The 115,343-nt window shown below is 41.9% G+C and carries 118 protein-coding genes and 1 riboswitch (2 of these 119 running past the window's edge); of the genes, 3 read left to right on the top strand and 115 right to left on the bottom strand.

All coding sequences use genetic code 11. From position 1 onward, the window contains the following. Together MHI23_RS08170 and MHI23_RS08165 are read right to left on the bottom strand one after the other, a co-directional pair. Positions 1 to 628, bottom strand: the 5' portion of a protein-coding gene (locus tag MHI23_RS08170) for a TOMM precursor leader peptide-binding protein (protein ID WP_125586771.1). It extends 353 nt beyond the left edge of the window; the window shows 628 of its 981 coding nt (coding positions 1-628); its start codon is at positions 626 to 628; its stop codon lies beyond the left edge, outside the window. Between the two features lie 13 nt (positions 629 to 641). Next, complete coding sequence (locus MHI23_RS08165; protein WP_125586773.1) at positions 642 to 1,349, bottom strand: hypothetical protein; 708 nt, start codon at positions 1,347 to 1,349, stop codon at positions 642 to 644. A gap of 428 nt (positions 1,350 to 1,777) precedes the next feature. On the opposite strand from MHI23_RS08165, the gene MHI23_RS08160 reads away from it, so the two are divergent. Beyond that, positions 1,778 to 1,903: a plantazolicin family TOMM peptide gene (locus tag MHI23_RS08160; RefSeq protein WP_080701195.1), complete on the top strand. Its 126-nt coding sequence runs from the start codon at positions 1,778 to 1,780 to the stop codon at positions 1,901 to 1,903. Between the two features lie 214 nt (positions 1,904 to 2,117). Here the strand turns inward: MHI23_RS08160 and MHI23_RS08155 are convergent, their stop codons facing one another. From MHI23_RS08155 to MHI23_RS07735, 85 genes are all read right to left on the bottom strand, one after another. Next, positions 2,118 to 2,837 (bottom strand): pentapeptide repeat-containing protein, encoded by a 720-nt coding sequence (locus tag MHI23_RS08155; protein ID WP_164512170.1) that lies wholly within the window; start codon positions 2,835 to 2,837, stop codon positions 2,118 to 2,120. Positions 2,838 to 2,914: 77 nt separating this feature from the next. Further along, positions 2,915 to 3,661, bottom strand: coding sequence for an ABC transporter permease (locus MHI23_RS08150; protein WP_024427002.1), 747 nt, complete (start codon positions 3,659 to 3,661; stop codon positions 2,915 to 2,917). Positions 3,662 to 3,916: 255 nt separating this feature from the next. Continuing rightward, a complete protein-coding gene (locus tag MHI23_RS08145) occupies positions 3,917 to 4,810 on the bottom strand; it encodes an ABC transporter ATP-binding protein (protein WP_034623602.1) in 894 nt (297 codons plus the stop codon). Between the two features lie 21 nt (positions 4,811 to 4,831). Then, positions 4,832 to 5,125: a transcriptional regulator gene (locus MHI23_RS08140; RefSeq protein WP_056766457.1), complete on the bottom strand. Its 294-nt coding sequence runs from the start codon at positions 5,123 to 5,125 to the stop codon at positions 4,832 to 4,834. Then, positions 5,118 to 5,711, bottom strand: coding sequence for a hypothetical protein (locus MHI23_RS08135; RefSeq protein ID WP_034623607.1), 594 nt, complete (start codon positions 5,709 to 5,711; stop codon positions 5,118 to 5,120). Before MHI23_RS08135 ends, MHI23_RS08140 begins: the two co-directional genes overlap by 8 nt. Before the next feature lie 325 nt (positions 5,712 to 6,036). Further along, on the bottom strand, positions 6,037 to 7,167 hold the full coding sequence (locus MHI23_RS08130) for a cellulase family glycosylhydrolase (RefSeq protein WP_125586775.1): 1,131 nt from the start codon (positions 7,165 to 7,167) through the stop codon (positions 6,037 to 6,039). A 24-nt stretch (positions 7,168 to 7,191) separates the two neighbouring features. After that, a complete protein-coding gene (locus MHI23_RS08125) occupies positions 7,192 to 8,421 on the bottom strand; it encodes an endo-1,4-beta-xylanase (RefSeq protein WP_125586777.1) in 1,230 nt (409 codons plus the stop codon). An 81-nt stretch (positions 8,422 to 8,502) separates the two neighbouring features. Then, positions 8,503 to 10,608, bottom strand: coding sequence for a glycoside hydrolase family 48 protein (locus MHI23_RS08120; RefSeq protein WP_342492428.1), 2,106 nt, complete (start codon positions 10,606 to 10,608; stop codon positions 8,503 to 8,505). 32 nt (positions 10,609 to 10,640) lie between these two features. Beyond that, positions 10,641 to 12,491, bottom strand: a complete 1,851-nt coding sequence (locus MHI23_RS08115) for a glycoside hydrolase family 9 protein (RefSeq protein ID WP_024426995.1) — start codon at positions 12,489 to 12,491, stop codon at positions 10,641 to 10,643. 425 nt (positions 12,492 to 12,916) lie between these two features. Next, positions 12,917 to 17,170 carry a PolC-type DNA polymerase III gene (locus MHI23_RS08110; protein WP_242056707.1) on the bottom strand — a complete coding sequence of 1,418 codons (4,254 nt, stop codon included), beginning with the start codon at positions 17,168 to 17,170 and terminating at the stop codon, positions 12,917 to 12,919. 133 nt (positions 17,171 to 17,303) lie between these two features. Next, positions 17,304 to 19,001 carry a proline--tRNA ligase gene (locus MHI23_RS08105; protein WP_056766449.1) on the bottom strand — a complete coding sequence of 566 codons (1,698 nt, stop codon included), beginning with the start codon at positions 18,999 to 19,001 and terminating at the stop codon, positions 17,304 to 17,306. 80 nt (positions 19,002 to 19,081) lie between these two features. Then, the gene (rseP, locus tag MHI23_RS08100) at positions 19,082 to 20,347 is read right to left on the bottom strand and encodes an RIP metalloprotease RseP (protein ID WP_087975441.1); all 1,266 of its coding nucleotides are present in this window, start codon (positions 20,345 to 20,347) and stop codon (positions 19,082 to 19,084) included. 6 nt (positions 20,348 to 20,353) lie between these two features. Beyond that, on the bottom strand, positions 20,354 to 21,505 hold the full coding sequence (dxr, locus tag MHI23_RS08095; RefSeq protein WP_024424147.1) for a 1-deoxy-D-xylulose-5-phosphate reductoisomerase: 1,152 nt from the start codon (positions 21,503 to 21,505) through the stop codon (positions 20,354 to 20,356). Between the two features lie 39 nt (positions 21,506 to 21,544). Beyond that, on the bottom strand, positions 21,545 to 22,339 hold the full coding sequence (locus tag MHI23_RS08090; protein ID WP_024424148.1) for a phosphatidate cytidylyltransferase: 795 nt from the start codon (positions 22,337 to 22,339) through the stop codon (positions 21,545 to 21,547). Between the two features lie 12 nt (positions 22,340 to 22,351). Then, entirely contained in the window at positions 22,352 to 23,134 is a 783-nt protein-coding gene (locus tag MHI23_RS08085) for an isoprenyl transferase (protein ID WP_024424149.1), read from the bottom strand. A gap of 130 nt (positions 23,135 to 23,264) precedes the next feature. After that, a complete protein-coding gene (frr, locus tag MHI23_RS08080) occupies positions 23,265 to 23,822 on the bottom strand; it encodes a ribosome recycling factor (RefSeq protein WP_024424150.1) in 558 nt (185 codons plus the stop codon). A gap of 1 nt (position 23,823) precedes the next feature. Further along, positions 23,824 to 24,546, bottom strand: coding sequence for a UMP kinase (gene pyrH, locus MHI23_RS08075; RefSeq protein WP_008344767.1), 723 nt, complete (start codon positions 24,544 to 24,546; stop codon positions 23,824 to 23,826). Between the two features lie 134 nt (positions 24,547 to 24,680). Further along, complete coding sequence (tsf, locus tag MHI23_RS08070; RefSeq protein WP_024424151.1) at positions 24,681 to 25,562, bottom strand: translation elongation factor Ts; 882 nt, start codon at positions 25,560 to 25,562, stop codon at positions 24,681 to 24,683. Positions 25,563 to 25,653: 91 nt separating this feature from the next. Continuing rightward, entirely contained in the window at positions 25,654 to 26,388 is a 735-nt protein-coding gene (rpsB, locus tag MHI23_RS08065; RefSeq protein WP_024426991.1) for a 30S ribosomal protein S2, read from the bottom strand. Positions 26,389 to 26,543: 155 nt separating this feature from the next. Continuing rightward, complete coding sequence (locus tag MHI23_RS08060; RefSeq protein ID WP_024424153.1) at positions 26,544 to 27,083, bottom strand: hypothetical protein; 540 nt, start codon at positions 27,081 to 27,083, stop codon at positions 26,544 to 26,546. Between the two features lie 21 nt (positions 27,084 to 27,104). Beyond that, positions 27,105 to 27,872: a FliA/WhiG family RNA polymerase sigma factor gene (locus MHI23_RS08055; protein WP_024424154.1), complete on the bottom strand. Its 768-nt coding sequence runs from the start codon at positions 27,870 to 27,872 to the stop codon at positions 27,105 to 27,107. 24 nt (positions 27,873 to 27,896) lie between these two features. Beyond that, the gene (locus MHI23_RS08050) at positions 27,897 to 28,397 is read right to left on the bottom strand and encodes a chemotaxis protein CheD (RefSeq protein WP_024424155.1); all 501 of its coding nucleotides are present in this window, start codon (positions 28,395 to 28,397) and stop codon (positions 27,897 to 27,899) included. Then, positions 28,397 to 29,023 (bottom strand): chemotaxis protein CheC, encoded by a 627-nt coding sequence (locus MHI23_RS08045; protein WP_024424156.1) that lies wholly within the window; start codon positions 29,021 to 29,023, stop codon positions 28,397 to 28,399. Before MHI23_RS08045 ends, MHI23_RS08050 begins: the two co-directional genes overlap by 1 nt. Before the next feature lie 12 nt (positions 29,024 to 29,035). Further along, complete coding sequence (locus MHI23_RS08040) at positions 29,036 to 29,497, bottom strand: chemotaxis protein CheW (RefSeq protein WP_024424157.1); 462 nt, start codon at positions 29,495 to 29,497, stop codon at positions 29,036 to 29,038. Between the two features lie 24 nt (positions 29,498 to 29,521). Beyond that, entirely contained in the window at positions 29,522 to 31,549 is a 2,028-nt protein-coding gene (locus tag MHI23_RS08035) for a chemotaxis protein CheA (RefSeq protein ID WP_135031776.1), read from the bottom strand. A gap of 5 nt (positions 31,550 to 31,554) precedes the next feature. Next, a complete protein-coding gene (locus MHI23_RS08030) occupies positions 31,555 to 32,628 on the bottom strand; it encodes a chemotaxis response regulator protein-glutamate methylesterase (protein ID WP_135031778.1) in 1,074 nt (357 codons plus the stop codon). Further along, positions 32,625 to 33,530, bottom strand: a complete 906-nt coding sequence (locus MHI23_RS08025; RefSeq protein ID WP_024424160.1) for a MinD/ParA family protein — start codon at positions 33,528 to 33,530, stop codon at positions 32,625 to 32,627. Before MHI23_RS08025 ends, MHI23_RS08030 begins: the two co-directional genes overlap by 4 nt. After that, positions 33,524 to 34,642 (bottom strand): flagellar biosynthesis protein FlhF, encoded by a 1,119-nt coding sequence (flhF, locus tag MHI23_RS08020; RefSeq protein WP_025092588.1) that lies wholly within the window; start codon positions 34,640 to 34,642, stop codon positions 33,524 to 33,526. The genes MHI23_RS08025 and flhF overlap by 7 nt, the downstream gene beginning before the upstream one ends. Continuing rightward, positions 34,642 to 36,675 (bottom strand): flagellar biosynthesis protein FlhA, encoded by a 2,034-nt coding sequence (flhA, locus tag MHI23_RS08015; protein WP_025092587.1) that lies wholly within the window; start codon positions 36,673 to 36,675, stop codon positions 34,642 to 34,644. The genes flhF and flhA overlap by 1 nt, the downstream gene beginning before the upstream one ends. Positions 36,676 to 36,704: 29 nt before the next feature. Beyond that, positions 36,705 to 37,793 (bottom strand): flagellar biosynthesis protein FlhB, encoded by a 1,089-nt coding sequence (gene flhB / locus MHI23_RS08010; protein ID WP_034623630.1) that lies wholly within the window; start codon positions 37,791 to 37,793, stop codon positions 36,705 to 36,707. Next, positions 37,790 to 38,569: a flagellar biosynthetic protein FliR gene (gene fliR, locus MHI23_RS08005; protein ID WP_025092585.1), complete on the bottom strand. Its 780-nt coding sequence runs from the start codon at positions 38,567 to 38,569 to the stop codon at positions 37,790 to 37,792. Before fliR ends, flhB begins: the two co-directional genes overlap by 4 nt. Before the next feature lie 6 nt (positions 38,570 to 38,575). After that, positions 38,576 to 38,845: a flagellar biosynthesis protein FliQ gene (gene fliQ / locus MHI23_RS08000; RefSeq protein WP_003211206.1), complete on the bottom strand. Its 270-nt coding sequence runs from the start codon at positions 38,843 to 38,845 to the stop codon at positions 38,576 to 38,578. Positions 38,846 to 38,861: 16 nt separating this feature from the next. Further along, on the bottom strand, positions 38,862 to 39,527 hold the full coding sequence (fliP, locus tag MHI23_RS07995; protein ID WP_008354479.1) for a flagellar type III secretion system pore protein FliP: 666 nt from the start codon (positions 39,525 to 39,527) through the stop codon (positions 38,862 to 38,864). After that, a complete protein-coding gene (fliZ, locus tag MHI23_RS07990) occupies positions 39,520 to 40,140 on the bottom strand; it encodes a flagella biosynthesis regulatory protein FliZ (protein ID WP_231506887.1) in 621 nt (206 codons plus the stop codon). Before fliZ ends, fliP begins: the two co-directional genes overlap by 8 nt. A gap of 57 nt (positions 40,141 to 40,197) precedes the next feature. Beyond that, a complete protein-coding gene (locus MHI23_RS07985; RefSeq protein WP_007499584.1) occupies positions 40,198 to 40,560 on the bottom strand; it encodes a response regulator in 363 nt (120 codons plus the stop codon). Between the two features lie 27 nt (positions 40,561 to 40,587). Continuing rightward, positions 40,588 to 41,709 (bottom strand): flagellar motor switch phosphatase FliY, encoded by a 1,122-nt coding sequence (gene fliY / locus MHI23_RS07980; protein ID WP_024424166.1) that lies wholly within the window; start codon positions 41,707 to 41,709, stop codon positions 40,588 to 40,590. After that, on the bottom strand, positions 41,699 to 42,697 hold the full coding sequence (gene fliM / locus MHI23_RS07975; protein ID WP_024424167.1) for a flagellar motor switch protein FliM: 999 nt from the start codon (positions 42,695 to 42,697) through the stop codon (positions 41,699 to 41,701). Before fliM ends, fliY begins: the two co-directional genes overlap by 11 nt. Before the next feature lie 32 nt (positions 42,698 to 42,729). Next, on the bottom strand, positions 42,730 to 43,158 hold the full coding sequence (gene fliL / locus MHI23_RS07970; RefSeq protein WP_024424168.1) for a flagellar basal body-associated protein FliL: 429 nt from the start codon (positions 43,156 to 43,158) through the stop codon (positions 42,730 to 42,732). Next, positions 43,155 to 43,370 carry a flagellar FlbD family protein gene (locus MHI23_RS07965; protein WP_008344794.1) on the bottom strand — a complete coding sequence of 72 codons (216 nt, stop codon included), beginning with the start codon at positions 43,368 to 43,370 and terminating at the stop codon, positions 43,155 to 43,157. Before MHI23_RS07965 ends, fliL begins: the two co-directional genes overlap by 4 nt. 37 nt (positions 43,371 to 43,407) lie before the next feature. Continuing rightward, entirely contained in the window at positions 43,408 to 44,199 is a 792-nt protein-coding gene (gene flgG, locus MHI23_RS07960; RefSeq protein WP_024424169.1) for a flagellar basal body rod protein FlgG, read from the bottom strand. Between the two features lie 17 nt (positions 44,200 to 44,216). Beyond that, positions 44,217 to 44,663, bottom strand: a complete 447-nt coding sequence (gene flgD / locus MHI23_RS07955; protein ID WP_025092581.1) for a flagellar hook assembly protein FlgD — start codon at positions 44,661 to 44,663, stop codon at positions 44,217 to 44,219. Next, a complete protein-coding gene (locus MHI23_RS07950; protein WP_281237167.1) occupies positions 44,663 to 45,988 on the bottom strand; it encodes a flagellar hook-length control protein FliK in 1,326 nt (441 codons plus the stop codon). The genes flgD and MHI23_RS07950 overlap by 1 nt, the downstream gene beginning before the upstream one ends. Then, on the bottom strand, positions 45,989 to 46,690 hold the full coding sequence (locus tag MHI23_RS07945) for a MotE family protein (protein WP_025092579.1): 702 nt from the start codon (positions 46,688 to 46,690) through the stop codon (positions 45,989 to 45,991). A gap of 12 nt (positions 46,691 to 46,702) precedes the next feature. Beyond that, positions 46,703 to 47,146, bottom strand: coding sequence for a flagellar export protein FliJ (gene fliJ / locus MHI23_RS07940; protein WP_024424173.1), 444 nt, complete (start codon positions 47,144 to 47,146; stop codon positions 46,703 to 46,705). Positions 47,147 to 47,154: 8 nt separating this feature from the next. Beyond that, positions 47,155 to 48,471, bottom strand: coding sequence for a flagellar protein export ATPase FliI (gene fliI / locus MHI23_RS07935; RefSeq protein ID WP_024424174.1), 1,317 nt, complete (start codon positions 48,469 to 48,471; stop codon positions 47,155 to 47,157). Then, positions 48,468 to 49,232 carry a flagellar assembly protein FliH gene (gene fliH, locus MHI23_RS07930; protein WP_342492427.1) on the bottom strand — a complete coding sequence of 255 codons (765 nt, stop codon included), beginning with the start codon at positions 49,230 to 49,232 and terminating at the stop codon, positions 48,468 to 48,470. The genes fliI and fliH overlap by 4 nt, the downstream gene beginning before the upstream one ends. Continuing rightward, complete coding sequence (gene fliG, locus MHI23_RS07925; protein WP_024424176.1) at positions 49,225 to 50,241, bottom strand: flagellar motor switch protein FliG; 1,017 nt, start codon at positions 50,239 to 50,241, stop codon at positions 49,225 to 49,227. Before fliG ends, fliH begins: the two co-directional genes overlap by 8 nt. An 11-nt stretch (positions 50,242 to 50,252) precedes the next feature. Next, a complete protein-coding gene (gene fliF, locus MHI23_RS07920) occupies positions 50,253 to 51,845 on the bottom strand; it encodes a flagellar basal-body MS-ring/collar protein FliF (RefSeq protein ID WP_024424177.1) in 1,593 nt (530 codons plus the stop codon). A gap of 49 nt (positions 51,846 to 51,894) precedes the next feature. Beyond that, complete coding sequence (fliE, locus tag MHI23_RS07915) at positions 51,895 to 52,212, bottom strand: flagellar hook-basal body complex protein FliE (RefSeq protein WP_025092577.1); 318 nt, start codon at positions 52,210 to 52,212, stop codon at positions 51,895 to 51,897. 11 nt (positions 52,213 to 52,223) lie between these two features. Beyond that, on the bottom strand, positions 52,224 to 52,676 hold the full coding sequence (gene flgC, locus MHI23_RS07910; protein WP_024424179.1) for a flagellar basal body rod protein FlgC: 453 nt from the start codon (positions 52,674 to 52,676) through the stop codon (positions 52,224 to 52,226). Then, on the bottom strand, positions 52,676 to 53,065 hold the full coding sequence (gene flgB, locus MHI23_RS07905) for a flagellar basal body rod protein FlgB (protein WP_012009952.1): 390 nt from the start codon (positions 53,063 to 53,065) through the stop codon (positions 52,676 to 52,678). The genes flgC and flgB overlap by 1 nt, the downstream gene beginning before the upstream one ends. A 288-nt stretch (positions 53,066 to 53,353) precedes the next feature. Further along, positions 53,354 to 54,133 (bottom strand): GTP-sensing pleiotropic transcriptional regulator CodY, encoded by a 780-nt coding sequence (gene codY / locus MHI23_RS07900; RefSeq protein ID WP_007499612.1) that lies wholly within the window; start codon positions 54,131 to 54,133, stop codon positions 53,354 to 53,356. 34 nt (positions 54,134 to 54,167) lie between these two features. Next, entirely contained in the window at positions 54,168 to 55,568 is a 1,401-nt protein-coding gene (hslU, locus tag MHI23_RS07895; protein WP_342492426.1) for an HslU--HslV peptidase ATPase subunit, read from the bottom strand. 16 nt (positions 55,569 to 55,584) lie between these two features. Beyond that, on the bottom strand, positions 55,585 to 56,130 hold the full coding sequence (hslV, locus tag MHI23_RS07890) for an ATP-dependent protease subunit HslV (RefSeq protein ID WP_024424181.1): 546 nt from the start codon (positions 56,128 to 56,130) through the stop codon (positions 55,585 to 55,587). A 14-nt stretch (positions 56,131 to 56,144) separates the two neighbouring features. After that, entirely contained in the window at positions 56,145 to 57,062 is a 918-nt protein-coding gene (xerC, locus tag MHI23_RS07885) for a tyrosine recombinase XerC (protein WP_024424182.1), read from the bottom strand. 62 nt (positions 57,063 to 57,124) lie between these two features. Beyond that, positions 57,125 to 58,429, bottom strand: a complete 1,305-nt coding sequence (trmFO, locus tag MHI23_RS07880) for an FADH(2)-oxidizing methylenetetrahydrofolate--tRNA-(uracil(54)-C(5))-methyltransferase TrmFO (RefSeq protein WP_024424183.1) — start codon at positions 58,427 to 58,429, stop codon at positions 57,125 to 57,127. Between the two features lie 70 nt (positions 58,430 to 58,499). Beyond that, positions 58,500 to 60,575, bottom strand: coding sequence for a type I DNA topoisomerase (topA, locus tag MHI23_RS07875; protein ID WP_342492425.1), 2,076 nt, complete (start codon positions 60,573 to 60,575; stop codon positions 58,500 to 58,502). Between the two features lie 193 nt (positions 60,576 to 60,768). After that, a complete protein-coding gene (gene dprA, locus MHI23_RS07870; RefSeq protein WP_342492424.1) occupies positions 60,769 to 61,671 on the bottom strand; it encodes a DNA-processing protein DprA in 903 nt (300 codons plus the stop codon). A gap of 63 nt (positions 61,672 to 61,734) precedes the next feature. Further along, positions 61,735 to 62,637 (bottom strand): succinate--CoA ligase subunit alpha, encoded by a 903-nt coding sequence (gene sucD, locus MHI23_RS07865; RefSeq protein ID WP_007499624.1) that lies wholly within the window; start codon positions 62,635 to 62,637, stop codon positions 61,735 to 61,737. A gap of 22 nt (positions 62,638 to 62,659) precedes the next feature. Beyond that, entirely contained in the window at positions 62,660 to 63,820 is a 1,161-nt protein-coding gene (sucC, locus tag MHI23_RS07860) for an ADP-forming succinate--CoA ligase subunit beta (RefSeq protein ID WP_024426972.1), read from the bottom strand. Positions 63,821 to 63,996: 176 nt separating this feature from the next. After that, complete coding sequence (locus MHI23_RS07855; protein WP_003211418.1) at positions 63,997 to 64,272, bottom strand: FlhB-like flagellar biosynthesis protein; 276 nt, start codon at positions 64,270 to 64,272, stop codon at positions 63,997 to 63,999. Next, complete coding sequence (locus tag MHI23_RS07850) at positions 64,269 to 66,005, bottom strand: glycosyltransferase (protein ID WP_342492423.1); 1,737 nt, start codon at positions 66,003 to 66,005, stop codon at positions 64,269 to 64,271. Before MHI23_RS07850 ends, MHI23_RS07855 begins: the two co-directional genes overlap by 4 nt. Before the next feature lie 26 nt (positions 66,006 to 66,031). Continuing rightward, entirely contained in the window at positions 66,032 to 66,796 is a 765-nt protein-coding gene (locus MHI23_RS07845; RefSeq protein ID WP_024426970.1) for a ribonuclease HII, read from the bottom strand. A 76-nt stretch (positions 66,797 to 66,872) separates the two neighbouring features. Then, on the bottom strand, positions 66,873 to 67,721 hold the full coding sequence (gene ylqF, locus MHI23_RS07840) for a ribosome biogenesis GTPase YlqF (protein ID WP_024424188.1): 849 nt from the start codon (positions 67,719 to 67,721) through the stop codon (positions 66,873 to 66,875). Positions 67,722 to 67,810: 89 nt separating this feature from the next. Then, positions 67,811 to 68,158, bottom strand: coding sequence for a 50S ribosomal protein L19 (gene rplS / locus MHI23_RS07835; RefSeq protein WP_008354510.1), 348 nt, complete (start codon positions 68,156 to 68,158; stop codon positions 67,811 to 67,813). A 137-nt stretch (positions 68,159 to 68,295) separates the two neighbouring features. After that, positions 68,296 to 69,030 (bottom strand): tRNA (guanosine(37)-N1)-methyltransferase TrmD, encoded by a 735-nt coding sequence (gene trmD, locus MHI23_RS07830; protein ID WP_024424189.1) that lies wholly within the window; start codon positions 69,028 to 69,030, stop codon positions 68,296 to 68,298. Continuing rightward, positions 69,027 to 69,551 carry a ribosome maturation factor RimM gene (gene rimM, locus MHI23_RS07825; RefSeq protein WP_024424190.1) on the bottom strand — a complete coding sequence of 175 codons (525 nt, stop codon included), beginning with the start codon at positions 69,549 to 69,551 and terminating at the stop codon, positions 69,027 to 69,029. The genes trmD and rimM overlap by 4 nt, the downstream gene beginning before the upstream one ends. Positions 69,552 to 69,559: 8 nt before the next feature. Continuing rightward, positions 69,560 to 69,946, bottom strand: a complete 387-nt coding sequence (locus MHI23_RS07820; RefSeq protein WP_024424191.1) for a YlqD family protein — start codon at positions 69,944 to 69,946, stop codon at positions 69,560 to 69,562. 103 nt (positions 69,947 to 70,049) lie between these two features. Then, positions 70,050 to 70,295, bottom strand: coding sequence for a KH domain-containing protein (locus MHI23_RS07815; protein WP_024424192.1), 246 nt, complete (start codon positions 70,293 to 70,295; stop codon positions 70,050 to 70,052). Further along, the gene (gene rpsP, locus MHI23_RS07810) at positions 70,295 to 70,567 is read right to left on the bottom strand and encodes a 30S ribosomal protein S16 (RefSeq protein WP_008344841.1); all 273 of its coding nucleotides are present in this window, start codon (positions 70,565 to 70,567) and stop codon (positions 70,295 to 70,297) included. Before rpsP ends, MHI23_RS07815 begins: the two co-directional genes overlap by 1 nt. A 105-nt stretch (positions 70,568 to 70,672) precedes the next feature. Then, complete coding sequence (gene ffh / locus MHI23_RS07805; RefSeq protein ID WP_024424193.1) at positions 70,673 to 72,013, bottom strand: signal recognition particle protein; 1,341 nt, start codon at positions 72,011 to 72,013, stop codon at positions 70,673 to 70,675. Between the two features lie 13 nt (positions 72,014 to 72,026). After that, positions 72,027 to 72,359 carry a putative DNA-binding protein gene (locus MHI23_RS07800; protein WP_012009935.1) on the bottom strand — a complete coding sequence of 111 codons (333 nt, stop codon included), beginning with the start codon at positions 72,357 to 72,359 and terminating at the stop codon, positions 72,027 to 72,029. Between the two features lie 143 nt (positions 72,360 to 72,502). Continuing rightward, the gene (gene ftsY, locus MHI23_RS07795) at positions 72,503 to 73,489 is read right to left on the bottom strand and encodes a signal recognition particle-docking protein FtsY (protein WP_024424194.1); all 987 of its coding nucleotides are present in this window, start codon (positions 73,487 to 73,489) and stop codon (positions 72,503 to 72,505) included. A 21-nt stretch (positions 73,490 to 73,510) separates the two neighbouring features. After that, entirely contained in the window at positions 73,511 to 77,071 is a 3,561-nt protein-coding gene (gene smc / locus MHI23_RS07790) for a chromosome segregation protein SMC (protein ID WP_342492422.1), read from the bottom strand. Positions 77,072 to 77,176: 105 nt separating this feature from the next. After that, positions 77,177 to 77,920 carry a ribonuclease III gene (rnc, locus tag MHI23_RS07785; protein ID WP_008344850.1) on the bottom strand — a complete coding sequence of 248 codons (744 nt, stop codon included), beginning with the start codon at positions 77,918 to 77,920 and terminating at the stop codon, positions 77,177 to 77,179. 181 nt (positions 77,921 to 78,101) lie between these two features. Next, a complete protein-coding gene (gene acpP, locus MHI23_RS07780) occupies positions 78,102 to 78,335 on the bottom strand; it encodes an acyl carrier protein (RefSeq protein ID WP_003212028.1) in 234 nt (77 codons plus the stop codon). 81 nt (positions 78,336 to 78,416) lie between these two features. Next, positions 78,417 to 79,160 (bottom strand): 3-oxoacyl-[acyl-carrier-protein] reductase, encoded by a 744-nt coding sequence (gene fabG, locus MHI23_RS07775; protein WP_025092570.1) that lies wholly within the window; start codon positions 79,158 to 79,160, stop codon positions 78,417 to 78,419. Then, on the bottom strand, positions 79,160 to 80,104 hold the full coding sequence (gene fabD / locus MHI23_RS07770) for an ACP S-malonyltransferase (RefSeq protein ID WP_024424197.1): 945 nt from the start codon (positions 80,102 to 80,104) through the stop codon (positions 79,160 to 79,162). Before fabD ends, fabG begins: the two co-directional genes overlap by 1 nt. A gap of 16 nt (positions 80,105 to 80,120) precedes the next feature. Further along, positions 80,121 to 81,119, bottom strand: a complete 999-nt coding sequence (gene plsX / locus MHI23_RS07765; protein WP_024426965.1) for a phosphate acyltransferase PlsX — start codon at positions 81,117 to 81,119, stop codon at positions 80,121 to 80,123. Positions 81,120 to 81,134: 15 nt separating this feature from the next. Continuing rightward, on the bottom strand, positions 81,135 to 81,701 hold the full coding sequence (gene fapR, locus MHI23_RS07760) for a transcription factor FapR (RefSeq protein WP_024424199.1): 567 nt from the start codon (positions 81,699 to 81,701) through the stop codon (positions 81,135 to 81,137). A 112-nt stretch (positions 81,702 to 81,813) separates the two neighbouring features. Continuing rightward, positions 81,814 to 83,862: an ATP-dependent DNA helicase RecG gene (recG, locus tag MHI23_RS07755; RefSeq protein ID WP_024426964.1), complete on the bottom strand. Its 2,049-nt coding sequence runs from the start codon at positions 83,860 to 83,862 to the stop codon at positions 81,814 to 81,816. Then, entirely contained in the window at positions 83,840 to 84,742 is a 903-nt protein-coding gene (gene sdaAA / locus MHI23_RS07750; protein WP_024424200.1) for an L-serine ammonia-lyase, iron-sulfur-dependent, subunit alpha, read from the bottom strand. The genes recG and sdaAA overlap by 23 nt, the downstream gene beginning before the upstream one ends. Before the next feature lie 20 nt (positions 84,743 to 84,762). Next, complete coding sequence (gene sdaAB / locus MHI23_RS07745) at positions 84,763 to 85,425, bottom strand: L-serine ammonia-lyase, iron-sulfur-dependent subunit beta (RefSeq protein WP_172881054.1); 663 nt, start codon at positions 85,423 to 85,425, stop codon at positions 84,763 to 84,765. A 148-nt stretch (positions 85,426 to 85,573) separates the two neighbouring features. Continuing rightward, positions 85,574 to 87,247 (bottom strand): DAK2 domain-containing protein, encoded by a 1,674-nt coding sequence (locus MHI23_RS07740; protein WP_342492421.1) that lies wholly within the window; start codon positions 87,245 to 87,247, stop codon positions 85,574 to 85,576. 15 nt (positions 87,248 to 87,262) lie between these two features. After that, positions 87,263 to 87,625: an Asp23/Gls24 family envelope stress response protein gene (locus MHI23_RS07735; RefSeq protein ID WP_008344871.1), complete on the bottom strand. Its 363-nt coding sequence runs from the start codon at positions 87,623 to 87,625 to the stop codon at positions 87,263 to 87,265. Between the two features lie 271 nt (positions 87,626 to 87,896). Between MHI23_RS07735 and rpmB the strand changes: the two genes are divergently transcribed. Further along, complete coding sequence (rpmB, locus tag MHI23_RS07730) at positions 87,897 to 88,085, top strand: 50S ribosomal protein L28 (RefSeq protein WP_003212514.1); 189 nt, start codon at positions 87,897 to 87,899, stop codon at positions 88,083 to 88,085. Positions 88,086 to 88,154: 69 nt separating this feature from the next. Here rpmB and spoVM read toward each other — a convergent pair whose 3' ends face one another. The 17 genes from spoVM to MHI23_RS07645 all read right to left on the bottom strand — a co-directional run bounded on the left by spoVM (position 88,155) and on the right by MHI23_RS07645 (position 105,722). Continuing rightward, a complete protein-coding gene (gene spoVM / locus MHI23_RS07725) occupies positions 88,155 to 88,235 on the bottom strand; it encodes a stage V sporulation protein SpoVM (protein WP_008354550.1) in 81 nt (26 codons plus the stop codon). A 71-nt stretch (positions 88,236 to 88,306) separates the two neighbouring features. Further along, positions 88,307 to 88,951, bottom strand: a complete 645-nt coding sequence (locus MHI23_RS07720; RefSeq protein WP_034623660.1) for a thiamine diphosphokinase — start codon at positions 88,949 to 88,951, stop codon at positions 88,307 to 88,309. Positions 88,952 to 89,011: 60 nt separating this feature from the next. Continuing rightward, positions 89,012 to 89,662 (bottom strand): ribulose-phosphate 3-epimerase, encoded by a 651-nt coding sequence (gene rpe, locus MHI23_RS07715; protein WP_024426961.1) that lies wholly within the window; start codon positions 89,660 to 89,662, stop codon positions 89,012 to 89,014. A gap of 3 nt (positions 89,663 to 89,665) precedes the next feature. Then, positions 89,666 to 90,562, bottom strand: coding sequence for a ribosome small subunit-dependent GTPase A (gene rsgA / locus MHI23_RS07710; protein WP_024424205.1), 897 nt, complete (start codon positions 90,560 to 90,562; stop codon positions 89,666 to 89,668). Between the two features lie 12 nt (positions 90,563 to 90,574). Further along, entirely contained in the window at positions 90,575 to 92,530 is a 1,956-nt protein-coding gene (gene pknB, locus MHI23_RS07705) for a Stk1 family PASTA domain-containing Ser/Thr kinase (protein WP_024426959.1), read from the bottom strand. Continuing rightward, the gene (locus MHI23_RS07700) at positions 92,524 to 93,294 is read right to left on the bottom strand and encodes a Stp1/IreP family PP2C-type Ser/Thr phosphatase (protein WP_342492420.1); all 771 of its coding nucleotides are present in this window, start codon (positions 93,292 to 93,294) and stop codon (positions 92,524 to 92,526) included. Before MHI23_RS07700 ends, pknB begins: the two co-directional genes overlap by 7 nt. Before the next feature lie 3 nt (positions 93,295 to 93,297). Next, positions 93,298 to 94,380, bottom strand: a complete 1,083-nt coding sequence (gene rlmN / locus MHI23_RS07695) for a 23S rRNA (adenine(2503)-C(2))-methyltransferase RlmN (RefSeq protein ID WP_135031806.1) — start codon at positions 94,378 to 94,380, stop codon at positions 93,298 to 93,300. Between the two features lie 3 nt (positions 94,381 to 94,383). Next, positions 94,384 to 95,727, bottom strand: coding sequence for a 16S rRNA (cytosine(967)-C(5))-methyltransferase RsmB (rsmB, locus tag MHI23_RS07690; RefSeq protein WP_342492419.1), 1,344 nt, complete (start codon positions 95,725 to 95,727; stop codon positions 94,384 to 94,386). Continuing rightward, positions 95,714 to 96,667 (bottom strand): methionyl-tRNA formyltransferase, encoded by a 954-nt coding sequence (fmt, locus tag MHI23_RS07685; protein WP_024426956.1) that lies wholly within the window; start codon positions 96,665 to 96,667, stop codon positions 95,714 to 95,716. Before fmt ends, rsmB begins: the two co-directional genes overlap by 14 nt. 5 nt (positions 96,668 to 96,672) lie before the next feature. Further along, positions 96,673 to 97,155, bottom strand: a complete 483-nt coding sequence (gene def, locus MHI23_RS07680; RefSeq protein ID WP_025092560.1) for a peptide deformylase — start codon at positions 97,153 to 97,155, stop codon at positions 96,673 to 96,675. A 15-nt stretch (positions 97,156 to 97,170) separates the two neighbouring features. Next, positions 97,171 to 99,579, bottom strand: coding sequence for a primosomal protein N' (gene priA / locus MHI23_RS07675; protein WP_024424212.1), 2,409 nt, complete (start codon positions 99,577 to 99,579; stop codon positions 97,171 to 97,173). Continuing rightward, positions 99,576 to 100,793: a bifunctional phosphopantothenoylcysteine decarboxylase/phosphopantothenate--cysteine ligase CoaBC gene (coaBC, locus tag MHI23_RS07670; RefSeq protein WP_025092558.1), complete on the bottom strand. Its 1,218-nt coding sequence runs from the start codon at positions 100,791 to 100,793 to the stop codon at positions 99,576 to 99,578. The genes priA and coaBC overlap by 4 nt, the downstream gene beginning before the upstream one ends. A 117-nt stretch (positions 100,794 to 100,910) precedes the next feature. Continuing rightward, a complete protein-coding gene (gene rpoZ / locus MHI23_RS07665; RefSeq protein WP_003211647.1) occupies positions 100,911 to 101,114 on the bottom strand; it encodes a DNA-directed RNA polymerase subunit omega in 204 nt (67 codons plus the stop codon). A 3-nt stretch (positions 101,115 to 101,117) separates the two neighbouring features. Next, positions 101,118 to 101,732, bottom strand: a complete 615-nt coding sequence (gene gmk / locus MHI23_RS07660) for a guanylate kinase (RefSeq protein ID WP_024424214.1) — start codon at positions 101,730 to 101,732, stop codon at positions 101,118 to 101,120. Between the two features lie 9 nt (positions 101,733 to 101,741). Further along, positions 101,742 to 102,011: an extracellular matrix/biofilm regulator RemA gene (gene remA, locus MHI23_RS07655; protein ID WP_008344898.1), complete on the bottom strand. Its 270-nt coding sequence runs from the start codon at positions 102,009 to 102,011 to the stop codon at positions 101,742 to 101,744. Positions 102,012 to 102,087: 76 nt separating this feature from the next. After that, positions 102,088 to 102,963, bottom strand: a complete 876-nt coding sequence (locus MHI23_RS07650) for a YicC/YloC family endoribonuclease (protein WP_034281735.1) — start codon at positions 102,961 to 102,963, stop codon at positions 102,088 to 102,090. A gap of 83 nt (positions 102,964 to 103,046) precedes the next feature. Further along, a complete protein-coding gene (locus MHI23_RS07645) occupies positions 103,047 to 105,722 on the bottom strand; it encodes a calcium-translocating P-type ATPase, SERCA-type (protein ID WP_034623667.1) in 2,676 nt (891 codons plus the stop codon). 164 nt (positions 105,723 to 105,886) lie between these two features. Between MHI23_RS07645 and MHI23_RS07640 the strand changes: the two genes are divergently transcribed. Further along, a complete protein-coding gene (locus tag MHI23_RS07640; RefSeq protein WP_342492418.1) occupies positions 105,887 to 107,596 on the top strand; it encodes an NFACT RNA binding domain-containing protein in 1,710 nt (569 codons plus the stop codon). Positions 107,597 to 107,631: 35 nt separating this feature from the next. Here the strand turns inward: MHI23_RS07640 and MHI23_RS07635 are convergent, their stop codons facing one another. The 11 genes from MHI23_RS07635 to MHI23_RS07585 form a co-directional block, all read right to left on the bottom strand. Further along, entirely contained in the window at positions 107,632 to 108,135 is a 504-nt protein-coding gene (locus MHI23_RS07635; RefSeq protein ID WP_034623668.1) for an NAD(P)-dependent oxidoreductase, read from the bottom strand. After that, on the bottom strand, positions 108,116 to 108,901 hold the full coding sequence (locus MHI23_RS07630; protein ID WP_342492417.1) for a sirohydrochlorin chelatase: 786 nt from the start codon (positions 108,899 to 108,901) through the stop codon (positions 108,116 to 108,118). Before MHI23_RS07630 ends, MHI23_RS07635 begins: the two co-directional genes overlap by 20 nt. 74 nt (positions 108,902 to 108,975) lie before the next feature. Continuing rightward, positions 108,976 to 109,731, bottom strand: a complete 756-nt coding sequence (gene cobA, locus MHI23_RS07625) for a uroporphyrinogen-III C-methyltransferase (RefSeq protein WP_024424220.1) — start codon at positions 109,729 to 109,731, stop codon at positions 108,976 to 108,978. Positions 109,732 to 109,760: 29 nt separating this feature from the next. Beyond that, positions 109,761 to 110,354, bottom strand: coding sequence for an adenylyl-sulfate kinase (gene cysC, locus MHI23_RS07620; protein ID WP_034623671.1), 594 nt, complete (start codon positions 110,352 to 110,354; stop codon positions 109,761 to 109,763). Positions 110,355 to 110,368: 14 nt separating this feature from the next. Continuing rightward, positions 110,369 to 111,505: a sulfate adenylyltransferase gene (gene sat, locus MHI23_RS07615; protein WP_034623673.1), complete on the bottom strand. Its 1,137-nt coding sequence runs from the start codon at positions 111,503 to 111,505 to the stop codon at positions 110,369 to 110,371. A 57-nt stretch (positions 111,506 to 111,562) separates the two neighbouring features. After that, the gene (locus MHI23_RS07610; RefSeq protein ID WP_025092551.1) at positions 111,563 to 112,627 is read right to left on the bottom strand and encodes an inorganic phosphate transporter; all 1,065 of its coding nucleotides are present in this window, start codon (positions 112,625 to 112,627) and stop codon (positions 111,563 to 111,565) included. A 13-nt stretch (positions 112,628 to 112,640) separates the two neighbouring features. After that, a complete protein-coding gene (locus tag MHI23_RS07605) occupies positions 112,641 to 113,342 on the bottom strand; it encodes a phosphoadenylyl-sulfate reductase (protein WP_342492416.1) in 702 nt (233 codons plus the stop codon). A gap of 45 nt (positions 113,343 to 113,387) precedes the next feature. Further along, entirely contained in the window at positions 113,388 to 113,534 is a 147-nt protein-coding gene (locus tag MHI23_RS07600) for a YezD family protein (protein ID WP_073205135.1), read from the bottom strand. Positions 113,535 to 113,608: 74 nt separating this feature from the next. Beyond that, positions 113,609 to 113,711, bottom strand: a riboswitch (SAM riboswitch). 167 nt (positions 113,712 to 113,878) lie between these two features. After that, positions 113,879 to 114,517 carry an orotate phosphoribosyltransferase gene (pyrE, locus tag MHI23_RS07595; protein WP_285708248.1) on the bottom strand — a complete coding sequence of 213 codons (639 nt, stop codon included), beginning with the start codon at positions 114,515 to 114,517 and terminating at the stop codon, positions 113,879 to 113,881. Positions 114,518 to 114,524: 7 nt separating this feature from the next. Next, positions 114,525 to 115,229, bottom strand: coding sequence for an orotidine-5'-phosphate decarboxylase (pyrF, locus tag MHI23_RS07590; RefSeq protein WP_024424226.1), 705 nt, complete (start codon positions 115,227 to 115,229; stop codon positions 114,525 to 114,527). Beyond that, positions 115,201 to 115,343, bottom strand: the end of a protein-coding gene (locus tag MHI23_RS07585; protein ID WP_342492415.1) for a dihydroorotate dehydrogenase. It continues 790 nt past the right edge of the window; 143 of the gene's 933 nt are visible here — the last part of the coding sequence; its start codon lies beyond the right edge, outside the window; its stop codon occupies positions 115,201 to 115,203. Before MHI23_RS07585 ends, pyrF begins: the two co-directional genes overlap by 29 nt.

Below are 115,343 nucleotides of genomic sequence, written 5' to 3'. Positions count from 1 at the left end.
ATTGATGTGGCAAGAAAAATGGACCTACCCAAGATGTCTGTCCATCATATGGCACAATGCTTAACCAAGGGGTGTGGTCTTCTAATGCCAGATCATTTATTTCTTCAAAAATCGGATCTAAATGAGAGTTGCCGATAGCAACCCTGATATCTGGCTGCTTATTTAATTCTCCTTTAAGCACTACATGTAGACCTGCCTCTTGCAAATGACGAATAAATTCAGCAGCAACTGGGTTATGATCTCGCGTAATAACTTCAACAATCCCTGTTTTTAAACGATCTAGTATATCTTCAACCAATACTTGTCCACCGGCTCTTTCATAAGACAAAAGCGCAGTTAAATCAAAGGTCATATCCGTCTTAACACACATTCCGTTCGCAACTAAAAATTCGAGGACATGTTTTAATTGATCACTCTCTACTTCGAAATTCTCCTCCAGCTCTTTAATGGAAACCCCATTATCTTCCGTAAGATAATCAGAAATTTCTTGAATAAATTCAATAATTCCGTCACCTTCAATTTTGGTGACAGTTTGCGCTTTTAAACCAATCAAACTGTCTTCTAGTTTACCTAGCGTAATGTGTGGTGCTAATTTATACCTCGTCATTTCTTGGTCTTTGACAAACATATATTATTCCTCCTTAAGAATAATTAATTTGTATTTTAGATAATTGTGCCCGATTTGGGGGGTGACCAATTATTTGTTCCAGCGTGTTCGTAAATGGCTGTAAATGTTTTGAAGAAGAAGCTTCTTGAAATTCGGCTAACCATTCTAATACGTCTAAAGGCATATTGTTCTGGGACAAAATTGATATGACCTCTTCTTTACTTTTACAATACAATTCAATTTTCATGTTTAAATCCTCTTCAAAAGTATCCTTCAGCCTACTCATACTTACTAACTCTGGTCCTGTTAAATCATATGCCTTTCCAGCGCGATTCCTAACATCCTGTTTAGGGATCAAACATGCCTTTACAACATCTTTTGTATTGATCCAATTAACTCCCTCGGGAGAAAATGCAGTTATTAATTTACCAGTAGCACCTGCCCATCCTCTATAAAGTTCTATATTAATATCAAGCGGTGAAGTCCTATAAAGTATGCTATTCTGATAGATTTTCAATAATTCACTTTCAAGAGAACCTAGTTCATCCTCGACAGTATGCCTTCTATTAGATAAAATAATCGTTTCCGTTTGAAAATCAGTATTATTTATAAAGAATTCTTTGTCATAACTAACAGCCCCGCCCAAATCAATTATTTGAACAGGATAGTCTTCATACTCAACTTTCATCTTCTCTAAATAGGCTTTTATTGGTTCTCTAATCCCGACATAATGAATACTCATAAAGATCCCCTCCCTCTTTTCTCTTTCCTGATTATCAGTGAATGGTGAAAATCTAAATTAATCAAACTTATAATAGAAATAGTAATCTTCTATTTGAGTTCTTCATAACATAGTAACCTCAACTTTTTTCATACATTTAATTAACTTAATATCTAAATACCCAAAATATTTGATTCAAATTAACACCAACCTTTAATCCAAAAATAACATAAAGACCATATAAAACCTCAAAATACATTAAATTTTAAATATAGTATTATTTTCCATAGTCATATTAAACCACATTTTTTCAGTGGTATCAACGGACTTTTCAGAAAATATAAAACTTTCACACTCACATATTGACAAATAAAGACTTATGAACCATCATATGTAATATATCAACTACATATCTATGTTGATAAATTTTAACTAAGGAGGTCTTAAAGATGACTAAAATTACAATCCCAACTGCTTTGGCTGCTAAGGTACATGGGGAAGGTCAACATTTATTCGAACCAATGGCTGCGCGCTGCACTTGCACAACAATCATCTCAAGTTCTTCAACTTTCTAATCAACTTTAGTTTTTTCGACATATCATTGAAAAGATCGCTCGCCCACCTAGCGAAGCAGACTTAGCTAGGTGGGTGGGCATTTTTTATTTGAAAATAGAAGTTTCCACGTTTATTTTGCTTAACGAAAACCTTGCATCCAGTTAATGGGACAGCAAGAGATAGTGAATAAAACAAAAAAGGCTATTGAGATTTTTCTCAATAGCCCCCACTGTATTAAATATCGATTACTTCCACACCGCTTAAATCTGCCCCTTCTCCTTCTAAAATATGATAAGTCATTTTATCCATTGTCACTCCAATAAAGTTTAATTTTTTAATCGTACATGATTTAAAATTAACATTGATTAATTTAGAATTCTCAAAAGTAATGTTTTTAAAATAACAATTTTCAAATAAAACATTTATTAAAGATGATTCATCAATACTAATGTTGGGTAAATGACAGCCATATAAGGATGAATTCGTTATCTCACAATGTTCAAAATGAGATTGAGTCAAATCACTCTTTTCAAAGGTAGATGAGGAAATTTTAGAATGGCTAATATTAACTTTTCTCAGATAGCACCCATTAAAATCTGAATGGCTCATTACTTTTTGTACAATCGATAGCCCCTTAAAATCGCATAACTTATATTTAACATTTATAAACGTTAACCAATCTAAATCAGCATTAACAAATATTTTTTTCACATGCTCTACGCGGTTATGATCATCAATTACTAATGTATGATTATCAATGCTTATTTCGCCTGATTTCAGCTTTTCAATAAGCATATCCTGAACCTCTGCATCTTTTAATCCATCATTTTCGAGTTTTAATTTAACATTTCCAAGCAGCTCTAATAATTCTTTTTTCTTTTCTTCATATGTTTTGTCTTTTTTATATGGCCGAAAACAACTTTCAACATACAGTTCTAACTCTTCACTTAACATTGACTCACTCCTTTTTTTCAGACAGCATACAAGCATTGATTTTGCGGTGCATAACATTTAGCTGAAATTTTTAGAGACTAGCCTCTTGCTCGCTTTATATATTTTTTATAGCCAACCAACGAAAGAATAAACCCTAACAGTGTATAGCCTATAAGGACTGCTGTTACTAAGATCAAATTCTCTCCCCCTGGTAGTGTTGATACTGATTGCACTAAACCTTGATGTGCCCAATACTGCGGGAAGAGCATACCAATTATTTTGAGATAACTAGGTAATTGATCAAATGGAGTCCATAAGCCACAAGCAACTGCTGTCCCTAAAGCAATCATGTTTGTCATCACTAGGCCTGTATTCTCAGTTTTAGCAAATGCGGCGATGGCAACTCCCCATGAAGTCACTTGCATTGATAATAGAACAACTACTAAGAAATACGAGCTGTATTGTGTTATTTCAATACCATATAAATAAACCCCTAAAATGGTTAACAACAAAACTTGAAATAAGATAATGATAAAAAATGGAACGCACTTTCCCAGAAAAAAATGATGCGGCTGTAAAGGAGTGCTTGCTAGCCTTGCCACAATTCCTTTCTCACGATCTTTTACAAAACTAATGACAATTGAAATAATGACAAATGTGGAGAAAAACACGCTCATCCCTGTCACTGATTGAGAAGCAACTAATGTTTTTTGTGCTTGAGAACTACCTGATGTAAATAATTCTATTAAAAGAATAATTGAAGCAACTGGTAATAAAATGGTCCAGAACAACAATGATCGATCTTTCACCTGTTTTATAGATTCGATGCGGACTAATGGCCACATAAAAATCACTCCCGTTATATTAATTTGATTCCCTTCTATATAACTCTTAAATAATCACATTTTTTATTTATTTTACCATTTGTGGATGTGACGAATTAGAATTAGTCACATAATGTTGACTAATTACGTATGATTTTAAATCACGGTACACACAAATTAATTCTGTTCGTTAAATTTATGCTCTTTCTACATCAGTTACTCTTTTAAGTTATTTTAATTGAAAATACGAGAGTGCTTTTCATTCATAAAGACATTTTATTGTAATTGATCACGTAAATCTGTTCCTGTTAATTGAAAAAAGACATCTTCAAGTCTCGGTCTGTATAAAGATAATTGTTGGGGAACGAGTGATTCCTTTTTACTCAGTTTAGCCAAATCTTCTAAAGTATCTAATGGTTTTGTAGTTTTAATTAACACTCCACCTTGATGAGTAACAAAATCATACCCGAGACTAGTTAATGTTTTATTAGGAATCATAGATTCAAAAAAGACAGATGTTTCTGCGTAACGATTCAAAAGCTCATCTATTTTGCCTTCTTCAACAATGTTCCCTTTATCAATGAAAGCCACATAATCACATAAACTCTCTATTTCCTCCATATAATGACTAACATAGATAATAGTTCTTCCCTCTTCCTTCAATTTGTTAATGATGTCGAAAATATAGCGTCTTGATTGAGGATCTACCCCCACTGTCGGTTCATCTAAAAGAATTAACTTAGGAGCATGCATTAGAGCGCAGCCAATATTCAAACGACGTTTCATTCCTCCTGAAAAGCTTTCAACTATATCATTTGCTCTTTCCCACAATCCTACATCTTTTAGTGTTTTTTCTACTCTTTCTTCTAATGTTTTCCCTTTCAAACCATAAATTTGTCCAAAAAACTCCATATTTACTTTAGCTGTTAATTTTTCCTCTAAGCTGATGTCTTGCGGGATGTAGCCGAGCGCACTCTTAGACTCACCAACATGCTCAACTCTGCCTTCATAAGATTTAATGATGTGAGATATAATTTTCATCAAGGTTGATTTACCAGAACCATTTGGACCTATTAATCCATAACAAACTCCTTCTGGAATCGTTAATGTAATACTTTTTAACGCTTGGGTAGTCCCGTATTTTTTACTGACGTTTTCTATTTTCAACATTCGGCACCCTTTCCTTCCATCTCATTTGTTTTTTAAAATGGCTTCAATAACACTCAAATATTCTTTGTAGGCGTGCTCTCCTAAATCTGTTATACTAACGATTGTTTTTGGTTTTTTATCCACAAATGTCTTTGTAATTAGCACATAGCCTGCATCCTCTAATTTTTTTAAATGCGAGCCCAAATTACCGTCTGTTACAGATAAAGAGGCTTTTAAGAAGCTAAAATCACATTTTTCATAAATCATTAATAAACTCATAATCCCTAACCGAACTTTTGGATGGATTAAATCATTTAAACTATTGACATTACTCATTTCCTTGTCCTTTTCTTTTTAAAATCACACCAGTTAATAACAAACTTCCTCCACCAATAAAAGCGAAGATAATGTTCATTAAACTAGGAAATAATAAAAATGTAGTTACACCTAAAACACTTAGCCAGAACCCCATAATAAAGATCTCTTTAGCCAGAACAATACCTAAGAGTAAATACATGATAGAAACCAATAAAACAACATAAAAGGGTAAATTATTTAATGTATATGGTAATAAACCAACACATATTAAAAAAATAAAGATACCTAAAATAATTCCAAGACCAAGCCATGTGTATTGTAATTGAGTTCTTAAAAACAAGGGCATTGGAATCATTTTCTTTTGTTTAAAATATGTAGTTAAAGTGATAACCCAGCCCGCAATGCCTAAAATAAGCCAAAAGACACCTGCAGTTATTGAATTAGCAAAAAGTAAAGGTATTGAATATCCCATTATCCAAATGAGGCCCCAAATGATAAAATAAATACTGGTTTGTTTGCAATACTCTGTTTTATAGTTTGTAATCGTCTTGATATGAGATAAATTCTCTAATATTTCTGAATTATTGAATTTTTCATTAGACATAAATAAACTCCTCTTTCACAAAGAACTCTGTACTACAGAGTATAGAATTAAATTTCCATTTAGTCAAGTTATTGGAAATACCTTTTTTATAAATTAAAATAAAAAATAGATATAACCACCTCCTTCCTAACGAATCTCCAAATACCTTCTGCTTCTTGATCGTTTCTGAAAACCTCAATGGTTGGTCTCATAAACGCTTCTTTTTTAAGAAATTTAAATATAGAAAAGATGATAAACAAGCATTTTAAATTTTCTATTTGGAAAGTAAGAACTACTAATTGGAGTGAGCTATATAAACAGTTCCTTATTCAGCAGGCATTCGTCATCATTTCTTTTCATTCATTCTTTTCGCATGTTCACTAATAAGTGCTGCCTCCCTGCTTCCTTTTATAATGCGGAAACCGTCATAATCCGGATAGAGCGAGTCATCGTCCTGAATGCTTGTTAAAATCCAAAATTGACTGCCAGCCCCTCCGAGCCGCTCTACCGCTGACAGCCAGCTCTGATATACGTCAGGACGAGCTGATTGATTTTGATAGCCAAACTCTTCTAGCACAACTGGCTTTCCGATTGACTTCCCGCGGGTGATATGGTCTTCGATCCATTTCACTCCCCAGGCAGCAGACTTGCTCCAGTGATCTGGGTACAGATGATAGGTTCCATAATCGATATTAGGAAGAGATGTTAAACGGTCCCAATCGACGCCTTCTCCTCCTCCGTAAAACCAATCTTCATGTCCTGGTATGCGAAAGAATCCTTCATCTCCTACTGCAACAAGATGGTGACGATCCAGCGATTTGATCCATGTACTCATTTCATCTGCCCATTTGACTAGTACATTTCCCGTTGGATCTGACTGCATCCGCGGCTCGTTGGCTAATTCCCAAGTCATAATAGCTGGATCGTCTTTATATTGAACACCTGTATACGTATTGGTTCTTTCTAATACATAGCGCACATAATTTTTGTAAGCTTTTTGAATACGAGGATCTGTATAGAAGGCATCATGCGATCCTGCCCCGAACCACTTCACATATTGATTCATACCGCCAAAGTCATCCCAATTGTTCACTAGTGGGATCACAAGCTTTATTCCTTCCTGTCCTGCTTTATAAATCGCATAATCTAGTTTTTGAAAACCAGATTCTTCATAGACGCCTGGACTAGATTGTAAGACTGAGTTTTCTTGAGGAGTCCCGTCGTGAAAGCCCCAAATCCGTATGACCTTTAAATTCATTGCTTTCATATCATCGAACACAGCATCTACCATTTTTTTAGATTTGTAATGGAAATAGTAATTATTTGTGCCGGCGAAGTAAAATGGTTGATTGTTCAGCGTAAATTGTGTACCAGACGTCTGCACATAAGCGGCTGCCTTCATCGTAAGCGAAAACCAGCCAGACCATATAGCGGCTATAAGTATGAAGCAAGACACTCTTTGAGCCCACTTTTTCATTTACATTCTCCTCACAATCTATCTCTATCCTTCTTGAGGCAGGATTACGTCTAGTTGAAACGGTGTTTGTTCATTTGAATCAAGTTCAATCGTCTGCTGTTTGAGCATTTTATTTTCTTTACCGATTTGAATCTCATATGTTCCGTGAAATGCTGGACATTTCACATGGCCATTAGCATCGGTTTTTTCAACTCTTTGGGTCGTCCACTCATTTAGAAGCTTTTCATAACGTCGTCCTGCTTCATTTAAAGACCAATCATAATTCACGATGGCTGCATGTTCACCTCTCCAATGGGCACCTGCCCAAAATCCCCACATCAGCACTCCTTTTACGGCTGGATGACTAAATGCGACGCGATATAAAGCTTCCAGGTTATCCGCTCTTCTATTAGGGTCAGGGTGAACAGAATCGTACTCTGTGACCCATATTGGAAGACCAAGCTCAGCCAGCACATCGAGCCTCTCTTTGACAATGACTGGATCGACCCGTTCTTCAAAATGGCCTTGAACCCCAATCGCCTCAATAGGTGCGCCTAACTGACGCAGTTCATTGATATGCGCTTTATAGGCATGGTGTTCACCATAAGAGATCACATTATAATCATTCACAAACAATAGTGCTTGAGGGTCAATTTTTTTCGTTTCTTCATACATCCACTTCCAAATATTTTTCCCAAAGCGATCTTTAAAAAATGAACCATGCATCATTTCATTGTTTACATCCCAATGACGGAACCTTCCCTTAAAGTGATTGCCCGCATGCTCAAGCCGGTTTTTCATGGCTTCATATACTTCGTGATTTGGCAGTGACCTTAGCCAGCTTGGATTCGCATCCTCTACCTCCCAAAATAAAGCGTGCCCCCTCACTGGAAGCTGATGTCGATCTGCAAAATTCAGCATCGCATCTGCTTTTTCGTAGGTGATTTTCCCTCTTTCTGGCTCATTCGCATACCATTTTGCTTCATTTTCAAAAACAGCCCAATTAAAATGCTTCACGAAAAAATCAGCATATTGTTGATTAAATAACACTTGATCATTCATCGCTGAACCAAAGGCGAATTCATGTCTGATTTGCTTTATTTCAACCTCTATTCCTGCTATTGGCTTTTTTTCGCCGTTTGTCACGTTGATCACAAGATCTCTTTGTCTATGCTCTGAGATTCGATCATCCGCCTCTTTTTTCCACATCAGATTTCCCTGCCCGTTTTCGCCCCTATTGAATGAATGATGAAGAAAGCTTCTTTCTTTGACCATGTGAAATCACCCTTATCTTCATTGGATTCATATTACCTATTCAAACTGCCGGCTAGAAGCCGGCAGCTTGCTTTTAACCTCTTAGTTGATCAGACGATGGTATTCAGCATAGGCAGTGGCCATATCCACTTGAGACCAGAAGCGGTGATAAGTGAAAACTGGTGCGCCATTCTCCCATTTGCCTGTAGCTTCATTAAATGAAGACTGATATTTACTTTCGAGTGAAGACCATGCTGGATCTTGTTTAATCTTCGGACGAAGATCAGCAAAACTCGTATAGACCCCATTCCCTCCTCGTTGCGGGTCAGAAGGAATGGTGCTGGCTCCAGGAATCTGATTTCCTTGACCAAATGTCCCGTTCCATCCATTTGGGAAATACACTTCTTTTCTAAAGAAACGGTCATAGTCTTCTCTATCTTCCTCTGTCACTATGCCGACGCCATCATTGTAATTCCATGCAACCTCTAGGAGCTGCGCGGCTGCATCTTTCGCTCTTGCACCAAGCGCTGTATAATCACCTGTTTCCTGCTTTGTGGCTGCAGCAAAGAATATCAAAGCTTTGGCTAGACTTCCTAATACGCCCGTATCCTGAGTCGGATCTTTAGTTACAGCTGTTAAATTTGGATTTCCTGTTGCAGACTGGAACCCATTCCAAGTATCAGGCTGTCCGCTCCAAGCAATATTTCCAGGAAGCCAAAACTCTCCAGGCGCACTTGTTGTAGCAACCGAAACATTCGTTCCTCCTAGAATTCTCTGTCCTTGTTCATCTAAGAAATAACCCTCTTCATCTGACACAGGACGGCTGCCGATAAAAATGTAATCTAAGGCATAGCTGACCCATTTTGTTATGACAGATTTGGCCATTTGGACATTTTCAGATGTTTTGTCGCCATCTTTTACAAAAATATAATAAAGCTCTGCTACGCGCTCCATTGGCCACGCCTGCATTCCAAACCAGTTATTTGAAGGCGGGTCAAGGTAAACAGGTGCATCTTCATATGCCATATCATAAAAAGTACTTCTTCCTGCTGGATAAGCGCTATAGTCTCCATTCCAGCTACTGGTTGCGCCTCCTGCTATGGCTCCTTCTTTCGATTGAAGCCATACGTAAAATTCAAGCTGTCTCTTTAGTGTTTTTTCCCAATCGCTTGCTCCTGTTGCTGAAGATGGCTTTAAGCCTCCTTTATCTGAGGATAAAGCATAAGCAGCGACAGGATTTTGATATCCTTGATGACAATGGCTCGCTCCGATACGCCATGACCAGTTTGCATACTCCCCAAGTCCTCCGCCCCAAGAGGTATACCATGCCATTAAGTAATGACAGGCACCCTTTCCGTTTCCAGGATACGGATTCCCCTGCTTCCCGCTTCCAATCGTTTGAAAATATTTATCGTACATACCGTAACGGAGGAAATCCCCCATTTTTTTCGCTTTATCAAGATAAGCTGACCGATTATAGCCGAGCTCCTTTGCCCAATACATCGCTTGTATCGCGCGCGCATCAGCATCCGTCGCATTCGTATAGCGCCACTGGGCAGCTGGAGCTTGATTTTCTTTTGTGAACAAACTCATAAAGCCTTCATTCGGCTTACCAAAAGATTTATCGTCCTGTGATGGATGAGGGATGGACTCCCACACAGATTCTTGCGGACCACGCTGGAATGTGTTCACATAGGCGGCTGTATGTGATGGGTTGAGCAAGTTGCCATAGCCATACCAGTTATCTACGTCAAGGAGCCAGTGCATTAAATACGTTTCATTCGTCCCATAGGTTGATTTCAATTCACTATCAATTGGATCTTGACCAGCAGGACGAGCACCGGTCAACTGGCTTGGGTATTGATCCGGAAATGGTTTCTCTGCTGCGTATGTGGCTGGGCTGGACGGATTGTAAGCATTCATATGCGGCTGCTCATCATTTCCATCTTCATTGACTGGGATGATGTACTTCTCCATATTGTCCCAAGCTGCCTCTAATTTGCTCCAGTCCCCTGTGTAATGTCCGTACAGCACCTCAAGCCACAGCCAATAGCTATATGCTTCTGAAGTTGTCATATGCCCGTAATCAGGTGCTTCACAAATGAGTGTCTCGATTGAATGATACGGAATTCCTTCTGGTGAAAAATATCCATTCGCATCGCTTTTGATTTGATGATAAAGCGTTAAAAACCGTTCTTTGTTTGACAAGTCCTTCACCCTTTCAATAAAATCGTTGATTTTTATTTGTCTGGAAGTGTGCCAAATACTAAAACACCATCGTCAAAGACGGGAATCTTTGTTGTTTTTTGCATATTGGATGTTAATCCTTGATAGGAATAATCATTTGAGGCATCCCATATATTCGACCCATTTGAAGCAGATAATCGAAATTGTATTTCCTTCTTATGCTCAGATTCTCCTCTAGGAGAAATAGCTACGCCCGTAAAATCGATTTCTGCAAAATAGACGCGGCTTGATGCGTCATATACTTTTAAAGGCGATAAGGAAGCGCCTTCATTGTAGGCTGCTGTCACTTGAATATCCTTTTCAGTGAATCCCTTTGCAAAGACCTCGCTCAGATTGACGTAATATCTAAAAGATAGTGTTTGACTGCTTCTTGCCGGCCAGCCGGACCTGTTGTACAACACTGCTTTCACTTGAGTAGATGTTGTATCGTTATGCATCACAGCTGCCTCTACAAAAAACTCATCCTCCACTTGTTCTTTAGGCGGGAAATTTGGCAGCTTTGATTGCCCTTCACCAAACAGTTGCACCATTTTGGCGATATTTCCAGTAAAGGCGGCATTATAATCGGTCGCCACCTCGTTAGATATATAATCAGAGATGTCATCATCATATTGATCCTGTGCATTAGGACCCCCTACAAGCGCTCCATAAAGAGTGTGCCGGTGAGATGGAGGATTTGTCAGCTGGTTAGACCATGAGCCATGTGCAGTACGGTGGTGCGGGTGCTTCGGCGGATTCTGGCCAAACCCAACGACGTAGCTTCTATTCCGCGGATTATCACCTAACATATAGTGAGTTTGCTTAATCGCAAACGATTGGTATCGATTTTTCTTTTCTTGATCAGATACCCAATCAGCATAGACAAAGGCTAAAAATGCTGCATTGGCGGCATAACGAAGTGAACCCCATTGATCCAGCCATGCCAAGCCGCCAGGCGTATAGGTGATTCTTTCTACTTTTCCATTTTGAACAAGACCTGTGGTCCAGTAATCAAGATTGCGCTCTGTCGATTCTATAAATCTGTTTTCTTTCGTGATTCTTGCTAGTAAGATTTGTGAAGCAAAAAAAGTATTGTCCCATGACATGGTAAACGTATAATCCCAATCCTTCGGCCATTCCTCTACCGCTTTTAATGCTTTGTTTAAATAGGTTTCTTCATTTGTCGCCAAGTACAGCCAGATTCCACCCCAAATAAGTTCGTCAACATAGCCGCTCCAGGAGTTGTAAAATGGCTGCGCATTGGTGACACAATCAGTATATTTGCCGCGATACTTGTCAGCAAATGCATATAGCTGTTTGGCGTGTGTTAAAAGCTTTGCTGCATAGGACGCATCTGTTTCTTTAAAAATGATAGAACCTGCTGCTAAAGCCGCCGCAGTTTGTGCAGCTACTTCTGTGCCAGGACAATGTTCATCAATTTTAAAAGCTGGCCGGTTCATCGGCATCACTTCTGCTGGCCCCCACCAAGCATGATCGGCGTTTCCATCACCTACTTGCGCCCAAAATTCATTCGGTCCTGTATGTGCTTTCAAAAAATAATCTGTTGCCCACTTGATTTGATCTAAGATCTCATCAAGCAATTCTGCTTTTTCATAAGCTTCCCGGTATTCATATACTGTCCATGCAAGCACGGCTGCTGAGTAAGCCATCGGAAGTCCAAATTTCACATGATCTCCTGCATCATACCAGCCGCCAGTTAAGTCATGCCCAACATCCTTCCCGTCCTCTAGTCCAGAATCTCCCCGCCAGTTAAGACGATTGCTTTCCGGAAGCCGGCCTGACCGCTGCGCTTCATAAAACAGCATGGATTTTTGTAAAACCTCTACATAGTTGTAAGATGCCATTTCTCTATTGCTCACCCCTTCTTTTTAGTGAAAAATTGATCAATAGACGCAACCGCCTCCTTTCTATCCTTCGTTTCGTGATCTGTACAGTTTTGAAAAGAATCAAATATGTTTCAAAAATAAGCATAGTAAACAGCAATCAGCTTTACGCTCATCGAAGGTTTTCTCTTGATTCTCCTTCTGACTGTACCCAGAATGATCATATGTCGCTTAAGAACATTTCAGACGGCGAAATTCTCTTTTGAGCTCTATTTGGGTAGAAAGAATGACATACAATCTCTTCTCTTAAAACATCACGCTAAATCAAGATATATGAACGAATAAGAAAATAATTCCAATTGATAAGAAATCTTTATTAGTTAACATAATAAAATTATTGTATATAAAGAAAAGAACGCCCTTTTAGGGCGCTCTTATTTATCACATTAAAATAAAGAAAGCTGGTTTTGATCAGGAAGTGCTTCTAAACAGCCTTGACGATCTAAATATTCAAGGATGGTCTTCGACACTTTTCCGCGTTTTTGTAAATCTTCTTTTGAGAGGAATTCCCCATCTTGCCGCGCGCGGACAATATTTAACGCAACGTTTGTACCGAGTCCAGGGATGGAGTTGAATGGCGGTATTAATCCGTCTCCATCAATGATAAACTCTGTTGCACTTGAGCGGTAAAGGTCAACTTTTTTGAAGTGGTAGCCTCTTTCACACATTTCAAGGGCAAGCTCTAGTACAGTTAATAGGTTCTTTTCTTTCGGTGATGCATCTAAACCTTTTGAATTAATATCGTCCATAACAGCTCGAATCGCATTCGATCCTTTTGTCATCGTTTCAATATCAAAGTCATCCGCACGAACGGTAAAGTAAGCCGCATAGTACAGGAGTGCATGATGCACCTTGAAATAAGCAATACGAACAGCCATTAACACATAAGCAGCCGCGTGGGCTTTAGGGAACATGTATTTGATTTTTTTACAAGAATCAATATACCAGTTTGGTACATTATTATTCTTCATTTCTTCTTCCCATTCAGGAGGAAGTCCTTTTCCTTTACGAACAGATTCCATGATTTTAAAGGCAAGTGACGGCTCTAAGCCTTGATAGATGAGATAGACCATAATATCATCACGGCACCCAATTACTTCACTTAGTTCACACGTTTTATTGTGAATGAGCTCTTGCGCATTTCCGAGCCAAACATCCGTTCCGTGTGATAGTCCAGAAATCTGAACAAGCTCTGAGAAAGTCGTTGGTTTTGTATCCTCTAGCATTTGCCGAACAAATCTTGTCCCAAATTCTGGGATACCGAGTGTGCCTGTTTTACAGCCAATTTGCTCTTCTGTGACACCTAGTGGCTCTGTCCCTTGGAAAATCTTCATGACTTCAGGGTCATCTGTTGGAATCGTTTTTGGATCAATTCCGCTTAAATCTTGAAGCATACGAATGACCGTTGGATCATCGTGCCCAAGAATATCCAGCTTCAACAAGTTATCGTGGATCGAATGGAAATCAAAATGTGTCGTCTTCCAATCGGAACCTGTCGCATCTGCTGGGTATTGAATAGGTGAGAAATCGTAAATGTCCATATAATCAGGCACTACGATAATCCCGCCTGGATGCTGGCCTGTTGTCCGTTTTACTCCTGTACAGCCTTGTACAAGCCGGTCGATTTCAGCGCCTCTCATATGAAGGTTATGATCCCCTGCATAGCCTTTTACGTAACCATATGCTGTTTTTTCTGCAACGGTACCAATCGTACCTGCTCGGTATACATAATCTTCACCGAACAACTCTTTCGTATAGTTATGTGCGATCGGCTGATATTCGCCTGAGAAGTTCAAATCAATATCAGGGACTTTGTCTCCTTTAAAACCTAAGAACGTTTCAAACGGAATATCATGTCCATCTTTTTTATACGGCGCTCCACATTCTGGACAGTCCTTATCAGGAAGGTCAAAGCCTGAACCAACAGATCCGTCATTAAAGAACTCAGAGTGCTTACAGCTTGGGCATACATAATGAGGTGCAAGTGGATTCACTTCAGTAATCTCTGTTAATGTCGCAACAAGAGATGAGCCGACAGATCCCCTTGAACCAACGAGATATCCATCATCAAGTGATTTTTTTACGAGCTTATGAGAGATTAAGTAAATAACGGCGAATCCATGACCGATAATACTTTTTAATTCTTTCTCAATGCGATCTTCTACGATTTTCGGCAAATCATCTCCGTAGATGCTGCGCGCCATTTGATAGCTCATTTCCCGTATTTCTTCATCTGCACCTTCAATTTTTGGTGTGTAAAGATCATCTTTAATAGGTTTAATGCTTTCGACCATCTCAGATACTTTTTGCGTATTTGTTACGACGATCTCTTTCGCTTTTTCGTCTCCTAGGAAGGAGAAGGCTTCGAGCATTTCATCTGTCGTTCTAAAATGAACTTTTGGCAGTTCATGGCGGTTCAGCGGATTCGCTCCACCCTGTGATGAAATTAAGATTTTACGATAAATTTTGTCCTCTGGATGCAGGTAATGTACATTTCCAGTCGCCACAACTGGTTTATTCAACTTTTCGCCAAGCTTGACAATGTTTGTGATGATTTCTTTTAACGCACGTTCATCTCGAACAAGCTCAAGCTGCAGCAGGTGCTGATACACTTCTGGCGGATGTACTTCTAAATAGTCATAAAATGCTGCAATGTCTTCCACCTCATCAGGTGACTTTTGCATCATTCCTTCAAATACCTCACCCTTATCACAAGCAGACCCAACAATTAAACCTTCTCGATATTTCTCAAGTTGAGAGCGCGGAATACGCGGGACCCGGTAGAAATAATGAATATGAGAAAGTGAAACAAGCTTAAATAAATTCTTAAGACCTGTCTCATTTTGAGCAATCAAAGTCGCATGGTAAGGACGTGAGCGCTGGTAAGCATTCGACTGCCCCATGTTTTCATTCAATTGATCGTGATAGGCAATCTCTTTTTCAGCCGCATCTTTTAGCATCTTCAGCATGAGATAGCCTGTCGCCTCTGCATCATAAATCGCCCGGTGATGCTGCGTCAGTTCAATATCGAACTTTTTACAAAGGGTGTTCAGCCGGTGATTTTTAAATTCAGGGTAAAGGAACCGGCCAAGTTCAAGTGTATCAATGACAGGGTTTGACGCTTTATCTGTTTTTAACAGGCGTTTATACGCTGCATTTAAAAAGCCCATATCAAAGCTCGCATTGTGCGCAACAAGGATATCTTGTCCAATCCATTCTTTGAAATCCCGTACGACGTCGACGACATCTGGTGCATCTCTCACCATATCATCGGTGATACCTGTTAATTCGATGGTGGTCGCTGATAACGGGTGATGGGGATTTGCAAATGCCTCAAAGCGGTCAATAATTTCCCCGCCTTTTATTTTCACTGCTGCAAGCTCAATGATCGTGTCATAAACAGCTGAAAGTCCAGTTGTCTCAACGTCGAATACGACATACGTCGCATCCTCTAACAAGCGGTGCTCTGGGTTATATGCAATCGGTACCCCGTCGTCTACTAAGTTGATTTCCACACCGTACATCATTTTGATGCCATGCTTTTTACTTGCTGCATACGCATCTGGGAAGGATTGTACAACGGCATGATCTGTCAGGGCAATTGCTTCATGTCCCCATTTTTTTGCTTGTTCAACAAGTCTGCCAATGCCAGTGACAGCATCCATTTGGCTCATAGGGGAATGTAAATGAAGCTCCACACGCTTTTCACCCTCAGGTGCTGTATCTTCTTTCAGCTGCGGTTTGATTTCATTGACATCATTAGCGATCATGACAAGATCTCTGACAAACGTATCATTTTGAATGCTTCCTCTTGCTTTCACCCACATGCCTTTTTTCAATGATTTCATCAGCTGAGCATCTTCTTTTTCTCTTGCAAACATTTTGATCAAAATACTGTTTGTATAATCTGTGATCTTAAAGATACAAAGCGTTCTCCCGCTTTTCAGCTCACGCGTTTCTGCATCGAATACGTAGCCTTGAACGGTAATTCTTCTTTCCTCGTCCATGATACTGTCAAGCGTACGAATTTCTTCATTGTCTTTGATTTGATAGCCAATCATCAGAGGGCCTGACGGAGCTTCATTCTGCTCCTCACTTTCTTTCTTCTCCATCTCAGTGAGGGCTTGCATGGCTCTTTCTTGATCTTCAGCAAGCTTTTGTTCTCTGAACTTCTGAATCTCTTGATCTGATACAAAAATTTCTGTATCGAATTGCAGCTCTGGAAAGCCCACTTTTTTAAATGCGGCCTGGAGCATCGGGCTGTACTTCTTCTTAATAGCGAGTGCCTCTGTTTCGCTTTTCGTTTTAATGATGATTTTATGTCCAGACAGCGATGGTTTTTGCTGCTGAAGCAAGCTGATGATTGGGGGAGAAATTCCTTGAAGTTCTTCCACACAATGTGACCAGTACGATTGCACGAGTTCTTCAGATATGTGCGGATCACTCACTTCAATCGTACAAGTAATTTGTGCAATATGTGAAAATGCATTTGTCAGCCTGCTGAGAAACATGGCGTATACTTTGTAAGGCAAAAGCGCCTTAAATTTAAAAAGGAAATGCCAAGTTTTCGTCGCCTTATGCACCGTCAATTTGACGATTTCTCCTTCTTCAAAGTAACGACTGAGGTCATCATCTGTCATTTGAATCTGATTGAGTAATATATGAAATTGCCGCCGTGTGATCGGTAATTGTTCATCCAAGACAGGACCCTCCTTTTGTCAATCAGAAAGGTACCTCTTTTCTACAGGAGGTACCTTCATTTTTTTGTTCGTTTTATGCTTGGCGTATAAATGAAATCAGATCATCAACAGATACTTCATGTGATTCACCTGATTTTCTAAACTTCACTTCTACTATACCTTCTTCTGAACGTTTTCCGCAGCTAATACGAATTGGCAGTCCAATTAAATCACTGTCTGCAAATTTTACTCCTGCACGCTCCTGGCGGTCATCGAAAAGTACGTCGAAACCTTCATCTTCTAATCGCTCGTACAACGTTTCAGCCAGTTCTTTCTGCGCATCGTTTTTCATATTTAATGCAAGGAGGTGAAGGTCATATGGTGCCACTGTTTCCGGCCAAATGATTCCTTTCTCATCGTGATGCTGTTCAACAATCGCTGACAGTGTTCTAGAGATGCCGATGCCATAGCAGCCCATAATCATTGGCTGCGCACGACCATTCTCATCGAGGTACGTTGCATCCATCGACTCAGAATAACGAGTGCCTAGTTTAAAGACTTGTCCTACTTCAATCCCTTTTGCAAACTGGATTGTGCCTTCCCCATCTGGAGAAACATCTCCTTCTTGAATCAAGCGAAGATCTGTGAATTCTTTTACTGACACGTCACGTGCAGGATTGACATTGACATAATGATAATCCGCTTCGTTTGCACCAGCGACTGCATTTGTCATTCCCTTCACAGCAAGGTCCGCATAAATATCGACTTCTGCTTCCAATTTAACAGGTCCAACAAATCCAGGCTCAGTTCCAATGACTTCCAGCACTTCTTCGCGTGAAGCAAGCTCGACAAGCTGTGCTCCTACCAAGTTTTTCACTTTCACATCATTTACTTCATGATCACCTCTAGTAATAATGAGAACATACGCATCATCTGCTTTAAACAAAACAGATTTAATGCAAGCAGAAGGATCAACTTCTAAAAATTCAGCCACATCTTGAATGGTTTTCACTTGCGGTGTGTGGACTTTTTCAAGTTCTTTGAAGTCCGCAGGATTTGCTTCTTCTCCGTGATATACAGCCTCAGCCATTTCAATGTTTGCAGCATATGAGGAAGTATCAGAATAAGCGATGGTATCCTCTCCGACTTCTGAAAGCGCCATGAACTCATGCGTATCTTTTCCTCCCATTGCCCCAGAATCTGCAATGACTGGTCTAAAATTGAGACCCACTTTTGAGAACACATTAGTGTAAGCCGTAAACATTTTGTTGTATGTCTCATCAAGGCTTTCTGGTGAAGAATGGAATGAGTATGCATCCTTCATGATAAATTCACGTCCGCGCAGCAGTCCAAAGCGTGGTCTCTGTTCATCACGGAATTTTGATTGAATTTGATATAAAGTTAAAGGAAGCTTCTTATACGATTTCACTTCGCTGCGTACTAGCGATGTGATCACTTCTTCGTGGGTTGGGCCAAGCGCAAATTCGCGGCCATGGCGATCCTTCATACGCATCAGTTCTGGACCGTATGTATACCATCTTCCTGACTCTTGCCACATTTCTGCCTGCTGCAGCACTGGCATTAACAGCTCAGCTGCGCCTGCCTTTTCCATTTCCTTGCGGACGATCGATTGAATATGCTGAATGACTTTATGCGCAAGCGGCAGATAATGATAGATTCCACTTGTATTTTGTCTAATAAACCCAGCTCTTACTAAGAGTTGATGACTTTTTGCCTCAGCATCTGCCGGCACCTCTCGAAGAGTTGGAATGAAAGTCAGGGATTGTCTCATGTCGTTACACCTCATTTATGAAATAGGACTTCTCACAAAAACTCTTGTTTCCCGGAATGAGAAACAAGAGAGAATGGTTTTTATAAAAATAACCGCTGAATGTCATTCCACGTTACCACTAACATTAACAGCATGAGGAAAGCAACACCGATAAAGACAACAAGTGCTTCCTTCTCACGATTAATTGGTTTACCGCGAATGGCTTCAACAAATAAGAATAGTAAACGTCCTCCGTCTAATGCAGGAATCGGTAACAAATTCACGATGCCTAGGTTGATACTGAGGAACGCCGCAAACTGCATTAATGTTAACACACCTTGTTTGGCTACTTCTCCTGTCATGTCATAAATTCCAACAGGACCTGCTAACATGTCTAGTGAAAATTGTCCTGTGACAATTTTTTGCAAGTTCGTTAAGATCAGACCTGCCGTTGAAATGACAGTTGTTCCAGAAGATGAAATAACTTTCAAAAATCCATTTTCCGTTGGCGGATATGATCCGAAACGGCCAATGCTTTTCCCATCTGCTTTTACAGCTTCTGGTACAACCTGCACAGTGCTTTCTTTGCCGTCTCGGTCAATGACGACATTCATTTTTTTCTCAGGGTTCTTTTGAACTGTTTGAACGACGTCTGTCCAAGAATTCATTTTCTCGCCGTTAATGGACACGATGTGATCTCCCTGCATGAGTCCAGCCTCAGCCGCTCGGCCGTCTTTCGTCAGCTTACCGAGTACAGGATCATCAACGGTTACCCCTTGAATAAAACCTAAAGCAACCAAAATCACATACGCCAGGATAAAGTTCATAATCGGTCCAGCTGCGATGGCTTTAATTCGCTGCCAAACTGTTTTTGAACCAAATTGACGATTGTATGGTGCGATTTGAATTTCTTCACCATCTGCAATATAGAAGCTTGTTTGACTGACATTGTAGCCAGTCAGAATATCTTCATTTCCAGCTTCATATCCCGAGATTCTCATAGCATGATCTAAATCAATCTGCTCAACTTCGATGACAAGTGCATCAGGATATTTTTCTTTATCATTTAAAATGATCTTTTCTACTTCATTTTGCTCATTGAATAAGAGCCCCACTGTATGACCTGGTTTAATTTCGATAACTTCAGGGTCCTCTCCGGCCATTTTAACAAATCCGCCAATAGGGAGAAGTCTAATGGTATAAACGGTTTCTTTTCGTTTAAAGGAGAAAATCTTCGGCCCAAAACCAATTGCGAACTCGCGGCATAAAATCCCCGCGCGCTGCGCCATAATTAAATGGCCAAGCTCGTGGAAAAAAACGAGCGTTCCAAAAATAATAATAAACGCAATCACTGTATTCACGAACATACCACCTTATGTGAGGATTGATTGAACAAAGTCTCGTGTATCTTTGTCCACTTCATGGATATCTTGCAAACTAGGCGTTGAAATCACATGATGTCTGATTAGTGCCTTTTCAATCAATTCTTCAATTTGCAGGAACGTTACTTTGCCTTTCAGAAATGCATCGACTGCCATTTCATTTGCTGCATTAAGTACAGCAGGCATTGTCCCTCCTATTTTACCTGATTCATAAGCAAAATGTAAGCAGCGATACCTGTCAAAATCCGCTTTTTGGAAATTCAATTGTCCAATCTCCCAAAGGTTCAATGATTTCGCTTCTTGTAACGGCGCCCTGTCAGGGTATGTGAGTGCATATTGAATAGGCACTCTCATGTCAGGTGTCCCTAACTGAGCCATGACGCTTTTGTCGTGAAATTCCACCATCGAATGGATAATGCTCTCTTTATGTAGCAGCACATCAATTTGTTCATAAGGGATATCAAACAACCAATGTGCCTCGATCACCTCGAGCCCTTTATTCATCATCGTCGCTGAATCAATGGTGATTTTCGCTCCCATCGACCAGTTCGGGTGGTTCAGCGCTTCTTCAACCGTAACACCTTCAAGTTCAGTTCGTTTTTTATCTCGGAAACTACCACCTGAAGCTGTCACGATTAAACGTTCAATATTTTTAGCTTGTTCACCTTGCAGGCATTGAAAAATAGCGGAATGCTCACTATCGACAGGAAGTAAAGGTACATCATATGTTTTAGCGTACTCTTTTACTATATGACCAGCTGTCACAAGTGTTTCCTTATTTGCGAGAGCAATCGTCTTTTTTTGTTCAATGGCCTTTAATGTTGGAACAAGTCCAACACTTCCTACAAGTGCATTGACCACTACGTCCACTGCATCATAGGTCGCTGCCTCGATGTTGGCTTCATCACCAGCAGCCAGCTTCACATCGTATGCAAATGAATGATTTTTTAGCATGTGATAGGTTTCTTCGTCTACACAGCCGACGAATTCAGGCTGAAAGCGCTCAATGATCGGAATCGCCTTTGCTATATTTCTGCCAAATGTCATGGCTTTCAGCTTAAACTTGTCCGGGTGCTGACTGATCACATCTAACGTTTGTTCTCCAATTGATCCTGTTGCGCCTAATAGCGAAATATATTTCAAATTGCCACTCCTTCTCTCGTTCAATAAGTTTCTATGAGGTTAGCTGGCAAACGTTGCGAGCAGTAAGTATAAAAACGGCAGAACGAATAAAAAGCTGTCAAACCTGTCCAAAATCCCGCCATGGCCAGGGAGAATTGTCCCTGAATCCTTCACGTGATAATGACGCTTTAAAGCAGATTCCACAAGGTCGCCAAGCTGTCCAAAGATACTGAGTAAAAGAGTAATAAACATCACAAGCAGATATGATGGCAAAAATCCTGTAACCGCCTGAAACACAAGTGACAACACGACCGCTGTGACGATTCCGCCGATAAATCCTTCTACTGTTTTGTTTGGGCTGATTTCTGGCCAAAGCTTTCGTTTCCCCATAGATTTTCCAATAAAATAGGCTCCTGAGTCAGTAGACCAAATAATCACTGCTGCGAAGAAGATCGCACTCATGCCATATAAGCCTCTAATTTGGATAAAATAATAGAAACTAACGCCAATATATAATGTGGCTAATACAACAAAAGCAACCTCATCGAAAGTGAAAGAGTTTTTGCTCAAAACTGTATAAGTTAAAAGTATTAAGACTGCAAATAAAGCAATCTGCATTTTTGATGCGTCCACGTTTGGGAAGAAGCTGTTGTCTCCGCCCATTAAAAGCCAAAGCAATATTAAGCTGACAATACCAGGAAAGCTGAAAATCGAGATCTTTTTCATTCTTAAAAGCTCAAAGAGAGCGACACTTCCCATTAAATAAATCAGCAGGGTAAATGGCATCTGTCCATATATAACTGCAAGCAAAAAGACTGCAGCTGCCAAAACACCCGTCAAAATTCTTTGTTTCATCTGCACCACCCTCTAAATTCCACCGAACCTCCGGCCGCGGCGCTGGTACTCTCCGATAGCGCCTATAAGGTGCTCATCAGAAAAGTCAGGCCAAAGCACATCCGTAAAGACAAACTCGCTGTACGCAATTTGCCAAAGCATAAAGTTGCTTAATCTAATTTCTCCACTCGTGCGAATGAGCAAATCCGGATCTTGAAGAGATTCTGTCATTAAATAAGCTGAAAACATCTCTTCTGTGATGTCTTCTGCTCGAAGCTTACCTTCTTTGACCTTTTCAGAAATTTGTCTGCATGCGGAGACGATTTCTGTGCGCCCTCCATAGTTGAGCGCAAAGTTTAAAACGAGCCCGTCGTTATTCGCCGTACTCTTTACTGCGTTCTCTACCGCTTTTTTCGTATGCTGCGGGAGGCCGTCTGGATCACCTGTTAAACGCACACGGACATTCTCCTCGATGAGTTCAGGCAGGTAGATGTTTAAAAATTCTTCAGGAAGTTTCATTAAAAAGTCTACTTCTAGTTTTGGACGTTTCCAATTTTCCGTAGAGAAAGCATACAAAGTCAGCACTTTGACATTCAGCTCATTTGCAAGCTTTGTCATGCGCTTGACGACTTTCATTCCTTCATGATGACCTGCTACCCGTGGAAGAGCACGTTTTTTCGCCCATCTTCCGTTCCCATCCATGATAATGGCGATATGTTCAGGAATTTCTCCATTTAATATGTCTTCTTTTGTCAGGCTTTCTAAGTTGGAAGCTGCTGTTTGCTGATTCTTCCAATTTTTGAGTATATTGAGCATGAGATTCCTCCATCACCCAAAAAGGTTGCGTTCCCGCTAAATAATATAGTCATCAACAGTATTAACAAAAAAACCCCCTGTAAACATGAAGAGGGTCTTTTCACTATTATCTATTGTACATAGTTTTTTCTTAAACTTCCATGATTTCTTTTTCTTTATCTTTCGTCACGTCATCAATTTTAGCGACATATTCATCTGTCAATTTTTGAACATCCTCTGTCGATGATCTTAATTCATCTTCAGTGATCTCCCCATTTTTCTCAAGCTTTTTCAAATCATCGTTTGCATCACGACGCACGTTACGAACAGCTACTTTTGCTTCTTCTGAGTATTTTTTTACGACTTTCACAAGCTCTTTACGTCTTTCTTCTGTCAGCGCAGGAATCGCAATGCGGATCACATTTCCGTCACTTGTTGGCGTGATGCCAAGATCAGACTTTTGAATCGCTTTTTCGATATCACCGATTGCTGTTTTATCGTAAGGTGTGATAATCAGCATACGTGCTTCTGGCACTGTGATCGACGCAATTTGGTTAAGCGGTGTTTGTGCACCGTAATAATCCACTGTCACTTTATCAAGCAGTGAAGCATTCGCACGGCCTGCACGAACAGTTGCAAGCTCACGTCCGTACGCTTGTACGGCTTTTTCCATTTTTTCTTTCGTTTGGTTCAACACTTCTTTTGACACGTTATTTCCCCCTCACGATCGTTCCGATTGATTCGCCGTTTACGGCACGTTTAATATTTCCTTCTTCCATAATGGAGAAGACGATTAATGGAATGTCATTGTCCATACATAATGAGGACGCAGTAGAATCCATTACAGCAAGCCCTTCTTTAAGTACATCAAGATATGAAAGCTTATCATATTTTACTGCATCCGCATCTGTACGAGGATCAGCACTGTAGACACCATCTACATTATTTTTCGCCATTAAAATGACATCTGCTTCAATTTCTGCTGCTCGAAGTGCTGCTGTAGTATCTGTAGAGAAATAAGGATTCCCTGTTCCAGCAGCAAAAATGACGACACGTTTCTTCTCAAGATGACGGATCGCTTTTCTTCTTATGTATGGTTCTGCAACCTGTCTCATTTCAATAGAGGTTTGCACTCTAGACTGAATGCCAAGCGTTTCTAGGCTGTCCTGTAACGCCAGTGAGTTCATCACTGTTGCCAGCATCCCCATGTAGTCTGCTGTTGCACGGTCCATTCCTAGATCACTGCCTGTCTTCCCGCGCCAAAGGTTTCCTCCGCCTACAACGACTGCAACTTCAACATCAAGCTCTGCAATTTCTTTTACTTGCTTTGCAATTGATTGAATGACAGTTGGGTTAATTCCATTTCCAGCATCACCCGCTAGTGCTTCGCCACTTAGCTTCAGTACAATGCGATTATATTTCGGTTTGCTCATGATAACCTCCAAGTGTATACTATACCGTCTCTTATTATGCGTAAGAAACTGCCTTTTGTAAATCAATATCCTCTAAAAAATAGGGAACACAGTGCTTGTGCTCCCTAAAAAAGCCCCAGAGAGCTTTTCAAACATTATTTTTTCACTTGGCTCATAACTTCTTCAGCAAAGTTGTCTTGACGTTTTTCGATACCTTCGCCCACTTCATAGCGAACATAAGTTTGAACAGTTGCGTTTTTCGCAGCTACAACTTGTTTCACTTTTTCATCTGGGTTTTTAACGAACGCTTGGTCAAGTAAGCAAATTTCTTCGAAGAATTTGTTTAGACGGCCTTCTACCATTTTAGCTACGATGTTTTCAGGCTTTCCTTCTTGAAGCGCTTGCTGTGTTAGTACTTCACGCTCACGGTTTGCTTCTTCTTCTGACACTTGGTCACGAGAAATGTATTTAGGGTTTACAGCTGCAACGTGCATTGCGATGTCTCTTGCAAGCTCTTCGTCAGTTGTTCCGTTAAGAACAGCTAACACACCGATACGTCCGCCCATGTGTAGGTAAGAACCGAATGCAGCATTATCTTCTTTTGTGATGACAGAGAAACGGCGTAGAGTGATTTTCTCTCCGATTTTCGCAATTGCAGATGTGATATGCTCTTCAACTGTTGAACCGTTTTCCATTTTAGAAGCATGAGCTTCTTCAAGTGTTGCAGGTTTAGCAGCAAGCAAATGATCAGCAAGTTCGTTAAGAAGTGCTTGGAATCCTTCGTTTTTCGCAACGAAATCAGTCTCAGAGTTCACTTCTAGGATCACGCCTGTGTTACCGTCAGTTTTGATAAGAGTTAATCCTTCTGCCGCAATACGGTCTGCTTTTTTCGCAGCTTTTGCGATTCCTTTTTCTCTTAGAAGGTCGATTGCTTTCTCGATGTCACCATCAGTTTCTGTTAACGCTTTTTTACAGTCCATCATACCTGCACCAGTTTTTTGACGCAGTTCTTTAACTAATTGAGCAGTAATTGCCATTTTACATTTCCTCCTTCTATGTTAAAACACGGATTACTAGGTGAAAAAAAGGTGATAAAAGGCATTTCCCTCTTATCACCTTTTGAATAGGTTACGCAGTTGTTGTTTCAGTTTCTGTCGTTTCTTCTACAACAGCTTCTTCTTCGCCTTGTTTAGACTCAAGAATCGCATCTGCCATTTTAGCAGTTAGAAGTTTTACAGCACGGATTGCATCATCGTTTGCAGGGATCACAACATCAATTTCGTCTGGATCACAGTTTGTGTCAACGATACCGATGATTGGGATATTCAATTTACGAGCTTCTGCAACTGCAATACGCTCTTTACGAGGGTCGATAATGAAAAGTGCATCCGGAAGACTCTTCATGTCTTTGATTCCGCCTAGGAATTTTTCAAGACGCTCTAATTCTTTTTTCAGTTGAACGACTTCTTTCTTAGGAAGAACTTCGAATGTACCGTTTTCTTGCATTTTTTCAATATCTTTTAAACGTTTAATACGTTTTTGGATTGTTTCAAAGTTTGTTAAAGTTCCACCAAGCCAGCGTTGGTTCACATAGAACATACCAGAACGGATTGCTTCTTCTTTCACTGAATCTTGTGCTTGCTTTTTCGTACCAACGAAAAGGATTTTTCCTCCGTCAGCAGCAAGGTTTTTCGTGAAGTTGTAAGCTTCCTCTACTTTTTTCACCGTTTTTTGAAGGTCGATGATGTAGATACCGTTACGCTCTGTAAAGATGTAACGCTTCATTTTTGGGTTCCAACGGCGAGTTTGGTGACCGAAGTGAACACCAGCTTCTAGCAATTGTTTCATAGAAATAACTGACATTTTGTTGCCTCCTAATATAATGGTTTTTTTTCCTCCGCTTAAGTCATGTTCACATAAAACTGCGCCACGGCAGCACCTTTATACGAATCATTAAGCGTGTGTATTTAACACCAAGAAATAATATAACACATGATGGACTGACAATCAAGAATCCTTTACAGCTTTCCGCTAAATTTTAATAAAAGCTCGATTTCTGTCTTGCCAGTTTTCATTTCTTTCGCTATTTCTTCTAGTGACCGCCCTTCATCATATAGGGTCTTCACTTGGTCCTCGAATGTTTCTTCTATTTCACTTTTAGAAGGCAGAGAAGCCTCTGTTTCAAGTTGTGGAACGGGTTCGTTTACCTTCTCTTCCTGCACCTCAACTTCGCTAAGGAGAGCCGACAGGTGCTCTGGTACGGGATCTTCACTTTCGACCGATTGCTGGGATTCAATTGGTGGTTGTGGCTGCTTTGGTGTCTGAAGATCCGATTTCAGCTCTTCAGCAGAAAAATCAGGGGAAGCGGCTGCCACTTTTGATAGTTTGTCATTCTCTTCTTTGACCTCCATCAAAAATGCAGCCAGGGTATTTTCCGTTTCTTCTAGAAGTTCTCGCTGCTTTTGTTCTGTTGCCTTCAGCGAATTCATTCTCGTATATAAAATAATCACAAAATAAATAAGTGCAGCATGAAGCATGAAGCTAATCAGCCATAACATATTTTTTCACTCACTAACTCTTTAAGATTGAATGGCTTTATCAAGCAGATGCTTAAGCTTGAACAAGGCCTTTGAATGAATTTGCGAAATGCGCGAAGTAGATAAATTGAGCACTTGACCGATTTCAGTTAATGTCAGTTCTTCTTTATAGAAAAGACTGATCACAAGCTTTTCTTTTTCTGAAAGCTCTGTGATTTTTTCAGAAAGCTGTTCAATTAATTCATCTTTCAGCATTTTCTCTTCTGGAGTCACAGACTTCTCGTCGCGAATCATGACTTGGACGTTCTCTCCGTCTTCTTGATCATGCAGCTTCTCATCGATTGAGAGCAGATTTGCAAAGAATCCTTCATTCATCGTTGTGACGACATCCTGTTCACTCATGCCGAGTTCCTCAGCCACCTCTGTCGGCGTCACATTACGCAAATAACGCTGTTCAAGCTTTTCAATAGCCGCTTCTACTTTTTTTGTTTTTTCTCTTGATGTACGAGGCAGCCAGTCCTCTTTACGAAGACCGTCGATAATGGCCCCGCGGATTCTGAAGGATGCATATGTATCAAACTTCAGATCTCTTCCGGGATCAAATTTTTCAAGGGCATCATATAAACCGAGCATCCCTAGACTGATCAAGTCTTCTTTATGCACTGACTTCGGGAGACCGATGGAAATTCTTCCAACATGATATGTGACGAGCGGCATATAGCGGCGCATAAGATCATCTCCAGCAGCTGGGTCTTTCCACTCTTTCCATCTAGCCCATAGCGCCTGATCTTCGTAATTTAAGGATTGCATCTTTATCCCCCTATACTTCCTTAGTTATATCTTCATAATGCCTTGCTTCACAGTACGGATCTCAAGCTCTGCCGTAAGCGGATCGAATTCGATCGTGCGGCCACTGTTTCCGCCTGTATCCTCACTAATAATCGGGATATGATGAAGAGACAGATGTTCTTTTACAGCTGAAACGTTTCTAGGTCCAATTCTCATTAGATCATTGGTTGACTTAAACTTAAACATTTCCGCCCCGCCAGCAAGTTTTGCCTTTAGCGCATGTTTGCGTGCGCCTGCTTTTAAGAGCAGATCAATTGTATGCTTGACACCTGTATCTGCATATTTAGCCAAGTTCTCCACCGCCCCTTTTGAAAGAGAGGAATCTGGAAGCATAACATGGACAAGGCCTGCAAGCTTTTTGTCTTGATCAAACAAGACAAGCCCTACGCAGGAACCAAGACCGGATGTCCGAATGCGGTCCGGTGATTTAACAAGCTGAACATCCGCAATACCAACCTTTACAACTGCCGGAATTTGCACGTTCATTATAGGTTACCTAATGCTTTGAATAGTTTTTCGAACGATTCAAAGTCTGGTAATAGAAACATATTTCCTTTCAGCTCTTGCTTATTTTGATCATCAAAAATAGATGTATCAATCACAATCGCCTGATCACCAAGAGGACTGAATTGCATCAACCCTTCACTAATGACAGCCCCGAACATATCGAGCGTGACATCTGGAACACTTGGGTAAAGCTGCAATTTGGTTAAATCGGCAAGAGCTGATAAATAAGAGCCCGCTAAAATATTTCCAAGTTCATGAAGTGCTGACGTCCCCATCTCATGTTCATGAATCGTATCAATATCAAATGCCGGATCCTGGACAAGCTCTCTTACAAATTGCTCTGCTTGCTCAAACGGCATAATGAAAAAGATTGAGCCGGTTAAATCCCCTTCCATTCGCAGGAAAATGCTTGCAACAGGAAGGTCTGCACCGCCAAAGAAATCCATTAAATCTTCAAACGAGAGAACCTTGACAAAAGGAACAGCCATATCTATTTTGCGATCCAATAGGTTGGCAAGAGCAGACGCTGCGTGGCCTGCCCCGATATTCCCAACCTCTCCTAAAATATCTAGCTGTTCATCTTTAATTTCGTTGAAAATGCTCATTTCACATCCCCCTTAATGAACAGGTGCACCTTGAACGCTCTTGTCGAGGACAGCACCGGCATGAATGATATTGAAAAGACGCTGATCATGCTTAATGATACCTGTCACCCATGACTGTCCTTCTTTTTCAGCTGATTCAGGAGAAGATTCTACTTCTTCCTGATGAACGGTTATGACATCATTTGCTTCATCAACAATCCAGCCGACTTCAATGTCACCAACTTGTACAATGATCATTCTTGTTTCATCTGTAATTTCGTTGTCAGTAGAACCAAGTCTGACTCTCAGGTCAATGACAGGTGTCACGACACCGCGTAAATTAATAACACCGCATATATAAGGGGCAACGCCAGGAACTCTTGTCGGCTGCTGCCATTTTTCAATGGACTTTACTTCTGATACTGAAATGGCGTATTCTTTTTTGTTTACGATAAACACAATCATCTTTTCGCCAGTTTTGATATCTGTACTCATTTCAGACCGCTCCTCTATTGTTTTTTACTTGATCAGTGCATTACAGTCAACGATGAGTGCAACTTGACCGTCACCTAGGATCGTTGCGCCGGATATCGCAAATACGTTTGGCAGATAATCTCCTAGTGATTTCAATACAACCTCTTGCTGACCAATAAATGAATCGACCACAAATGCTGTCAGCTTGTCTCCTTTACGAACAACAATGATGTGCAGTTCTTCCTCTAATTCATTCGCATTTGGTACGTGGAATTGTTTCTTCAAGTACACGACCGGTACGATAAATCCGCGGAAATCAATCACTTCACGATCATGCGTTTGCAGGATGTCACTTTTCTTAATGACAGCCGTTTCAATAATAGAAGAAATCGGAATCGCAAATGTTTCCTCTTCTAGTTTTACAAGAAGAACGGAAATAATCGATAATGTAAGCGGAAGCTGGATCGAAAATAGTGAACCCTGTCCTTCTGTTGAGTTAATGCTTACAGATCCGCCAAGTGATTCCAGCTTGTTTTTCACAACGTCAAGACCTACACCGCGGCCTGAGATGTCAGAAATCGTATCAGCTGTAGAGAATCCTGCTGCAAAGATCAATGAATCAATTTGATGATCTTCAAGTGTTTCTGCTTCTCTTTCTGTGATAACCCCGCGCTCTAATGCCTTTTCAAGCACCTTTTTACGGTTAATTCCGCCGCCATCATCTTCTACTTCAATGAAGACATGGTTTCCGCTATGGTACGCTTTTAATAGAACCGTACCTTTTTCCGGCTTGCCTTTTTTCACACGTTCTTCTGGTGATTCAATCCCGTGATCTAGACTGTTTCTGAGTAAGTGCAAGAGCGGATCACCAATCTCGTCGATCACTGTTCGATCAAGCTCCGTCTCAGCACCCTCAATAATAAGCTCAATTTTCTTATTAAGCTCTTTCGTCAATTGACGAATCATACGCGGGAATCTGTTAAAGACAGTTTCCACAGGTACCATTCTCATGTTCAGGATGATTGATTGCAGGTCTCCAGAAATACGAGTCATTCTTTCGACTGTGTCTGTGAGTTCGTTATTTTCTAGTTCTTTCGCAATCTGTTCTAATCGGCCTCTATCAATCACAAGTTCTTCAAATAGATTCATAAGAGAATCAAGACGGTCGATGTTGACACGAATTGTTTTCGTTCCGCCGGCAGCTGCACCGTTATTGCCATTTGCTTTTGGCGCATCATTTGCTGGCGCTTTCGCAGCAGGAACGGATACTTCTTCTTTTTTCTGTTCAGTCTGCGCCTCTTGTTTTTCAGCTGGAGCTGCTTCTTCAAATGCGGAGACTTCAGAGATCTCAACCTTCTCAACCTCTGAGATCGCCGTAACGATTTTCTGTACTTCGTCCATCGGCTGTTTAGAAAGATAAGAAATGCTGAATTCAGATTCAAAATCTTCTGATTCTAACAGTTCTGCATTTGGAACGGTTTTGACAACCTCGCCTGCTTCATTTAATCTTTCAAAAATCATATAGACACGAACGGCTTTTAGTAAGCACGCTTCACTTAATGTCACGTTGAGTTCATAGCATTTGAAGCCTTGCTCTCTCGCTTCATCAAGAACCGTTCGTTCAAATTCGTTATAATCTAAGTCATTAGCAGCAGCTGATGCATCTGCTGTTTCAACGCTTGAAGCTGCCTCAGCATGGCTTCCTGTCACATCTAGCTTTTTACTAATCTCTGTGACATCACGTTTCCCGTCTCCTCCTTCTGCAATCGATTGAACCATTGCTTCAAGATGATCGAGTGCTTCGAACATCGTATCCATTGACTCAGGAGTGACAATCATTTGTTCATTACGGATAGCATCAAACATGTTTTCTAAATGATGCGTTAAGTGAGCCATATCATCAAAGCCCATCGTTGCACTCATGCCTTTCAATGTATGAGCCGCTCTGAATATATCATTCACTAGCTGCAAGTCGGTTGGGTTCTTTTCTAAATCAAGAAGTTTTTCATTACAAGTTTGTAAGTGTTCTCTGCTTTCATCTAAAAAGATATCTAAGTATTGGTTTACATCCAACGTGTTCACGCCCTCTCTTTTTTCATGGAGCTTATAATTGCATGTGCGATGTCATCCACATGCCTTGTTTCATGTGCAAGGCCTGCTTTAATGACTGATTTAGGCATTCCGAAAACAACACATGATTCTTCTTTTTCTGCAATGACTTTCGTATGACCGCTTGCGACCATTTTTTTGACACCTTCAGTACCGTCACTGCCCATACCTGTCATAATGACAGCGATTTTCTCGTAACCCTTTATGCTGCTGATGGATTCAAATAAATAGTTAACAGATGGCTTGTGCCGGCTTTCCGTGTCTTCAGGGGACAGCCTGATAACAAGTGAGCCCCCTTGGTCATGAAGTGACATATTCATTCCACCAGGAGCTATGTAAGCCACTCCATTTTTCGCGATGTCTCCATCTTGCGCTTCTTTAATCGTAATTTGTGATAAATGATCTAACCTAGTAGCAAGTGATGCCGTGAATCCTGCTGGCATATGCTGCACAATCAATATAGGTGCCTCGATGTCCTTAGGCAGCTTCGTTACGACTCGTTGAAGTGCCCTTGGTCCTCCTGTAGATGTTCCGATAGTAATAATCTTTCGGAGTGAGCTGCCTTTTACTGGTTGCAGACGGGGTGCAGCCACTGGACTTGGCGGCTTTATCACCGGCTTAAGAGACACCTTCTCTTCAGTGCGTTTCCTTGACAGTCCTGCCGCAAGTACCCGCTCTACAATTTGCCCCCTCACTTTGTGCAAATCGAGCGAAATACTTCCCGAAGGCTTTGTCACAAAGTCAAAAGCACCGAGTTCTAAGCAATGGATGGTTAAATCTTTTCCTTGCTTTGTCTGGCTTGACACCATAATCACGGCAAGGTCGTGTTCAGCCAGAATTTGTTTTAATGCTTCTGTTCCGTTTAAAACAGGCATTTCCACATCTAATGTGACAACATCTGGATTCAGTTCCTTGATCCGTTTTAAGGCATCTTCCCCATTTCGCGCCGTTCCGACGACTTCTATTTCTTGCTCGGCACTTAGAAAATCACTAATGAGCTTTCTCATAAAGGCCGAGTCATCTACTACTAGCACTCTAATCATGAGTCCACCTTCCTCCTTTTAAAAAAAGAGGACAACTTATCTATAAACGTATGCTGTTCTCTCCGTGCCTCTCTTATCTGCTGATGATATAGTGTTTCTGCCAACATCTTAATGGTTTTACTCAGCCTTGAATGAGGCTGCTTCATATAAAATGGAATTTGTTCTGATACTGCTTTAGGAACCGCAGGATCATCAGGCACAGCGCCAGCAAATACAAGTTTTCTGTGAAGAAAAGATGTGACCACTCCTGCTAATTTCCGGTAGGTTTCAGACCCTTCTGACGGGGTTTTGCACCGGTTAACAATGATTTGCACAGACCGTTCAAACTGATGAATGGCTAAGTGTTTAATCGCGCTGTAGGCATCCATGATGGATGTTGGCTCTGGCGTAGTCACAACGACGACTTCTCCTGCCGATAAGACAAAAGGCAGCTGATCTTTTGACAAGCCGGCTCCCATATCAAAGAAAATACAATCGAAGTCCTGCATCATTCTTTCCATCTCTTCCAAAAAGAACGACCATTGATCTTTATCTAAAGAAAACAGCTGTTCAAGCCCGCTTCCGCCAGAAATGTAATATAGGTTATCCGTTCCTTTTGTCATGGCTGCTTGGAAGGATTTTTTTCTAACGAGAACATCTAATATAGAACTAGTCGATGTTTTCCCTAGTAAAATATCAATATTCCCCATCCCAAAATCAAGATCAATCACTAACACTCTTCTCTCTGTACTTGCGATAGACAGTGCCATATTCAGGGTCAAATTCGATTTACCTACCCCGCCTTTACCGCTCATGACGGCAATGGTTTTGGCCTGTCCGCTGGCGTTAAGAGGAGCCGGTGTGATCATTTGACTCTGCTGAACTAGTTTTCTTAACCCTTCTGCTTGGTCGGGCTTCATGATTGTAAAACCATCCTTGTTAGTTCAAGAGGCGAGCCTTCAAGAATATCCTCAGGCACATTTTGACCATTTGTTAAAAAACCAAGTTTGATTTGAGAGTCAGCAATGATTTGAAAAATGGTTCCCATCGTGTCCGTTTCATCTACTTTTGTAAAAATGAACTGATTGATTGGAACGTGTTCAAAGCGTTTGACCATGGCTTTCATGTCTTGATACTTCGATGTAGCACTCATCACGAGAAAACTTTGAATGCTCTCATCAAATGGAATAATGTCGGTCAGCTCTTTGATATACGCTTCTTCTTTAAAGTTACGACCTGCTGTATCGATGAAGATATGATCATACTCTTTAAAGGTCTCTTGGGCTTTTACAAAATCCTCTCTTGAATAACAAACCTCAAGCGGTGCATTCAGCAGTTCAGCATATGTTTTCAGCTGTTCGATCGCTGCAATCCGGTACGTATCGGTTGTAATAAAAGCGATTTTCTTTTGCTGCTGAATGGCCGTTTTAGCAGCCAGCTTTGCAATCGTTGTCGTTTTACCAGCTCCAGTGGAACCGAACAAAACAATGTATTTTGAAGAAATCATCGGCTCATCAGAGGTTTTAGCTGGAAGCATATCTGTCAGCAGTTGTTCAAGTTCTTTTTTTATGTGATTTTCTTTAACCGCACCCTTTGTTAAAAGACCCTTCAGGCATTCGTCTCGAATGGCATCATCAAGTCCTTGATCCTTTAGCTTTTGATCGATTGCTATGAGAGGATCAGGCAGAATACCCGCATGCCGTTCATTCCTCACATATTCTAAAGGCTGGGTATGAGAAGGCGCTGGTTTCGCCGCCTTGGGAGCAAATGAAGGCTCTTCGGGCAGCTTTTGAACTTGTTCCTTTTTTGGTAATACTGGAAGAGGCGGCGCAGGGGTTAACCCTTTACCAGCTCTTTCCTCGAAATCTTGATCCAGCACTGCAATCACTTCGACCATTTGCTGTTTCTTCAAACCGAACAGTTTGCGTTTGACAACGGTTTTAGAATTTAAAATAACGGCATCTTTCCCAAGCTGCTGCCTGATTTGAATCGTTGCCTCCTGCATAGAATTTGCTGTGATTTTTTTCATTTTCATTAGATATCCACCACTCCGATGCTCTGTACTTCCACATTCGCTTCTAGTTCGTTATAAGATAGTACCGGTAAATCTGGGAAATATCTTTCTAACAACTGCTTAACGTACATTCTTATAGGAGGTGAGCATAATAGAACCGGCGTTTCCTGACGAAGCGAAAGCTGTTCAATTTCTCTCGCCACTGATTGAATCACACTTTCAGAGGATTCTGGATCTAACGATAAGTAGTTTCCATGCTCTGTCTGCTGAACGCTGTCTGCAATCACCTTTTCTACTCGGCCTGAGCATGTCACAACTTTAAGTGATTCATTTTCTCTTGCATACTGTGCGGTAATCTGTCTTGCGAGCGCCTGTCTAACATACTCTGTTAATAAATCTGTATCAGTCGTTAATTTTCCGTAGTCTGCAAGCGTCTCAAAAATGGTGACAAGGTTTCGGATAGAGACCTTTTCTTTCAGCAGCTTCGCCAGCACTTTTTGAATATCACCGACTGCCAGCGGATTTGGTGTTACCTCATCCACTAAGACAGGATAACTTTCTTTCAGATGATCGATTAATTGCTTCGTTTCTTGGCGTCCGAGCAGCTCGTGTGTGTTTTGTCTAATCTTCTCTGTGATGTGAGTAGAGACAACAGACGCTGGGTCCACAACCGTATAGCCTAGCATCTCAGCCTGATCTTTTTCTGCTTCTGATATCCATTTAGCCGGCAGGCCAAAGGATGGTTCGATTGTTTCAATTCCTTCAATCGGATCATCATCAGGCGTTGGGGACATCGCTAAGTAGTGATCAAGCAGCAGCTCACCTTTTGCTACTTCGTTCCCTTTAATTTTCAACCGGTATTCATTTGGGTTCAGTGCAATATTGTCCCTGATCCGGACGACTGGAATGACAAGACCAAGTTCGAGGGCAAGCTGCCTTCGGATCATCACAATTCGGTCTAACAGGTCACCGCCCTGATTTGCATCAGCGAGCGGGATCAGGCCGTAGCCAAATTCAAATTCAATTGCATCCATTTGCAGGAGATGAATAACACTTTCTGGACTTTTCATCTCTTCTACCTCTGCCTGTTCTTCCAGTACCTCTTCGATTTCTTCTTGATCTTGTTTGTTTTTCGACATCATGTATGCGCCAAGTGCTATTAAACCTGCAATTGGCCCAGTTAAAAGTACGCCGATTGGCGTAAACAAACCAAGAAGGAAGATCGTTCCTGCTGTGACATAAAGCATGGCTGGGAAGGCAAAGAGCTGCCCTGTAATGTCTGATCCAAGGTTTCCGTTAGAAGCGGCTCTCGTCACGACAATCCCTGTTGCCGTTGAAATGAGGAGTGCCGGAATTTGCGAAACAATTCCGTCCCCTACCGTTAATAGGGTAAAGTGAGAAGCTGATTCTTGAATCGACATGCCTTGCTGAAGCATCCCGATAATGATTCCAAATATAATATTGATGATGACGATGATAATACCTGCGATGGCGTCCCCTTTAACGAACTTACTGGCACCGTCCATCGCTCCATAAAAGTCTGCTTCCCTCGCTACTTTTTCACGACGGTTTCTTGCTTCACTTTCTGTCAGCATCCCTGCATTTAAATCAGCGTCAATACTCATTTGTTTACCTGGCATCGCATCGAGTGTAAATCTTGCCGCAACCTCTGATACACGCTCTGCCCCTTTTGTGATAACAATAAACTGAATGATGATCAGAATAAGGAAAACAACGAGACCAACGATGATATTTCCTCCAACAACAAATGAACCGAACGTTTCGACAACCTTTCCAGCATCTCCTGTTGAAAGAATAGAACGTGTTGTAGAGATGTTAAGCCCTAAACGAAACAGTGTTAAGAGCAAAAGCAATGATGGAAAAATTGAAAATTCCAGTGGTTCTTGCATGTTCATAGTGGTGAGAAGCACGATAAGCGCAAGAGAAATATTAATAATGATTAAAATACTTAATAGCATTGGCGGAAACGGTATGACCAGCATCGCCACAATTAAAATAACACTGAATATAACAGATAAATCTCTTGCTGACATGCCTGTTCTCTCCTTTTAAAACCAAAAATTCATAAAATCTTTTGTTTCGTTTTATAGACGTAAGCTAAAATTTCTGCGATGGCCTTAAAGTATTCTTCCGGCACCGCTTGGTCGATGTCGACCTGATCATAGAGCGCACGGGCAAGCGGGCGGTTCTCTACAGTCATGACATCATGTTCTTTCGCAATCGTTCTAATTTTCAAAGCCAAAATATCCGTTCCTTTTGCCACAACATAGGGCGCGTCCATTTTTTCTTCATCATACTTTAAAGCAATGGCATAGTGGGTTGGGTTTGTAATGATGACGTCCGCTTTTGGGACTTCCTGCATCATCCGTCTCATGGCCATTTCCCGCTGACGCTGTTTAATCTTTGATTTGATGAGCGGGTCACCCTCTGATTTTTTATACTCATCTTTGATGTCTTGTTTGGACATCCTCAAGTTTTTTTCATAATCAAATTTCTGATACATATAATCAAGCCCTGCCAAAATCAATAGAGCACCAGCAGCATACAGCCCCATAATTAAGGTCATATTTGCAACGAAATGAAGGGTTTCCTCTGCTGTTAATAAAGGAAGCCGCAGAATTTCGTCAAAGTGCATCCAAAGAGCAATAAATGTCGCAAAGCCAACAAAGCCAATTTTCAAAATGGATTTTAATAGCTCTACGAGGGCTCGAATACTGTATATCCGTTTAAACCCTTTGATTGGGTCAAGCTTTTCTAATTTCGGTTTGATCACTTCTGCTGAAAAGAGAAAGCCGACTTGTAAATAGTTACTGATAATCCCCGCCAGCATGCCAACACCAAGGATTGGCATGAGGAGGAGCCCTGTTTCCTGAAGCAATTCCAAGAATAGTTGATGAATATTAGATGTGCTAACCTTCATTAGCATGGTTGTTGAATAAAAACGTTCTATGAGCGCGATAATCCGCTCTTTCATAAAAGGCCCAATAAAAAAGAATGATAAAAAGATTAATAGAAATGAGATGGCTGTATTGACGTCGGTACTTTTGGCAACCTGTCCTTTTTTACGTGAATCCCGCCTTTTTTTCGGCGTTGCTTTTTCTGTTTTTTCACCTGCGAAAAATTGCAAGTCTAGTCTAAGCCTTGTCATCATGACGAACCACCGACCAATGCTAAGAAATTCCTCATGGTGAGTACAATCGTTTCAAATGTATTTTGGACAACACCGAAGATGACGCCCATACAGATGATGATCATAATAAAACTCACACCTATTTTAATAGGAAGTCCGACCACAAATACGTTCATTTGCGGAACTGTACGCGCCACAATCCCCAGCGCTAAATCGACTAAAAACAGACTAGCCACGACAGGTGCCGAGATTTGAAAGGCGATGATAAACATTTGGTTGAAGCTCTTTGCGATAAAGTAAGCAAAGGATTCACTGCCGAAATTCAGCGCGTATTGATCAACTGCAATGTATTGAAAGCTGTAATAGATTCCATCAAGCAGCAAGTGATGTGCGTTTGTTGCCAGCATCAACAGCAATGTGACCGTATAAAAAAACTGTCCCATCAGCGGCGTCTGCGCCCCTGTTTGCGGATCAATAATATTGGCAATCGCAAAACCCATTTGAAAATCAATGAATGAGCCGGCAATTTGAACAGCGGACACCATGATGTATGCAATCAGCCCAAGCAGAAGCCCGACCATTGCTTCTTTCACCGCAAGCATCATATAAAGGCCGTCTATGTCGAGTGCTGGCGGTTCTTTTATGGTGCTAAAACTAATGACAGCTAAAAACAGGGAGAATCCAACTCTGTGTACAGCTGGGATCGTTCTATGCGCTAAAAGCGGTACTGTCACAAAAAAAGCGGTGATCCGAATAAAAACTAAAAGAAAAGCAGGGAATAATTCTATGATTGACATCGCTTGTTAACCTGCAAATCGATCTAAATTCGAGAACAGCTCTGTCGTAAAGGACACGATTGTTGAAAGCATCCATGGACCAAACACAACAAGCCCAATGAGTACAGCAACAATCTTAGGAATAAACGCAAGCGTCTGTTCTTGAATTTGGGTTGTCGCCTGAAACACACTGACAATCAGTCCCACAATAAGTGCGAGCGCTAGAAGCGGCCCACTCACAAGCAATACTACATACACTGATCTTTCAGCCATCGTAATGACAAATTCTGAACTCATGTTTTAAGCACCTACTCTAAAAGCTTTGCAGCAAAGATTTAACTATCAAATACCATCCATCGACTAAAACAAATAACAATATTTTGAAAGGGAGCGATATCATAACCGGCGGAAGCATCATCATCCCCATTGACATCAGAACACTTGCGACCACCATGTCAATAATTAAAAATGGAATAAAGATCATGAAACCAATTTGAAATGCCGTCTTTAATTCTGAAATGGCAAAAGCGGGAACCATCGCCGTTAATGGAATATCTTTAATCGATTCAGGTGTATCCATTTTTGCGTAGCTAAGAAATAAAGCCAAATCTTTCTGTCTTGTATGTTTACTCATAAACTCTTTAATAGGCACTTCGGCTTTTTCATACGCCTGATTTAACGTGATGTCATCATTTAAAAGCGGCGTCAGCGCCTCTTTATTAATCTGTGAGAACGTGGGAGCCATGATAAAAAATGTGAGAAACAAAGCAAGTCCAACAAGCACTTGGTTTGGCGGCATTGAGTTGGTTGCAAGTGATGTTCTGACAAATGAAAGAACAATCACAATCCGTGTAAAACAAGTCATTAAAATGAGAATGCCTGGTGCAACCGAAAATACAGTTAAAAGTAATAGAAGACGGACAGATGTGCTGATATTTCCTGCACCGCTGGAATTAAATAAATCGATAAACTCATTCATTTTGTTTCGGGCCTTTCTTTCTGACTTCTGATTGGGTCTTTTTCAATTCGGCTAGCTGCGCCTTTAAATTGGCTGAAAAAGAAGAAGTGGTCGGCTGATCATGTTTCTTTACCTGCGATGTGAATTTTTGAACCATTTTTGGTAAATCGGTTTTGCTTTCCATCGCTTCTTCATATTGTTTCACGATTGCTTCACATTCTTGTTCATCATCAATCTCTTTTAGCAGCTGGATTGAGTCTGCTACGCCGACAACTAATACTCTTTTGCCCACTTTGATCAGCTGGACTGAACGGTTTTGTCCGACTGTCGTTCCGCCAATATTTTCAACATATCGAAATGGTTTGAGTAAACGGTTTTGCTTTCCAACAAATCTCACCAATCCATAAATAAGCAGGATGACAAAAAGTAAGGCACCAATCATTTTGACAAAATCCATAATGGAGACAGAAGAAGAGGGAACTTCTTCTGCCGGATTCGTTTGATTGTCAGTGGTTTTCTTCTCTGTATCCTTTTTGCTTTCTTTCTCACCTTTGAGCCAGTCATTCACTGTGCCATTCTCAGGATCTTTCGTTTCGGCAAACAGTGAGGCAGGCTGCATCGTCAAGAAAAGCATAAAACTGATCATTGCTATACATATCAAACGTTTTTTCAACAAATCTTACACCCTTTTTTAGCCTAACGTTTTATTAATTGCTTCAAGTACGCGGTCTGCCTGGAATGGCTTCACGATAAAGTCTTTTGCACCTGCTTGGATTGCGTCAATAACCATTGACTGCTGTCCCATAGCAGAACACATGATGATTTTTGCTGAAGCATCGATTTGTTTAATTTCTTTTAGTGCAGTGATTCCGTCCATTTCTGGCATGGTGATATCCATTGTGACAAGATCAGGAGATGTTTCTTTGTATTTTTCAACTGCTTGTGCGCCGTTTTCTGCTTCTCCTACTACATCAAATCCGTTTTTTACAAGAATATCCTTGATCATCATTCTCATGAATGCTGCATCATCTACGATTAATACCTTAGTAGCCATTTACTTATTCTCTCCCTATATGTTTGTTTATTTTAAATTAGAAAGTCTTTCTGACTGACTTAAAATATCAGTCACACGAACACCAAAGTTCTCATCAATGACAACGACTTCCCCTTTGGCGACGATTCGTTTGTTCACTAGAATGTCTACTGGCTCACCAGCAAGTTTGTCCAGTTCAATGATACTTCCAGCTGAAAGCTCAAGAACTTCTTTCACACTGCGCTGAGTTCTTCCAAGTTCCACCGTAATGGAAAGCGGAATGTCCATCAGCATATCAAGGTTTCCAAGCTGGCTTGTTGTATGCTGAGGCTCACTGAACGATTCAAATTCAACTGGCGCCACATTTACAGGTGCTGCCGGCTTTGGCTTTGCCTGTCTTTTCGGCGGTGCTGCTTGCTGCGCTGGGGCAGACTGCGTTTGCGGAGCTGCCGGCTGAGGTTCAGGTGCACTCACTTCTTCTTGAACCGGCTCTTCTTCTTGGGCAGGATCTGTTAATTCTGCAATTAAATCCTTCGCAAATGTAATAGGATAAAGCTGCATAATATTTGAATCGATGAGTTCACCTATTTTTAATCTGAAGGATACTTTGACAAGCATTTCTTCAGCTGGAATGCGGTCTGTCCCTTCTCCTTCTTTCACATCAAGTAATTCGACGCGCGGCGGAGAAATATCAATCTTTTTATTAAAGACAGTCGACATGGATGTCGCAGCAGAACCCATCATTTGGTTCATTGCTTCTTGTACTGCACTTAAGTGAATCTCACTTAAAGAAGGGTCAGCATTTGTCCCGTCTCCGCCCATCATTAAGTCCGCAATAACTGCTGCATCTGTTTGCTGGACGACAAGCAGGTTACTTGCGCTGAAACCTTCCGTATAATTCACTTCAATAGCGACATACGGATGAGGAAATTCCTCATTCAGCATACTTTTTTGAATCACTGTAACAGTTGGAGTTGTAATCTCCACTTTTTGATTTAATAGGGTTGAAAGTGCTGTTGCAGAGCTGCCAAATGAAATATTTCCGATTTCTCCAATGGCATCTTGCTCCATTGCAGAAAGGATTGTATCAGGCTCTATATCGTCATTGCTGCCTCCTTTAAGGAGCGCATCGATTTCGTCTTGTGATAATTTACTTCCGTTATTCTCCATCTTCTTCACCTCTTATGTCGTGATCTAGAATTTGAATCGCCTGTTTCCGATTCACGCGGCCGGCCTGTCCCAAGAATTTCGGTTTATTTCCGACCATAACAGTAAGAGGCGCATTTACTGGTTTGTCCAAGGCAATACAATCACCAATTTCCAAATTCAAAAACTCTTCCACCGTCATTTCCGATTGTCCCAGCTCTGCGACTACCGGTATTTTTGCCTTCATAATCCGTTTTTCAATGGCCTTTGTTTCTTGCTGTTTTGGTTCATTTCGTTCAGACTGCATCCAGTAGTGTACAGACAGCTTCGGAATAATAGGCTCTAATACAACGTGAGGAATACATAGGTTAATAACCCCGCTTACCTCGCCAATCTGTGTATTAAGAGAAATGACGACAACTGTTTCGTTTGGTGACACCATTTGAACAAACTGGGGATTTACCTCGAAATCTGCCATTTCAGGCTCGATGTCGGTTATGGACTGCCACGCTTCTCTGTAATTTTCCAAAGCTCCCTCAAACATGTTTGAGATAATCTTTGTTTCAATTTCTGTAAGTGATTCTGTCTTATTATGACTAATGCCAATCCCGCCCATCAGCCTGTCCATCATCGCATAGCCGATTGTTGGGTTTACTTCAAGCATGATTCTTCCTTCAAGCGGGCTGACATAAAATAAGTTTAATAATGTCATATTAGGAATCGAACGAATAAATTCTTCGTATGGTACTTGGTCAACCGAGCTGACAGTAATTTGAATATATGATCTTAGCTGCGCTGAAAAATGCGTGGTGAGCAGTCTAGCGAAGTTATCATGAATCCTAGTTAAACTTCGAATCTGGTCTTTTGAAAAGCGCAGTGCACGTTTAAAGTCATACACCTTCACTTTTTTCGTCGTTTCCTCTTTTTTCAGCTCTTCTGCATCCATTTCGCCTGTTGAGATGGCGGATAATAATGCGTCGATCTCATTCTGGGAAAGCACTTCTCCTGACATTTCTTCACCTCCATCGCGTTAATTAATCGCCTCTATTGCAGATTAAAGGAGGTTATATATACTTCTTTCACCTTGCCATCTTGCAAATAGTTATTCACTTTGTTTTTGACTTGTGTTTTAAAATGTTCTCTGCCTTTTTTGCCATCAAGTTCATCTGCATTCGTGTCTGATAAAATGTCGATGACAGCATCTTTTACTTGGAAACTTCTTTTCTCAAGCTCTGATTTTGCTTTTTCAGAGTCCGTTTCAATATTCAGGACAAGTTTGACAGCATTTCCTTCAGATTTTAAATTGGTGATAATCTCAGGAATTTCAACAGAAGCTTTTACAACTTCATCTGCTGTTGGCTCTTTTTCGGCTTTTGCTTCGTCTGACCCATTCAGCAGAAAAAAGATGCCTGCTCCAATTCCGACGATGGCAATAATCATGATTAGCATTACTACGACTAATTTCTTCTTCATTCAAACTCCTCTATTCCTTGATTCAATGAAATGACTTGGATTTTTCTGTAGAAAGAAATGATTTTCTCTTGAAGCTGCTCTTCATCTTCTTTCACAACGAATTTCTTTCCATTGGCCAAAGTAATGGTCGTGTCTGGAAAACTTTCGATTTGCTCGATATGGAGAGCGTTCAGCATAAATCCTTTGCCATTTAATCTTGTCACTTCAATCATATTAAGCAGAGAAGCGAGCATCCGCTCCCCCTACCTCCTATCGTTTCAGATTCACAAGCTCTTGCAGAATTTCATCAGATGTTGTGATCGTCTTTGCATTCGATTGGAATCCGCGCTGCGCGATAATCATTTCGGTAAACTCATCTGTTAAATCAACGTTTGACATTTCTAGTTTACCTGTTTGGATCACGCCAGTTCCTTCTTGACCAGGTACGATAGGGTTACTTGGTGCACCTGAACTTAACGTTTGGCGGTAAAGGTTGTCACCAACTTTGTCTAATCCTCCTGCGTTACTGAAAGATACGAGTGAAATCTGTCCAACATTTCTAGATACGTTGTTTTCAACAACCGAAATTGTTCCATCTGGACCAACACTTACACTTGAAATGCCATCTGGGATCGTTATTTTTTGTCCATCCATTCCGAGAAGGTAATTTCCGTCAGTAGTCGTTAAATTTCCCTCCGAATCACGTCTAAAGTTCCCGGTTCTTGTATAAAGAACTTCTCCTTGACTTTCAATACGGAAAAATCCATCTCCATTGATATAGAAGTCGTAAGGTTCATCTGTATTTTGAGAAGATCCCGGTGACATGACTTTATCAATAGAAGCTAAAGATGATCCTAAACCAACTTGTTTTGAGTTAATTGAACCAGAGTTGTTCGTTGGTCCACCTGAGCTTGAAATGGTTTGACTGACCATATCTTTAAACGTGATACGGCTTTTTTTGTATCCGTGTGTATTGACGTTGGCTACGTTATTGGCTACCACATCTAATTTTGTTTGGAAGTTTTTCATTCCGCTAATTCCTGAGTAAAGTGAGCGTAACATTTATTTTCCTCCTCGAATTACTTCGTTTTTTCTCCAACTGCTGTAACATCCCAAGGGCTGATTTTCGTACCATCTTCTAAAACAAGTAAGTATTCATTGTCTATGTTTTTAACAGACTTCACAGTGCCCGATATCTCTTTATCATCCAATTTGCCCGATACTTCTTTACCAATCCAGCCTACATATGTCGTAAACGGATCTTGGTGTGCAACAAATGTAGACATGAGCTGATTCAGCTTGGTGATCGAATCGTTCATATTGGTTTGCTGTTCTAAAGATGAAAATGTCGCAAGCTGCGTGACAAACTCACGGTCATCAATCGGGTTTGTCGGATCTTGGTTTTGAAGCTGCGTGAGCAAAATTTTCAAGAATTGATCTTTGCCAAGCGTATCTGTTTTCTTTTCTGCTTTTGAAGAAGTGTCTGCTTGTGCGGCTGTTCTATTCGTAGCATCAACTGTTGCCATTAGATCTCCTCCTCTTCTTCATCTGACCCAACAAGAGCGTCCAGTACATCTTGGAATTCTGCTTCCTGTTCATCAGTCTGCTGGAAATTCTGTCCTTTTGGCTGCTGCTGCTTGTTTTCTTCACTAAACTGTCCAAATAACGGCTGCTCATTTGATTGAAGCGGTATATGGAAACGGTCCACTTGAACCGACATATTCGGAAGCGCCTGCTTGAGCTGCGGCAGATGATGCTCTAACAGTTCTTTCGCTGCTTGCGTCGAGGCTGTAATTTTACTCGCATACATACCGTTTTGCTTCGTTAGCTGAATGGTAATGAATCCAAGATTTTCTGGATTTAATCGAACGGTAAAGCGTCCGCTTGAATTGCCAAACGGCGTGAATTTCATTTGCTTCCACGTGTTTAGAATTTGCTGATCAACTGTTCCCGGCTTTTCATCAGTCGTTTGTGTCTGCTGAACAGGAGCCGCTGACTGCAGTTGGAAAAACTGCTTATGACCTGGCAAAAGTGTATGGGTCATTATTTTTTCAGAAGCTGGTGCAGCAGCGTTTTGTCCTTTAACGACTTCTTTTTTGATGAGCCACTCAAGAGATGCATTCCCTTTTGCCGGAGAAGCGAGTGTAGATTCTTGTTTTGGAGAGATTAGTTCTTTCAACTCGCCAAGTGAAATTTTCCACTCTTTGTCAGACCCTTTCGCATTCGCCATCATATGGTCGATTAACTGATTAAAGTGCTTTAGCTCACTTTGAGTCATCGAATTCAGCTTTGGCGCTGATTCCTGCGAGAAGAACTGCTCTTTTACTTGCTGAATGAGTTTTTCATCTACCCCGTTTTTCGAAAGAAAGTGGATAAAGTCTTGACCTTTTCCTTCAATATCCTGCACAAGTTTCGCATCAAAGCTTGGCGGCTGTTGATTGAGCAATTGATAGATGAAGAAGTGGACTTGTATGAGCTGTTCACTATGTTCAGAACCTTGCTTTTCAGCTTGATCACCGTAAATGGAAGATTCCATTTTTTGAAATAATTCTTCAAGTGATTTGAGATCAGATGATTCAAGCGTTTGACCCTGTAGTGTTTGAAGCGCACTTAGTAGGTCTGCGTTCATTCCTTCTTCAGGTGATTGCATCCATTTTTCAACAATTTGCATCGCATCATTGATAGAAAGAGAGGCAGCAGCGGCTGTCTCAGCATGAACAGGACCGCTTTGAGCGCCTGCTCCGCTAAGCAATTGTTTAAACAAACCTCGTGCAGATGCAGCGCTGTCTCCTTTTAGCCCTGAAAGACCTTGAGAAGATTGCTGTAAGGCTCCAATATCCAATAGCTTCACTTATTGTCCACCCCCATTTTCACTTTCTTCTTTTTTGGCAAGCTCTTTTGTAAACGTTGCTGCCTTCTGAGGTGTCAGTTTTGCTAATATGTCTGTCAGTTTATTTTTGCTCAGCTCTTCAAGGATTTTTAACGCCTCTTTATCACTTAATTCTGATAAAATTTTGGCGGATTTCCCTGGGTCCATGCTTTCATAAATGCTGGCGACCTTTCCTTTTGTCTGCTGATTAGAGGATGCCGCTGCATCAGAGGAGGTCCCTGCTGAGTTATTATCTGACGTGTTATTTGATGAGCTGTTATTCGATGAACTGTCATTGGCAGACGTATTCTTTGCATCATTTTCAGATGTTTTTTCAAGTGAATTGATTTTTTGATTCAGTCTTTTAATCTCTTCATCACTTGTTTTCAAATCTTTTTGTGCAATTTCGAGCTCATTCTTTTGCTCTTTAATGGTCTTTTTCAGTTCTTTCAACTCTGCATCGCTTTGATCATTAGGTGAAGATGACGTTTTTGAGGTGTCATCTGAACCAACTAAGCTGCTAATCACCGGAATGTTTTGGAGCGGTTTTTTTAGATCAAAACCTGCCATATAAAGGATCGTGCCAGTGACAATCACAAGCACAATCAATGGGATGATGACAATAAACAAGATCCATTGAAATTTCCCGCCGCCTGATTCCTTCGTTTTTTCCTTCTTAGGCATTCATCTCGACTCCTAATGTCCTTGAAACATGAATTGGCTGATAGAGATATCATCCATTTCTTTCATTTCAATTGCCTTATGTTCAAGGGAGAACTTTTCAAATTGCTTTTCTTTCATTTTTTCAAACTTTTTAAACTCAATGTTTTTTTCAGTTAAATCAGATTGTTTTTCATTCATTTGATGGCGTTTCATGATCACAAGCTGCTGATAATGCTGGATGGTGTTATCTAAGTTGGTCACAAATTGCTGGTAATGACGCATTTCTTGAACACTCATTCCGCTTCTCAGCTTTTCTTCTTTGCTTTTTTCCATTAGCTCTTTTTTACTCATATTTTCATAGAGTTTTTCAGCAACTTGCTCAAATGCCGAAACGGATTGTTGGTATGCTGCGAGTGACTTGTCTTTTTCACTTTCTTTCAGTTCTAAAAGCTTTTGAAATTTGTATTGATATCTCACTGTTTTTGTCAATCCTCTCTATTCATCAAACTGAGCAATAAACTCACACTGTCTTCAATAGATACAGCCTCTTCTACATCCTGTTTCAAAAATGAAATCAGGTGAGGGTAAGCCTGCATGGCTTCATCAATATCTTTGGAGGAGCCTTTTTTATATGCTCCAATATTAATGAGATCTTCAGCGTTTTGATAAGTGGATAAAAGCTGGCGGAACCGGTTAGCCGCCTCCTTGTGATCATGACTTGCGATATTACTCATGACACGGCTGATACTTTTCAGAATGTTAACAGCGGGAAATTGTCCTTTGTTGGCTAAAGCACGATCAAGTACAATGTGCCCGTCAAGGATCCCCCTCACTGTATCAGCGATCGGCTCATTCATATCGTCCCCATCAACAAGCACTGTGTAAAACGCTGTGATGGAACCAAGCTGATTTGTACCAGTTCGTTCGAGCAATTTTGGCAGTATAGCGAACACTGAAGGTGTATATCCTTTTGTTGTTGGCGGCTCGCCAGTTGCGAGTCCTATTTCCCTTTGCGCCATGGCGACCCTTGTAACAGAATCCATCATGAACATGACATTTTTGCCTCTGTCCCTGAAATATTCCGCAATGGCTGTTGCAGTATAGGCAGCTTTCAGTCTCGTCAGTGCAGGCTGGTCAGAAGTTGCAACGACAACAATGGATCGCTTCAGTCCTTCGGCACCTAAATCCTTTTCAATAAACTCACGAACTTCACGGCCACGCTCTCCAACAAGGGCAATGACATTCAGGTCTGCTTCTGTCTGCTTTGCAATCATCCCCATTAAGGTACTTTTTCCAACACCGCTTCCGGCAAAAATCCCGATCCTTTGACCAGTGCCAACTGTGAGCAGACTGTCAATGACTCTAACACCGACACCCATCTTTTCTCGAATAGGCGGTCTGTCCATTGGATTTGGGGGTGACTGATCTGTCGAAACAGGTGCAAGTCCTTTTGGAAGCATACTGCCATCAAGCGGATCACCGAAGGCATCAACGACTTCACCAATTAATCCAGTCCCTACTTTGACCTTCAGCGACTCACCCGTCGCTTCAACAAGACTTCCTGGTGAAATATTGGATGCTTCTACATAAGGCATGAGCAGAATGTTTTCATCTCTAAACCCTACGACCTCTGCTTTTATCGGATGGTGCTTGCTCCCTTTTTTATGAATGAGACATACATCACCGATCGAACTCTCCGGCCCCTTAGATTCAATCATCAGCCCAACCACTCGATTGACTTTACCAAATCGTTTATAAGGATCAGCGGTTTCAATCGTTTCTTTTAGTACATCCATTTTCATTTGTGATCACCTGAATCAATGACTTCTAATAGTTTTTCTTTCAACTGATTCATTTGGGTATCAACACTCGCTTCCACTTTTCCAAAACTTGTTTCTACGTAACAAGTTCCTTTTGGCGCTTTTTCATCCGAGTAAATGGCAAGGTGTGTATCCTTTTGAAGGATTCTAATCAATTCGTCTTTATATTCCATCACATGCTCGTAATGTTCAGGGTCAACATAGATGGAAATATCATCATATTCTTTCACTTCTGAAATGACCTGCTTCACAAGAGCCAAAAATTGATCTTTCGTGTCCTCAGCTGCATTCCAAACGCGTTTGGCGAGTTCAAAAGCGAGTTCCACAATTTGCTCAGCAGAGCTTTCAATTTTTTCTTCGTAGTCCTGCCTTGCAAGACGAACGATGTCATTTGCTTGATCAAGAGTAGCTTGGTACTGCATATTCGCATCTGCTTCGCCCTTTTGGAAGCCGTCTTGATAACCTGCTTGTTTCGCTTCTTCAATGAGCTGCATTCTTTCTTCTTCAAAATCAGTCCGGCGCTGATTGATTTCAGCCCTTGTTTTTTCCAGCTCACTATTTGCTTGTTCTAATATGCGGCTCGCTTGATCTTCTGCATCACTGAGTACAAGCTGCGATGCTTCGGTTTCATTGACAAGCTCTTCTTCGTGATGTTCTCTTTTAAAGTTTACTTGCTGTAAAGGAATCGTTTGCCGTCCTTGTTCAGGAATAACAGATGTTTCATGTTTGATAATCCTAGACAATGATATCGTCTCCTCCGCCTCGAGCTATGACGATTTCTCCAGCTTCCTCAAGTCGTCTTACGATGCTGACAATACGGGTTTGTGCTTCCTCGACATCTCTAAGCCGGACAGGCCCCATAAACTCCATTTCTTCTTTGAATGTTTCGACCATCCGCTGTGACATGTTGCGGAAGACAATTTCTTTGACCTCTTCGCTTGCCACTTTGAGTGCGAGCAATAAGTCATCATTTTCAACATCTCTGATAACGCGCTGAATCGCTCTGCTGTCAAGAGTGACAATATCTTCAAAGACAAACATACGTTTCTTAATTTCATCCGCAAGCTCTGGATCTTGAATTTCAAGTGTGTCTAAAATGGTCTTCTCAGTAGCACGGTCTACACCATTTAGCACTTCTACAACCGCTTCGACTCCGCCCGTTTGCGTATAGTCCTGCGTAAAGGTTGAAGAAAGCTTTTGTTCAAGAATACGTTCCACCTCATTGATGATCTCTGGAGATGTGCGGTCCATTAAGGCAATACGTCTCGCAACCTCAGTTTGTACTTCCTCGCCTAACTCAGATAAAATTTGCCCAGCCTGCACTGGATCCAGGTAGGAAAGGATAAGTGCAATCGTTTGTGGATGCTCATGCTGGATAAAGTTTAAAATTTGTTCTGGCTCAGCCTTTCGAGCAAAATCAAATGGTTTCACTTGAAGAGAGGATGTCAGCCTGTTTAAGATGCTGTCCGCTTTATCCTCACCAAGCGCTTTTTCAAGCACTTGTCTTGCGTACATAAGACCGCCCTGCGATATGTAGTCCTGCGCGATGGCAATGCTGTGAAACTCTTCGATGACTTCATCTTTTTTAGCAGTATCTACACTTCGTACATTGGAAATTTCTAATGTTAATTTTTCTATTTCGTCTTCAGACAGATGTTTGTATACAGATGCTGACACGTCTAGCCCTAAGGAAATCATTAGGATTGCTGCTTTTTGTCTGCCTGTTAGTCGATTTGGATCTTTTCTCGACATGTGTATTCCTCCTAATCCTCGGACAGCCAGCTGCGTAGCAATTTAGCAAAGTCTTCTGGTTTTTCTTTTGCCATTTTTTCAAGCTGATTTTTTCTCACCATTTCTTCTGTTTCTGGTTCAGTGTCGATATCAGGAACATCGATTGGTGTACGTTCATCAAACTCAAACTCTTCTTCTTCATCTCTTCTACGCTTGCGTACAAGAAGAATGATAAGAGCGATAATTGCAAGTAGGAGCACACCGCCTACAATATAAACCCAGATTGGAATATTGTTTGAAGGGTTATCTGCCGCAGTTTGCTGTTTACCGTCTAATTTTGATACAGATAAAACGATTTTGTTATCTAAGTCTGCTTGAGTGAGCGCTTGACCATTTGTGTATTCTTTATCAATCGATGTGCTAATGATCGTTGAAAGAATCTTTTTGATATCATCTTGTCTTTCAGCCGTTAAAGAGTTTACATCGTTTGCAGTTGGTGGTTCGACCAATGCTTGAATGCCAACATCTCTGATTTTATAAGGACTTTCTTTGATATCTTTATGAATGCGGTTGACTTCATAATTGATACGATCTTCGCTCTTTTCGTAATCTCCGCTTCCATTCGCTCCATCGGCACCTTGATAATTTGTGACATCATCGTCACCTGTTCCAGCGGTGCCTCCAGCTGCTGCGCCATTACCTGAATAAGTTTCAGCAATCTTTTCAGCGCTGACAGCAATTCCCTGCATGTTTTCTTTATCAACAGGTTCTACAAGGTCTTCTTTTCTTTTTTCTTCAGTAAAATCAATGTCTGTTGTGACCGATACAGCCACTTTATCTTGACCCATCATTGTTCCAAGCAGCTGCTGAATTTTTCTTTGAAGATTCTTTTCGATTTCCTCTTTTTTCTGCTGCTGTGCATCCATTCCACTTGCATAGGAGTCGGAGCTGGTGTTTAAGTCGTAGTAGTTGGAATCTTGGTCCATAATGACAATGTTTTCTGTTTTTAAATTCGGCACACTTTTTGAAATAAGATGATAAAGGCCTTTTACTTGCTGCGGTGTGAGCGTGTAGCCTGGCTCAACTTGCAGCACAATGGATGCTGATGCATTACTTTGCTCTTCTCCAACAAAAACGGAATCTTTTGGCAGGTTAATCATCACTTTTGAATCTTTAATCCCATCAATCGTGTTGATCAGATTGGATAGTTCTGTCTGAGTTGCGTCTACTTTCAGAACATCAAATTCATTATCTGTTAAACCGAAGCCTGAATTGTTTGCAAAGAAGGAATAATCAATGTTGCCTGTCTTAGGGAGCCCTTCAGATGCGAGTGTTACTTTTAAAGAATCTGCTTGCTTTTCTGGAACGAGAATCGTTGTTCCATTGTTTGCAAGTTCCGATTTAACGTTTTTGCCATCTAGTTCCTGTTTGATTTGTCCAGCTTCTGCCTCAGACAAGTCTCTAAAGAGCGGAACCATTTTTTCAGAAGAAGCAAAGATGCTAACAACCGTAATAATGATTGCTAGGGCAGCAACGCCGCCAATCATAAGTATTTTTTGTAATTTTGATCGATTTCGCCAAAACTCAACTGTTTTTGTTCTTAATTGCATTAAAGTACGATTCATCTTAACCCCCGGTCATTCCATTCAGTCTTTTTTTGTCCACCAGCACCTCCTACATCTGCATTCTCATAATCTCTTGGTACGCTTCGACTGCTTTATTTCGAAACTCTGTTGCAGCTGTGAGTGTAACACTCGCTTTTTGCGCGGCAATCATGACTTCATCGAGATTGACATCTTTTCCTTGTGCAAGCGCATTTGTATACTGGTCTGATTTCAGCTGTGATTGATTTAATGCCTCAATGGAATTCTTCAGCACATCAGAGAAATTCGTTTGACTTTTAGGTGCAGCCGCCTGAACGGGCGTTGCATTCGTCAATTCACTTGCTTGCTGAGCAGTTTGAAGCTGGAAAGGAGATATTGCATTAACCAATTATTTTCACCTTACTTTCCTATTTCTAAAGCTTTCATCAGCATGCTTTTATTCGCATTTAGAGCAGTCACGTTTGCTTCATATGATCTTGAGCTGCTGATGAGGTCGACCATTTCTTTTAATGGATCGACATTTGGTGTTTGAACATATCCATTTTCATTGGCATCGGGATTTGTAGGATCATATTGAAGGTTGAATGGAGTTTCGTCTTCAGTAATCTTTGTTACTTTGACGCCGTTTCCTAATTTGCCGCTCGAATTCATACTTGAGTTCAATATAGATGAAAACGATTCACCTGACGGCTGTAATGTGACAAGCTTACGTCTATAAGGCTCCCAGTTGCCATCAACCTGTTTAGCTCTTGTTGTATCCATATTTGCAAGGTTTGAGGATACAACGTCCATTCTGAGCCTCTGTGCCGTTAATGCTGAGGCCGAAGCGTTCACTCCTGAAAAAATCGACATCACTTACCTCCTGTCAAAACTGTTTTAAGAGAATTGAATTTCCCGCTCATTCTTTCCACCAGCGCATTATACTGAATTTGGTTTTTAGCGAGTTCACTCATCTCTTGATCAATATCGACATTATTTCCGTTTTCTTGATAAGAAGTACGGTTGCTCGAAACAACTGAATAATTAGACCCTGTTTTTGAAAAATCAATGTGACCTTGGTATGTTTTTTTAGCATCTAATTTGATTGACGCATCATTTAGCATGTCATGGAATGCGACGTTTTTCGACTTGTAGTTCGGTGTGTCTATATTTGCGATATTATTGCTTATGACTTTTTGCTTAACATTCGCTCTGCCCAAGGCATTCTCAAGGTTGCTTATCGTTCCAGAAAATATATCCAAAACCATATACCTCCAATCATATGTATTTCATTCCATTTAATCATGTCGAGATTTGTAAAACCATATGTTCATTGTAAGAAATAATAGGATTAAAGTCTATGATGTATATGTAAAAAAAACTCGTAATATATATCTATTTTACGAATAGGTATAAAGGCCTAGATTCAAAGCACTACAGATTTGTAAGGGGTTTCTTGGAAAAAAGAGTGACATTTTTCGGACAAATCCTCATTTTTTCACATAAAAAAACCCTTTTCAGCATTTATTTCGGCCAAAAAGGGTTTTTGATTAATGAGATTTTAAATTTTCGAGTTCAATTAAAAATTTGTTGTTTAACACTTTGATGTACGTTCCCTTCATTCCAAGAGAACGAGATTCAATGACGCCTGCACTTTCTAACTTACGTAAGGCGTTTACGATCACTGAGCGCGTGATCCCTACACGGTCTGCAATTTTACTTGCAACGAGAAGACCTTCGTTTCCATCCAGCTCTTCAAAAATGTGCTCAATCGCTTCAAGCTCACTGTATGAAAGAGAGCTAATCGCCATTTGAACAACCGCTTTGCTTCTTGCTTCTTCTTCGATTTCCTCTGCTTTCTCGCGAAGAATCTCCATTCCAACAACTGTTGCCCCGTATTCAGCAAGAATTAAATCATCATCTGTGAATGTATCTTGTAAGCGGGACAGGATTAACGTACCTAAACGATCTCCTCCGCCGATAATTGGAACAATTGTTGTTAAACCTGATTGGAATAAGTCCCGGTTTTCAATCGGGAAAGCTGTATATTCACTGTTAATATCAAGGTTTGAAGACGTTTCAGGGACATTGAATAGACTCTTTGTATATTCTTCAGGGAACTGACGATCTTCAAGCATTTTTTTCATACGTGCATTTTCGATCTGTTGATTAATGGAGTAGCCAAGAAGCTTTCCCCTTCTGCTTAATACGAAAATGTTTGAATCAATGACATCTCTCAGTGTTTCTGCCATTTCTTTGAAATTAACTGGTTTCCCCGCTGCATCTTGCAGCATTGAGTTAATAATCCTTGTTTTTTGTAGTAACGCCATAATAATGATCCTCCTAGATTACTTTATTCATTTGTTAAAGTATAAATTGACTTAAATCTTTGTTATTTGCAATCTTTCCTAGCTTCTCTTCGACATACTGAGGTGTAATGGTCACTGTCTCCATCGTAATATCAGGCGCCTCAAATGAAAGCTCTTCAAGCAGCTTCTCAAGTATGGTATGAAGCCTTCTTGCACCGATGTTATCTGTCTCCTGATTGACATGATAAGCCACTTCGGCAACCTTATGAATAGCATCGTCAGAAAATTCAAGAGATATACCTTCTGTTTCAAGTAAAGCTTTATATTGCTTTAATAATGCATTATCTGGTTCCGTTAAGATTTTCACAAAGTCTTCTATACTTAATTTATCTAATTCTACACGGATTGGGAAGCGTCCCTGAAGCTCTGGAATCAAATCTGATGGCTTTGCCATATGAAATGCACCTGCTGCAACAAACAGCACATGATCAGTTTTAACGGCACCATATTTCGTCATCACAGTTGAACCTTCTACAATCGGTAAAATATCACGCTGAACCCCTTCACGAGAAACATCTGCAGATGATGCACCACCGCTTTTGGCGATTTTGTCGATTTCATCGATAAAAATAATTCCTTGCTGCTCTGCTTTGTAGACCGCTTCCTGACTGACTTCATCCATATCAATCAGTTTTGAAGCTTCCTCAGCCGTTAACGCCTTTCTTGCTTCTCTGACAGTCAGCTTTCTGCGTTTTTTCTTTTTAGGCATGAGATTGCCGAGCGCATCCTGCATGTTCATACCCATTTGCTCCATACCCGAGCCTTGAAGCATATCAAACATGGAAGGCTGCTGTTCTTCTACTTCAATCGTAACGTAATGATCTTCAAGTTCTCCCATCGCCAGCTGATGAGCGATTCGCTTTCTTGTCGATTCGAGTTCCACTTCTTCATTTGAATGATCTCGATCACGGTCATCTTCATCAGAACCGCCAAACAGCATCTCAAACGGATTTTTCACAGACTGACTTTTTTTCTTGCCAGGAACAAGTAAATGAACAAGACGTTTATTTGCTTGTTTTTCTGCTTCCTCTTGAACATCTTTCATCTTTTCTTCTTTGACGAGTCTAATCGCTGTTTCAACTAAATCTCTCACCATGGACTCTACGTCACGGCCGACATAACCCACTTCAGTAAATTTCGTCGCTTCCACTTTAATAAAAGGCGCACCAGAAATTCGAGCAATTCTGCGGGCAATTTCTGTTTTCCCCACACCTGTTGGACCGATCATTAAAATGTTTTTAGGAACGACTTCATCCTTTAGCTTATCATGCAAAAGACTTCTTCTGTAACGGTTTCTTAAAGCCACCGCCACTGCTTTTTTCGCATCAAGCTGACCAATGATGTATTGATCAAGCTTTTCAACTATCTCTCTTGGGGTGAACGGCTTTTTCTCCATACGTCTCATGTCCTTTCTATTCAAGCTCTTCTAAAGTGATTTGATCGTTCGTGTAGACACAGATTTCTCCGGCCGTTTCAAGAGCGGCCTTTGCAATTTCTCTCGCTGAGAGATGGTCACCTGCATGGGTTTTGAGTGCTCTCCCGGCGCTAAGCGCATAGTTGCCGCCTGAGCCAATGGCCAAAATCCCATCATCTGGTTCGATGACCTCTCCAGTTCCAGAGACAAGCAGGATGCTTTCTTTGTTCATGACGATGAGCATAGCCTCAAGCTGCCTTAGCATCTTGTCACTTCGCCATTCCTTCGCTAGTTCTACGGCTGCCCGCTTTAAATTACCACCATATTCTTCAAGCTTTGTTTCAAACTTTTCAAAGAGTGTAAAAGCATCGGCTACTGAACCTGCAAAACCTGCAAGCACCTTGCCTCCGAAAAGACGGCGCACTTTTTTTGCTGTGTGTTTCATCACGACAGCCTGCCCGAAAGTGACTTGACCGTCGCCAGCCATTGCACTTTTTCCTTTATGCTGAACGGCAAAGATGGTTGTTGCATGAAATGATGACATGAAAAAACCTCCTTTTAGGATCGTTTAAAAGCCCTTGGGTGATGAGACATGTACGTGTTTCTTAAAGAATCTTTTGATACATGCGTGTACACCTGTGTAGATGATAAATTTGAATGACCGAGAAGTTCTTGAACACTTCTCAAATCCGCCCCCTCGTTTAAGAGATGCGTGGCAAAGGTGTGCCTTAACATGTGAGGATGGATATGTAATGTACCTGACGCCTTTTTCATTAATTCAGTGAGAATGAATCGTACACCTCGGTCTGTAAGAGGCGTCCCGCGCTGATTCAAAAACACATGAGTATCAGCGCGGTCTTTCCCTTTAGATTTCAGCTTCTGCCTTCCATCCTCTAAATAAGTAATGAGCGCTTCATGAGCATATGACCCGAAAGGAACATACCGCTGCTTGCTGCCTTTCCCATGAACAAGCACTGTATCCATCGATAAATCAAGATCAGATTCTTTTAATGAACATAACTCACTGACCCTCATACCTGTTGCATAAAGAAGTTCTAAAATGGCTTGATTTCTTTGCCCAAGCGGTGTGCTGACATCAGAAACTGTAAAAAGCTCTTTTAGCTCCTCTTCATACAAAAATGAAGGAATCCGCTTATCCTGCTTTGGTAAGCTAACGAGTAAAAAAGGATTTTCTTTCACAAGCTGTTCTCTTAATAAAAATTTATAAAAGCTGCGAAGCGCAGAGACTTTCTTACTAATCGTTCTTCTTGTCAGGCCTTTTTCATAAGCTTCTGTTAAATAAATTCTCGTATCTTGATAGGATACCTCTTCAAAACCGTCTATTCCTTGAATGTTCATAAATCTGACAAACTCTTCAATGGCTTCTGTATATCCTGAGATCGTTAAAGCTGAATAGTTTTTTTCAATTTGCAGATATTCAATGAATAAGTGGACAAGACGCTGTTTATTCGTCATTTTTACACCTCTTTAAGGCTTTTAAATGGTATCACATATCTTGCTTTCCGTGCAATGTTTTACTACAGAGATTTCGAAATAGTTTGAATAGTTTCGATTGCGCGCTTAGCGTACTCTGCATAACGTTCTTGTTTGTTCTTAATTCGAACACCTAGATCTTTCAGCAAACCAAAATTCGCATTCATCGGCTGGAAGCTTTTCTTGTTTGTCGATGTGATGTAGTGAGCCATACTGCCAATCGCCGTCTCCTCAGGAAGTGTCACAAGCTCTTCTCCTTTGACAAAACGAGCGGCGTTAATGCCAGCCACAAGTCCGGACGCTGCGGACTCGACATACCCTTCAACGCCTGTCATTTGTCCGGCAAAGAATAGGTCATCTCTATTTTTAAACTGATAAGTCGGTCTTAAAAGACTTGGCGAGTTAATAAATGTATTACGGTGCATCACGCCGTAACGAACAATCTCTGCTTCTTCAAGGCCTGGAATCAAACGGAATACTTCCTTTTGATCGCCCCACTTCAGATGTGTCTGGAAGCCAACGATGTTATATAAAGTACCTGCTGCATCATCCTGTCTTAATTGAACAACAGCGTAAGGTCTTTTTCCTGTTTTCGGATCTTCCAGTCCTACTGGCTTCATCGGACCAAACAGCATCGTTTTCTTTCCTCTTTTCGCCATGACTTCAATTGGCATACAGCCTTCAAAGAAGATTTCTTTTTCAAATTCTTTTAATGGCACAGTTTCAGCAGAAATGAGTGCCTCATAAAAACGATCGAATTCTTCTTCTGTCATTGGACAGTTTAAATAGGCGGCTTCTCCTTTGTCATAGCGTGATTTCAAGTACACTTTATCCATGTCAATGCTGTCTTTCTCTAGAATAGGTGCCGCTGCATCGTAGAAATAGAGATATTCTTCTCCTGTTAACGATTTTAATTCTTTTGAAAGTGCTTCTGATGTCAGCGGGCCAGTCGCGATAATTGTCGGACCTTCTGGTATGCTTTGCACTTCTTCTTGAAAGACAGTAACATTCGGATGATTTTTCACGCGGTCTGTCACGTTTGCTGCAAATTCATGACGGTCTACTGCAAGCGCGCCGCCAGCAGGAACTGAGCTTTCATCTGCTGCTGCGATGATGGCTGAATCTAAATGACGCATTTCTTCCTTTAATACACCTACTGCATTTGTCAAAGCATTCGCACGCAGTGAGTTGCTGCATACAAGCTCCGCAAATTTATCTGTGTGGTGAGCCGGCGTTTGTTTCACAGGTCTCATTTCATATAAATTGACTTTAATTCCTCGTTTAGCGATTTGCCATGCAGCTTCACTTCCAGCTAAACCGGCTCCGATCACATTTACAAATTGACTCATTGTACAACTCTCCTATTTCGTAAGGTCTGTTTGATGACATAAAAAAGCAGGTGAACAAGGCTGCTCACCGCTATTTTTGTTGTTCCTCTTTATAATCACAGTTGACACATTGAACTTGAACGCCTTTTTTCAGCTTTTTCTCTACAAGCATATTTTCGCATTTTGGACACTTTCTTTCAATTGGTTTGTCCCAAGAGACGAATTCACACTCTGGAAAACGATCACAGCCGTAAAAAATGCGGCGTTTTTTCGATTTTCGTTCAACAATGTTTCCTTCATGACATGACGGGCATTTGACCCCGATATCTTTGACAATTGGCTTTGTGTTGCGGCAGTCAGGAAAGTTAGAGCACGCCATGAACTTGCCGTATCTACCCATTTTGTACACCATCGGATGTCCGCACTCTTCACAATCAACACCTGCGTATTCCGGCTCAATCTCAACTTCTTGCATCTCTGCTTCAGCTTTTTCTACCCGTTTTGCAAAGTCTTGATAGAAGCTGTCGATAATACGAACCCATTCGATCGTACCTTCTTCAACACTATCAAGTTCCTTTTCCATTTTCGCTGTAAATTCAACGTTAATGATTTCAGGGAAGAATTCAATGATTAAGTTGAGTACAATCTCTCCAAGCTCTGTCGGAGTAAATCGTTTATTATCAAGTGCGACATAGCCGCGCTTTTGAATTGTATCTAATGTTGGTGCATACGTAGATGGACGGCCTATACCGAGCTCTTCAAGTGTTTTGACCAATCTTGCCTCAGTGTAACGCGGAGGCGGCTGTGTGAAGTGCTGTTCAGGTTCGATGTCTTCTGAAAGAACTGTGTCCCCTTCTTTCAGATCAGGAAGCATTTTGTCCTTTTCCTCTAGCTGGTCGTCCTTTCCTTCCACATAAACCTTCATAAACCCAGGGAATTTTACTTTACTGCCATTCGCACGGAAAGTAAGACCGTTATGATCAAGGTCCACACTCATTGTATCAAGAACAGCCGGAGCCATTTGGCTGGCCACGAATCGTTCCCAAATCAATTTGTACAGACGAAGCTGATCGCGGCTTAGCACGTGCTTGACATCTGCCGGTTTTCTTAACGTCGAAGTCGGACGGATGGCTTCGTGAGCATCTTGTGCATTTTCATTCTTTTTAGCTGTTCGTTTTGTTGTGTTTAAGAAATTCTTGCCGTACGTCTGATCAATGAAGGCAGATACTTCTTCAATCGCTGTATTGGAAATACGTGTTGAGTCCGTTCTCATATATGTAATGAGACCGACTGTACCTTCTTTACCAAGATCAATTCCTTCATATAATTGCTGTGCAATCATCATTGTCTTTTTCGCACGGAAGTTTAATTTTCTTGCAGCTTCCTGCTGTAAAGTAGAAGTCGTAAACGGAACAGCTGGATTACGTTTACGCTCTTTTTTCGTTACTTTCTCTACAGAGAATTTGCTTCCCTTTAATTTCGAAAGGATTTCTTTTACATCTTCTTTTGTTTTCAGTGGATGTTTTTTGCCATTGAGACCAAAGAAACTCGCTTCGAAGCTTTCTTTTCCTTTAAGGAATGTACCGTCAATTGTCCAGTATTCTTCTGGTTTAAATTCATTAATTTCATTCTCGCGATCAATAATCAGGCGGAGTGCAACTGATTGAACACGTCCGGCACTTAAGCCCTTTTTCACTTTCTTCCATAAAATCGGACTGATTTTATACCCAACGAGACGATCTAAGATCCGTCTTGCCTGCTGCGCATCAACTAAGTCCATATTGATCATACGTGGATGCTTAAAGGAATCTTTAATCGCATCCTTTGTAATCTCGTTAAAAACAACGCGGCAGTCAGAAGAGAGGTCAAGGTCAAGGCTGTGTGCTAAATGCCAAGCAATCGCTTCTCCCTCTCTATCAGGGTCAGCTGCGAGATAGACTTTCTTTGCTTTTTTCGCTGCTGTTTTTAATTCTTTTAAAACTGGGCCTTTCCCGCGAATCGTAATATATCTCGGTTCAAAGTCATGCTCAGTGTCAACACCGAGCTGACTTTTCGGTAAATCCCTTACGTGCCCCATTGAAGCTTTTACTTTATACTTTTTTCCTAAATAACGCTCAATCGTTTTCGCCTTTGCTGGCGACTCAACGATGACTAAATAATCAGCCATACTCAAAATCCCCCTTAAGAGGTGTTCTCTCTTTATACATTTCACAATTCATATTTATGTTAATTGCACCTATCTAACAGGCAATCATTAAAAATTCTTTATGATGAACATCATTATAAACACGAAAAACAAAGTGTAAACTTAAATCCTCACTATTATTAAATATTCCGATGTCTTTTGTCAAACGATATTTTTATGAGAGTTCAGTATATTGAACGCTGTGGAAGGAGAATTCCTCTAAAATATCCTTTGTGGAATGAACAAGCTTTGCCCCCTGCTGAATGAGTCTTGCCGGACCTGTGGAATTATAATCAAAGATGGATCCAGCAACCGCAAATACTTCTTTGCCTTGCTCAAGTGCTTGATAGGCTGTAATAAGAGAACCGCTCTTTTCTTTGCACTGAATCACGATGGTCCCTTTCGTCAATGCACTAATTAAACGATTTCTCATTGGAAAATGCCACTTTTCTGGTTTGACATAAGGCGGGTGCTCTGACAAAAGCAAATGATGTTCACCCATGTATTGAGCCATTTGCGCATGTTCTTTTGGGTATACATGCTGAAAGCCGCCTGCTATAATGCCGATTGTTTTCCCTTTTTTCCTGATGCACTCTTTATGTGCCAGTCCATCGATTCCTTTAGCTAAACCACTGACAATCATCCACTCTTCCTTGACAAGCTCACCAACAATTTTCTTCACACATGCTTCTCCATAAGACGATGGAACTCGCGTGCCGACTACACCTAAACTTTTTTCTTCATTTAAATATGATACGTTTCCTTTTAGGAATAACACAGGGGGAGGATCATAAATATTTTTTAGTGTGCTGGGATATAAGGGTGATGTGATGGGAATCATGTGAATGTTTTGCTTTAAATAGGCTTGAACGATGTGTTGAAAAATGGGGAATTCATTTTCTTCAGCTTGTTTTAAGCGGGTAAAGTCGATCGTTTGTAATGCTCGATCCTGTTTAAAATGATGTGTTTCTTCATTTATATATAGTTCAGGATCGACTTTCCACCATTTTGTTAATAATGAGGGTGAGATGAGGCCTTTTAAGCGGTGAAAAATCATTCTTTCGGACACGTTGTACATAACATTCCTCCTGTTTAAGATAGAAAGAAGAAGACTTGTCAAAGAACAAGTCTTCTTGTGTCATTAATGCGTTTTACAAGCTTCGAAGAGATTCTTCTCTTTTAATACTTTAATCAATGTTTCTCCCATGACAGATGGTGTTTCTGCCACTTCAATTCCACATTCACGCATTGTTTTTACTTTTTCATCAGCTGTTCCTTTACCACCAGAAATAATGGCACCAGCATGTCCCATACGTTTTCCTGGAGGCGCCGTTTTACCGCCAATAAAGCCAACGACTGGTTTAGTCATATTTGCTTTTACCCATTCAGCTGCTTCTTCTTCAGCCGTACCGCCGATTTCACCGATCATTATTACAGCATGTGTTTCAGGGTCTTCATTGAATGCTTTTAACACATCAATAAAGTTTGTCCCATTTACCGGGTCCCCCCCGATTCCTACAGCTGTCGATTGACCAACGCCAGCTTCTGAAAGCTGATGTACCGCTTCATATGTAAGCGTTCCAGAACGAGAAACAACACCCACATGACCTTTTTTATGAATGTAGCCAGGCATGATACCAATTTTACATTCTTCAGGTGTGATGACACCTGGGCAGTTTGGTCCAACTAATCTCGTCTTTTTCCCTTCCATATACCGTTTCACTTTGACCATGTCAAGCACTGGAATATGTTCTGTGATACAAATGACGAGATCGACTTCTGCGTCAACAGCCTCTAAAATGGCATCTGCCGCAAATGGTGCTGGTACATAGATAACAGAAGCGTTCGCTCCAGTAGTCTGAACTGCTTCAGATACAGTATTAAATACAGGAACTCCTTCTACTTCAGTTCCACCTTTTCCAGGTGTGACACCGCCAACGATATTAGTTCCGTACTCAATCATTTGTTTTGTATGGAACAATGCGGTTGAACCGGTAATCCCCTGAACAATTACTCTCGTATTTTTATTAATAAATACACTCATTTAGGTTCCCTGCCTTTCTGCTCTACTTGACTAAAGATACAATCTTTTCTGCCCCGTCAGCCATAGACTCAGCAGAAGTGATATTTAAGCCTGAATCACTCAGGATTTTCTTCCCTAATTCAACGTTTGTTCCTTCAAGACGTACAACAAGTGGTAATGTTAAACCGACTTGTTTCGTCGCTTCAACAACACCTTCTGCAATCACATCACATTTCATGATGCCGCCAAAAATGTTCACGAAAATCCCTTTGACATTTTGATCAGATAAAATGATTTTAAATGCTTCCGTTACTTTTTCAGCTGTTGCACCGCCGCCAACATCTAGGAAGTTTGCAGGGTCCCCGCCGTAATGCTTGATGATATCCATTGTAGACATCGCAAGACCTGCTCCATTGACCATACAGCCAATATTTCCATCTAAAGAAATGTAGCTTAAGTCATATTTAGATGCTTCAATTTCTTTTGGATCCTCTTCATCAAGGTCACGGTATTCTAATATATCTTTTTGTCTATATAAGGCATTGCTATCAAAGTTTAATTTTGCATCAAGTGCCATGACTTTTCCATCGCCTGTTACAACAAGTGGATTAATCTCAGCAATTGAACAATCTTTTTCAATAAACGCATTGTAAAGGCTTGTCATAAACTTAACAGCTTGGCCAACTAATTTTGTTGGAATATTAATTTTAAATGCCACTTCTCTCGCCTGATAGCCTTGCAGACCAATCGCTGGATCGATGACCACTTTGACGATTTTTTCTGGCGTTTTTTCTGCTACTTCTTCAATTTCAGTACCGCCTTCTTCAGATGCCATCAATACAATTCTTGATGTCGCTCTGTCCAAAACTAGTCCAACATAGTATTCCTTTTGAATATCGCAGCCTTCTTCAATAAGTAAGCGTTTTATTTCGCGCCCTTCAGGCCCTGTTTGATGTGTGACAAGTGTCTTGCCGAGCAATTCCTCTGCAAACCCTTTCACTTCATCTTTCGTTTTTGCAATTTTTACCCCGCCTGCTTTACCACGGCCGCCTGCATGAATCTGTGCTTTTACGACATATACAGAGCTCCCTAGCTCTTCTGATGCTTTCACTGCTTCATCAGGTGTAAATGCTACTTTACCATTTGGAACTGAAACCCCATATTTTCTTAGGATTTCTTTTCCTTGGTACTCATGGATATTCATTTCCCATCCTCCCAACATATGTAGAAACAAAAATTATAAAATAGACTGCGCTTTCATTTTAAAGAATAAAAAAGAGAATGTCTAGGGTTCTATGTAAAATCGTAAAATCCTTCTAAACATTCAAACTTTTATTTTATTAAAAATATAAATTTTTCAGCCAAATCACTTATTTTACCTTATTTTTTCATTTTTTGATCTAACCTGTAGATAAACGAAAAAATTTCTGCTACAGTATCGTATAACGCTTCAGGGATCTCCTCATCTAATGTTAAGTGGCGCATGAGTTCGACTAAATTACGGTCTTCCTGGATTGGGACTCCCGACTTTTTTGCTTCTTCAATAATATGATCTGCCACATAGCCGCTGCCTGTTGCAACGACTTTTGGCGCTTTTTGTTTTTCTTCATCGTAATGCAGAGCGACCGCTCTTCTAAGCGGTTTTGAATCCTTCATACTCGTAAGTCCAGCCCTTTCTCGCTGATTTTATGAAAGTGTTCATCTAGAAATTGAGACGGATCTACTGGCTCTTGTCTCTTTTTTGCTGTAATTCCCGTTAAACTGTATCCTAGCGCATTTAAATTCTCCCGTACAGCCGGAATCATCGGATTAATGGTGCCTTGCAGTTCATGGGCTGTCTCGACAGTAATGGACATGACCTTTTGCTGAATCGTACAGTCTATTAAGGTTTCTTCAAGGTTTTCCATGTTTAAATAAAACATGAGGCGGCACTGAGAAATATCAATAGAGCCATCCTTTTTCTTATGTCCTTTTAGAATAAAGGTTAAATCTTGAACACTATGTTTTGAGAAAAGCGGATAGGAAATCATCATTTGACTGACGGTTTGGTTCTCCTGCTGCACAAATAACTGTCCATTCAATCTATGAAACAATTGATCCACTTCTTTTTTAACGGGCTCTGGTAAATCCGCCTGCCTCACATCATTTAAGGTGAGCTTTAATTGGTGCAGCTCCTGACTTTTGACATCCTGGCTGCCTTTTTCAAGCAGTTTCAGCATACCAATTTCATCACGTACACCTATTGCCTTTTTCATCGTCATAAGTAAATCGAGCACATCGGTTTTATTACTTAATGTTGGTTCTGTCTGCTGCACTACCTGGGCCAAAGCTTTTGCCTCTGCTTTTGACAGGAAAGGAAACTCTTTTTGAAGCACAGCTGCTTTTGCGTCAGGCTGAGATCCTGCCTGCTGGAGCCCGTGCAGCAATGCTGTGAGCTGTTTTAAGTTAGGTTCTTGCTGCCCGTCTGCACCTTGTTTCATCAAACTTGCCAGTATCCGCTCAATTTGCTGAGGCGGGATTTGCAGCCCTTTTGGACTTGTTGACTGCTGCACGTTTGTCTGAAGAACTTGGGACGACTGACGCTCTTGAACGATTGCGGCATGGCTATTTTCTTTTTGCTGAGACGGATTGAGCTGAGTCGTTACTGGTGAACTGCCGCCTTGCTTCGCCTCGCCTTCTCTCGCTGCTAGAAGGACCGATAAGAGCTTTTCTGAATGGACGGCTGTCTCTGCATCTACAACTGACCGAACGGCTTGTATAAGGGTCTGTGTGGCATCTGTGTGCTTCGGAAGCTGTGTTAATTGATTTAATAGCGCTGTTATATCCTGATGAAGGGCAGAGGGTGATTTTACGGCTAAAATAGATTGAAGCACCCCTTGCTGGATCGGTAAATCTTTCTTTAAAGCAAAAAGAAGTGACTGGAGCCCTTTCTTCACATCAGCTCCTTGAAGCTGTTCGATCCACTTCACTGCCGTTTTTAACTCTCCTTCGTTGATGACGGACTTTTCCTTTAAAAAAGCTGTAGCTGTCAGCATGTTTTCAAGCCCATTTTTCAGTGAGAGACCTTCTAATAGTTTGGCTGCTGCATCCTTTAATGTCTTAGGATCTTGATCAAATTGCTGAACGGGTCTTAGTTTATTGAGGCTGCCTCCACCCTCTTGTTCAAATTGGAACCAATAAAATGCGTCTGCTTTAAGCTGAGCCGCCAGCTGTGCTTTTATTTTCGTTGAACCTATTTGAACAAGGGCTGTATCATCTCCAAGCATTTTTAGTACTTTACCGAGAATCAGCCGATGAACATTATCCTTCCCTTCGGTGTTTAATGGAACCGATTCGGCCGTATTCAGCCGGCTATTCAGTGCTGTATGTATGTCCTCAACTCTTGTCATCACAGGCAGCCTCCTTAGATTAAAATTTATGATATAACAGATTTCACTGGCGCAAACGATAACCGGTGGATGGGGGTAGCACCATGTGTTTGAATCGCAGCCAGGTGCTCTTTCGTTCCGTACCCTTTATGTTTTTCAAATTGATACTCAGGATACTTACGCCCGTACTCTTCCATCATCTGATCCCTTGTCACCTTCGCAATACATGCACCTGCTGCAATGGATGCACTTTTTGCATCTCCTTTGATGATCTTCTCTTGGTGAGTAGAAAGCGGGAGTGTCATGGCATCTATGAGTAGATAATCAGGTGTATGAGTTAACTGCTCTACAGCTCTTACCATCGCCAGTCTTGATGCTTCATAAATATTGATTTCATCAATCGTAGCCGCATCAACAATGCCGATTCCGATATCAAGTGCTTCTTTTTGAATTAAATCATAATAAGCCAATCTTTTTTTCTCAGATAATTGCTTTGAGTCGTTTAAACCGAGCAGGACGGTATTTTCCTTTAATATAACGGCTGCTGCCACAACTGGGCCGGCAAGCGGTCCTCTTCCTGCTTCATCTATTCCAGCAATACATGTGTATCCCTGCGCCTTTGCTTTGTTTTCAAATTGCAGCATGTCATCCCATGCCGCGCGAAGTGCTTGCTGCTTTTCTCTCTCTTTGTGCCACTTTTCTATCAGTTTTTGGACACTTTTTCTCGTATCATCTTTCACAAGCTCGCGAATGTAGGACTCGTCTCCTGCATGCTTTTCTATAAGTTCTTTTATTTGTTTCACCGTGTACATAGGCTTTTTCGCAGCCTCCTTCTTTATATCGGCAGTTTTTCGCAAAAAATAAAGACCCGCATGAGCTGCGTGTCTTTTAGCTTTCAGGCTTCTCAAAAGTGAGGGGACCAAATTTTTCTGTTCGAATATCCCGAATAATGATTTCGGTGGTTTTGTCATAGTTTATGAATCCCCCGCTCATTAGACAGCCGCGCTTAGTGCCAATTGCATCAAACAGCTCAACCGTATCTTCAGGTATCTCCGCTAGGTCATAGCGTTTTTTTAATCGCTCTGGGTAATTCTCTTCTAGAAAACGAAGGGCATACACAGCGACATCCTGTAAATTGATGATCGAATCTTTGATCGCTCCAGTCACCGCAAGTCTGAGTCCTACTTGCTCATCTTCAAACTTCGGCCAGAGGATTCCAGGGGTATCGAGCAGTTCTAGTTCTTTCCCTACCTTTACCCATTGCTGTGATGTCGTAATCCCAGGCCGGTCTCCTGTTTTGGCAATGTTCTTTTTTGCTAAACGATTGATTAAGGTCGATTTGCCGACGTTGGGAATCCCGATAATCAGTGCTCGAATGGCACGTGGTTTGACGCCTTTTGCTTTCATGCGGTCGAATTTTTCTTTTAAAATTTCTTTTGAAGTCGTGATGATCTGATTTAACCCTTGTCCATCGACAGAGTTAATGGCAAGTGACCGAACGCCTTGCTGCTCAAAATGCGCCTGCCACTCCTTTGTCATACGAGGATCTGCTTTATCTGCTTTGTTTAAGAGCATGATTTTGGGTTTGTTTTGAAGGATTTCTTCGATCATTGGGTTTCTAGAGGACATCGGAATTCTTGCATCGGTTAATTCAAATACGATGTCGATGAGCTTTAATTTTTCTGTGACTTCACGTCTTGCTTTTGCCATATGGCCTGGAAACCATTGAATCGTCATATGTGCACCTTCTTTCTTCTACCATTATCTTTATACATTGTACAAAAAAAGAGCCTGTTACAGGTAACAAGCTCTTTCCTTTGATATCATTATCGTCTGATTTCTTTGATACGAGCCGCTTTACCGCGAAGTTCACGTAGGTAGTAAAGTTTCGCACGACGTACCTTACCGTGACGTACAACTTCGATCTTAGCGATTTTTGGTGTGTGTACAGGGAATGTACGCTCAACGCCTACACCGTAAGAGATCTTACGAACTGTGAAAGTTTCGCTGATTCCACCACCACGACGCTTAATTACAACACCTTCAAAGATCTGGATACGCTCACGAGTACCCTCGACAACTTTAACGTGTACACGTAAAGTGTCACCAGGACGGAACGCAGGAAGATCAGTGCGTAATTGTTCTTTTGTGATTTCTTCAATCAAATGTTGCATCGTTTTCAACTCCTTCCAACAGATGCTCATGTCCTCTTTCTTCATTGCAGCGGAACATCGTTTTCAAACTTGGATCAGCAAGCCGTCCAAGTCACAAGTAGTATCATACCATACCTCTATGCCGTGTGCAATACAATCTAGTCATTATGAAGCTGCCAAAGCCATCTTTTTTCTTCATCCGTTAATGTTTTGCAAGAATCGATCAAATCTGGTCTTCTTGTATAGGTTCGCTTCAAGGATTCTTTGCGCCGCCACTCTTCAATTTTGGCATGATTTCCAGAGAGAAGCACGTCCGGCACTTTTAGTCCTTTATAATCAGCTGGCCTTGTATAGTGCGGGTGCTCAAGCAGACCTGTACTGAATGAATCTTCGATGTGAGACGCTTCTTTTCCAAGCACATGAGGCAAAAGCCTGACCACACTGTCTGCAATCATCATCGCTGGCAGCTCTCCGCCTGTGAGGACGAAATCTCCGATTGAGATCTCATCTGTGACAAGATGCTCCCTGATGCGCTCATCGTAGCCTTCATAGTGGCCGCAAATGAACATAAGATGCTCTTCTTTTGCAAGTTCTTCTGCTTTCTTTTGTGTATACCTTTCCCCTTGAGGACAGACAAGAATGATTCGTGGTTTCGTGCTTGCTTTTTTCGTTAAATCTTCTACCGCATCAAATACGGGCTGCGCTTTCAGTACCATACCAGCACCGCCGCCATACGGATAGTCATCCACTGTTTTATGCTTATGATCCGAATACTCTCTAAAATTGACGACTTGAAATGAGACAGCTTCTTTCTCCTGTGCTTTTTTTAAGATCGATGAGTGAAGCACACCTTCGAACATTTCAGGAAAAAGGGTTAAGAAATCGATTTTCATTCGTCAATAAGTCCTTCCATCACTTCAATGTGTACGGTTTTGGATGAGATATCGATCTTTTTGACGACAGATGGTATATATGGAATGAGGGCATCTTTTTTGCCTTTTCTTCCAACCACCCACACATCATTTGCCCCTGGCGTAAGGATTTCTTTGATTTGGCCGATCAGCTTGTCCTCTTCATCGTATACTTCACAGCCAATGATTTGGTGGAAATAAAATTCTCCTTCGTCTAATGACCCAAGATGTTCTTTTTCTACCTTTAAGATTGATTCTTTCAAATGCTCTGCTTCATTTAATGAGTTGATTTCTTCAAATGTGAGCAAATCAAACTGTTTGTGCTGGCGATGTGATGCGACAGTCACTTTCAGCGGCTCGCTTTGACCTTGCTTAAAAATATAGAGGACGCTTCCCTTTTTGTAGCGCTCTTCTGGGAAATCCGTCTTTGACACGACGCGTACTTCTCCGCGCACTCCGTGTGTATTGACGATCTTTCCAACATTCAACCATTCTAGCTCCATGTTCTCAATCACCCCTGACGTATTTCCACAATGGTGCCGTCTTTCACGACGATGACATTATCTTGCATCTTGTCATCCCATTTATCACCTATTTTCACTTCAACCAATGCATCCACTTCTGTTTCTTTCATTTCACTTCCAAGCGGCAAAATATGCAGCTGCTCTACTTGAAAATCAATTTGCCGGATCTTCTCTTGCCTTTTATCGATCGCTTTTTGAAATTGAGGGATGGCTTCTTGCTGATGTGGTTCTTTTTCATGTTTTTTTAGTTGAAAATATAGTTGATTGCATTCACGTTCTAGTCTTTCTTTTTTCTCCAAAAAAGTCGTTAACAGTTTGTCCTTACTGCTTTCAGTTAATACTTGCATCACGGTGACATGTTGAATGATCTGCATCTTCCTTTTTGTCCCCCTATCCGAAGGCATTTGTCCTCTACAGTATAACGAAAAATAGATTTAAACGTGTAAAAAAAGGGGAGGTCCTAAGCCCTCTCCCTTTTTAGTCAGCAATCTCAAGTTGAACTTTCTTAGAAGACTCTGCACTTGCTGCAAAAATGACTGTTCGTATCGCTTTTGCTGTACGTCCCTGCTTTCCGATCACTTTTCCGGTATCTTCAGCATTGACAGACAGTGTGTAAATCACCTGCTCATCTTTTTCTAATGAAGATACGTGAATATCTTCAGGGAAATCAACAAGTGGCTCGACGATGGACACAATCAATTCTTCCAAGGACAGCTCATTCATTATTTGCTGTTTTTCGCATTATGAAATTTTTCAAGAATTCCTTGGCTTGAGAAAAGGTTGCGAACTGTATCAGATGGTTTCGCACCATTTTGAAGCCATTTAAGCGCTAATTCTTCGTTGATTTTCACCTCAGCTGGTGATACCACTGGGTTGTAAGTTCCAACTGTTTCGATGAAACGACCGTCACGTGGTGAACGAGAATCTGCTACAACAATACGATAGAAAGGAGATTTTTTTGCTCCCATACGTTTTAAACGAATTTTTACTGCCATTTTACTAGCACCTCCGAAAATATTTCAACAAGATAGTATATTAACAATGATAAAAGGGTTTGTAAAGTGTTTTTTCTTAACAACGGTTTTATCATGTATAACCAATTACATAAATGGTAATTTAAAGCCCTTTTTCTTTCCTTTGGACATGTTGGTCATTTGCTTCATCATCTTTTTCATTTCATCAAATTGCTTTAAAAGGCGATTGACTTCCTGTACAGATGTTCCGCTTCCTTTTGCAATCCGTTTTCTGCGGCTTGCATTGATGACCTCTGGCTGTTCTTTTTCCTTGGTCGTCATTGATTTAATGATCGCTTCAATATGATTGAGCTGCTTTTCGTCTACTTGGACGTTTTTGAGCCCTTTCATTTTACCGGCTCCCGGCATCATTTGGATCAGTTCATCAAGAGGACCCATATTCCGAACTTGGCCAAGCTGCTCGAGGAAATCATCGAGCGTGAAGCTCATTGTCCGCATTTTTTGCTCAAGCTCTTTCGCTTTATCTTGGTCGACGTTTGCCTGTGCTTTTTCAATCAGCGTGAGCACATCTCCCATGCCAAGAATTCTTGATGCCATCCGCTCTGGATGGAATGGTTCAATCGCGTCAAGCTTTTCTCCTAGCGCAGCGAATTTAATCGGCGTGTTGGTGACAGCTCGAATAGAAAGTGCTGCACCGCCTCTTGTATCACCGTCTAGTTTTGTGAGAACGACACCCGTTAAACCAAGCTGTTCATTAAAGCTTTTTGCGACATTGACAGCATCTTGACCTGTCATAGAGTCAACAACTAGGAAAATTTCTTCTGGATTCGCTACTTCTTTTACTTTCTGAAGTTCATCCATTAATTCTTCATCGATATGAAGACGTCCTGCTGTATCTAAAATGACATAATCATGGTGTTCTTCTTTCGCTTTTTCAATTGCCTGTTTGGCAATTTCGACAGGGCTGACTTGATCACCTAATGAAAACACCGGCATATCAAGCTGTTTCCCGAGCGTTTGAAGCTGCTGGATTGCTGCTGGTCGGTAAATATCAGCAGCTACCATCATCGGCTTGCGATTATGTTTTTTGCGAAGTAAATTGGCAAGCTTCCCAGTTGTGGTTGTTTTACCTGCCCCTTGAAGACCAACCATCATAATGACGGTCGGAGATTTTTTCGCTACAGCGATCTTACTCTCTTCTCCGCCCATTAATTCAGTGAGTTCTTCTTTTACAACTTTAATGACCTGCTGTCCAGGGGTAAGGCTTTTCATGACCTCTTGTCCAACTGCCCGCTCACTTACTTTTTTCACAAAGTCTTTGACTACTTTAAAATTGACGTCAGCTTCAAGAAGGGCAAGGCGTACCTCGCGCATCATTTCTTTTACATCTTGCTCTGACACTTTTCCTTTGCCGCGGATTTTTGAAATCGTCTGCTGCAGTCGGTCGGCTAATCCTTCAAATGCCATACTGTGCCGCCTCCTAATCTAATTTCTCAAGCGATTCAATTAAAGCTTCTGCTTCTTCTGTTTGCGCAGAATCAGCTACAAGCTCTCTCATTTTTTTGAGAAGTTCTTTACGCTCTTTAAATTTCTTAAACAAGAGCAGCTTTTCTTCATATTGTTCAAGCATCGCTTCAGTCCGTTTAATATTATCATAAACAGCCTGCCTTGATACTTCATATTCATCCGCAATTTCACCGAGGGAAAAATCGTCTAGGTAGTAAAGCGACATGTAGCTCTTTTGCTTTGCGGTCAACAACGATTGATAGAAGTCAAACAAGTAGTTCATTCTCGTTGTTTTTTCAAGCGTCATGGGCTCTCTCCCCTTTGTTAAGTTCATTCCCTTTACATCAACTAAGTTTACACGGTTCTCTTCTGTGTGTCAAGTTTTTATCTTGTCACTTCATGAAGCGGCGTATAAATAAAAATGCCAGCAGTTTCGCCGGCATTTTTTTGTTAGTCTTGTTGATCAATTACGTCTGAGAATAATCCATACACATACGATTCTGCATCAAACTCTTGCAGATCGTCCACCTTTTCACCTAAACCGACAAGCTTCACGGGAATGTTCAGCTCATTTCGAATCGCAAGAACAATTCCGCCTTTTGCAGTACCGTCAAGCTTTGTTAAAGCAATTCCTGTGACATTTGTCGCTTTAGAAAATTCCTTGGCTTGTGCCATGGCGTTTTGACCCGTTGTCGCATCAAGAGCGAGCAATACTTCATGAGGTGCATCTGGAACCTCGCGCTCAATGACTCTCTTGACCTTCTCCAGCTCTTTCATCAAGTTGACTTTGTTTTGAAGTCTTCCTGCTGTATCGCAGATGAGGACATCCGCATTTTTCGCTTTTGCTGATTGAACGGCATCATAGATCACCGCTGCTGGATCAGAGCCTGCTGTTTGTTTGACGACAGGAACACCTGAACGCTCTCCCCACACTTCAAGCTGCTCGATCGCACCGGCACGGAACGTATCACCTGCTGCTAAAATGACGGATTTCCCTTCATTTTTCAGCTTGTTTGCTAGCTTTCCGATCGTCGTTGTTTTCCCAACACCGTTGACGCCTACAAATAAAATGATATTCAAACGCCCGTCTTCAATGTTCAGTGCAGAGATTTGTTCCTCTCCGCTATTGTAGATATCAACCAGTTTTTCAGAAATGACCGCTTGTACTTCGCTTGGGTCTTGAATGTTTCTTAATTTCACTTCTTTTTTCAGCTCATCAATCAGTTCCATCACAGTTGTGAAACCGACATCAGCGCCGATCAGAACCTCTTCCAGCTCTTCAAAAAAGTCTTCGTCGACTTTGCGGTAACGGGAAATCAGTTCATTTACTTTTCCTTGGAAGGAGTTTCTCGTTTTTTCGAGTCCATCTTTAAACTTTTCTGATACTGAATCGGTTTGCTGCGTAAATTTTTCTTTTAATTTCTTAAAAAAGCTCATTGGTTCAAAAACCTCCTTTAATTACTGGACAAGCTCTTTCGTTTCTTCTAGTTTGACAGATACAAGCTTAGAAACACCTGATTCCTGCATCGTCACGCCGTAGAGCACATCGGCTTCTTCCATTGTTCCCTTGCGGTGCGTAATGACAATGAACTGTGTTTCCTGGCTGTATTTCTTTAAATATTGCGCAAAACGGAAAACATTTGCTTCATCAAGCGCCGCTTCTACCTCATCTAACACGCAGAATGGAACAGGTCTCACTTTTAAAATAGAGAATAGTAAAGCGATCGCTGTTAAGGCTCTCTCTCCGCCTGAAAGAAGGCTTAAGTTTTGCAGTTTTTTCCCTGGCGGCTGCGCGACAATATCAACGCCAGAGTTGAGTAAATCATTTGGATCTGTCAGCTTAAGATCTGCTCTTCCACCGCCAAATAATGCTTGGAAAACAGATTCAAAGTGACCGCGGATTTGAGAGAATGTCTCAGAGAAACGCTTTGTCATCTCTTGATCCATTTCTTCGATGACTTGGAATAATGTATTTTTCGCTTCTGTCAGATCATTTCGCTGTTCTGTTAAGAAGAGATAGCGTTCATTCACACGTTCATACTCGTCAATGCTGCCTAAGTTTACGGTTCCAAGCTCTTCAATGGCTAGTTTGATCAGCTTCACTCGTTTTCTTGCTTCATCTGGCGATAACGTCAACTGATACATCTCTTTTGCTCCTTCAAATGAAAGAGCATATTCATCGTTCAAATAAGCGATCAGGTTATCGAGCTCGACTTCCATACGGCCAAGCTTAATCTCTTCATCTTTTAAGCTTGTGGTGAGCTGCTTATACAAACGTTTTTGTTCTTTAAGCTCACGTTCAGCAAATTCTAATGTTTCAGAAAGAGCGAGACGCTGCTTACGACGCTCTGAAATGAGGGCGGTTGTTTTGTTTTTGTTTTCCAGCTTCTCTTTCGCCGCTTCTTCCAGCTGTTCGGCTCCGCTTGAACTAGATGACATTTCACTTGTTAAGAGTGACAGATCTTCTTTTGTTTCCATCAGCGTCTGTTCCGCTTCTTCTAATTCAGCCATTAAGCTCGAAAGCTTTTCTTGTTCATTCGCTAAGGACTGCTCTTTTTTGGCAAGCGAGATTTTCAGCTCTGTTAATTCAGCTGAAATGGCTTCCTTCGTTGAGCTTTGCGTCTGCTTACGCTTTGTTAATGTATTGATCTCTTGATCAAGAGCCGTCAATTTTTCACCTATAGAGGTTTCAAGAGCGACCTGCTTTTTGTCCTTATCCGCGAGTTCAGTAGAACGCTGCTGCAACTCTTCTTTTTCTTGATCATAGAGCTCAAGATGAGCATTGATATTTTTTTCTGCAACTTGCAGTTCGTATAGCTTCCCTTTGAGATCTTGCTGCTTTTCACGAAGCGTTTCGCCGCGCTGACGCAGTTCGTTTAATTGGCTTTCGTTTACTCCGATTAGTTGCTTCGTTTCTTTTGTTTCTTTTTCAAGGATCGTTGTTTTCTCTTCCATTTCAACGAGCTGCTTTGTTAACGTTTCGATCTCCCGGTTTCTTGATAGAAGAGAGTTGTTCTTTTTCTTTACGCCGCCACCAGTCATTGAACCGCCAGGGTTTACGACATCTCCATCAAGGGTCACGATGCGGTAACGATGTCCAAGCATTTTCGCCAGTTCATTGGCGCCTTTTAAGTCTCTAACGATCAGCACAGTTCCAAGCAAGTTCTGAATCACCTTTTGATACTTTTCGTCAAAGGAAACGAGGTGACTCGCTACGCCGATAAATGCAGCATGCTGCTCTGCTGTTTGAACATCTCTGAGCTGAATGGTTCTTTCTTTGATCACGTTCATTGGCAGGAAGGTTGCACGTCCAAAGGAGTGCTGCTTTAAGTATCCAATCGCTTGTCTCGCAGCTGCTTCATTTTCTGTAACGACGTGCTGCGTGGCTGCACCCAGCGCAATTTCAATCGCTGTCTCATACTGCTGATCCGTTTGAATCAGCTCTGCAATGGCACCATGAATACCGCCTAACCGCTCTTTTGCCTTTAAGACCTCTTTCACTCCTTGGAAAAAGCCTGAGAAGTCTTCCTGCATGGATTCAAGCATCTCTTTTTTGGATTTTGCCTGCTGTACGTATTGATAGGCTTGGTAAAGAGCCGTTTCTTTTTTCTCGTATTGACGTCTCATTTGCTCAAGTTTTTGTTCTGCTTCTCTAAAGCGTTTGACTTGAGCCAGAATGTCTTCTTCCAGTGCTGAAAGCTGCTGCTCAGCTTCTGTTTTCTTTTCTTTAACAGACACTCGTTCTTCGATATGTTTTTGGTTATTTTGCGTCAGCCGCTCTAGCTGAATCGCCGCCTGGCGCTGCTGTTCTTCTAGTAGTTTACGTTCATTACGGATGGAAGCCTGTTCATTGAGCAGATCAAAATAATCGCTTTTCAGCTGTTCAATTTGACCTTCCACATCTTCACTATGAAGCGACAGTTGATGCTGCTTTGTTTTCACTTCATCTTTTAGCTGGTGCACTTCTTTTTGCAGGCTGTCCCGCGCGATTTTCTGCTGCTCAATCTTTTCGGTTAACAGCGACTGCTTTTCAGTTAAACGAACGAGCGTTTCTTCAAGCTGTCCTTGGTTTGCGGCCGCATTTTTTTTCCGTTCTTTTAGCACTTCTTTTTTTCCTTCAAGCTTTTCTAATTCTTCACTTGTGAAAAGAAGAACTTCTTGCAGGTCATTAATTGATTCGTCAAGCGCTTGAATGCGGTCTCTCGACTCTTCAATTTTGGCTTCTTTTGCTTGGATATCTGTAGACTGCTTCATTTCATCTTGTTTGAAGCGCTCGACTGCTTCACCAAGTGTTGTCCATTTTTCATGAAGTGCTTCGATGTCATGGACAGTTAGGGCAATTTCGACATTTTCAAGCTCTTCTTTTTTTTGCAAATAGTCCTTTGCAATGGATGCTTGCATTCTTAATGGTTCTACTTGATCTTCTAGTTCATGCAGAATATCTTCTACTCGGTTTAAGTTGTCCTGCGTTTCAAACAGTTTATTCTCGGCTTTTTTCTTTCTTGTTTTATATTTCAAAACGCCAGCCGCTTCTTCAAAAATACTTCTTCTCTCTTCTGCCTTGCTTGATAGAATTTCCTCTACCTTTCCTTGGCTGATGATTGAAAAAGCTTCCTTTCCAAGACCTGAATCCATGAAAAGATCAATAATATCCTTTAAGCGGACAGATTGATTGTTTATGAGAAATTCACTTTCGCCTGAACGATAAACCCTTCTTGTCACACTGACTTCATGAAAATCGATCGGTAAAAAGTGATCTTCGTTATCTAACGTTAAAGTCACCTCTGCTAGATTGACTCTTTTTCTTGAGTCACTTCCTGCAAAAATGATATCTTCCATTTTTCCTCCGCGGAGGCTTTTCGCTGATTGTTCTCCAAGTACCCAGCGGATGGCATCGGTAATATTACTTTTGCCGCTTCCGTTTGGTCCAACAACAGCTGTGACCCCTTTAACAAAGTCCACTGTCACTCGCTGTGCAAATGATTTGAATCCTATCACGTCTAAACGTTTGAGGAACATGAGAGTGATCCTCCTTATGTATTTAAAGTACTATCATCTTACCATATGAAGTGAAAAAAGATGATGGAAAACAGAGTGAAATCCCCCTGAATAACGAGGGGGATTTTATTGGTTCATATGATGTTTCTGCAATTTAGCAAGTGCTTCCTGTGCAGCGTGCTGTTCTGCTTCTTTTTTAGAGCGTCCATTTCCAATTCCGAGCACTTCACCTCGAAGGGATACATTTGCTTCAAATTCCCGGTTATGTGCAGGGCCTTTTTCATGCAGGATACGGTATTCAAGCACACCTTTTCCATCGCGCTGCACAAATTCTTGCAGCTGGCTTTTAAAGTCCATGACGTGCGAGAACGCTCCATCATTAATTTTCGGATAAACGTACGCTTCTAGGAACCGTTCAACCGGCTCAAGCCCTTGATCTAAATAAAGTGCACCGATAAACGCCTCGAATACGTCCGCTAAGAGTGCTGGGCGTTTTCTGCCGCCTGTCATTTCTTCGCCTTTTCCTAAAAGAACAAGGTCTCCGAAGGACAGCTCATGTGCTAGTGATACAAGTGACGGTTCACATACGATCGCCGCTCTTAGTTTCGTTAAATCTCCCTCGCTCATCGCTGGATATTTTGCAAATAAGAATTGAGAGATGGTCAATTCTAAAACAGCATCTCCTAAAAATTCAAGTCTTTCATTGTCCTCGTATGGTTTTTTCCGGTGTTCATTCACATAAGAGGAATGGGTAAAGGCTTGATATAGAAGCTTTTCATTTTTAAAGTGTACAGAAATGCGCTGCTGGAATTCTCTAAATTGCTCTAGTTTTTTGCTCTGTTTCTGTTTGTCTTTATATTGTTTTGGCATAGCAACCTCCAGGTAGGCGTAATCGCCTTTAAGGATACTGATTATATGGAGTCTCTCTTTCTACATGCAGGGAAACATTGCTCCCAGCATCTGAAAAAGGCTGACAATTGATCAGCTGAATGTGTTGAAACTAACATAAATTTTCAAAGTCCCGTCGAAAGTAGACGGGACTTTGTTACGCTTATTGCTGGCTATTTATGTAGTTCACAGCGTCACCGACTGTTGCAATTTTTTCAGCATCTTCGTCAGAAATTTCCATATCGAACTCATCTTCAAGTTCCATAACTAGCTCAACTACATCAAGGGAATCAGCGCCTAAATCTTCTTTAAATGAAGCTTCCATTTTCACGTCAGCCTCATCAACGCCAAGGCGGTCTACAATAATTTTTGATACACGCTCTAATACGTCTGCCATTGCCTTTCACCTCCCCTCAAAGTATTATAGTTGAATTGTTTTTAAAAAACTAGAGAAAACCTAATGAAATTTTGATATTTCTTAGGACATGACCATTCCGCCATCTACTTGGATGGTTTGGCCTGTAATATAACCTGCTCCTTCTGAAGCTAAAAAGACAACGACGTTGCTAATATCTTCAGGTGCACCAAAGCGTGCGAGCGGAATTTGCTTGAGCATTTCCGTCTGTACATTTTCATCAAGCTTGTCTGTCATATCTGTTGAAATAAAGCCTGGTGCTACTGCATTAACAGTAATATGACGGGTTGCCAGCTCTTTTGCTGTTGTTTTCGTTAATCCGATGACACCAGCTTTTGCTGCAACATAGTTTGCTTGTCCAGGGTTTCCACACACACCAACGACTGAAGCCAAATTGATGATTCTTCCGCTTCTTTGCTTCATCATTTGACGTGTCACGGCTTTTGTACAGTTAAAGACACCTTTTAAGTTTATGTTAATGACATCATCCCATTCATTCTCTTTCATTCTCATGAGCAGGTTGTCCTTTGTGATCCCTGCATTATTCACAAGAATGTCAATTGAACCAAAGGTATCAATTGCTTGTTTCATCATGGATTGTACTTCTTCAGCATTTGAGACATCAGCTTTCACAGCAAATGCCTGCTGGCCGAGTGCTTTGATTTCATCTACGACTTCATTTGCTTTTGCTTCGTTTCCAGAATAGTTCACGACAACATTTGCACCACTTTTCGCTAGATCGATCGCGATGGAACGGCCAATCCCGCGTGATGCTCCTGTTACAACGGCTGTTTTATTTGTAAGCATCAAGAATCCCCCTTGAGTGTTTGAATGGCTGCTTCAATTGTTTCTTGATCTGAAACGGAAATCGTCGTCAGGCGGCGATTCACTTTTTTCACAAGACCTGAAAGCACTTTGCCAGGACCAATTTCAATAAATGTTGTGACGCCTAAATCAATAAGGCGTTCCACACTTTCTTCAAAACGAACTGGAGAATACAGTTGTTCAATGAGCTTTGTCTCAATTTCATCACGAGAAGTCACGATGTCTGCTGTTACGTTTGAGATGACCGGAGTTTTGGCATCCGCAATATCCAGCTTTGACAAAACATCTGTAAATTTTTCAGCGGCTGGTTTCATTAATGCAGAATGGAAAGGTCCGCTTACTTCAAGGGCAATTGCACGTTTTGCGCCTTTTTCTTTCGCTTTCTCTGAAGCAAGTTCTACTCCTTTTGCTGTACCAGAGATCACGATTTGACCAGGACAGTTTAAGTTAGCGAGCTCTACAAGGTGACCGCTCTCTGTCACTTCTTTTGTCACTTCTTCAAGTGCCGCTTTGTCTAAGCCAAGAATTGCTGCCATGGCGCCTTCTCCTGCTGGAACAGCTTCATTCATTAATTCTCCGCGCTTTCTGACTGCATAAACAGCATCTTTAAACGAAAGTGCGCCTGCTGCAACGAGGGCAGTGTATTCACCAAGACTGTGTCCTGCTGCATAATCTGCTTTGATTCCGCTCTCTTCGAATTTCTTTAAGATGGCGATACTTGTCGTTAAAAGAGCTGGCTGCGCGTTAAAGGTGAGCGTCAGTTCTTCTGCATCCCCTTCAAAAATCATAGAAGATAAGTCAAACCCGAGGGTATTGTCTGCTTCTTCAAAAACAGCTTTAGATACTGCTTCTTGGTCAAATAAATCTTTTCCCATGCCAATTTTTTGAGAGCCTTGGCCAGGGAATAAAAATGCAATTTTAGTCATGCTGCTTTACCTCCAATTAAGACTCTTTCGTCGTTTCTTTTTGGACTTCTTGATGAATGATGGCTGAAACGTCTTTTTCTACGATATCACGCGCCTGACGAATTGCATGGAAAATGGCATTTTCATCAGAAGAGCCGTGCGCTTTAATAACAGGTGCCTTTAAACCAAATAAAGCGGCACCGCCATATTCGGAGTAATCCATTTTAGATTTCATCTGCATCAATTTCGGCTTCATCATGCCTGCTGCTATTTTTGCTGTGAAGCTTGATGTTAAAGTTTCTTTCAGCATTTTAAAAACAGAAAGGGCTGTGCCTTCAATTGTTTTAAGCGCAATATTTCCTGTGAAACCATCTGTGACAACAACGTCAGCAACACCTTCTAATAAATCACGGGACTCTACATTTCCTACAAAATTCAAGTCGGAAGCTTTTAATAATTCAAAGGTTTTTTTCGTTAAATCGTTGCCTTTTTTATCTTCTGTTCCTACATTTAACAGTCCAACACGCGGATTGCTCTTTGGGAAAACACGCTCTGCGTAGATGGATCCCATCATGGCATATTGCACGAGATGCTCTGGTTTAGCATCAACGTTGGCACCAACATCTAGTAATAAGAAGCCGCTGCCATCCAGTGTTGGCAAAGTTGGGGCAAGGGCTGGTCTGTCAATACCGTCAATTCTGCCTACGATAAACAGTCCCGCTGTCATGAGGGCGCCAGTATTTCCTGCTGAGATGCAGGCATCTGCTCGTCCTTCAGATACTTCCTGCGCCATTTTCACCATAGATGAATCCTTTTTACGTCTGACTGCACGCACTGGTTCATCCGTCGGTTCAATGACTTCTTTTGCATCTAAAATTGTGATGCGGTCGTTGTTTGTTATGTATGGTTTAATTTTGTTTTCATCGCCGACAAGTGTAATCTCGATATCTGAAAATGCTGTTAAGCTTTTTTGCACACCGTCAATAATGGCTTTAGGGGCATGATCTCCCCCCATTGCATCGACTGCAATTCTCATATTACGTGCCACCTTTTACTTTTGTTTTGAGCGATACATGACGAAGTCACCTGAGAAGACAACTTCCTCACCAACATAGCTGTTTACTTCAACTACGGTTCTTCCTTTTTCTTTATCATGTGAGGCTACTTTGGCTTTAGAGACGACTCTTTCGCCTTGTTTCACCTGCCTTGTAAACCTGATATTCGCTTTTGCTGTCAAAGCCAGTTCATCGTCAATGACGGCAACTGCCAGCGAATTTGCCTGGGCGAAGAGATGATGTCCCCTGGCAATTTGGTTTCGGCTGAATACATGCTCTTTTCTCACTTCTAAAATGGAAATGGCTTGATCATCAAGCTCTACATCAATCATTTCTCCAATCACTTCATCCAGTGGAAGTGACTTTACTTCATCCTCTAATGTCTTTTCGGCCACATGCTTAATTCTTTCGCGTAATTCAGGGATCGACAGCTCTAAACGATCAAGACGAACCGTTTGTATGCTGACACCGAATTTACTTGCCAATTCTTCATCAGTAATGAATGGAGTCGAGCTGATCGTTTGCTGGAGAAGCTTTTGACGTTCTTTTTTATTTAGTTTCATATGCAGACACCATCCGTACATTTATGACTAGGTACTAATAGTAGTATATAATCTCATAGATGATAAATCAATCCTTGTTTCAAAAAGACAAGAAAATTCCTCCAGCGTTTGATCAGCTTAATTTATCTCCTCCCAGCACACCGCTGTCTATCAGCGTTTGCCGAAGTTCTTTGTATTCGGGATCAGTCCAAAAGGCGTCCGATTGGACAAGATCTGCTGCATCTTTTCTAGCTGTTTCCAGCGCTCTATAGTCGTGAACCATATCTGCTACCTTAAATTCTGGCATCCCGCTTTGTTTTTTACCGAAGAAATCGCCGGGTCCTCTTAGTTCTAAGTCCTTTTCAGACAGCTCAAAGCCATCGGTTGTTTCGGACATGATCCGCATCCGCTCTTTCCCTGTTTCGGATTTTGGATCAGCCATTAAAATACAAAATGATTGATGCTCTCCTCGTCCGACCCGGCCTCTTAACTGATGAAGCTGAGACAGTCCGAAACGGTCTGCATCATAAATGACCATGATGGTTGCATTCGGCACGTTGACCCCGACTTCAACAACTGTGGTTGAAACGAGAATTTGTACTTCATTTGCGGTAAAGGCTCTCATGACCTGATCTTTTTCATCACTCGCCAGCTTCCCATGCATTAAGCCGATCGACCACTTGCCGCGGTATGCCTCAGTGAGCATGCTATGGACATCAAGCGCATTTTGGACATCAAGCTTGTCTGATTCTTCAATGAGCGGACAAATGATATATGCCTGTCTTCCTTTTCTCAGCTCTTTATCCACAAAAGCAAGAATTCTCTCAAGCATGTCATGCTTCACCCAATACGTTTCGATTTGTTTTCTGCCAGCTGGCAATTCATCAATGACGGATACGTCCATTTCTCCAAAGACAGTGATCGCAAGTGTTCGCGGAATAGGTGTGGCCGTCATAAACAAGACATCTGGGTCCTGTCCTTTACTTCGCAGTTTTTTCCGCTGCTCTACGCCAAACCGGTGCTGCTCATCTGTGATGACAAGACCGAGCTGCTGAAATTCGACTTCGTCTTGAATGAGTGCGTGCGTGCCGACTAATATGTCAATCTCGCCTTCTTTTAAACGTTCTAGCAATTCTCTGCGTCTCTTTCCTTTCACAGAGCTTGTCAAAAGGGCGATATTCAGCCCCCATTTTTCAAACAGCTGGTAAAGTGAATCGGCATGCTGCTCTGCCAAAATTTCTGTTGGGACCATTAATGCACCTTGAAAACCTGATAAATGAGCGGCATAAAGCGCAATGGCTGCAACAGCTGTTTTCCCTGAACCTACATCTCCTTGAAGCAGCCGGTTCATTCGATATGGAGACGCCATGTCCGACATGATTTCATCAAGTACTCTTGATTGTGCCTTCGTCAGCGGAAATGGCAGGCTGTTAACAAACTCAAAAACAGCCTCTTTGGAAAACGGATGCTGGATGCCTGATGTTCTCTCTCGTTCTTTCTTTCTAATCGCCTGCATCTTCAGCTGAAAAATGAGAAATTCCTCGTACACAAAACGGCGTCTTGCTTGCTTGAGCGAGTCCCTTGTTTCTGGAAGATGAATGGCTTTTAATGCTTCCTGATAGGACATGAGTTTATAGGCAGAGACAAGCTGCTTTGGCAATGGATCTTCAGCTTTGTCTGCATAAAGTGACAAGGCCTGCTTTACAAAGCGTCTCATCATTTTCACAGTCACATTTTCTTTTACTGAATAAACGGGCTCTATACTGCCATCTTGCTCGTGCGTCCCTTTTTTAAATTCCTGCACCATGATAGATTGACGGTTTTTATCCCATTTTCCTGTAACGGAAACTGTATCACCTAACACAAGGCTTCGTTTTAAATATGGGCGATTGAAACAAATCGCTGTAATGAGAAAACGCCCGACAAGCAGCCTGAATGTCAGCCTGCTTCGTTTTTTTCCATAATAGGTGAGAACGGGCTCACTATGTACTTTTCCTTCAACTGTGACACGTTCGTCATGTTTGACTTCTTCTAAGTTACGAAGCTCATAGTCGTCATATCGATAAGGAAAGTAGCCGAGTAAATCGGCTACTGTGTAGATTCCAAGTTCATTGAGTGTTTTTTCGGTTTCCTCTCCAATCCCCTTCAGGACAGAGACATTATCTTGCAGTTTCTGTATCACGAGATGAGGTCACACCTCCGAAAATCTTCTTTTCAAGCTCTCTTGCTGTCGGTGTCGCAGCGAGACCGCCTTGTGCAGTTTCGCGAAGAGCTGTTGGCATCGTTTGACCGATTTTGTACATCGCATCAATGACTTCATCACAAGGAATGCGGCTTGTGATGCCAGCAAGAGCCATGTCTGCTGCGATCATGGCGTTAGATGCACCCATTGCGTTTCGTTTCACGCAAGGTACCTCGACAAGTCCCGCTACTGGATCGCAAACAAGTCCAAGCATATTTTTCAGTGTAATCGCCATTGCTTCTGCAGATTGCTGCGGTGTACCGCCTGCCATCTCGACAATCGCTGCTGCCGCCATACCTGATGCAGAACCTACCTCTGCCTGACAGCCGCCTGCTGCACCGGAAATGCTCGCGTTATTCGCCACAACAAAACCAAATGCGCCAGAAGTAAATAGGAATCTGACCATTTGTTCCTTTGTTGGCTTTAATGTTTCTTTTACTGCAAATAACGTACCTGGTACAACACCTGCTGAGCCTGCTGTAGGCGTTGCACAAATGGTTCCCATTGCGGCATTGACTTCATTTGTTGCAACTGCTTTACTGACAGCATCTAATATCGTATGACCAGACAGTGTTTTGCCTGATGCGATATAGGCTTGAAGTTTGACTGCATCTCCGCCTGTTAAACCTGATAATGATTTCACACCCTTCAGCCCGTTTTCAACGGCCTGCTCCATCACTTCTAGGTTGCGGTACATCTGGGAGAAAATTTCTTCACGTGACTTCCCTGTCACTTCCATTTCTTGCACAATCATAATTTCTGAAATGGAGGTATTCCGTTCTTCTGTTAGCTGCACGAGTTCTTTGACGTTTTTAAACATCATTCATAACCTCCTTGTTGTTACTCTGCAATTTGTGTGACTTGAATAATGTTTGGCAGCGTTTCAAGCTCTGATAGGACAGCTGGGTCAATATTTTGATCCACTTCAATCGTCATCAGTGCCATTTGCCCGACATCTTTACGCGCCACTTCCATATGACCGATGTTGATGGCGAATTTCGCTAAGACATTGGCAACTGCCGCAATCGTCCCGTAGCGATCGTTATGAACCACAAGAATGGCAGGGTGATTCCCTGAAAGCCTGAGCTCAAAGCCATTTAATTCTGTGATTTCAATTTTACCTCCGCCGATGGAAATCCCGATTAGTTCAAGGCTTCCGTTCGCATCTGAAATCTCTACTTTTGCTGTATTCGGATGCGCCGGCACCGCCTCTTCTTCTTTAAATTCAATGTCGATCTCTTTGCTTTTTGCAATATCGATCGCTGTTTTGATTCGTTCATCAAATGTATCAAAGTCAAGAACACCGCCAATAATGGCGACATCTGTACCGTGTCCTTTATACGTATCTTTAAAAGAACCATAAAATGAAACGACAATTCGTTTCGGTTCTCTTCCAAATAAGCTGCGAGCTACTCTCCCTATACGAGCCGCACCCGCTGTGTGCGAACTTGATGGCCCAATCATGACAGGTCCAATAATATCAAACACACTTCTAAATTTCATAGGTCTTCCCCTCTCATCACCACTCGCGTATGGTTTGGTTCTTTCTTTAGACTAATGGATTCATTCGTTTCCCGCAACTCATTTCACCGTGGAATGGCTAGTAAAAAATTGCAAAAGAAGAAGAAGGGCTTTATTTGCCCTTCTTTCGTTATTCAACCGCCAAAATATATGAATAAAGCGGCTGTTTTCCATCGTGGACTTCAACTTCTACATCTTCAAATGTTTCTTCAATAAAGGCTTGCAGTGCATCCAGCTCATCAGATGATGCATCTTCCCCTTTAATGATGGTGACAATCTCATCATCTTCTGTCACCATTTTGGTAAGAAGTTCTTTTGCTGCATCTAATTGATTTTTCGCTGTTAACGTGATTTTCCCGTTGAACAGACCCATATAGTCACCTTTCGCAATGTCGATTCCATCAATTTGAGTATCTCTTACTGCAAAGGTAATTTGCCCGCTTTTCACATGGTCAATCGCTTCTAGCATCGCTCTTTCGTTGTCTTCATTTGAAGCTGTTTCATTGAGAGAAAGAAGTGCCGACATTCCTTGAGGAACGGTCTTCGTCGGAATGACAACGACCTCACGGTTTGAGACAGTTGCCGCCTGTTTAGCTGCCATGACAATATTAGAATTATTAGGTAAGATAAAGACGGTTTCGGCATGTACGCTTTCTATTGCTGTGACAATGTCTTCTGTGCTCGGATTCATCGTCTGTCCGCCTTCAATGACGACGGAAGCTCCGATACTTTTGAACAAGTCAGCAATTCCTTCTCCCATTGCGACACTGACGACGCCAAAGCGCTGTTTTTCAGCAGCAGGTGCTTTTGGTGCAGCAGGTGCGTGTTCTCTTTCTTCGTTTACGATTGAGCTATGCTGCTCTCTCATGTTTTCTATTTTCATATTAATTAAGCTGCCGTAGCGCTGTGCATAGGATAAGACATCTCCTGGCTGCTCTGCATGAATATGAACTTTCGCCAGTGTATCGTCAGACACCACAAGAAGTGAATCTCCGAATTCACTTAAGTCTTGTCTGAAGGCATTCTCATCAAAGGACTGTTTGTCTTCTTCAAATTTCACCATAAATTCAGTACAGTAGCCAAATTCGATATCTTCTGTGTTCATATGGCTTTGCGCACTTTTATGATGCTCTGCACTAACGAGCTCTTTTAACGTAGGTAAAGAAGCCGCTTTAGGAGGAAGCTCTTCTCCTCTTAATGAAGCAAGGAAACCTTCATATACGCATAGAAGTCCTTTACCTCCACTATCGACAACACCCACTTCTTTTAAGACAGGAAGCAGATCTGGCGTTCGATCAAGTGATGCTCTTGCTTCCTCAATCGTTAACTCTAGAACGCGGTCAATTTGATCCTCTGCTGCCGAAACAGCAACCGCTTTCTTTGCTGCATCCTTTGCAACTGTTAAGATCGTTCCTTCAATCGGTTTCATCACGGCTTTATATGCTGTATCAACACCCGCCTGTAAGGCAAGAGCAAATTCTTTTGCATCAATCGTTTCTTTTTGTTCAATATGTTTACTGAAACCTCTAAAGAGCTGTGACAGGATCACGCCAGAGTTTCCTCTTGCGCCCATCAATAACCCTTTCGAGAGGGCCACGCCGACCTTCCCAATATGATCGGTATTTGTTTCTTCAACTGCTTTTGCCCCTGAAGTCATCGACAAATTCATATTTGTCCCCGTGTCTCCATCTGGCACTGGAAAAACATTTAACGCATCAACAATTTGTGCGTTTTGAGAAAGATGGTGAGCACCTGCAAGAATCATTTTTGCAAATGAGCGGCCATCAAGATTTCTAATAGACAATATATTTCCTCCTTACTACGGGTTCGTAACTTTTACTCCTTGTACATAAATGTTGACCGAGTCAACAGAAAGTCCAATTGTGTGATGAATCGTGTATTTGACTTTCGTTTGAACATTATGTGCGACTTCTGATATTTTTGTACCGTAGCTTACGATGATGTACATATCAATATGAATGCGGTCTTCTTTTTGACGCACAAGAACACCCCGGCTGAAGTTCTCTTTGCGGAGAATATCCGTCAAGCCGTCCTTGATTTGATTTTTGGACGCCATGCCAACAATACCATAGCAATCGATCGCAGCGCCTCCTGCCACCATTGCAATGACTTCATTTGATATATCAATTTGTCCGTATTTCGTTCTAAGTTCAATGGACACATTGGTTCCCCCTTTTTGAGAAATTGCCCTGAGTTATCACTATTTTACTATAAGACCCTTCTTTTTAAAAGAAATCATTCAATCCGACCCAATCCTACTTATACTATAGCCTTGATTTTTTATCAAGATGTCAAGGTATTTTTCTTGAAAGAGGAGTAAACAATCCTTGCAAACCCCTTGAAGCTGTGGTAAATTATTAAAGTATCTTGAGGCATCTCTAAGTACGTATATGAAGAATATGATGATGTTTTCGCAGTTAGGAGGGAAACAAATGGCACGTAAATGCGTTATTACAGGCAGAAAAACAAAAGCTGGGAACAACCGTTCTCACGCAATGAACTCTACAAAACGTACATGGGGCGCGAACCTTCAAAAAGTTCGTATTCTAGTGGACGGTAAGCCTAAAAGAGTATATGTATCAGCTCGAGCTTTGAAATCTGGTAAAGTTGAGCGTGTATAAGCAAGAGTAAACGCCTGCTACAATAAACTGTAGCAGGCGTTTTTATGTGGAAATAAAGGAGATTACTCATTAATCTTTTTTAAATGAACCAAGCATCGCACGGACAATGCCGCCAAGAAATCTAGGCAGTTTGATTGTATAAAATTTCATTTTGTCCCCCTCCTAAAAGTACCGCTTGCAGCACAATTGAGCTTAATCAGCCATCCACATTGATAGGTTGGTCAATCTTTGCTTCTTACCATTATTAATATGCCTTCATGAAAAGAAAAAGTACCACTTGAGTGGATGAGTTCGTTACTAATACATAGTGTGGAACCAGGCTCAATATGACAATTTTTCAGAGGATATTTGAAACCTTTTAATGTCAGCTTTTCAATCGATGTACCAAAGGGCAGGAACGACACATATTTTTTATCAGGGTCTTCTTTTATTTCGTATGTACCAGGTCCAAACATTTGAATGATATTTTGCTTATCTACAAGAGTGATGTTCTGCTTGTGCTGAATGCCTTGATATAGAAGGTGAATATTTCCTAGAAAGTGATCAGCTCTTCCTCCTGTAATGCCGTAGATGTGAATATGCGCTGGGTGCTGGCGCATGGCCCAGTTCAGCGCAAGCTCTAAATCGGTTTCATCCTTTTCAGCCTGAAATACATTCAAGGCAGGCAATTTCTTTTTCAGCTCACAAAGCTCTTCTTCTGTCACACTGTCAAAATCACCAAAAGCCTTGGCAGGCATGATGCCGTGTTCTAGTAAAAAAAGCGTCCCCCGGTCTACACCGACCCAGAGAATATCGTCCTGTGATGCTTCCTGTTCAAGGGGCGGGATGTATTCAAAAGGACCGCCGGCTACGATATGTATGTGCATGATATACGCTCCTCTCCATGTAAAAAGAACCAAAGATCAGAGTGACTTTGGTTCCTTTTTTTACGCTTCTCGAATGGCCTGAATGGCGGCTGCACGGTTGTTTTTACCGTATACCGCTGAGCCGGCCACAAGTAAGTTAGCGCCCGCCTCTTTACAGCTCTTTGCAGTCTCTACATTGACACCGCCGTCTATTTCTATGAGTAAGTCTGATAAGCCCTTTTGTTCGCTAAGGGTCTTCACTTCTTTTACCTTCTCGAGGACAGATGGAATGAACGCCTGTCCGCCAAAACCAGGATTCACCGTCATGAATAAGACAAGGTCTACGTCCTCTAATACATGCTCAATCTGAGAAACAGGTGTGTGCGGGTTCAAGACGACACCTGCTTTTACACCTTGTTCTTTTATGTGCTGTATCGTGCGGTGCAAGTGCGGACAAGCTTCTACATGGACAGAAATAATGTCAGCACCTGCTTTTGCGAATGCAGGAATATACCGGTCTGGCTGCTCAATCATTAAGTGAACATCGAGCGGCAGCTTTGTATGCGGTCTGATCGCTTCCACAACATTCGGTCCAAATGTGATATTCGGTACAAAATGGCCGTCCATCACATCGATATGAATGTAATCCGCTCCGCCTTGTTCCACATCACGGATATCTTTCTCCAAATTGGCGAAATCTGCTGATAAAATGGAAGGGGCAATATAAACCATGAGTTAGTACCTCGGCTTTCTGTCTTTGATTTCAGTTAAAAACTCTAAATAATGCTGATAGCGATACGCTCTGATTTGCTCTTGTTCGACCGCGCCTTTTACCGCACAGCCAGGCTCTTTCACGTGCAGACAGCCTCTAAACTTACAATCTGCACTCCGCTCTTTGATTTCTAAAAAGTAAAGGCCTAAATCTTCCGCTTCAATGCCGGTAAATTCGAGCGAGCTAAAGCCAGGTGTATCTGCAATGAGCCCTTCTGCTGTACGAATGAGTTCGACATGTCTTGTCGTATGCTTCCCCCTTCCAAGATGAGAGGAAATATCATTGGTTTTCAGCGCCAAATCAGGACTCATCGCATTTAAAAGAGAGGACTTACCTACACCAGACTGACCGGCAAATACAGTGATTTTATTGTGAAAATGCGGGGTCAGCTTTTCAATTCCGTCTCCCTCGATCGTGGATGTTACATGAACATCATATCCAATTTGCCGATAGTCCTCTGCATAGCCTTGAATACTTTCACGCTCTTCATCTGTTTTCAATAAGTCCATTTTTGTGATACAGATAATCGGCTTAATATCATTTGCTTCCACCAGCACTAGAAATCTGTCTAAAAGCGATGTGCTAAAGGTCGGTTCTGTCGCAGAGAAAACGAGCACCGCTTGATCGACGTTACTAATAGGCGGACGAACAAGTTCGTTTGTCCGCTCTTTTACTTCTAATAAATAGCCTTCTTTATCGTTATCCGCTTGATATACGACATAATCTCCAACTAGAGGTGTGATTTTGTTTTTTCGAAAAATGCCTCTCGCTCTGCACTGAATCACTTTTCCACTTTCTAGAGACTCATCGAGCACATAATAAAATCCGCTTAATGCTTTAATAATTTTGCCCTCAGGCATAAAGTCCCTCCTTTATTCATCGTCAGGGTATTCGATTGTTTTAGAGCTTACGACTTTATCATCAACCGTCACTTGATAGTATCCTTTTTGACCCGGTTCAATCTTAAATTTAATGGTCCGTTCAGTTGGTGCAGTGATGTTAAAGGTTTCATATGAATCAGAAATGCTATGCTCAGCATCGTCAATGGAAATCTGAACGGTCATCTCTTGCCCTTCAGTGACTGGCTCATACGGGATGGCAATCTTCTCAGTTACCGTTTTAGCCGGTTTTTTCTTCGGTCCGAGTGAGAAGGTGATCTTAACCGTATCCCCTGGTTTCACAGCAGTACCTGCTCCTGGCTCCTGCTTCATGACCTCACCTTTTGGTACATCATCAGAATACGCTTCTTTTTCATCAAGCTTTAATCCGTTATCCTCTAAATAATTCGATGCAGCCTGTTTACTATATGTCGTTAAATCCCGCAAAGTAATATCGGCAGGACCTATGCTGACCGTCAACGTCACTTCTTCATCTGCTGCCACAAGCTCAGTACTCGCTGAAGGTTTCTGTTCCATGACAATTCCAGATTCGGTGTCATTATCATTTACTTCCTCCACAACAACTTGCTTAAACCCTTTTTTCTCTAATAATTCTTTTGCTTTATCGACCTTTTCACCTGTTACATCAGGTAATTCGGTCTTTTCTTTGCCAGTACTTTGGTAAAGCTGAATCTCGGTTCCTTCTTTTACCTTTGTGCCGATTTTCGGGTCTGTTTTGACGACAAGCCCTTTTTCAATTTTTTCATCAGCGATCTCAATTGGTTCAGAGGCAACGGTAAAGCCGGCTTTCTTCAAGGTGTCCTCTGCTTTTTCAATCGTCATGCCAGATACATCAGAGACCTCAACATCTTTTGGAAAGAGCAGTCCGGGAAACACAGTGATAGCTAAAATGGTCGCAGCAGTTAGAATAAACAGGATGGAAGCCACAACCCACGGCCATTTTTTTCGTTTCTTTTTCGGCTTTTGTTTCTCTTTTTTCTTCGGTTTTTGCACCGGATGGACAGCTGTTTTTTCATTGTCTTGATCGACTTGGTGATCTTGAATGATTGGGATCGCTTTCGTTGCTTCATGATCCTCTTCAATGACAAAGCGTTTTTCTTTTAGTCTTGAAGGGTCGAAAGCAGTTTGCAGATCTTTTTGCATTTCAGATGCATCTTCATATCGATAAAATGGATCTTTGGCCATTGCCTTTAAAATGATGTTTTCCACGCTTTGTGGAACAGAAGGATTCCACCTTCTTACAGATGGCGGCTCTGATTGCAAATGCTTCAGCGCAACACTGACAGCTGATTCCCCTTCAAATGGCATGCGTCCAGAAATGAGTTCATAGAGCACAATTCCAAGTGAATAGATGTCTGACTTTTTCGTCGCAAGACCTCCGCGGGCTTGCTCTGGAGACAAATAGTGCACGGATCCTAGAACCGAATTTGTGTGGGTGATGGTCGCTGAGCTGAGTGCAATGGCAATCCCAAAATCAGTGACTTTAATATTCCCCATGTTGTCTATTAAAATATTGTGAGGCTTAATGTCCCGGTGGACGAGCTGCTTTGCATGGGCTTCTTCCATTGCCGCAACCACTTGCTCCATAATGCGAACGGCTTCTTTCGGATGAAGCGGGCCATTGGCATGTATGTATTCTTTCAGCGTCATCCCCTCGACATATTCCATGACAATATAATAAATGTCATCTTCTTCCCCTACATCGTAGATGCTGACAATATTTGAATGATCTAAACTTGCGGCTGACTGCGCCTCGCGCCGGAAACGTCTAATAAAATCATCATCGCTTGCAAAGTCAAAGCGCAAAATTTTAATCGCGACTTCGCGATCTAAAATCATATCCTCCGCCAAATAAACGTTTGCCATTCCGCCTCCGCCTATGACGCGAAGAATCTGATAACGGCCGCTGATCCGTTTTCCGATCAACACTTGCTGTCACCCTCCTCTGGCTGGGAGGAGATTTCTAACAATACTGCTGTAATGTTATCTTCACCGCCGTTGTCATTCGCTGTTTGGATTAATGCTGTTACTTTTTCATCTGGTGCGGTCGTTTGGTTTAAAATATGAATCAAATTCTCTTCTTCTACTTTATTTGATAAACCATCTGAGCAAAGCAGGATTTGATCTCCTGGGTCCACTTCAAAGGTATGTGCATCGATTTGAACGTGTTTATCTGTTCCTAATGCTTTCGTAAGCACATTTTTTCTTGGATGATATTCTGCATCCTCTTTAGAAATTTCACCTGTTTTCACAAGCTCATTTACAAGTGAATGGTCATCTGTTAGCTGGGTCAGTGCTCCTTCTCTTAGCAAGTAGCAGCGGCTGTCGCCAATATGGGCAATTGTGACCGTTTGCAAATGAACGAGCGCACAAACAATGGTTGTCCCCATTCCTTGGCACTCCTCATTGTTTTTCGCATGTTCATATACTTGATCATTAATGTCACTTATTTTTGAGATTAACCAGCTTTCTTGCTCTGCTGGTTTTGCTGGAATTGAAGGTGTTTCTTCCCAGTATTCTTTTAAAGAAGAGACGGCCATCCTGCTGGCGACATCACCAGCAAGATGACCTCCCATTCCATCTGCTACAACAGCTAGAAGGGTGTCTTCTTTTGCTTCAAAAATACCTGCATCATCTTCATTATGCTGACGGACTTTTCCTGTATCGGTTTGAAAGGCTGCCCTTATCAACATTCGTCACCTCGTCTCTTCCTGACGCTCCTTCGCTCTTAGCTGACCGCAAGCAGCATCAATGTCATGGCCTTGCTCTCGTCTAATTGTTACGTTTACGCCGCGTTCTTTCAGCGTTTTTTCAAATAGGAAGATTTGTTCTCTCGGTGTTCTTACATAATCCCTTTCCGGTACATAGTTCACCGGAATGAGGTTCACGTGGCACTTGATTCCTTTTAATAAGTCTGCAAGCTCTTCTGCATGATGCACTTGATCATTTACTCCGCCAAACAGGCCGTATTCAAAGCTGACACGTCTACCCGTTTTTTGAATGTAGTATTCAATGGCTTCCATTAATTTCGGCAGCTTATATGCTTTATTGATCGGCATCAGACGGCTTCTGATCTCTGTGTTCGGTGCATGCAGAGAGACAGCAAAATTGATTTGCATTTGCTCATCAGCGAATTGATAGATCTTTGGAATGATTCCGCTTGTCGACACTGTAATATGACGCGCGCCAATATTTAAGCCGTTGTCATGGTTGATGATTTTAAGGAAGGCAAGCATTTCGTCAAAGTTATCAAACGGTTCGCCAATTCCCATGATGACAACCGAGCTGACTCTCTCTTCTGTTTCGTCAAGTGCCTGCTGCACTTTCAATACTTGAGCAACGATTTCTCCTGCTTCAAGGTTTCGTTTTAACCCGCCAAGTGTAGATGCACAGAATGTACAGCCGATTCGGCAGCCAACCTGAGTTGTGACACAGACAGAGTTGCCGTATTCGTGGCGCATCAGTACTGTTTCAATCGTATAGCCATCATGTAATTCAAATAAAAACTTGATCGTTCCGTCTTGAGACGTTTGTTTGATCACAGTTTTTAATGTGGTGATCGCAAATTGATTTTTTAATTTTTCTCTTAAATCCTTTGAAAGGTTAGACATATCGTCAAAGGATGTCACACGTTTCTCATAAAGCCACTCGAAAATTTGGGCTGCGCGGAAAGGCTTTTCGCCTTGTTCTTTTAACCATTCTTTCATTTCGTGAAGCTCAAATGAGTAGATCGACGGCATTTCTGTCTTCAGTTCTTTTCTTACTTTTTGTTCTGTCATTTTTTATCCCTTCTTTCTCATGCTGCAAATAAAGAAACCATCTGTTCCGAAATAATGAGGAAGGATTTGTACACTTCCGTTTTGAACAAACGGAGCAACCTGCTCAGGCAGCCGTTCATTAAGAGATAGATCGGGTTCGAAGTCTTGGTGTTCTTGTAAAAACGCATGAATCACTTGTTGATTTTCTGTTGGGTCCATTGTACACGTACTGTATACAAGGGTTCCGCCCGGTTTTAAAAGCGGGGCCGCTTCCTTTAAAATGGCCTGCTGGATAGCCGCAAGCCTTGCTGAGTCTTCTTGTGACTTTGTATATTTCATATCTGGTTTGCGTCTAATGACGCCAAAACCGGAACACGGTGCATCAATGAGTATACGGTCAAACGAAGCTTCGCTGTAATAGTCTGCCGCTTTCCTTGCATCAAGTGCTTTTGCCTCAATGTGAGTAAGGTTTAGACGTTTTGCTGCTTGATTGATGAGTTTCACTTTGTGTTCATGTAAATCAAGTGAAACAATTTTGCCCTCATCGTTCATACGTTCTGCAATATGTGTTGATTTTCCGCCAGGAGCCGCACAGGCGTCAAGCACCGTTTCTCCCGGCTGAGGGTCGAGCGCTCTTGCGACAAGCATCGAGCTTTCATCTTGTATCGTCACATAGCCTTCTTGAAAAGAAGGGGTTGAGACGATGGACCCTTTCATGAGCTTAAGTGCATCTTCAGATAAGTCGCCAAGCTCCGTTTCAATGCCTGCATCCATTAGTTTTTGCTGCAGCGCCGTGCGGTCAATTTTCATTCGATTGACACGAAGGGTTTGCTTTGGCGGGACTAAATGAATGCGGCACATGCTTTCTGCCGCTTCAAACCCGTACGCCTGAACCCACTCCTGCACAAGCCATAATGGGTGGCTTGTCTCAATGGACAGCCGCTTTACGGGATCTTTGATCGCATCAAATGACGGAACGCCTTCTCTTTGCACGGAACGAAGAACACCGTTCACAAGTGAAGAAATGCCTTTGTGCCCGCGCTTTTTCGTTAGCTCGACAGCTTCATGAATGGCTGCACGATCTGGTATTTTTTCAAGATACACCATTTGATAAAGAGACATCCGCAAAAGCTGCATCACCCATGGAGCGACCTTTTGCGGTTTTTTCACAAAGGGCATCAGCATATAATCTAATGCCAGCTTATTTTGCAGTGTACCATATACAAGCTCTGTTAACAGCGGTTTGTCCTGATCAGCTAAGTCTTTATCTTTCATGACTGACTGCAACAGCAAATTACTGTAAGCTTGATTTTGTTCGAGTTTGATTAAAGCGTCCAGCGCTACTTCTCTCACATTACTTTTCTTCATTCATTAGCCCTAATTTCTGTCCAATTTCGATATTTGCGCCTCTTAAGAAGTCTTCGCCGCTCATTTTTTTCTTACCAGCTGGCTGCACACCTGTTAATAAAAGGCCTTGCTCATTACCCGTTGCAATGACCGGACCTTCTTTTTGAAGCTCAATCACTTTCCCAGGTTCTTCTTGCGCTTGAAGCGGAACCTTTTTCGCTTCCCATACTTTTAGATGAGCGCCGTTCCATTCAGTATAGGCAACTGGCCAAGGATTTAGCCCGCGAACTTGGTTGTAAAGCTCTTCACCGGTTTTTGTCCAGTCTAATCTTTCTTGCTCCCGCTTAATATTTGGTGCGTATGTGGCCGCTTCTTCATTTTGCGGAATTGGAGAAATAGACCCGCTTAGAACATTTGGCACCGTATCTTTTAGCAGCGTGGCACCAGCTGCACTTAATTTATCATGCAATGTTCCGACATTGTCTAATTCATCGATTTCTACTTCTACTTTACTGATCATGTCACCTGCATCAAGTCTTTCCACCATGTACATGATGGTAACGCCTGTTTTCTTTTTGCCTTGAAGGATCGCATAATGGATCGGCGCGCCGCCTCTTAGTTCTGGCAGGAGCGAGGCATGAACATTGATACAGCCAAACTTAGGTTCATCGAGTAATCGCTTTGGTAAGATTTGTCCAAATGCCGCTGTGACGATTAAATCCGGCTGTAATGCAAGCACCTTATCAATTTCTTCATCAAGGCGCACCTTTTCAGGCTGCAACACAGGAATGCCGTGCTTTAAGGCTTCCACTTTTACAGGAGGCGGTGTGAGCACTCGTTTTCTTCCTTTTGGGCGGTCTGGCTGCGTGACAACCCCTACCACTTCGTATCCTTCTGTTATCAGTGTTTGCAGCACAGGTACTGAGAAATCAGGGGTTCCCATAAATACGATACGTGCCATTTTCTTCACCCTTCCATTTCCGCAAGTTCTTTTTCTGTATACGTTTCAATGATTTTTGACGTAAATAAAATGCCGTCTAAATGATCAATTTCGTGCAATAAAGCTCTTGCTAAAAATCCGTCTGCTTCTATTGTAAATGGTTTACCTTTCTTATCAAAGGCTTTTACCTTCACATAGTTCGGTCTCTCTACAGTGCCGTATAAAGATGGAAAGCTCAGGCAGCCTTCAATATCTGTCTGGCTTCCTTCTACTTCAAGCACCTCGGGGTTCACTAAGTCAATTCTGCCAGATTCTTCTCCGATATCTACAACAGCGATTCTTTTTGAAATACCGATTTGTGGTGCTGCTAGTCCAACTCCATCCAGCTCAAGCATTGTATCATACATATCATCCAGCAGTTTTTTAAGCTTTTTATCGAACGTCTCGACGCGCTCTGTCTTTTGTTCAAGCACTTCTGCCGGATGTATGACTATTGGTTTTACTGCCACTTACAGCCCTCCGTTTTACATCATCATATATGGATTCATATCTATTGAAATCATCAATTGTTTTTGTTCCATTTCCTTTTGATAATGGTCTTGTATTTTCCGTAGTAAACTTGCCAGTTCATTTTCCCTTTTGTATTTTATCACGCATTGATACCGATATCTATCTTTGATCTTAGCGATTGGCGATGCCGCTGGACCAAGGATTCGAGTATTCGGTGCACAGTTCATTTTTAGGAACTGGACAATTTGGTCAGTAACATGCGCTGCCTTCGTCACTTCTTCGTGTGACACTGTCACCATCGCCAAAAAGTAATAAGGCGGATAGGACTGGTGGCGGCGATGCAGCATCTCCTGTTCATAAAAGGCTTCGTAGTCATGCTGCTTCGTTAATTCAATACTATAGTGAGAAGGTGTATACGATTGAATAATAACCGAGCCCGCTTTTTCATGGCGCCCTGCCCTGCCGCTGACCTGCGTGAGAAGCTGAAATGTTTTTTCACTTGAACGAAAATCAGGGATGTGAAGGGATGTATCCGCACTGAGAACACCAACAAGTGTGACATCTGGGAAATCCAGCCCCTTTGCAATCATCTGCGTCCCGAGCAAAATGTCCGCTTCTTTATTGCCAAAAGACGTAAGAAGCTTTTCGTGAGCACCTTTACGAGACGTTGTATCCACATCCATTCGGATCACACGCGCCTCAGGCAACACCTTTGTCAGTTCCTCTTCTACTCGCTGCGTGCCAGTCCCAAAGTAGCGAATATGCTCACTGTGACATTCTGGACATTCAGAAGGTACTGGAGCTTCGTGACCACAATAATGGCACTTCAGCCGTTTTTGATAGCGGTGATAGGTGAGAGAAATTTCACAATGAGGACATTGCTCCACATATCCGCAATCACGGCACATCACAAAGGATGAATAGCCTCTTTTGTTCAGAAATAAAACGGCTTGTTCTTTTCTTTCAAGCACTTCCTTTAACCTGATCATTAATTCTTCTGAGAACATGGAGCGGTTGCCATTTCTTAGTTCCTCTCTCATATCAATTAACGAAACGTGCGGCAGCTGCTGCTGGTTGACGCGGTGCTTGAGCGGCAGCAATGTATAAACGCCTTTTTTCGCACGTGCATAGGTTTCAAGTGAAGGTGTTGCACTGCCTAATACGACTGGACATTGATGCCGCACTGCTCGTTCAATGGCGACATCCTTGGCATGGTAACGAGGCATTTCTTCTTGTTTATAAGAGGATTCGTGCTCTTCATCTATAATAATCATGCCTAAATTTTCAAATGGAGCGAAAACAGCAGATCTTGCGCCAACGACAAGCTTGACTTCCTTGCGATGAATCTTCCGCCATTCATCATATTTTTCTCCTGTCGATAAGCCGCTGTGAAGAACAGCCACATTTGAGCCAAATCGTTCTTTAAATCGCTGCACCATTTGAGGGGTTAATGAAATTTCAGGAACTAAAACGATCGCTTCTTTCCCTTTTTGAAGAACATGATCAATTGTCTGCAAGTAAATCTCCGTTTTGCCGCTTCCTGTCACTCCGTGCAGCAAAAAGGTTTCGTGCTGATCCTCACTGACCGCTTGATGAATATGTTTTGCCGCCTCTCTTTGCTCAGGCGTGAGATCAAGTGATGCAGATGGTGTAAACTCCCGGTCACGGTAAGGATCCCGGTAGACCTCTTCATAGCTTTCTGTTAACAGCCCTTCTTGAATAAAGGTTTTAAGCGTTTGAGAACTCGCGCCTGTTTGCTGCTGCAAGTCTTTCGCTAAAAAGGTTGTCTCTCCCGCTTGAAGCAAGTAAGAGATCAGTGCCTTTTGTTTTACCGCATTTTTTTTTAGCTGCTGCTGCTTTTCTTCAAGTTTTTCTTTCGATACAGCCAACTGGAGCATGCGGACCTTTTTCTTTCCAGATTTTTGCGAGACATGATATCTCACCTCTAGATGACCTTTTTGGACATGCTTTTGAATCTGTTTTAATTGTTCAGCCGGGATGTCAGCATAAAGAATGCTCTCACGCTGACCGAAAAGCTCTTTCAATGACTGCGGAAGTTCTTCCTCTGATAGCACCTGTATTTCTTTTTCATACTTTGCCTTCATGGCTGCGGGCAGCATCGATTGAAGTGCCGTAATATGATAGGACAATGTTTTTTCCGTCAGCCAGTGGGAAAGCTCCAGCAGCTCATCTGTCAGAACAGGTGATAAATCAAATAAATCGACTATCTCTTTGATGCTTCCTGTCTTGATGTCTGTTTCCTCTTTGACTTTTGTCACAAACCCTTGAATCTTCCGCGGGCCAAAGGGAACGACCACCCTCATTCCCGCTTTGACGAGATCTTTGAATCGATCTGGTACACGGTAATCAAATGGCCGGTCAATGGCTTTCGTTGTGACATCTACAATGACTTCAGCAATCATGCGCGATCACGCTCTTCTGGAAGCAGCTGTATTGCCTCCTTTAAAATTTCAAAAGCGAGGTCTTTTTTGCTCATCATCGGCAGCTCTTTTTTCGTTCCATCTGCTTTGATGATCGCTGCCACATTTGTATCTGTGCCAAATCCTGCACCTTCTTTAGTGACGTTATTGGCCACAATCATATCTAGGTGCTTGGATTCAATTTTCTTTTTCGCATAATATTCTACATCCTGCGTTTCAGCTGCAAATCCGATCAGCACTTGATGCTCTTTTCTTTTCCCTAGCTCTTTTAAAATATCTTTTGTCCGGGTGAATTCAATGTCCAGTGTGCCGTCCTGTTTTTTCATTTTATGAGCATATGTCGTGACAGGGGTGTAATCGGCGACAGCTGCTGATTTTATGACAAGATCAGCTTCTCCGTATACATCTAGCGCAGCTTGATACATATCTTCAGCTGATTCAACGTGCACTACATGTACATGGTCAGGTTCAGTTAAAGAAACAGGTCCAGAAATCAGCGTAACATCTGCCCCCATTTGCTGAGCAGCCTCTGCGATCGCATAGCCCATTTTTCCACTAGAACGATTTGTAAAGAATCGGACAGGATCGATGACTTCACGTGTAGGACCTGCTGTCACCACGACTTTTTTTCCTGAGAGCGGTAAGCTTTTTGGCTCATCAAAAAAGGCCCGGATGTGTTCCACAATTTTTTCAGGCTCTTCTAGTCGCCCTTTTCCAATGTAACCGCAGGCTAAATAACCTTCACTTGGCTCAATAAACCGGTAGCCGTCTTCATATAATGTGCGAATGTTCCGTTTCACAGCGGGGTGATCGTACATATGCACATTCATGGCTGGTGCGATCCATACAGGCGCTGTTGAAGCAAGCAAAGTCGTCGTCAGCATATCATCTGCAAGTCCAGCGGCCATTTTACCAATCGTATGTGCTGTTGCAGGGGCAACAAGAATGAGATCGGCCCAGTCAGCTACGTCAATATGCGCAATGACTCTTGGATTGTTTTCTTTGAATGTATCTACATATACCTCATGCCTAGACAGAGCTTGAAAGGTTAGCGGAGACACAAACTCACGAGCAGATTCCGTCATAATCACTCTGACATTTGCGCCTGCTTGTACGAGTTTACTAGTAAGTGCTGCTGCTTTATATACGGCGATTCCTCCGCTGACACCGAGCAAAATATTTTTTGACTGTAACATTTATTTGTCCCCCTTAACGGCCTTTTTCACAAATTCGTCTACAATTCAAAAAAGTCAAAACCAATCATAGTTTTGACTTTTTTGAACGTATCGTATCTGCATTGCAGAAGCGATGTGTTATTCTTGATCCTCTTTTTCAAATGTCAAAAGACCAGCGTCGATTTCTTCTAGTGCTTTGCCTACGAATTTGTAAGACTTTGTGTTTTCAATCTGCTGATCTTGGTGGATCTGCATTTCACGTGCACGGCGTGCAGACACTGTTACAAGTGTATATTTTGAATCAAGTTTGTTCATCAATGAGTCAATTGAAGGATCTAACATGGTTTATTCTACCCCCAGCATTTTTTTATATCTCGGTGCGACTCTGTCTCTGCGCAGGTGTTCTGCAAGGACGATCGCTTTGATTCTTTCACAAGCAAGCTCGACATCATCGTTTTCAACGACATAGTCATAAGCATCCATCATTTCAATTTCTTCTTTCGCAGCGGCCATTCGGTTTCGAATGAGCTCCTCAGACTCTGTACCGCGTGTAATGATGCGGTTTTGAAGTTCTGAAAGACTAGGCGGTGCAAGGAAAATAAAAAGACCTTCCGGAAATGCTTCTCTTACTTGAAGTGCACCTTGCACTTCAATTTCAAGGAAAACATCTTTTCCTTCACTTAATGTCTGTTCTACATAGTCAACAGGCGTGCCGTAGTAATTCCCGACGTACTCTGCCCATTCTAACAGCTTTTTGTTTTCAATCATATGTTCAAATTCTTCCCTGGTTTTAAAGAAATAATCGACACCATTTCTTTCACCTTCACGCGGTTTGCGTGTCGTCACAGAAATAGAGTATTCAAATTTCGTATCTTCCTGGGAGAAAATGGCTTGTCTGACCGTTCCTTTTCCAACTCCCGAAGGTCCAGAGAGAACGATTAAAAGTCCTCTTTCTTTCATAATGGCGTATTACCCCTGCCCTTCATCTATGATTTCTTCTTTTACAGAAAGTCTTTGCGCGACAGTCTCAGGCTGAACGGCAGATAAGATGACATGGTCACTGTCCATAATGACAACAGCACGGGTTCTTCTTCCGTATGTAGCATCTATGAGCATGCCTCGATCTCTTGCGTCTTGTATCATTCGTTTAATCGGTGCTGATTCCGGACTGACGATCGAAATCATCCGATTCGCTGAAATGATGTTTCCAAATCCGATATTGATCAACTTTATGGTCATCTTCTTTCGTCCCCCTGTAATATAAACGTCTCTAGTCTCGCCGAAAGAGACGCACTGTAAACAGCATACACAATGACTATTCTATATTTTGCACTTGTTCTTTTATTTTTTCAATAGCACTTTTCATTTCAACCACCAGCTTTGTTAAATGGTGATGGTTCGCTTTTGATCCAATGGTGTTCACTTCACGGTTGAGCTCCTGTACAAGGAAGTCAAGTTTTCGGCCGGCAGCACCGCCTTGCAGCAAGATTTGCTGAAACTGCTGAAAATGACTTTTTAATCTCGTAATCTCTTCTGTAATGTCACACCGGTCAGCAAAGATGGCTGCCTCTGTAGTCAGTCTGCTCTCGTCAAGCGCCTCTCCGATCCATTCTTGCAATCGCTGATTCAATCGTTCTTTGTACTGACTCACAACCTCTGGTGCAAAGACTTTGATTTCTTCTGTATAGGCCTCTAGTTCAGAAAGCCTCAGTTCACAGTCTTTTTGAAGGGATGCTCCCTCTTGCTCTCTCATGAAGCAAAGCTCCTTGACAGCAGCCTCGCAAGCTTCCATCAGCAGCTGCTCTAACTGTTCATTTCGGCTGGCTGACTCTTCCACCTGAACGGCAAGCTCCAGCCCCAGTAAGTCATGTGCATGCTGAATGCCTGAAATGTGATAGCGTTCCTCGAGGTCTTTTGCGGCTTTCATGTATTCATCAAGCAGCGGCCAGTCGATCTGTAAGGACCGGCTTGCTAGTTTACCGCCTTCAATCGTGACAAACAGCTCAATTCTACCGCGCTGCACGTGACGAAGAATGATCTTTTTTAATGTATCTTCGAAATATAAAAGCGGCCTCGGCAAACGGGCATGAACCTCTTTAAAACGGTGATTGACCGATTTTAGCTCAACTGACACTGTCAGTTCTCCATCCGTTTTACTCGCTTGGCCGAATCCCGTCATACTGCGTATCATGTTAAAACACCCAATTCTTTCATATTAATAAAATGAAAAAGGTAATAGCAGACACTATTACCTCAAAATTATACCATAATCAATTATTTTTTTCTTGTCAAAAGTGATCCTGCCAGTAAAAAAGTTGGCAGTGCAGACATCCCGATGATCAGCAGCCAATCAATTGGTGCAACCGCGACCGTTTTGAAAATCGGCTGAAGCGGCGGGTAATAAATGACCACAAGCATGAGCAAAAGTGATGACAAAACCGCACCGATCAAATAAAGGTTCCCAAATGGATTACGTTCAAAAATGGACCGTTCACTGCGGCAGTCAAATACATGAATGAGCTGCGCCAAAACAAGCGTACTAAATGCGACAGTCTGTGCATATTGCAGGTTGTTTGGATCGCGGTGATACACAAATATAAATGCCAAAAGGGTCGCAAGTCCGATGAGGAAGCCTCTTGAAATGACCTTCCAGCCAAGCCCTCTAGCAAAAATGCCCTCTTTCACATTCCGCGGCTTTCTCTTCATGACATCGCCTTCTGGCTTATCCATGCCAAGTGCCATAGCCGGCAGACCATCTGTGACAAGGTTTACCCATAAGATTTGTATAGGAACGAGCGGCAGCGGCAGCGCGAGCAGCATCGCAAACAGCATGACCAAAATTTCTCCGACATTTGATGCCAGCAAATAACGGACAAACTTACGAATGTTTTCATAAATATTCCGGCCCTCTTTAATGGCGGATTTTATGGTCGCAAAGTTGTCGTCAAGTAAAATAAGAGAAGATGCTTCTTTGGCTACGTCTGTTCCAGTGATGCCCATGGAGATGCCGATATCTGCTTGTTTAATGGCAGGTGCATCATTGACCCCATCACCTGTCATCGCCACAACATGCCCATTTTTTTGATAGGCTTTGACAATTCTCAGTTTATGCTCAGGGGAAACCCGGGCAAAGACGTATACATTTTCAGCCGTTTGCTCAAGCTCTTTGTCGCTCATCTGATCAAGCGCTTTCCCGTCGAGCACCTGTCCTTGCTTCGGTAAAAGGCTCAAGTCTTTGGCGATCGCTTTGGCCGTTTCTACGTGGTCGCCTGTAATCATGACCGTTTTAATCCCGGCATCCCGGCACTCTTTAATCGCTCGTCTGACTTCAGGACGCGGTGGATCGATCATGCCCTCTAACCCGATAAATGTTAAATCGGTTTCAGCCTGCTTTACAGAGGTGATTTTTTCTGTCAGACGGACTTTTTTATACGCAATGGCAATGGTTCTAAGCGCCTGTCTTGCTAACCCTTGAATCGCAGCTTCTGCTTCTTGCCTGTGAGTTGCTGAAAAAGAAGCTGTGCGTCCGCCGTGCATGATATGACTTGAACGGTTCATTAGTACATCCGGCGCACCTTTTGCAATGACATACCGCTCTTTTTGATTCGTTTCAACGACGACTGACATCATCTTTCTTTCTGAGTCAAAAGGAAACTCCTCAATGACATGAAATCCAGCTTCAATGAATTGCTCTGTAAAACCCGCTTTACGTGCTGCGGTAAGAAGCGCCCCCTCTGTCGGATCGCCATCAAGCCTCATCTCCCCGTCTTTTTCAACGATGGTCGATGTATTACAAAGCGCCCCGTATAATAACACCTTTTGCAGGCTTGGGTGCTTGTCGGCATGGACGATTTCTCCGTTTAAGGTAAAGTCACCGGATGGCTCGTAGCCTGTGCCAGAAATATTCCACGTTTTCCCCTCTGCCCATACATGAGTCACGGTCATTTTATTTTGCGTCATCGTTCCTGTTTTATCTGAGCAAATGATTGACGCGCAGCCGAGTGTTTCCACAGCCGGGAGCTTTCTGACGATCGATTTCTGTTTGATCATCCGCTGCACCCCTAGGGAAAGTGCGACAGTGACAATCGCCGGCAGTCCTTCTGGAATTGCCGCAACAGCAAGAGATACTCCCGCTAGGAACATATGATACAATTCATGTCCTTGCACAACACCGAGAACCACTACGAGCACCGTTAAAAATAAAGCAGCCACAATCAGAATTTTCCCGAGCTGCTCGAGACGCCTTTGCAGCGGCGTTTCCATATTACCTGCTGCATCCAGCATACCGGCAATTTGTCCCATTGCCGTATTCATTCCTGTACCAATGACAACCCCTACGCCGCTTCCTCTAGTAACAAGCGTCCCCATAAAGGCCATGTTCGTCAAATCTCCAAGTGAGACATGGCTGCTTGAAAGAGGACTTGCGTGTTTGACCGCTGGGATAGACTCGCCAGTGAGAGCGGACTCCTCAATTTCTAAGCTCTTTGTTTCTAGTAATCTAATATCTGCCCCAATCCGGTCTCCGCTTGAAAATTTCACAATATCCCCTGGCACGAGATGTTTAGACGGGATCTTGACCCATTCATTATTTCTCCTTGCATATACATGCGGAGTTGATAATTCTTTTAACGCTTGAAGGGATTTTTCCGCCCGGCGCTCTTGATAAAAGCCGAGTACACCATTAATCAAAACAATGGCTACAATCGCAACAGCATCAATGTATTCTCCTAAAAAGGCAGAAATGATTGTTGCTGCAAGCAAGATTAACACCATGAAATCTTTAAACTGTGCTAAAAAAATGATCAGAGCCGACGCCTTTTTTCCTTCCTGCAATTCATTTGGCCCGTGTTTTTCAAGCCGCTTTTGTACATCTTTTTCTGACAGTCCGTCACCTATCGATGTATTCATTGTTTTTAATAAATCGGTTTGGTTCAGTTCATGCCAATTCATTTGACCTCGTCCACTCCTCTTTTGTTCTCTCTCATATGCAGTGTTCTATAAGCCAGTTTATTCAGACTCGTCCTAAATCATGCTATAATAATAAGACTGCCTAAAGAACGAGAAAACGGAAGTTCTTTCAGTAGATTTGTGTGAAAGAAGAGGGTGTATCCAACATGTCATTTGACGGCATTTTTACATATGGTATGACAAATGAATTGCAAGAGACATTAACTGGCGGGAGGATTTCTAAAATCCATCAGCCATATAAGCACGAGCTGATATTTCATATTCGGGCAAACGGGAAAAATCATAAGCTCCTTTTATCGGCTCATCCGAGCTATGCGAGAGTGCAGCTCACTGAGCATCAATACGACAATCCAAGCGAGCCGCCAATGTTTTGTATGCTCCTCAGAAAGCATCTTGAGGGCGGCTTCATTGAACGTTTTGAACAGATTGGATTTGACCGGGTGATCGTGCTTCATGTGAGAAGCCGAAATGAAATTGGTGATGAGCAGGCGCGTAAGCTTTACATTGAAATCATGGGACGTCATAGTAATTTCATTCTGGTAGAGGATGGAACGCAGCAGATCATTGATGGTTTGAAACACCTTTCTCCATCTGTGAACAGCTATCGAACGGTGCTTCCTGGTCATGAATACCTTCTGCCGCCTGCGCAGCAAAAATTGAATCCTTTTGACGTGACAAAGGATGATATTTTGAAGCATTTACGCTTTCAAGAAGGAAAGATCGCAAATCAAATTGTCGATACCTTCTCTGGGGTTTCCCCGCTGTTTGCAAAGGAAGTTGTACACCGGGCCGGTCTTGCCAATCAAGAAACGATTCCAAATACACTGCTCGACATGTTCCAGCTCATTCGCATGCATTCTTTTACACCGCAGCTCACAAGAAAAGACGGAAAAGAGTATTTCTATTTATTAGAGCTTCAGCATGTCCATGGCGAGATGAAGACATTCGACTCACTCAGCCAGCTGCTTGACCGCTTTTATTTTGGAAAAGCTGAGAGAGATAGAGTCAAACAGCAGGCAGCGGACCTTGAACGGTTTGTCGTCAATGAAAAAAAGAAAAATGAAAACAAGCTGAAAAAGCTAAAAAGAACACTTGAAGAATCTCAAGATGCACACAAATATCAGCTCTATGGTGAGCTGTTAACAGCCAATTTATATGCGATTAAAAAAGGGGATAAAGAAGCGACTGTCATCAATTATTACGATGAAGACGGCGGAGAAATCACGATTCCGCTCAAAACAAACAAAACCCCTTCTGAAAATGCCCAGGCATATTTTACAAAATATCAAAAGGCAAAAAATGCTGTAGAAGCTGTAAATGAACAAATTAAGCGGACACATGAAGAAATTGCTTATTTTGAAGAGCTGATTCAGCAGCTGTCCTCTGCTTCACCGAAGGATTTAGAGGAAATGAGAGAAGAGCTTGTTGAAGGAAAATATTTACGCGCCAAACAAAAGCGTCTCGCCAAAAAGAAAAAACCGGCGGCCATTCAGCTCGAAACGTATGAATCATCCCAAGGCATACCAATTTTAGTCGGAAAAAACAACAAACAAAACGAGTATTTGACTACAAAGGCAGCTGCTCGTGATGATATTTGGCTGCATACAAAGGATATTCCTGGGTCACATGTCGTCATCCGCCACCAAGCACCTGATGAACAAACGCTGCTTGAAGCGGCTCAAATTGCCGCCTATTTTTCAAAGGCAAAAGAGTCCAGCTCCGTACCTGTCGACTATACAAAAATCCGGCATGTGAAAAAACCAAACGGAGCAAAGCCAGGCTTTGTTACGTATGATCAGCAGCAAACATTATTTGTCACGCCTGACGAAGATCTTGTGCTCAAGCTGAGAAAATAAATAAAAAAAAGCCGATAAAATCTCCTGTAAGGATTTTATCGGCTTTTTCTTTGTCGTTTTTTTCTTTCGATGTAAAGGGCATCAAGTGCGTCAATATCCTCTTCTTCAAGCAAGGATTCAATTGCCGCAGCCAGCTGTTTTGTCCGGGCGGGGCTTGCACCGCTTGTAGAGACTGAAATCGTCACTTTTCCTGCTTTGACAACCTTCGGCATCATCACATTGCCGAGCTCAGATTGGCTCACACAATTCACGAGCTGGTGAGGCTGCGCTGTTTGTGCAATCCATTCATTTACCAAAGGGTCGTTTGTAGCAGCTACAATGAAAAACGCATCCTTCAAATCTTCAGCGCCCACCTTCTTTTCCTTCCAATTCAATGCGTATGTATCAATGAGGCACGCCATCTCTTCAGAAAGATCAGGACTCACAACAGTTATATGGCAAGACTCCGTACACAATGCCTTTGCTCTTCTTAATGCGACAGATCCGCCACCGGCGATGACCACTTGTTTATTGGTTAAATCAAGATGGACTGGAAGCATGGCTTTCTCCTCGGAAACGAAACGCATCGTCTTTGTTTAAAATGGTTTCTAGCACTCGTTCAATATAAGCCGCTTTGACATGCGGATGAAAGCCAATATACCGGCATACCCGGACATCATTCAGCCGCTTTCTCGCCTGAGCGGCTTCACTTTCAATTTCTTTCATTAAAATCCCCGTAAACAGTAAGTAAGGAACGATATAAGCAGGCCCATCGTCATCTTCTGATAACTGCGCGAGAACATCTCGATAATTTGGCTCGCATGCTGTAATAAAACACGGAAGAACCTCTGCATACGGAAGCAGGCTTCGGACATCGTCTGCAATGCCAAACACATCTCGCTTCACATCCGGATCAGAACTCCCGCGGCCAATTAAAAGAATCCGCGCGCGCTCGCCTTGATATCCTGCTTCTTTAATTCTTGCGGCAACCGCTTTTGTTACTTCTTGATTCACCCCGATCGGCTTTCCATATGTGACCTTCACTTGCGGGAAACGCGCACGCACTTTCTCAATTTCGACCGGGATATCCGATTTGGCATGCATGGCAGTCAAAAGGAGGAGCGGGACGATTGCAATGTGTGTCGCTCCTTTTTTCACACAGGCCTCAAATCCTTCTTCTATAGAAGGGTCCGTCAGCTCTAAAAAACAAATTTCTTGTATATCTGCTTTCACTAACGGCATACAGCTTTTCATAAAAGAAATGGCCTTATCTTGTGCTTCTTTCACCCTGCTTCCATGCCCAACATAAAGGACAGCTTGTTTCATGCGGCTCCTCCCTCTCACTTGTTTTCATCAGACGAAAAGACACGATGTATGCACGTGTCTTTTCTCTACCATTCTCATTTCTCGATTAATGCGGGTTCAAACCAGTTCAGCTTTTGATGAAAATGAACGACATCTCCAACAACAATTAAACTTGGATGCTCGATCCCTTCTTTTTCAACAGTTTCAGACAGTGTCGCAACCGTACAGCAAGTTGTCTTTTGCCTTGTTGTGGTTCCCCAGTGTATAAATGCAGCGGGTGTTTCTGGGTCCCGTCCATTTTTTAAAAGCAGGCGCTGCACTCTTTCCACGTTTTTGACACCCATGTAAATCACAAGAGTATCAATCCCTGTAGCCAGCGCCTCCCACTTTTCTTCAAAATGTTCATCCTTTTGATAGTGGCCCGTGACAAAAGCAACATTTGAGCTGAATTCACGATGTGTCACAGGGATGCCCGCATAAGCAGCCGCTGCAATCCCAGAAGTAATTCCTGGGACGACCTCATACGGAATTCCGTGCTCAGCTAAGCATTCGATTTCTTCACCGCCGCGGCCAAAGACAAAGGGGTCGCCGCCTTTCAGCCGAACGACAACGTTCCCTTCCTTTGCATGAGCCACAAGCGCATCATTGATGGCTTCCTGCCTCATTGTATGATGATTTGGCAGCTTGCCGCAATAAATCAATTCCGCCTCCGGTTTGGCATGGGCGAGAATTTCTTGATTGACAAGACGATCATATAAGATGACATCTGCCTGCTGTATCGCCTTATGGGCCTTTAATGTGATTAAATCTGGGTCACCGGGTCCAGCACCCACAATGTATACTTTCCCCATCTTGCTTTTCTCCCCCTGCCATCAGGCGATTATTTCGTTGTTCCTTTTACATAATCAACAAGACGCTGTTTAGATTCCTCACGGGATAATTCCCCTGTATCTAATACAAGCTCAGGCGCAGCAGGCTCTTCATACGGTGAATCGATTCCAGTGAAAAATGGAATTTCACCGTTTCTCGCCTTTTTATATAACCCTTTTGGATCACGCTCTTCACACACGTTCAGATCACATTTGACAAACACTTCGTGAAATTCTCCCTCTTCGACCAACTGTCTGACAGTGTGGCGGTCTTCCTGAAATGGAGAAATAAAAGCAGTGATGACAATCGTTCCTTGCTCCACAAATAATTTCGCCACTTCTCCGATCCGGCGGATGTTTTCTTTTCTGTCATCATCTGAAAACCCTAGATCTTTATTGAGTCCGTGCCGCATGTTATCGCCGTCAAGAACTGTGACTTGGTAGCCTTGTTCAAACAGCTCTCTTGCAGCTGCATTCGCGATCGTTGATTTACCTGACCCGCTTAGACCTGTAAGCCAGATAATGCCGCTCGTATGATTGTTTTTTTGTTGATATTCTTTTTTTGTAATAGATGAATCATGCCACACGATATGTTCGTTGCTCATGTCATACCCTCCCGTTAAGATACCGTCGTTTTTAATCCTTCGATTAATGTTTCAATGACTTCTTTTCGGCTGAACGTGCTTGGTGGTAATTCACCGTTTCTCAGCATTGTTCGAACCTTTGTACCTGAAAGAATGACATGCTCGCTTTTGTCGTGAGGACACGTTTTTGGAGTGGCCATCGCTTCACATGTATTACAGTAGAAGCTGTGTTCAAATTTTAATGGAGTAATGCCGATTTCTTCGCTTGTAAATTGATCAAATAGTTCCTGCGCCTCGTATGTGCCGTAATAGTCACCAACACCTGCATGATCTCTTCCGACAATAAAATGGGTGCAGCCATAATTTTTCCGTACTAGCGCATGAAAAATGGCTTCCTTTGGTCCAGCATAACGCATTGCAGCAGGAAAAACACCTAAAAAGACGCGGTCTTTTGGATAATAACCGTCCAATAACACTTGATAGCTTTTCATTCTTACATCTGCCGGGATGTCGTCAGATTTTGTTTCACCGACAAGAGGATTTAAAAATAAACCATCGACTGTTTCCAGTGCTGTTTTTTGAATATATTCATGAGCACGGTGAACCGGGTTTCTCGTTTGGAAACCAACAATGGTTTTCCAGCCGTTTTCTTTAAAATGACGTCTTGTTTCTTCTGGCTCATACGTAAATTGAGGGAATGGTTTTTCACTGCGTTTCGTCAGTGTAATTTTTCCGCCAATGTAAGTATCGCCGCGTTCAAATAATTTTTTCACGCCTGGATGATTGCGGTCATCTGTTTTATAGACATTCACCGCTTCTTTTTCCTTATCTGGTGTGTATTGATCCTCTACTTCAATGACCCCATATACAGTTCCATTGTAGGATAAGCGCACAATATCGCCTTGATGGATTTCCGCCGCCTTTTCTTTTGTCACTGGCAGTGTAATAGGAAGAGACCAAACGACACCACTTGCTAGCCGCATATTGCTTACAACTGCTTCATAATCAGCTTTTGTTAAAAACCCTTCAATTGGACTATATCCGCCAATTGCAATGAGTTCAAGGTCTGCAAAGGAAATCGCATCTAGTTCAATTTCCTTCGCAGCCGTGCTGAGATCATATTCTTCATTTACTCGATTAATTAATACGCCACCATGTGGTGTTAAACTCATTTGTTCATCTTCCTCTCAATGTTCATATTTATTAGATGTTAATAGTCGGATTTATGGTTAAATCCCGCCGCCCTGTTCATGAATAGAGCTGCTTTCATTTTTGACTGCTTTCATCAGACTCAGCGCACCAAGTGAGGCAAGCAGTACACTCATCATGATAAAGATAGAGTAATAGTCTCCTTTTAAGAAAAGGCTCACAAGCAAATACGATAGGCTGAGTGATAAGAAAGGTGAGACCACCCATACCTTCAGCATTTTTTTCACCACATGTTTGTGAAAAATGTTAGGCCCGCCTTTTGCCATTCCAAGCCCGATAATAGACGAGGAGGTGATTTGCGTAAGTGGAACGGGCAGCCCAAAAATAGAGCTGACGATGACAAGCCCGGCACCGGTACTCGAAAGTAAAATCCCTTCGCCTGTTTGATAGCGGGTAATTTTCTTTCCGTTTGTTTCCAGTACTCTTCTGCCTAGCAAGAGGGCCCCTGCTGCGACGAAGATTCCGCCGTAAAGTGTTCCCTGCCCAACTGACAAAACGCCTGAAGCGACGAGCGGGCCGACGGCATTTGCCACATTGTTCATACCGGCTGAAAATGCCTCTAAAAATCCGCTGAGAATTAATACGATAGATAAAATAGCTGTGCCTTTTTTAGACAGCTTCCGTTTAGGGAACATTCTGATGATTTTGACGACAGCAAAGGTAAAAAGAAAGGCGAAAAGCGGGATGATGACCCAAAAAGCCACAATCACTAAAATGGATTTCACAAACAAAACTTTATATGCGACTGCCACACCAACTACAGCCCCTACTGTGACCTCACTTGTTGATAAAGGAATCGCCATCAGATTTGCTATGAAAAGTGATAGTGCAGCAGAACCAATGATAATACAAACGATTTCAAGTGTAATGACTGATTCTGGCATAATACCAGAGCTGATCGTTTTGACGACCTCACCGCCGCCAATCACTGAACCTGCTAATATCCCAACTGCACAAAAACTGAGCGCATAAATGGGCTTTTGAATGGCACCTGATCCATACGCAATGCCCATAGAAGCAGCTGCTCCGCTTGCGCCTATGTTTAAAGCAAAGAATAGACTAAATAAAATTGCGGCGATTTCCATACATTATGCTCCCTTACTCATGTAATCCGCACTCTGTCTTTGGTGTGCCTGACCATCTGCCAGAACGCAGATCATCTGCAGTAAATGCTGGCTGTGTACACGGTGCACAGCCGATACTTGGATATCCTTGGTCATGCAGCGGATTATAAGTAAGTTCCTCTCTAGATGCATATCTCCATATGTCCTTCCACGTCCAATGGATGAGCGGACATACTTTCACTGATTTGAATTTTTCATCCTTATTTAAGAAATTCGTCCCTGCTCGTTTTGGTGACTGCTCTCTTCTTAAACCAGAAAGCCATGCTGGATAACCAGATAAGGCTTCTTGCAAAGGAATGACCTTACGCATATGACAGCAGCTTTGAGGATCTGTTTTCCATAATTGTTCACCGTGCTGCTCATTTTGCTGTTCAACCGTCAGCTCAGGCGTTTTCAGTACAATATCTAAGCCCGGATATCTTTCCTTTACCGCATCAATTGTGTCGTAAGTTTCTTTAAAATGCAGACCTGTATCTAAAAAGACAATTCTCGCATCTTTTTTTACTTTTGCAATCAGATCAATTAGAACGATGCCCTCAATCCCAAAGCTGCACGCATATACGAGCTGGTCACCATAATGACCGTACGCCCATTTCAGTACAGACAGGGCTCCTTTATACAAATCATCCTCTTGAAATGTAATGGACGGCTCTTGCCAATTTTCATAAGTTAACATGATTTCTCCCCTTCCGGAGTACCGCTCATATTGCTATTTTCCGCACTACTTTAATCTAATTTTTTCGTTTTTTTCCACTTGAATCACTTGACCGTCCTGAACAATTAACGTAATTGAACCGAATTTCATATCCCCAATCAGTTCTTGCATATGCTTTACTAAGTCCTCATCCTGATTTTGTTTCACTTCCATCTCCTCTTCCTCCTCACCGTTAAAATAAAAAAACTTTCTTTCAGTCCGAAAGAAAGATGAGGAAGCTCACAATTTCCTTATCTTTCAAAATAGAATCATTTTGCAGGAAGTAGCACCTTGCGAATCGCAGGTTGCCGGGTTTCATCGGGCCAGTCCCTCCACCTCTCTGGATAAGAGTTTCAATTTGTCTTAAATATTAACACAATTCAAACAAAAGTCAACCCGACTTTATTGATAGGATTAGTTTTTATTAAAATTTGAGTCTATTTTACTATTTTTACCCAAATAAAAAAGCCGTGCGGGCAGGCACAGCTTTAAAATTGTTAACGATGGACTTTGACTTTTCAGACCGTTTCTTCCATCCAAGATTCAGAGGAAGGGTCTTGTCTCCAGCGTTTTAGTTTGTTCATCGCAGACGGCTCAATCGCTTTCAGTTCAAGTGCCACGTCTGTCAATGTGTCATAGTCTGTCAGGGTGACATATGAAATATTTTTTTCTTGAAAAGCGGCCGCTGCTTTTGGCAGTCCGTATGTGAAGATTGCGGCAACTCCTAGTACCTCGCAGCCCTCAGCTTGAAGAGCAGCAACCACTTCCAGCACACTGCCTCCTGTGGAAATAAGGTCTTCGACGACGACAACCTTTTGGCCTTTCGATACGGCCCCTTCAATTTGATTTCCTTTGCCGTGTGCTTTCGGCTTACTTCTGACATAACACATCGGGATGTTCAAGCGGTCTGCTGCTAATGCCGCATGCGGAATGCCTGCTGTTGCAGTACCCGCGACAACCTCTGCTCCCTTGAAATGAGTGAGAATCAAATCTTTTAGACCTTCCGCAATGTCGTGTCTGACTTCTGGATATGATAATGTGAGGCGGTTATCACAATAGATCGGTGATTTTATACCGCTCGCCCATGTAAACGGTTCGTCTGGTTTTAATGAGACCGCTTTGATTTGTAATAGATGTTTCGCGATTTTTGATTTCATCTGGCAGTCACTCCCACTCTTTCAAAATTTGATGATAGGCTTCTATTGGTTTATCAGCTTTTGTGATTGATCTCCCGACAACGATTTGTGAAACACCTTGCTCTTTTGCATAGGCAGGTGTCGCCACACGCTTTTGGTCATCGGTTTGATCATTCGGTAAGCGAATCCCTGGCGTTACAGTGAGAAAAGAGGGTGAGATATGTTCATGAAGTGCTTTAGATTCATGAACAGAGCAAACAACACCGTCCAGTCCACTTTCATATGCTAATTGTCCGTACCGGATCACAGTCTCTTGCAGCGGACGGTCAATGAGTAATTCGTTTCTCATCATGTCTTCTGACGTACTAGTCAGCTGGGTCACTGCAATAATGCCCGGACGGCTTTGTCCAGCAGGAGTCCCGCTTTCAAGTCCCTCTAATGCAGCCTGCATCATTCGTTTCCCGCCAGCAGCATGCACATTGACCAAATCAACGCCAAGTGCGGCAAGCCGGTTCATCGCTTTTTGCACCGTTGTTGGAATGTCATGTAATTTTAGATCGAGAAAAATGCGGCAATTTTTTTCTTTCAGCGCATCAAGGATGGCAGGTCCTTCTTGGTAAAACAGCTCCATGCCGACCTTCACAAATAATGGTGTCCCTTCAAAGGGATCTAAAAAGGCAAGCGCGTCCTGCCCTGATGGAAAATCAAGCGCGATGATGGGCAAGTGCTTCATGTTTCCAGCTCCTTCCGATACATTCCTCTACAGATGAATAACCATATGCTGCTAACACATTTGGCAATTCTTCAATGATTTCCGGGCAAATAAATGGATTCACAAAATTCGCTG

This window comes from Bacillus sp. FSL M7-0003 (assembly GCF_038628485.1).
In the GTDB taxonomy this organism is placed as follows: Bacteria; Bacillota; Bacilli; order Bacillales; family Bacillaceae; genus Bacillus; species Bacillus safensis.
The sequence above is the reverse complement of the archived record's forward strand: the minus strand, read 5'-3'. Positions and strand labels throughout refer to the sequence as shown.

Excerpts from the sequence above, each read along its gene's own strand:
- MHI23_RS08165 (WP_125586773.1), bottom strand. The coding sequence starts at position 1,349 with ATGAGTATTCATTATGTCGGGATTAGAGAACCAATAAAAGCCTATTTA.
- MHI23_RS08160 (WP_080701195.1), top strand. The coding sequence starts at position 1,778 with ATGACTAAAATTACAATCCCAACTGCTTTGGCTGCTAAGGTACATGGG.
- MHI23_RS08155 (WP_164512170.1), bottom strand. The coding sequence starts at position 2,837 with ATGTTAAGTGAAGAGTTAGAACTGTATGTTGAAAGTTGTTTTCGGCCA.
- MHI23_RS08150 (WP_024427002.1), bottom strand. The coding sequence starts at position 3,661 with ATGTGGCCATTAGTCCGCATCGAATCTATAAAACAGGTGAAAGATCGA.
- MHI23_RS08145 (WP_034623602.1), bottom strand. The coding sequence starts at position 4,810 with ATGTTGAAAATAGAAAACGTCAGTAAAAAATACGGGACTACCCAAGCG.
- MHI23_RS08140 (WP_056766457.1), bottom strand. The coding sequence starts at position 5,125 with ATGAGTAATGTCAATAGTTTAAATGATTTAATCCATCCAAAAGTTCGG.
- MHI23_RS08135 (WP_034623607.1), bottom strand. The coding sequence starts at position 5,711 with ATGTCTAATGAAAAATTCAATAATTCAGAAATATTAGAGAATTTATCT.
- MHI23_RS08130 (WP_125586775.1), bottom strand. The coding sequence starts at position 7,167 with ATGAAAAAGTGGGCTCAAAGAGTGTCTTGCTTCATACTTATAGCCGCT.
- MHI23_RS08125 (WP_125586777.1), bottom strand. The coding sequence starts at position 8,421 with ATGGTCAAAGAAAGAAGCTTTCTTCATCATTCATTCAATAGGGGCGAA.
- MHI23_RS08115 (WP_024426995.1), bottom strand. The coding sequence starts at position 12,491 with ATGGCATCTTACAACTATGTAGAGGTTTTACAAAAATCCATGCTGTTT.
- MHI23_RS08110 (WP_242056707.1), bottom strand. The coding sequence starts at position 17,170 with ATGACAGATGATGACCTCAGTCGTTACTTTGAAGAAGGAGAAATCGTC.
- MHI23_RS08105 (WP_056766449.1), bottom strand. The coding sequence starts at position 19,001 with ATGAGACAATCCCTGACTTTCATTCCAACTCTTCGAGAGGTGCCGGCA.
- rseP (WP_087975441.1), bottom strand. The coding sequence starts at position 20,347 with ATGTTCGTGAATACAGTGATTGCGTTTATTATTATTTTTGGAACGCTC.
- MHI23_RS08090 (WP_024424148.1), bottom strand. The coding sequence starts at position 22,339 with ATGAAACAAAGAATTTTGACGGGTGTTTTGGCAGCTGCAGTCTTTTTG.
- MHI23_RS08085 (WP_024424149.1), bottom strand. The coding sequence starts at position 23,134 with ATGCTCAATATACTCAAAAATTGGAAGAATCAGCAAACAGCAGCTTCC.
- pyrH (WP_008344767.1), bottom strand. The coding sequence starts at position 24,546 with ATGAGCAAACCGAAATATAATCGCATTGTACTGAAGCTAAGTGGCGAA.
- tsf (WP_024424151.1), bottom strand. The coding sequence starts at position 25,562 with ATGGCAATTACTGCTCAATTAGTTAAAGAACTGCGTCAAAAAACTGGT.
- rpsB (WP_024426991.1), bottom strand. The coding sequence starts at position 26,388 with ATGTCAGTTATTTCTATGAAACAATTGCTAGAAGCTGGTGTTCACTTC.
- MHI23_RS08060 (WP_024424153.1), bottom strand. The coding sequence starts at position 27,083 with ATGTTATGGCTGATTAGCTTCATGCTTCATGCTGCACTTATTTATTTT.
- MHI23_RS08055 (WP_024424154.1), bottom strand. The coding sequence starts at position 27,872 with ATGCAATCCTTAAATTACGAAGATCAGGCGCTATGGGCTAGATGGAAA.
- MHI23_RS08050 (WP_024424155.1), bottom strand. The coding sequence starts at position 28,397 with ATGAACGTGCAAATTCCGGCAGTTGTAAAGGTTGGTATTGCGGATGTT.
- MHI23_RS08045 (WP_024424156.1), bottom strand. The coding sequence starts at position 29,023 with ATGAGCATTTTCAACGAAATTAAAGATGAACAGCTAGATATTTTAGGA.
- MHI23_RS08040 (WP_024424157.1), bottom strand. The coding sequence starts at position 29,497 with ATGAGTACAGATATCAAAACTGGCGAAAAGATGATTGTGTTTATCGTA.
- MHI23_RS08030 (WP_135031778.1), bottom strand. The coding sequence starts at position 32,628 with ATGATTAGAGTGCTAGTAGTAGATGACTCGGCCTTTATGAGAAAGCTC.
- flhF (WP_025092588.1), bottom strand. The coding sequence starts at position 34,642 with ATGAAAATGAAAAAAATCACAGCAAATTCTATGCAGGAGGCAACGATT.
- flhA (WP_025092587.1), bottom strand. The coding sequence starts at position 36,675 with ATGTCAGCAAGAGATTTATCTGTTATATTCAGTGTTATTTTAATTGTG.
- flhB (WP_034623630.1), bottom strand. The coding sequence starts at position 37,793 with ATGATGACAAGGCTTAGACTAGACTTGCAATTTTTCGCAGGTGAAAAA.
- fliR (WP_025092585.1), bottom strand. The coding sequence starts at position 38,569 with ATGTCAATCATAGAATTATTCCCTGCTTTTCTTTTAGTTTTTATTCGG.
- fliQ (WP_003211206.1), bottom strand. The coding sequence starts at position 38,845 with ATGAGTTCAGAATTTGTCATTACGATGGCTGAAAGATCAGTGTATGTA.
- fliP (WP_008354479.1), bottom strand. The coding sequence starts at position 39,527 with ATGAATGAGTTTATCGATTTATTTAATTCCAGCGGTGCAGGAAATATC.
- fliZ (WP_231506887.1), bottom strand. The coding sequence starts at position 40,140 with ATGCTTTTCTTGACGATGCAGCCTGCCTCACTGTTTGCCGAAACGAAA.
- MHI23_RS07985 (WP_007499584.1), bottom strand. The coding sequence starts at position 40,560 with ATGGCTACTAAGGTATTAATCGTAGATGATGCAGCATTCATGAGAATG.
- fliY (WP_024424166.1), bottom strand. The coding sequence starts at position 41,709 with ATGGAGAATAACGGAAGTAAATTATCACAAGACGAAATCGATGCGCTC.
- fliM (WP_024424167.1), bottom strand. The coding sequence starts at position 42,697 with ATGTCAGGAGAAGTGCTTTCCCAGAATGAGATCGACGCATTATTATCC.
- fliL (WP_024424168.1), bottom strand. The coding sequence starts at position 43,158 with ATGAAGAAGAAATTAGTCGTAGTAATGCTAATCATGATTATTGCCATC.
- MHI23_RS07965 (WP_008344794.1), bottom strand. The coding sequence starts at position 43,370 with ATGATTGAAGTGACAAGATTAAATGGCAAAGGATTTATGCTGAACGCT.
- flgG (WP_024424169.1), bottom strand. The coding sequence starts at position 44,199 with ATGTTACGCTCACTTTACTCAGGAATTAGCGGAATGAAAAACTTCCAA.
- flgD (WP_025092581.1), bottom strand. The coding sequence starts at position 44,663 with ATGGCAACAGTTGATGCTACGAATAGAACAGCCGCACAAGCAGACACT.
- MHI23_RS07945 (WP_025092579.1), bottom strand. The coding sequence starts at position 46,690 with ATGCCTAAGAAGGAAAAAACGAAGGAATCAGGCGGCGGGAAATTTCAA.
- fliI (WP_024424174.1), bottom strand. The coding sequence starts at position 48,471 with ATGAAAATGGATGTACTAAAAGAAACGATTGAAACCGCTGATCCTTAT.
- fliG (WP_024424176.1), bottom strand. The coding sequence starts at position 50,241 with ATGTCGAGAAAAGATCCAAATCGACTAACAGGCAGACAAAAAGCAGCA.
- fliF (WP_024424177.1), bottom strand. The coding sequence starts at position 51,845 with ATGAATCGTACTTTAATGCAATTAAGAACAAAAACAGTTGAGTTTTGG.
- flgC (WP_024424179.1), bottom strand. The coding sequence starts at position 52,676 with ATGTCGATTTTTTCAGGAGTGAACGCTTCGGCCTCAGCATTAACGGCA.
- codY (WP_007499612.1), bottom strand. The coding sequence starts at position 54,133 with ATGGCGTTACTACAAAAAACAAGGATTATTAACTCAATGCTGCAAGAT.
- hslU (WP_342492426.1), bottom strand. The coding sequence starts at position 55,568 with ATGGAGAAAAAGCCGTTCACCCCAAGAGAGATAGTTGAAAAGCTTGAT.
- hslV (WP_024424181.1), bottom strand. The coding sequence starts at position 56,130 with ATGTCATCATTTCATGCAACAACCATCTTTGCCGTTCAGCATAAAGGA.
- xerC (WP_024424182.1), bottom strand. The coding sequence starts at position 57,062 with ATGACGAATAAACAGCGTCTTGTCCACTTATTCATTGAATATCTGCAA.
- trmFO (WP_024424183.1), bottom strand. The coding sequence starts at position 58,429 with ATGAGTCAATTTGTAAATGTGATCGGAGCCGGTTTAGCTGGAAGTGAA.
- topA (WP_342492425.1), bottom strand. The coding sequence starts at position 60,575 with ATGGCTGATTATTTAGTCATCGTTGAGTCGCCAGCAAAGGCGAAAACG.
- dprA (WP_342492424.1), bottom strand. The coding sequence starts at position 61,671 with ATGTACAACGTGTCCGAAAGAATGATTTTTCACCGCTTAAAAGGCCTC.
- sucD (WP_007499624.1), bottom strand. The coding sequence starts at position 62,637 with ATGAGTGTATTTATTAATAAAAATACGAGAGTAATTGTTCAGGGGATT.
- sucC (WP_024426972.1), bottom strand. The coding sequence starts at position 63,820 with ATGAATATCCATGAGTACCAAGGAAAAGAAATCCTAAGAAAATATGGG.
- MHI23_RS07855 (WP_003211418.1), bottom strand. The coding sequence starts at position 64,272 with ATGAAGGATTCAAAACCGCTTAGAAGAGCGGTCGCTCTGCATTACGAT.
- MHI23_RS07850 (WP_342492423.1), bottom strand. The coding sequence starts at position 66,005 with ATGACAAGAGTTGAGGACATACATACAGCACTGAATAGCCGGCTGAAT.
- MHI23_RS07845 (WP_024426970.1), bottom strand. The coding sequence starts at position 66,796 with ATGTACACGGTGAAACAAATAAAAGAACTTATAGAAAAGCATGCAGGA.
- ylqF (WP_024424188.1), bottom strand. The coding sequence starts at position 67,721 with ATGACGATTCAATGGTTTCCAGGCCATATGGCAAAAGCAAGACGTGAA.
- rplS (WP_008354510.1), bottom strand. The coding sequence starts at position 68,158 with ATGCAACATTTGATTGAAGAAATCACAAAAGAACAATTACGCACTGAT.
- trmD (WP_024424189.1), bottom strand. The coding sequence starts at position 69,030 with ATGAAAATCGATTTCTTAACCCTTTTTCCTGAAATGTTCGAAGGTGTG.
- rimM (WP_024424190.1), bottom strand. The coding sequence starts at position 69,551 with ATGGAGCTAGAATGGTTGAATGTTGGAAAGATCGTCAATACACACGGA.
- MHI23_RS07820 (WP_024424191.1), bottom strand. The coding sequence starts at position 69,946 with ATGCAGATCATTCAACATGTCACCGTGATGCAAGTATTAACTGAAAGC.
- MHI23_RS07815 (WP_024424192.1), bottom strand. The coding sequence starts at position 70,295 with ATGAATGAGCTGTCCTTGGAAGAATTGATTGTGTCCATCGTCGAGCCA.
- rpsP (WP_008344841.1), bottom strand. The coding sequence starts at position 70,567 with ATGGCAGTAAAAATTCGTTTAAAACGTATGGGAGCAAAAAAATCTCCT.
- ffh (WP_024424193.1), bottom strand. The coding sequence starts at position 72,013 with ATGGCATTTGAAGGATTAGCCGACCGACTGCAGCAGACGATTTCAAAA.
- MHI23_RS07800 (WP_012009935.1), bottom strand. The coding sequence starts at position 72,359 with ATGACGCTTGAAAAAACAACGAGAATGAACTACTTGTTTGACTTCTAT.
- ftsY (WP_024424194.1), bottom strand. The coding sequence starts at position 73,489 with ATGAGCTTTTTTAAGAAATTAAAAGAAAAATTTACGCAGCAAACCGAT.
- smc (WP_342492422.1), bottom strand. The coding sequence starts at position 77,071 with ATGTTCCTCAAACGTTTAGACGTGATAGGATTCAAATCATTTGCACAG.
- rnc (WP_008344850.1), bottom strand. The coding sequence starts at position 77,920 with ATGCCAAAACAATATAAAGACAAACAGAAACAGAGCAAAAAACTAGAG.
- acpP (WP_003212028.1), bottom strand. The coding sequence starts at position 78,335 with ATGGCAGACGTATTAGAGCGTGTATCAAAAATTATTGTAGACCGCCTT.
- fabG (WP_025092570.1), bottom strand. The coding sequence starts at position 79,160 with ATGCTTACAAATAAAACAGCCGTTGTAACAGGAGCATCACGCGGGATT.
- fabD (WP_024424197.1), bottom strand. The coding sequence starts at position 80,104 with ATGACTAAAATTGCATTTTTATTCCCTGGCCAAGGCTCTCAAAAAATT.
- plsX (WP_024426965.1), bottom strand. The coding sequence starts at position 81,119 with ATGAGAATTGCAGTCGATGCAATGGGGGGAGATCATGCCCCTAAAGCC.
- fapR (WP_024424199.1), bottom strand. The coding sequence starts at position 81,701 with ATGAAACTAAATAAAAAAGAACGTCAAAAGCTTCTCCAGCAAACGATC.
- sdaAA (WP_024424200.1), bottom strand. The coding sequence starts at position 84,742 with ATGTTTAAAAACGTCAAAGAACTCGTGCAGCTAACAGAAGAACGGAAT.
- sdaAB (WP_172881054.1), bottom strand. The coding sequence starts at position 85,425 with ATGAAATTTAGAAGTGTGTTTGATATTATTGGACCTGTCATGATTGGG.
- rpmB (WP_003212514.1), top strand. The coding sequence starts at position 87,897 with ATGGCACGTAAATGCGTTATTACAGGCAGAAAAACAAAAGCTGGGAAC.
- spoVM (WP_008354550.1), bottom strand. The coding sequence starts at position 88,235 with ATGAAATTTTATACAATCAAACTGCCTAGATTTCTTGGCGGCATTGTC.
- MHI23_RS07720 (WP_034623660.1), bottom strand. The coding sequence starts at position 88,951 with ATGCACATACATATCGTAGCCGGCGGTCCTTTTGAATACATCCCGCCC.
- rpe (WP_024426961.1), bottom strand. The coding sequence starts at position 89,662 with ATGGTTTATATTGCCCCTTCCATTTTATCAGCAGATTTCGCCAATTTG.
- rsgA (WP_024424205.1), bottom strand. The coding sequence starts at position 90,562 with ATGCCTGAGGGCAAAATTATTAAAGCATTAAGCGGATTTTATTATGTG.
- MHI23_RS07700 (WP_342492420.1), bottom strand. The coding sequence starts at position 93,294 with ATGTTGATAAGGGCAGCCTTTCAAACCGATACAGGAAAAGTCCGTCAG.
- rlmN (WP_135031806.1), bottom strand. The coding sequence starts at position 94,380 with ATGACAGAACAAAAAGTAAGAAAAGAACTGAAGACAGAAATGCCGTCG.
- rsmB (WP_342492419.1), bottom strand. The coding sequence starts at position 95,727 with ATGAAGAAAAGTAATGTGAGAGAAGTAGCGCTGGACGCTTTAATCAAA.
- fmt (WP_024426956.1), bottom strand. The coding sequence starts at position 96,667 with ATGGCACGTATCGTATTTATGGGAACCCCTGATTTCTCAGTACCTGTG.
- priA (WP_024424212.1), bottom strand. The coding sequence starts at position 99,579 with ATGATTGCTGAAGTCATTGTAGATGTCACAACGAAAGCCATTGACCGG.
- coaBC (WP_025092558.1), bottom strand. The coding sequence starts at position 100,793 with ATGTTACAGTCAAAAAATATTTTGCTCGGTGTCAGCGGAGGAATCGCC.
- rpoZ (WP_003211647.1), bottom strand. The coding sequence starts at position 101,114 with ATGTTAGATCCTTCAATTGACTCATTGATGAACAAACTTGATTCAAAA.
- gmk (WP_024424214.1), bottom strand. The coding sequence starts at position 101,732 with ATGAAAGAAAGAGGACTTTTAATCGTTCTCTCTGGACCTTCGGGAGTT.
- remA (WP_008344898.1), bottom strand. The coding sequence starts at position 102,011 with ATGACCATAAAGTTGATCAATATCGGATTTGGAAACATCATTTCAGCG.
- MHI23_RS07650 (WP_034281735.1), bottom strand. The coding sequence starts at position 102,963 with ATGATACGCAGTATGACGGGATTCGGCCAAGCGAGTAAAACGGATGGA.
- MHI23_RS07645 (WP_034623667.1), bottom strand. The coding sequence starts at position 105,722 with ATGAATTGGCATGAACTGAACCAAACCGATTTATTAAAAACAATGAAT.
- MHI23_RS07640 (WP_342492418.1), top strand. The coding sequence starts at position 105,887 with ATGTCATTTGACGGCATTTTTACATATGGTATGACAAATGAATTGCAA.
- MHI23_RS07635 (WP_034623668.1), bottom strand. The coding sequence starts at position 108,135 with ATGCTTCCAGTCCATCTTGATTTAACCAATAAACAAGTGGTCATCGCC.
- MHI23_RS07630 (WP_342492417.1), bottom strand. The coding sequence starts at position 108,901 with ATGAAACAAGCTGTCCTTTATGTTGGGCATGGAAGCAGGGTGAAAGAA.
- cobA (WP_024424220.1), bottom strand. The coding sequence starts at position 109,731 with ATGGGGAAAGTATACATTGTGGGTGCTGGACCCGGTGACCCAGATTTA.
- cysC (WP_034623671.1), bottom strand. The coding sequence starts at position 110,354 with ATGAGCAACGAACATATCGTGTGGCATGATTCATCTATTACAAAAAAA.
- sat (WP_034623673.1), bottom strand. The coding sequence starts at position 111,505 with ATGAGTTTAACACCACATGGTGGCGTATTAATTAATCGAGTAAATGAA.
- MHI23_RS07610 (WP_025092551.1), bottom strand. The coding sequence starts at position 112,627 with ATGGAAATCGCCGCAATTTTATTTAGTCTATTCTTTGCTTTAAACATA.
- MHI23_RS07605 (WP_342492416.1), bottom strand. The coding sequence starts at position 113,342 with ATGTTAACTTATGAAAATTGGCAAGAGCCGTCCATTACATTTCAAGAG.
- MHI23_RS07600 (WP_073205135.1), bottom strand. The coding sequence starts at position 113,534 with ATGGAAGTGAAACAAAATCAGGATGAGGACTTAGTAAAGCATATGCAA.
- pyrE (WP_285708248.1), bottom strand. The coding sequence starts at position 114,517 with ATGAAATCAAAAATCGCGAAACATCTATTACAAATCAAAGCGGTCTCA.
- pyrF (WP_024424226.1), bottom strand. The coding sequence starts at position 115,229 with ATGAAGCACTTGCCCATCATCGCGCTTGATTTTCCATCAGGGCAGGAC.